This window comes from Brevundimonas sp. (assembly GCF_016742135.1).
Taxonomy (GTDB): domain Bacteria; phylum Pseudomonadota; class Alphaproteobacteria; order Caulobacterales; family Caulobacteraceae; genus Brevundimonas.
In genome coordinates this window covers 1-110,979 of the sequence record NZ_JACVCG010000004.1, presented here as the reverse complement: position 1 = coordinate 110,979, position 110,979 = coordinate 1, and the positions used below count along the sequence as shown (strand labels likewise).

Sequence of the window (110,979 nt, the reverse complement as noted above, 5' to 3'; positions counted from 1 at the left end):
CACGGCGTGACTTCGGCGCGGTCCCGCGTTACATCCACGTCAAAAGAACAGGGCTCAGGAGACTACCCATGGCGCGCATCACGCTGCGACAACTGCTCGATCACGCGGCTGAGGAAGGCTACGGCCTGCCCGCGTACAACATCAACAATATGGAACAGGGTCTGGCGATCATGGAGGCGGCCGAGGCGGTCAACGCCCCCGTCATTATCCAGGCCAGCCGCGGGGCGCGCAGCTATGCCAACGATGTGGTGCTGGCCCGCCTGATCGACGCCCTCGTCGAGCTCTACCCCCACATCCCGGTCTGCATGCACCAGGACCACGGCAACGGCCCCGCCACCTGCGCCACCGCCATCCAGTACGGCTTTACCTCGGTGATGATGGACGGCTCGCTGGAAGAGGACGCCAAGACCCCCGCCAGCTACGAATACAATGTCGACGTCACCCGCCGCGTGACCCAGATGGCCCACAGCTGCGGCGTCTCGGTCGAGGGTGAGCTGGGCGTGCTGGGCAGCCTCGAGACCGGCATGGGCGAGGCCGAGGATGGCCACGGCTTTGAGGGCAAGCTCGACCATTCGGCCCTGCTGACCGACCCGGACCAAGCCGTTGATTTCGTCCGCGAGACCAAGGTCGATGCGCTGGCCATCGCCATGGGCACCAGCCACGGGGCCTACAAATTCAGCCGCAAGCCCGACGGGGCCGTGCTGGCCATGAATGTCATCGAGGAAATCCACCGCCGCCTGCCCGACACCCATCTGGTCATGCACGGCTCGTCCTCGGTGCCGCAGGACCTGCAGGACATCATCAACCAGTACGGCGGCCAGATGCCCCAGACCTGGGGGGTGCCCGTCGAGGAAATCCAGCGCGGCATCAAGCACGGCGTGCGCAAGATCAACATCGACACCGACAACCGGATGGCCATCACCGGCGCCATCCGCAAGGTGCTGGCCGAGAAGCCGGGCGAGTTCGATCCGCGCGCCTATCTGAAGCCGGCCAAGGAAGCCATGCGCAAGCTGTGCATCGAGCGCTACCAGCAGTTCGGCTGCGAGGGTCAGGCCTCGAAGATCAAGCCGCTGTCGACCGCCCAGATGGCCAAACGCTATGCCTCGGGTGAGCTGGACCCCCAGATCGGAGCCCCGGCCCGCGCGGCCTGATCACCAGCTGTAGCGGCCCTGGAAATAGTAGCGCACGTCACGCGCACGGCGTTCGGCATCATCCAGTTCGTCCTGGGCCCGCCGCCACTCGCGGATCGTGTCCTCGCGTTCGCGACGCAGTTCGCGGACGCGGGCCCGGGCGGCCTCGCGCGCTTCTTCGGACAGATCGCGGTCGCGGGCCTGACCTTCGAAATAGGCGATCTTCTCGTCGAGTTCCTCGGCCCGGGCGCCCAGGCTGTCGATCCGGCTACGGGCCTCGTTGAGCGCCTGTTCGGCCCGGTACAGTTCCTGCCCGTCACTGAAGGCCGCGAGGAACGCCCCCTCCATCGGTCCCCGGCAGACCCCGGCATAGCTGTTGCCCCGGACCGCCTCGGCAAAGCCCCGCTCGGGCACGCAATAGCCGCGTAGCCCGTCCTCGCGCGCCGAGAAATAGGCGCGGGAGTCCGGCACCACCCCGTATTTGGCGCAGGCCTCGGCATGGGCCTCCAGCCGGCTTTCGGGCAGTCCGGCATAGCCGTCCTTATAGCCTTGCTCGCCCCAGGCACCCGCCAGGCACTGCGCCTCGCTCATGGTCGCGCAACTGCCGAGCAACAGCAGCGCGGCCCCGCCCGCGCATGCCAGAAAAATGCGGCTCATCTCACCCTCCCCGGTTGGACGAGCGCCACCATGCCCAAGGTCAAGCTTCCCGGCAAATTCCACCCTGGCTATCGCGTGCCACGGCGCATGATAAGGTCGCCGGATTCATGCCCGCGCCCGTTCCTGACCTTGATGAAGACCTTGACGGGGCGACCGTGCTCGAGGTCCGGCTCGACGCCCGCCAGCCGCGGCTGGACAAGGCGCTCAGCGAGGCCCTGCCCGATGTCTCGCGCGCGCGACTTCAAGCCCTGATCGCGGCAGGGGCCGTAACCCTCGACGGCCGCATCGTTTCGTCCGGATCGCGATCCGCCGAGCCGGGGATCTACCGCGTCCTGATGCCCGCCCCGGTTGCTGCGGACCCGCTGCCCGAGGACCTGCCCCTCACCGTCCTGTTCGAGGACGAACACCTGATCGTGGTCGACAAACCTGCGGGCATGGCCACCCATCCCGCGCCGGGCAGCGAGACGGGCACCCTGGTCAACGCCCTGCTCCACCACTGCGGCGACAGCCTGTCGGGGATCGGCGGGGTCGCCCGTCCCGGCATTGTCCATCGACTCGACAAGGGCACCTCGGGCGTCATGGTCGCCGCCAAGCATGACCGGGCCCATCAGGGCCTGACCGCCCTGTTCGCCGCCCACGACATTGAGCGCACCTATATCGCCCTGACGCGGGGGACGCTGACCCCCGAGCGCGGTCGGATCGAGAGCCGCCTCGGCCGCTCGACCCACGACCGCAAGAAGATGGCGGTCCTCAAGACCGGCGGCCGCGAGGCCGTGACAGACTACGTCGTCGAGCGCACCTTTGGTCACCCTGCAAAGGCGGGTGGTGCGCCGCTCGCTGCCCGCGTTGCCTGCACGCTTCACACCGGCCGCACCCATCAGATTCGGGTGCATATGGCATCGAAGGGCGCCCCGCTTCTCGGCGACCCTGTCTATGGGTCTGGTCCGCCCGCGCAGTCCGTCCGCGACGCGATCGCCGCGTCAGGCCTGGACCGCCAGGCCCTCCACGCAGCCGTGCTGGGCTTTGTTCACCCCGTGTCCGGTCAGGCTCTGCGGTTCCGGACTGAACCTCCCGCTGACATGCAGGGCCTTCAGGACCGCCTGGAGGCCCTGTAGCCGCCGCCCCCGGATGGAACGATCATAGTAGGTGGCGCCTTCCTTCAAAACCTGCCTCATCCCCCCAAGGTGCCCCATGACCGACACGATCCGCCATGATGCCCAGAACCAGCGCTATGAACTCGACCTCAAGGGCGAGACCGCCTTCATCGGCTACAGCCGCGCGGGCAATCAGCTGATTCTGAACACTACCCAGGTCCCGCCCCCGCTGGAGGGCCGGGGTATCGCTGCGCGCCTGACCGCCCATGTCCTGGAAGAAGCACGCCGCGAAGGCCTCAAGATCGTTCCTCTGTGCAGTTATTCCGCAGCCTACATACGCCGCCATCCCGATCAGGCAGACCTTCTGGCCTGACCGGGCTACGGGCCCCGGGATGATAGTCTTGAAAAAAAACGGACCCGGGACTATACTCCCGCCAGTTGATCGTGGCTTCGGTGCCACGGCCCCTCGCGGCTGTGACAATGCGCCCCTAGGCAAGGGGGCAACCGATCCCCACGTCAATTGTTGAGGGGTGAGGCGTCGGTGCACATTCTCGTGGCCGTCTCCGCAGGACCCGCTCGTTTCAGAGGTCGGAGGGACCATATGACTGCCAAGCCCAGCCTCGCGATCATGTCGCCTGAACAGGGACTGTCGCGCTATCTTTCGGAAATCCGCAAATTCCCGATGCTCAGCAAGGACGAAGAGTTCATGCTGGCCAAACGCTGGGGCGAACACCAGGACACCGAAGCCGCCCACAAGCTCGTCACCTCCCACCTGCGCCTCGTGGCCAAGATCGCCATGGGCTATCGCGGCTACGGCCTGCCGATCGGCGAGGTGATTTCCGAGGGCAATGTCGGCCTGATGCAGGCCGTCAAGAAATTCGATCCCGACAAGGGCTTCCGCCTGGCGACCTACGCCATGTGGTGGATTCGCGCCTCGATCCAGGAATACATCCTGCGCAGCTGGTCGCTCGTGAAGATGGGCACCACGGCGGCGCAAAAGAAGCTGTTCTTCAACCTTCGCAAGGCCAAGAGCCAGATCTCGGCCTTCGAGGATGGTGACCTGCATCCCGAGCATCTGTCGGCCATCGCCACCAAGCTGGGCGTGTCCGAGCAGGAAGTCACCGACATGAACCGTCGCCTGTCCGGCGATGCCTCTCTCAACGCGCCGCTTCGTGTTGACGGGGAAAGCGAGTGGCAGGACTGGTTGGCCGACGACACCGCCGTCAGTCAGGAGACTCAGCTGGCCGAGAGCGAGGAGCGCGACATCCGCGTCGGTCTCCTCCAGGAAGCCATGGAAGAGCTGACCGATCGCGAAAAGCACATCCTGACCGAACGCCGCCTCAAGGATGACCCGGTCACGCTCGAGGAACTGGCGGGCCAGTATGGCGTCTCGCGCGAGCGCGTGCGTCAGATCGAGGTCCGGGCCTTCGAAAAGCTGCAAAAGGCCATGCGCGCGGCCGCTACCGAGCGCAATCTGGTCGACGCCTGACCGGCACCACCGCCGCGCCTATCCCGTCTTCTTCAGGCCCTGGACCGGCTTCGGCAGGGCCAGAAGCTGGCCGATGGGCGCGGCGACGTTCGCCTTGGTCGTCCCGCCCTGGGCCAGGGTGACCTCCAGGGCACCGACGGCGACGACCAGCCGGCTGTCCGCGACCTTGAGCGCCAGTGCCTTCAGGGTCTCGGCCTGCTGGCGGATGGCGCGGATCGCCTGCGGGGGATCGTTGTCGAACTGATCGAGTGCCGCCGCCAGAATTTTCATGGCCTGGTCCCGCACGGCGATCGCCTCGGCCTCTGCCCCCTTGGCCCGGTCGCTCTGGCGCTTGGTCGGGCCGGCGTATTCTCCCGAGTTGAAACGTCGCCGGTCCGGCCCGACGTAGCTCACCCCCTCCACCCAGTCCCGGGGCTTCAGCGCGACGTTCTCGACCCGCTTCATCAGGTCGGCGCTGGTGAAGGGCTTTCTCAGAAACTCATGCACCCCGACATCGCGCGCGCCCTTGATGGTGGTCGCGGTGGCCTCGGCCGTCACCATGATGACCGGTACCCGCCGGCACGCCATATGGGACCGGCGCAGCGTCCGGGTAAAGCTTTCGCCATCCAGGCCCGGGCCGCCGCGTTCGATGAAAATCAGGCCCGGGTCCAGCGCCCCGGCCATCTGCAGACCCCTCGCCTCGGTCGCCTCGACCACGACCTCGCGCGCGCCCAGCCCTTTCATCAGGTCCGTGATCAGCCGCGCCGCATGCGCGTTCGGGTCCACGATCAGCACGCGGCTCACGGTGGGCTCCAGGCGCGCCAGAAGGCGTCGGTCGGTAATCAGCACGCAGGAACCTCGCGAAACGAACCCCCAACGCCTAGCTCAAACGCGTTAAAGTCCCATTGAAATGCGGGACTTGCCCTCAGCCGTGAAAGGGATCCTGCATCAGGATGGTGTCGTCCCGTTCGGGACTGGTCGACAGCAACGCCACGGGGGCCCCGATCAACTCCTCGATCCGGCGCACATATTTGATCGCCGCCGCCGGCAGGTCCTTCCAGGAGCGCGCGCCCTGGGTGCTTTCCGACCAACCCTCGACCTCTTCGTAGATCGGCTCGATCTCCGCCTGGGCCTTCAGCCCCGCCGGTAGATAATCCAGGGCCTCTCCTTTCACGCGATAGCCCACGCAGATCTTCAGCGTCTCAAAGCCATCCAGCACGTCCAGCTTGGTCAGGGCGATCCCGTGCATGCCGTTGATGGCGATCGACTGGCGCACCAGCACGGCATCGAACCAGCCACAGCGGCGCGGCCGTCCGGTCACCGTGCCGAACTCGCGGCCACGTTCGGCAATGCGCCGCCCGTGATCATCAAACAATTCGGTCGGGAACGGTCCCTCTCCGACCCGCGTCGTATAGGCCTTCACGATCCCCAGCACATAGCCGACCGACCGGGGGCCCAGGCCCGAGCCCGCCGCAGCCTGTCCCGCCACGGTGTTCGAGCTGGTCACATAGGGATAGGTGCCGTGATCCACGTCCAGCAGCGACCCTTGAGCGCCCTCGAACAGGATGCGCTTGCCGTCTCGGTGGGCCTTATCCAGTAGCCGCCACACCGGCTGGCCCGCATATTTCAACACGTCGGGCGCGATCACCAGAAGCTCGGCCTTCAGCGCGGGCACATTCACCTCGGGCAAATCCAGCCCCTTCCTCAAGGCGTTGTGGTGCGCCAGCAGACGGTCGATCTTGGCGTCCAGCGCCTCGGGATCGGTCAGGTCCCCCACGCGGATTGCCCGCCGCCCGACCTTGTCCTCATAGGCCGGACCGATCCCCCGCCCGGTCGTGCCGATCTTGGTCGTGCCCGCCTGCGCCTCGCGCGCCTGATCCAGATCCCGGTGCAGCGGCAGGATCAAGCAGGCGGTCTCGGCAATGGTCAGCAGTTCGGGCGTGATCCTGACACCCTGCGCCTCGATCCGCGCGATCTCGTCGCGCAAAGCCCACGGATCGATGACCACGCCATTGCCGATCACCGACGGCTTGCCCTGCACCACGCCCGACGGCAGCAGGCTCAGCTTGTAGGTGACATCGCCGACGACCAGGGTGTGACCGGCATTGTGACCCCCCTGGAACCGCACGACCCAGTCGGCCCGGTTCGACAGCCAGTCGACGATCTTGCCTTTGCCTTCGTCGCCCCACTGGGCTCCGACCACGGTCACATTCGCCAAGGGTCAATCTCCGCTTCCAACGCGGGCCGAGCCTATAGCCGGGGAATCGTCCGGTGTCGCCTCAAGTCCGGCGATTATTCAGCGATCGCCGTCGCAAATGCCCAGTCCAGCCACGGCGTCAAAGCCTCGATGTCGGCGGTGTCCACCGTGCAGCCGCACCAGACCCGCAGGCCCGCTGGCGCATTGCGGTGGCCCTCGACATCGAAGGCCGCGCCCTCGGCCTCCAGCAGAGCCTTCATGCGCGTAACCAGATCGCGACGGCTGTCCTCGCCCATGGCCACGACGCGTGGGTCGACGATCTTCAGGCAGACTGACGTCGTCGAACGCGTCCCCGGTTCCTCGGCCAGCCAGTCAATCCAGTCCGTCCGCTCGACCCAGGCGCCCAGCGCTGCCGCATTGGCCCCGGTTCGCGCGATCAGGGTCTTGAGCCCGCCCACGCGCTCGGCCCACTCAAGGGCGTCGATCCAGTCCTCCAGCGTCAGGACGGAAAAGGTGTTGATCATCGATCCGGTCGCCAGCGCCCGGTCAAAGCCCTGGTCGTTCCGAAGCCTCAGAACCTTGGGTACCGGCCGGGGCGGCGCATACCGGTCCAGTCGGGCAATGGCCCGGGGCGACAGCGCCGCCACCCCCAGCCCCGCCTCGCCGCCCAACGCCTTCTGGAAGCTGAAGGTGACGACATCCAGCCGCTCCCACGGCAGGGGCATGGCAAAGGCCGCCGAGGTCGCATCGCAGATCACCAGACCCTCACGGTCCGTCGCGATCCAGTCTGCACCGGGCGCGCACACGCCCGAGGTCGTGCCGTTCCACGGAAAGACCAGATCGGCCCCAGGGTCCACCCGGTTCACATCCGGGAACCGCCCCCACGCCGCGTCCAGGATCTCGGGCTCCAGCCCCAGATGATCGCGCACATCGGTGGCCCAGACCTTGCCGAAATTCTCGAACGCCATGACCTGCACCGGCCGCTCACCCAGCAGGTTCCACAGCGCCGCCTCGACCGCCCCCGTGTCCGATCCGGGCACATAGACCAGCGCCCAGTCGTGCGGCACCCCAAGAACCTTGCGGGTCAGGGCCAGGCCCTCAGCAAACCGCGCCACGACCTCGGGTGCGCGAATGCCCCGACCCAACAGGTCCGTCGGCAAGGCCTCGATCGACCACCCCGGCCGCTTGGCCGTCGGGCCCGACGAGAACCACGGTCGTGCCGGCCGCTCCGACGGCCGTTCCACACCCGTCACAGCGCGCGTTTCCGAAGGGTCTCGGCCGCCTTGATGAGCTCCGGCACATCCTCGCCCGGCAACTGGATCATCAGCCGCACCTTAAGGTCGCCGCGCCGCCCGGCGGCAAAGGCGCCCTTGCCCTTCAGCCGCATCGTCTGGCCCGAGTTCGACCCCTTCGGCACCGTCAGATTGACCACCCCGTCGGGCGTCCGCACGGCCACCTTTCCGCCCAGCACCGCATCCGCCAGCGGCACCGCCAGATCCATGGTCAGATCGGCCCCGTCGCGGTGGTACAGGGCATGCGGCGCGATCTTCAGTTCGATCAGGGCATCCCCGGCCGGCCCCCCACGCGGTGAGGCTACGCCCTGTCCCTTCAGCCGGATCACCTGACCGTCGTCGGCACCCTTCGGAATGGTCACATCCAGCGTGCGACCATCCGAAAACTGGATCCTGCGCGTCGAGCCCTGGATGGCGTCCTCGAGACTGATCTCCAGACTGGCCCGAACGTCCTGACCGCGCGCGGGGCCACGCGTGGCGCCTCCGCGAGGCCGCGCCCCTCCGCCGCCGAACATGCCGCCAAAAATGTCTTCCAGATCGATGTCGTCAAAGGTCGCGCGGGCGCCGCCCCCGAACCCGCCCTGCCCAAAGCCGCCCGGTCCGCGGCCGCCGCCACTGAAGCCCCGATATTGCTCGCGGCCATCGGCGTCGATTTCGCCGCGATCAAATTTCGCGCGCTTTTCCGCATCGCCCAGCAGGTCGAAAGCCGCTGTGATCCGCTTGAACCGGTCCTCGGCGGCCGCATCGCCCGGGTTCTTGTCGGGGTGAAAGTCCTTGGCCAGTTTGCGGAAGGCCTTCTTGATCTCGTCCGCGCTCGCGCCCCGGGACACACCCAGTTCCTGATAGGGATCGCCTGCCACGGTTGATCATCGCTCCTGATAGCTCAGGGCCATCAGTTAGGGCATGCCACCGCCTTCGCAAAGGGGTGCGACCGCCTCCGGCCCCCATATGCCGTGGATTGAGACCTGCGACACCGCAAAGCGCGCGGCCTCGTACCCGCCCGGGAAATCCGCCACCCGTTCCGCGCTGGAATACAGCCACTCTGTGCCCGTGACCTCAACCACGCGTCTCTCAATGTCACCGACCAGAATGCGCACCCGGAACCGCAACGGATCGACCGTCTCCGCCTCCCCATCCCAGCCGTCGCCACCCGTTCGCAAGCGCGCGATCCAGCTCAGCGCCAGGCCCCCGCCTTCCGGTCTCACCTTCAGATGCACCGGTCGCCACGGCCGCTCAGCCCGTCCCGTCAACACATGGGTCAGCTCGCTGACGAACGGACCCGAAGGCACCGCCCCACCCGCTCCTGCCCGCCACAACAGCGGCAGGCCCCATTCGTCCCGCATCGATCCCGGCCCGACCAGACTGTCATCCAGAAACACCACGGCGGCCCCGACCTCGGCGCCGGTCTCCGCCTCAGTCTCGCCCCCGCCCTGCCCGCGCAGCAGTCCGGTCAATCGCCACACGTCCCCACTGACCAGCGTCGCCACCCTGTACTGGATCACCTCCCAACCCGCCGGGGTCTCGACCGCCACCGCATTGGCCCCGGCCAGCACCGCCAGCTTCTCGCGGCTCTCGGGGGAACGCCCCTCGACCTGCACGGTCACGCTCGCCGTCTCATCCCATCGCCCGCACACGCCGGGCGTCAACGGTTCGGTCAACACGCCCACGGACGCCGGGCTTCGGGCTACGCCTCGCAGAGTCTGGCTCAAGGCGTCCGGTCCTGCCGTAACCGCATGCCGCGACCAGGGCTCGACCGCGACCGCTGCCACGACGCCGCCTTCCGACCGCCCGACCAGCGGGGGCAGCTCTAGGATCCGCATCCATGGTGCGCCCGACGGCCCCGACCGACTCGGCAGGCGCCACACCGGCGTTCCGTCCTCCCTCGTCACGATCGGCACGGGCACCAGAACCGCGCGCGCCTCTTCGTCGAGGGAGATGCGTTCGACGCGCCACAAATCGTCCTCTCCCGGCATCTTCACCCGATCCCCGGGCTCCAGCGTCAGCGCCTGCAGCGGGCCCAGCCTCAGCGTCCGGCGCTCGATCCCGTCCAGCCCCGCCGCCAGCCGCGCCGCGAACCGCCGTGCCTGTGCCTCATCGCAAACGGCGGGCAGGTCGACATCCAGTCCCGCGACTGTATCGCCCCCTTGATCCCGGCTCAGGGTCACCGATCCGATCTGATAGTCGTCCGCCAGATTCAGATAGCGCACCCGCACCCGGTCGGGGGCCTCGTCCACCGTACGGTCGCGAACTTCGGCTCCACCCTCATCGGGCAGGGCCAGCTCCTCGGGGTCGATCACCACCACCGGCCCGTCTCCGTCCGCCCTCAGTGTCAGCCGCCCGCCCGCTTCGCTGACCACCAGCCCCAAACCCGAGACCAGTGGCCCCAGCGCCTCACGCACGCTCATCGGCCGATCGATCACATAGCCCTCGATCCGGTCTCGCACGGGCCCGATCACCGGCAGTTCTTCCGGTCCGATCCGGCCCACCAGATCGGCCAGCAGACCCTCGGTCTCGCCCAGCAGCCGTCCGTTCAGCCAGTGACCGCTATGCCAGGCCGGGGCATCGGCCCACAGCTCCGGTCGGCCCGGGAATGCCGGCCACGGCCGCGCATCCCAGCACCAGGCATCGGCCCCCTCCAGCATCCGCCCGCCATAGACGCCAGACACCGGATTGGCCTCGCCATCCTCGAAATGGTCCAGCACCGCTTCCAGCGCCCGGCGCTGCATCCGGTCGTCACGCGCCCCGGTTGACCCCGGCGGAAGCGCACTCTCGGCGCTCTTCGGATCCTGAAACAGATTGGGGGCATTGCCGCCCCGGTCCACCGCCGCACAGCCGAACTCGGTCAGGCGGATCGGCTTCATGCCCGGAATCCAGGCGGTCGGGCTGGCCGACCTCACCCCACCGGGCCGATCATGGTGCGCATGGCTCCACCAGCCCTTCAGGTCCTTGGCCCGGAACACCCAGTCCTCGCCATGGGCCAGATCGGCAATCGGCGTCCGCACCTGCGCCGCCCGGTCCGCGCCGTCGGCGTAGAACCAGTCGAAATGCTCGCCGCCGGCCATCTGCATCGCCAGATAGGCGGGATCATCCGGCCCCTCATAGCTCGCGGCGTCCAGCCCACCGTTGCCCGCGCGCCAGTCGCCCAGCGGCGGGTACCAGTCGATCCCCACATAATCGAGGTCATCATCGGCCCACAGCGGGTCCAGATGGAACATCACATCGCCCGAGCCATCGTCCGGCCGGTGCCCCGAATACTCCGACCAGTCCGCCGCATAGGACAGGGCCACCCCCGGTCCCACGATGGCCCTACACTCAGCCAGCAGCGCACGAAAAGCCGCCACCGCCGGATAGCCGCCACCCGCATCGCGGCTGGTCGTCAGCCCCCGCATCTCCGACCCGATCAGCAGGCCGTCGGCCCCCGTCTCTGCCGCCAGCGCTGCATAATGGCGCGCCAGCCGCCTCAGGCCCCAGCCGTCCGCCGTGCCGAACATCGCCTCGACATCAGCCCCGGCCGTCATCGGATCGTCCGCCACGACCCGCCCGCGCCAGGGATAGGCCGCCTGCTCCGCTCCGCCATACGGATCGCTCAGCTCATTGCCCGGCGGTATGTCCATGAAGACGAACGGATACAGCGTCACCTCCAGCCCACGCGCCTTCAGCTCCGCCACTGCCTGTCGCACGCTGTTGTCCGACGGTGTCCCGCCATAGGCCGGCGCGCCCCCGACCGTGCTCACCAGATTCGCCGTCGCACGGTCCAACCCGGCCACCGACCAGTCCAGCGGCACCGTCGGCTTGTCACGTCGCTCCACTCCCGGCCGGATGGTGCAGTGACCGGCCCTCAGATCATCGCCGAACCAGCCGATCACCAGACTGACCCGCTTCAGGTTGGGACAGGCCGCCGTCAGTTGATCCAGTGACACGATCAGGTCGGGCCGCCCCTCGGCCGAGCTCACATTCTCGACCTCGGTCCGGGTCAGACCCGCGCGTCGCACCACAGGCTCGGTCGCCAGCACGAATTCCCCCGCACCGGGGATCAGACATACCCCTTGCAACCGGTCCTCCAGCGCGAGCGCGCCGCCCGCCGGCCTGCGAAACACCTCGAACGCCAGCTGCGGCACGCGATTGCCGAACGCCGCCAGCGGCAGATCCTCGAACACCACATAGGCCGTCCCGCGATAGGCTGGCGCCGCCCCCACCCCCTCGACCGCCTCGATCAGCGGGTCAGGCATCTGGTCTTCCGTGCCCCGGTGGATACGCAGGGTCACTCCAGCCCGGTCCAGCGGCTGCCCGTCGGCCCAGACCCGACCGATGCCGTCGATCGGCCCCTCACAGACCGCGACGGCAAAGCTCAGCGAATAGGTATAGGATTCCGTGCGCGGCCCGCCCTTGCCGCCGCCGTGCTCGTGCCGCCGTTCCAGAAATCGCGCGGCCCAGATGACCTGTCCCGTCACGCGCGCCCGACCGAGCACCAGCGCCATGGGCGTCCCCTCGGCAGTCGACTGCAGCCGGAGGGCCTCCAGCCTCGGCCCCACCTGACGCGCCGATCCGAGGCTTGCCACCAGCCGCTGGTCCAGCATGCCACCCAGCGCCCGGCCGATGGCCTGACCCACGCCGCCACCCAGCGCCTGACCCAGTCCTCCCAGTACGGCCTGTGCCATGCTGTCTCCTTACGTTTCTGATGTCGGGCCGGGCCAGGTAAAGGCCGCCGCCCGCTTTCGCAGCCACCAGTCGCCCATCCAGCTCTCGACCACCGACCGGCCCCAATAGGCATGGATCAGCCTCGGCTCGGGCGGACCCACCGCGCTCAGGATTCCGCAGTGCTTGATCGGCACATCGGCCCGCATGCGGAAAAGCAGCACATCGCCCGGCCGTGCCGCCTCCGGCTCGATCTCGATCAGCCAGCGCCGCGCCGCCATCAGCAGCGTCTCGGCCCCGCCCGCTTCGGCCCAGTCGGGCGAATAGGGCGGCAGGGTTTCCGGCTCCGGCCCGACCACCTCGCGCCACACCCCCCGGATCAAGCCCAGACAGTCTGCGCCCTCACCTTTCAGGCTGGCCTGATGGCGATAGGGCGTCCCGACCCAGCCTCGCGCGGCTACAAGCGCCGCTGTCCTCACCGGCGGCTCCGGCCGTCATGCCGCCCCCCGTCCACCGGATGCGCCGCGATGAAGTCGTCGCCCGGAATGTCGGGGAAGCCCCGGAAATTGACCCCGTTGGCGAATGTCCCGACGCAGGTTTCCCACCGCTTGTCGCAGCGCGCCCCGGGGTGAGCCTCCAGGTCCACCCCGCACGGGCCGTCGCCCAGGCGTGCCTCGCACAGCCGGCCATAGGTCCGCCCGATCCGTCGATCCAGCGCCGCCAGCGGCCCCTCCAGTTCGACCGTCAGCCGCCCGCCGTCGCGCTTCAGCGCGCGGATACGCCCCACCCACAGCCGCACCTTCAGGTCGGGCCGCACCCAGTCCACGCGCCACAGCTCGACGCGGGCCCGATCAAACAGCCCCGCACCGATGGCCGCCTCGGTCAGGGTGTCGTCACCCTCACCCAGATGGCCCGCCAGCGTCAGGCTGCCGGGCTCGAACCCCGCCTCGCCCTCGCGCGCCCCAGCCTCGAACCCCTCGACCGGCGAGCAGGGGGTGCCGTCCACCTCCAGCGTCCGGTCGTGATCGGTGAAGCCCAGCTGCATTCCGTCCGCCCGCGTGACCCGCCAGGCATGGCACAGCGTCGCCGCCCCGGACTCGATCCGGGCGGCCATCTCTTCGGGAATGTCGCGCATGGCTCAGACCCGGATCTCGATCAGCGGCATGGCCACCATCCGTCCGCTGCCAAAGCTCTCCAGCGTGATCTCCAGCCGGTCGGCATCGAACCGCACCGGCGTGTCGAACCGGTAGCCTGCGGTGATCTCCGCCCCCTCGTCAGGCGCGGTCGCGAACGTCACTTCACCCGTCGTGACATCGACGCTCCACCCTTCCAACGCTTCGGTGCCGTCCACGGCCACCCGCACCGACCCCTCGACCGGCTTGGCGATCCGCCGCGTCGTCCCGCCATAGGCCTTGGCCAGCGGAAACTGCGTCGTGACCCCGTCGCCGGTGCCGATCGCCTGATCGCCGGGGCCGGGCTCGTCCCCGGGCGCACAGGATTTGAAATCGGCAAAGTCCCGGAACCGAAACCCGTACAGTCGCCCCTGCCGCGCCTCGAAAAACGCGGTCAGCGCCGCCATGTCATCCAGAGACCGCAGTCCCGACCCGATCAGATAGCGCCGCCGACCACTGGCCCACGGCGTCGACCGCCGCTCATGACCAGACGCCAGGGTCACCACCTCGGTCCGCCGCTCCACCCCACCCGTCGATCCGAACGCCAGGCGTGCAGGCAGGCTCACTTCATGGAAACTCATCCCATACCCCCTCAGTACCGGCGCGCGCCCAGCGCCACCGCGCGGGCCAGCGCCTGGGCAATCTGCGTCTCGGAGCGCAACAGCCCCGGCGCCCCGCCCTCGACCTTCAGGTTCAGCACCAGGCCGGGCCCCTCAACGCCGCCGACAACGCCCGCCTGCGAGGGTCGGAACACCTCCGGCCCGCGTTCGCCGACCAGATAGGCCCCGCCCGGCATCACCGGTCCGCCTTCGGCCCGCGAACCGGAGAACAGCCCACCGACCGCGCTGGCCAAGGCCTCGCCCAGCCCGCCGCCGCCACCGCTCATCAAGGTCCCGACCGCGGAATTGGCCGCCGCCAGCACCGCCCGCGCCAGCTCCGCAAGCGTGATCTCTCCGTCCGCAGCCGCCCGCGTCAGCGAGGCCGCCAGACTCTCCCCCGCCCGGTCGAAGGCCTGTTCGATCGACCGCGCCGCGCGTTCGGCCGGTTCTTTCAGGCTCTCCAGCGCGGCCGCCGCCTCGGCCGCCTCCAGCGGCACCGTCTCCAGCCCGGACGGGCCAAATGTGTCCGTCATGCTCTCGCTCCCTCGTCAGGCCAGTCCCGGCTCAACCGGTCAAATTCGGCGCGGCTCAGCGGCGGGGCCTGCCCCGGCGTCCGCGTCAGCGACTGCCATTCCGCGATCGACAGGGCCCAGAAGGCCCCGGGCGTCAGGCCCAGCCGGACCGCCAGCCGCAGCCGCCCCGCCCAGGCCTCTGTCATCCCTCGCCCCCGCCCACGGCGGCAAAAGCCTGCGCCACAGCCTCGGCCGCGTCCTGGGGCGAGATCGACGCCTGCTCCAGCCGCTCCGCCAGCTCCCGCTCCCCGCCGCCATTCAGCAGCGCCGCCAGCACCGCCATCAGGTCCCGCGCGGTCGGCCGCCTCAGCCGCTCGACCAGCCCCTCGACCCCCGACACCGCCAGCGCCGTCTCGATCTCCGCCAGCGCCCCCAGCGTCAGGCACAGCCGTCGCGGCACGCCGTCCAGCTCGACCAGCACCTCGCCGCGCGCCCCATTGGCCATCCGCATCAGATGGCCTCGAACGTCAGTTCACCGGCGCTCGCGAGGCTCAGCGCAAAGCTCGCCTCGCCGTCATGCTCACCCGCATATTCCAGCTCCGAGACCACGAACCGCCCCTCCAGCCGGCCAAAGTCGGGCACGATCACCTGCCAGCGGTCCGTGCTCTGGGCGAAGAAGGCCTCGCGGATCCGCGCATCCGATGCCGCATCGCGGAATATCCCCTGACCGGCGATGGCCGCCGTGCGCACCCCCGCTCCGGCCAGCAGTTCGCGCCAGCGCCCGGCGCTGTCCGCATCGGTCACATCGACGGCGCGCGCATTCAGCGACACCGTCCGCGCCCTCAGGCCCGCCACCGTCAGAAAGGTGTCCGGGTCCGTCTCGATCTTCAGCAACAGGTCCTTGCCGCTCTGGGCTGCCATGGAACTCTCCTCGATTGTCTTGGGGTTGTCAGATGTCCTGCGTCACCGCGCGCACGCGGATCACGGCCCAGGTCGTCAGTCGGTCATCGGCGGCAAAGACGTCGCTCAACGGCACCTCCAGCTTCAGGCTGCGCACGCCGTCGGTCTCGATCACCGCCTCGCTCAGGCATAGCCGCACGGCCGCCGCCACCGCCCGCGCCTCCTCCGTCCCGCAGAACCGCGAGGCGACGATCAGCGTCAGCTGGTGCTCCATCGCTCCGTCGCCGCCTGCCACCGGCCGGCCTTGGCTGCGTCCCAGCTTCACATGGGGGTAGGTCGGGTCCGGCGGCACCGCGTCCCAGACCCGGCCGCCCACCAGCGCATCCAGCGTCGCATCCGCCTTCAGCCGCGCGAGGATGCCCTTCTGCAGGGCCAGCTCATGACTCATGCCAGCCGCTCCAGCTCAAGGTCGGTGTCCGCCGGACCGGTCGCGACCGCCAGGATGCGCCAGCGCACGCCCTCAAACTCCAGCACCCGGCCGGCGTTCAGCCGGGGGTCCCGCCCCGCCGTCACCCGTCGCGTGTCGATCCGCTGCAGGCCGTCCGGCCCGCTCCGGCGTCGCCCGCCGACCTTGCCGGGGTTCAGCCAGATCTGGCCCAGCAACTCCCAGGTCCGCGCCTGCCCGCCATACGGCGTCTCGGCCACGGTCACCGCATACAGGCCCGCCAGCACCCGCCGCGCGGCCGCGCTCACAGCCGCACCGTCCGGTAGGGCGCGATCCACGCCTCGACGGCCTGCGCCGTCATTTCCGCCAGCCCCCGCTCATGGGCGATCAGGGTCAGCATCATCACGGCCAGCCTCAGCGGCGCGGGGCTGTCGGCATCCAGCGGCTGATCCACCTCGCCCTCGACCCGCGCCTGCGCGGCCTCGATCAGGGTCTGGATCAGACTATCCTCGCCGTCATGCCCGACGCGCAGAAAGGCCTTCGCCTCGGCCAGGGTCACCGGTGCGGTCATTGGTTTCTCGCTTCGTTTGAAAGTGGCGAGTGCCGAGGAACGAGTGGCGAGTTCGCCTGCTCTCACTCCCGACAGCTCGTGTCTCACCCTTTCGGCCAGCGACGAGCGGCTCTCGCCACTCGTCACTCGCCACTCGTCACTCCGCGTCTACGACGCGGCGAACTTCATCACCTTGATGGCATCAAAGTTCTGCACGCCCCCGCCCACGCGCTTGGTCGTGTAGAACAGGACATAGGGCTTGGCCGAATAGGGGTCGCGCAGCACCCGCACCCCCGCCCGGTCGACGATCAGATAGCCGCGCTGAAAGTCCCCGAACGCAATCGCCGCCGCATTCGCGCCCATGTCCGGCATGGTCTCGATCTCGGTCACCGGATAGCCCAGCAGGCTGGCCGTATCCCCCGGCCGCTGCGCCGGCTGCCAGATATAGTTGCCGTCCCCATCCTTGAACTTGCGCACCGTCCCCACCGTCCGGCGGTTCATGACGAAGCGCGCGTTCGGCCGGTACAGCGCCTTGGGCGCATAGATCAGGTCGATCAGCCGGTCGGTCGGGTTCGACACGGGAAAGGCCCCGGCCGCCCCGCTGGCCACATAGCCGATCTCGCCCCACTCCTGATCGCCGTCCTCGACCAGATCATAGTCGAGGAAGCCGCGCGGTTTGTTCACGCCATCGCCATTGACGAAGGCCTCGGTCTCCTGGGCCGAGAACGCATCCTCCACCTCGGCGGCCAGCCATTCGTCCAGGTCGATCAGCGCATCATCCAGCAGGCTCTGGGTCGCAGCCGGGCAGGCGTACAGATCCGCCGACGGGAACTCCAGCAGCGCCAGGGTCGCCGGATCGGTCTCGGGCCGGGCGGCCGTTTCGGCCACCCACCCGGCCTCGACGCCTGCGGTCGAAACGGGCTTTCTGAACACGCCCGAGCCCACGGTGCGCACCGTCGCGATCTCCCGCATCGGCGAGCCCGCCATCAGCCGCCTCTCGATGGCCCGCTCCGTCTCCGGCGGCACCACATAGCCGCCCGAACTCGGCCCCGACGACAGCCCGGCCTTCAGCTCCAGCCCCAGCGTCGATCCGCCCGTCATATAGGCCGCAAACGCCTGCTTGACCTCAATTCCTCCCCCCTCGGGGGAGGGGGACCCTCCGAAGCCTTGGCGAAGGAGGGTGGAGGGGGCGGCCTCAAGCACCGGCCTCCGCGTCTCGCTCAGCGCCCGGTCCAGCCGCGCCTGGGCCGAGCCGACCGCCGCATCGATGCGCGCCACCGTCTCCTCCAGCAGCGTGTCGGCCGACGCCTTCTTCTCCAGCTCGGCCAGCCGCGCATCATTGGCGCCCTTGAAGGCTTCAAACGCAGCCATGACTTCATGCATGGCGGCGCGCGTCTCGGGGGTGCCCGAGACGGTCTTGGTCTCTTTCATGGTGTCTCCTTGATGGCGTCCGGCAGTCCGGAATACGCCTTCCCATCCGCCGCCCGGTGCGGCAGTCTCACCCCCCTGACGGAGGGAATTCTCATGCGTGCATCCACACTCGCCGCCGCGCTCATCCTGGCGCTGGCTTCACCGGTCGCGACTCTGGCCCAGACGGCGGCTCCGGCCACTGCCACGGCGCCCGCCGCCGACCCCGACGACGTCTCCTCGCCCGAGGCCCTGATCACGGCCGTCTATGACGTCATCTCCGGCGACGCCGGCGTGGCGCGCGACTGGGACCGTTTCCGCTCCCTCTTCCATCCCGCCGCCCGTCTGATCCCCTCCGGCGTCCGCCCGGACGGCACCATCGTGGCCAGCAGCCTGACGCCCGAGGACTACGTCACCCGCGCCGGGCCCCAGCTGGAACGCGACGGCTTCCACGAGATCGGGATCGCCTCAACGTCCGAACGCTTCGGCTCGGTCGTCCACGTCTTCTCGACCTATGAAGCGCGGCGCAGCCTCGATGACGCCGAACCCTTCCTGCGCGGCATCAACAGCTTCCAGCTGTTCTTCGACGGCACCCGCTGGTGGATCCTCACCATCTACTGGCGCGCCGAGGACGACAGCCTGCCTATCCCGGCCGAGTACTTGCCGTAAAATACTTCGTCATACTCGGGCTTGACCCGAGTATCGGTCCGGGCAGACGGTCAACCGGCCAGGGAGACACCGATCCCCGGATCAAGTCCGGAGATGACGGCTTTTGCCCTAGCCCTCCCGCGCGGCCCGGTCGAACAGGGCCGCCGCAATCAGCCAGCCGGTGACAAACACCACCGTGATCCTCGGCGGCAGATCCTGCGCCGTGGCATCGGCATAGAGGGCCAGACCGACCTGACCGGCGGCCACCGCCAGCATCACCAGGCTCAGCCCGCGCGGCCTGAACCGGGCGACGACCGCGCCCGCCACGCCAATGGCCAGCACCGCCCAGACCCAATCATTGGCCGGATTAGCCTCCGACCCGATCAGGCCCACGGCCAGATTGCCGACGCCCAGCACAAAGGTCGTGCCGATCGCGACCGCCGCCCCCAGCCGATACGTCAGACTGTCCGAGGCGCGCAGCACAAGCTCACCCGCCCCGCAGGCGATGGCCAGCAGCACCCCCATCAGGGCAAAATCAAACAGCGTCCACTGCACCTCGCTTGTGAACTGCATCGCCATCGCCGGGGCCAGCAACAGGGCCACCGCCCCGCCCCACATCCCCGTCCGCAACAGGCTCGTCTGCCCGCTCACCGTTTTCATTGTCTCGCCGCTCATGCCGCACTCTCCCAGGGCTGAAGTCGAGCCGTCACCCTGCCCGCCTCAAGCCTGAGCGTCCTGAGCGAACGGTGAGGGGATGGTGAAATCGTGAGTGCGATCTTGCGGTGAACGTCAGGGTATCACGATGCCGACGTGAAGGAGCGAGTGTAGCTTCACGTCTCGTCTGCCCGGTCCGATTAACGACCAAATCGGCGTTTCGGCTTTTTATTATCGTTGAAGTCGCGAGCCAGTTCCTCGAACTCATGGAAAAGCAGAGAGCGGCCCGTTCGTTTCCGCAGCTCAGTTATGTACGGAGCGGCTGCTTCCCATGCGTGCAAAACGGTAGATCGATTCCACCGTTTGAAAATCTTATAATCAATGATACCCCTCTGGATTCCAAGAGAAATGAGTTCGAAACTGTTGAGATACAGTCGTATCGCGCGGTTTTCGTCCGAGCTTTCGTGCTTCTTGGAAGCCCACTTCGCAAGGCCCCGTTCCTCGGTCGACAGCTCTAAAAACGTCTGCTTAGCGTCGAGGATGTCCTTATCCCGAGAATTTGCAGCGAGGTGTGCGATCGTGGCTTGGGCGCGGGCTGTTCGATGTTGAGAAATGATCGCCCAGAGCGCCACGATGACCGCCGCACTGGTAATCATTGCCCCGATGAAGCCGATTACTAGGGTGGCATGAGCTTCAGAATTCGAAACCGTCGATTGCCACGAGCCATAGGCCGATCCAGCGAAGAAGCTGACGACGGCCAAGAGCAAAATGAGGAAGAATGCGGAGTGCTTGTTCACCCCGCAATATTAAGTCAATCAGAGATAACGACGCAATCTAGAAATCGCCGAAGGCGAGAAGCGGCTTAATGCCACCCCTCGCGGTTGAAGCGAACTTCGGCTTTGTGCGTCATTGCGTTCATCATAATCGACCCTTCTGGCCTCCGTGGCCTGCAGTTGGCGTCATTGGAGAAACTCACGACTGACGCCGCATGTTCCCCATATGGTATTACTCGTCCGTTAGCACCAGGGTACCACAGGCGACGGCATAAGCCACAAACGGCTAAATTCCGCAAGTGACCGCATGTTCGAGAGAGGTAATCACTCCGCTCCCGTAGCCGCAACACTCTTCTACGCGATTCCGTATGAATGCGCCCGTGAATACTTGTTCAGCTCCTAACCAGTCACCATCCCCACCCTCGCCCCCGGCAGCATGGGAAAGGTCACCAGCGAGACCTCCCACAGGTCCACTTCCGCCAGTACCCTCAACCGACCGTCACGTCTGGCCCGGACCGCGCGAAAGCCGATCGACAGGCCGTCCAGCGCGCCGGCCCGCACCAGCGCCGCCGCCATTCGTCCCTCGGGCGTGATGTCCAGGATCCGTCCCTCGACCCTCAGGCCGCGGTCGTCCTCCTCGATCCGGGTCCAGACCCCGACCGGTGTGCGCTCGCCATGCTGGTACAGCATCCGCACCCCGCCCGGCCCGCGCCGCGCCACACTGGCGGCAAACGCCCCCGGCACCACCACATCCCCCGCCAGATCCGCCACTCCCCACAGCGAGGCATGGCCGGTGATCGCCAAAGCTCCTCCCCCGTGCACGGGGGAGGGGGACCCTCCGAAGCCTTGGCGAAGGAGGGTGGAGGGGGCGGACGCGGTCGAAACGCCCAAGGTCACACTCTTGTATTCCATGCCGACCGTCTGCCCGTGCTCGCCCCCTCCACCGCCGTTCCGGCGGTCCCCCTCCCCCGCTTCGCTGGGGAGGATCACGACCCGCCCTCCAGCTTGATCTCGATCCGCTCCACCGCCCGTCGCGTGGCCAGGCTCTGTTCTTCCAGTCGTGCCAGCCGTTCGGCCACCAGACGCTGCTCGCCCACCCGGGCCTCCAGCATCGCAATGCGCGCGGCCGCCCCTCCGGCCCAGATCAGGCCGCTGACCGTCTGCAGGACCAGCATGGCCCCCAGCGTCAGCGCCGCCTTCCGCAACTCACCACTCATTTCCCCACCCCCGCCATCTGCCGCCGCTCATCGTTGGTCAGGAAGGTCGCGGCATTCAGCCGGGCCCACAGCGCGTCGCGTTCAGGCGACAGCGCCGGCACCGCCTCCAGATCCGCATCGATCCGGCATCCGGGCAGGCGCGGCGACAGCCAGGCCGTCATCGCCCCGGCCGCCTTCCGCACCAGCGGCACCACCGTCTGCCGCCAGAAGGCGACATTGGCTTCGCGATAGTTGGCATAGGTGGCATCCCCCGGGATCCCCAGCAGCTGCGGCGGAATGCCGAACGCCAGGGCGATCTCGCGCGCCGCTGCGTGCTTGCCGGCGATAAAGTCCATCTCGGCCGGCGTCAGGCTCATGGGCTTCCAGTCCAGCCCCCCTTCCAGCAGCAGCGGCCGCCCGGCGTTCGTCGGTCCGGCATGGGCCTCGCCCAGCTCGGCCTTCAGCCGCTCGAACTGTTCGGTCGTCAGCCGCTCCCCATCCCGGCCGGCATAGACCAGCGCGCCGCTCGGCCGTGCCGCATTGTCCAGCAGCGCCTTGTTCCAGGCCCCCGAGGCATTGTGCACATCGATGGCAAAGGCCGCCGCCTCCAGCGGGGAAAAGCCGTAATGGTCGTCTGTCGGATGAAACAGCTTCAGATGCATCACCGGCATCCAGCCGTCGGCCTCGCGCCCGATCCGCATAGAGCGCCCGTCCAGCCCATAGTCATAGGCTTCGGGCCAGCCATGCCGTCCCGGCACCACCTTCACCCGGTCGGGCCGCAGCGACCACAGCTCCTCGGGCAGGCCGCCGCACCCTTCCCCGGCCGCCTCGACATAGGCATTGCCCGCCGTCTGCAACGCCCCATACAGCCCTTCCAGAAACTCCGGACCCGACTGCTCCGGATTGGGCCGCTCCAGCAGTTGCGCCAAGCCATGGTCCCGGCATCGCACCTCCCCGTCGAACACCACAAGCGGCACCGAGGCCGCCGCCTCGGCGATCATTCTTATGGCGCGATAGGCGACCGCATTCTTGCCGAACCCCTCCCGAGCCAGCTGGGCATAGTCGCGCGGCGTCCAGCGCGGCCGGCCGCCTCCGGTCAGGGCGATCAGCGGCCCGGTCCGGCCGTCCTTGGTTTCGGGCACGACCGTCGTGCCCCGGCGCGGGCGCCGGCGGAACCAGTCCATGGGTCTCTCCTTCAAAGGGGGTCAGTTGCTCAGCGACAGCAGGGTGGTATCGGGCTTTGCGACCGGCCTCAGCACCAGACGCTTCAGGCATCCGCCCAGCTGACCGGTGCCGTCGCTCGCGGCCCCCAGTGTCAACCGCGCCAGTACAGCCGGGGCCGTGCCCGACATATCCGCATCCGACAGGGTGCCGTTCCGCGCCAGGCGGAAATCGTGTGTCCGCGACCCCAGGGCGGCCCCCTGCGCCGCGCCACTGACCGCCGTTCCCGCCACCACGCAGCGCGCCTGTTCGATCCCGCCGGTCAGGACGCGCCCCCCGAGCGCCCCGTCCAGATTGCCGATCTCGACCCGATTGGCACTCGTGCCGTCATCCAGGCAGGCCACCCGCCGGCCATTCGCCAGAACCCCGCTGCCACCGCCATGGAACGCAAACTCTGCCGCGAGTGTCACCTCACCCATCGCCACCAGATCCGTCAGGCGGGCCAGGTCACCGCCCCGGCTGGCTGCGGACCCGGCGCTGACCATGGGGCTGGTCGCCAACCCTCCGGCCTCCAGCTGGAAGCCCGCGAACTTCAGCGCCCGCGTGGTCTGGCCGGCGTAGCGGATCACCCCGCTGTTCACCGACGGAGAGCCCCCCGTCACCGCCGTGGCCCAGACCCGCCAGACCTTGCCCGACAGGGCCTCCATCCCCGCCGCCCCGGTCACGATGGCCCCGCCCAGCAACAGGCAGAAATCGCCCGTCCCGCTCGTCGCTCCCACCACCGGCGGCGACCCGTCCGGGGTCTCGACCCACATCTGCATCGTATAGGTCGTGGCCGCCGCCAGCGTCACCGGCTGATAGGCATAGGCCGCCCCCCCGGCATTGTTGAGCGCCAGCCAGTTCAGACCCGCCATCGGCGGCGTCGCCGCTTCGGTCACCGTGGTGACATTGGCATTGCCGCCCAGCTGCGCCTGCGACGGCGCAAAGCGGGCAAACAGATTGGTCGAGGCCGGCTCGCTCCACAGGCCCATGTCGGTCCGGCGCGGCTCATGGGCGGCAAAGGGGACATAGGTCCCGTCCAGCCGCCGGGCCCACCCGGTCCCCGTCCGGCTGTAGGTCCAGCCGGGCAGGGCCGTCAGCCCCTCCAGCGGCGTCCCGTCCCAGACATGGCCGTCGGTCGCCAGGTTCAGATCCAGCCCGGCGACCGGCCCGGACGGCGCGACAACCGCCTGCCGCAACGCCAGTCCCCCCAGCGTCAGATCCATGCCCAGCCTCATTCCGACAGCGCCACAATGTCTTCGGCCGTGGTGCCGGTGGCCAGCACCCGCCGCGCCTGCACCGCCACATAGCCGACCGGATGGTTCTTCAGGGTCACGGCCTCGGCACCGCCCGCCGGGATCAGCGTCAGATCGCCCGCCGTGCCGACATAGAGGGCCTTGGCATATGGGCTCAGGTCCGTCTCATCGGCCGGCGTCACGGGCCAGGCCGCCCTCGCGGGGGTACCGGGCGTGGGCGCATGGGTGCGAAAGGCGTCGGGACTCGACGTCATGGTCTTCTCCTTTGTGTCGGATAGTCGGGTCAGAGGGGCCGCAGGCGCGGCGCGCTCCGGGTTTCCAGCAACAGATGCGTAATGGCCCACACCAGGGCGTCGGCGCGGTCGGGGCTTGGCCCGCCGTCCCCGCTGCCCAGGGCCATCATGTCTTCTTCCAGCGCGGGCAGGGCGGCGCAGTGCACCACCCGCCCCTGTTCATACAGCGCCGCGACCGGCTCGGCCCGCGCCCGCTTCGAGCGCGTCGCATGCACCGACCGCACGGGACACTCACAGCCCGCCTGCACCAGCAGGGTCCGCACCATGTCCCCGCCCTGGTTGACCTCGGCGATCACCGCTTCGGCCCCTTCGCGGCGAGCGACGCTCGCCACCACCCGGGCCCAGGCGGCGGGTGACAGGCCGCGCACCGTCTCATCGGCCAGCACATAGGCCGTCCGGTCCCGGCGGCCCGCGACCACAATCCCGCAGGCATCCCCATGGGCCGTCGCCGGCGGATCCACCGCCACCACCACCCGGTCCAGCTCGACCGGACGGCTTCCGCGGGCCCGCGTCAGGTCCTCGGCGCGGAACAGGGCCCCGTCGGTCTCGACGATCTGCCCCTCCAGCTCCTGCGCCTCCAGCCGGGTGCCGGCATAAAGCCGTCTCAGATGCCCCAGAAACCCCGGGGCCAGGTTCGCTGCATTCTCCGTCGTTGCGGCCCGCGTGACCTCGACGCCGGGCTCGGCCAGCAACCGCCTCAGCGCCCCCATCGGGCGGGGGGTGGTGGTCACCACCAGTCGCGGATCGGTCCCCCGTCTCAGCGCGAACCGCAGTGTGCTCAGCGTCCGTTCGGGATTTCGCCAGGCACAGAATTCGTCGACCCAGGCCGCATCGAACTGCGGCCCCCGCAGCGCGTCCGGGTCCTCGGCAGAATAGGCATAGGCCACCGAGTCATTCGGCCACCGCAACCGCCTGCGACTGGCTTCCCAGACGGGCCTGTAGCCCGCCTCCCCCATCGCCTTCAGGCCCGACGGTCCCTCGATCATCACCTCGCGCACATCGTGCAGCGCCGGCCCCACCAGCGCCAGCACCCGTCCATCCGTCCGCGCCTGCTCGCTCAGCCACCAGGCCCCGGCAAAGGTCTTGCCCGACCCCCGCCCGCCCAGCAGCACCCAGGTCGACCAGTCCGTTTCCTCGGCAATCTGATGATCGTGCAGGCGGGGCATCGCCGCGATCGCCGCACGTCTCTCCGCCGGAGACAATCCCTCTAGCCAGGCGCTTTCTTTCCAGCGCGGCCCTGTGGTGATCCATGCGGGACTGCAGTTCGGCCCGAAGTAATTCCTCTTCGGCGGGGTCTTCGATGTCACCGTTTGCGTCGCCCTCTTCCACGTCCTCGACCGGGGTTCGGGATCGGGCAGGCGCGCTCGCCAGCGCCACCACCGCCTTGCTGGCGCGCGCCACGTTCGTCACCAGCCGCGCAAAACGATCCAGCCCCGTCACATCGGCGGGATCCAGTTCGACCTGTGGCAGTATTTCCATCACGCGATCCGTCTGCGCGGCCAGCAGCTCGAACTGCTTGCGGCTCCAGCGCTCCGCCCCGTCATCCCTGTTCCCGGCCATGGATGAACTCTAGCCGACCAGCGTCCTCAGGCGCGCAAGTCGCTTCGAGAAATATATATCGCCTTGTTTCTAAACGGATTCATGCATCCAGGGCGCACATCTGGACGGCTCAGGCCCCGGTCCCGCGCTCGGCCATCCACTCCGGTGCCTCATGAGCCAGCGCATCCTCGGGCTCGTCCAGCTCCAGTTCCGAGATCGTCTGCCCCCGAATCGAAACCCCGGCCGTATGGACCGTTTCGGGGTCCCCCGACACCAGCGGATGCCAGTCCGCCAGCCCCCGTCCCTCGGCCAGCCGACGATAGGCGCATGACAGCGGCATCCACCCCAACTGCGCCACATTCCCGGGCGTCAGCTTGATGCAGTCGGGGACATGCTGTTCCCGCTCCACATAGTTGGAACAGGCACAGGTCGCCGGATCGAACAGTTTGCAGTGAACCTTCGTCGGCACCACCTCGCCCGTGTCCTCGTCCTCGAACCGCACCAGACAGCACAGCCCGCACCCGTCGCATAGCGCCTCCCATTCCCCGGGCGACATCTGTTCCAGGGTCTTCGTTTCCCAGAAGGGCTTCATCAGATCCTCCCCCGCGTAGCGGGGGAGGGGGACCACACAGTGGTGGAGGGGGCGAAAGCGTGCACTAAGTGATCCATGAGAGCCCCGGTTCTTACCCAGAAACGCGCGCGACGTCTCCGTCGGAAAATGTCTCTGCCTGAAGTTCTTCTGTGGCAGCGGCTCCGGGGACGTGGCTTTCGTCGTCAGCATCCTGTCGGCGCCTTCATTCTAGACTTCTATTGCGCCACGGCGTCGCCCGCGATCGAAGTGGATGGTCTCCAGCACGATTCCACAACCGTGCAGGACGCGAGGCGCGACACCTGGCTGCAGGAGCTCGGGATCAGGACGTTGCGCATTCCCGCATCAGATGTCCTGCGCGATCCCGATGCTGTGGCGGAACATATTCTTGGGCAGTTGGACGAAGACTAGGGTGGAAACTCCCGACCGAACCCCTTAAGTCAGCCCTCGTTTCCGCCCCCTCCACCACGCCTTGCGTGGTCCCCCTCCCCCGCTACGCTGGGGAGGATCCAGGTATCACCATGGCCGCGCGCCCTCCTCTTGTTGCCCTCAGGGACGTCCGTCTCCAGGACGGCCCCCGACCCCTGTTCGAGGGCGTCGACATCGCGATCGAGCCGCGCACGCGGGCGTGTCTGGTGGGGCGGAACGGCGCCGGCAAATCGACCCTGATGAAGATTATCATGGGCCAGGTCGAGCCGGACTCGGGCGAGCGTGCGGTTCAGTCCGGCATCCGCTTTGCCAATGTGCCCCAGGAACCCGTCATCACCGGCGACACCCTGCTGGACTATGCCACCTCCGGCGAGGCCGAGCCCTGGACCGCCGAATCCTGGCTCGCCACCTTCGGTCTCGATCCGTCGAAGCCCGCGGTCAATCTGTCAGGCGGAGAAATCCGCCGCGCCGCACTCGCCAGGGCCTTCGCCGAAGAGCCCGACCTCATGCTCCTCGACGAGCCGACCAACCACCTCGACATCCTCGCCATCGAACAGCTCGAGGAAGAACTGATCTCGGCCCGCTGTGCCATCCTCGTCGTCAGCCACGACCGCGCCTTCCTCAATCGCGTCACCCAGACCTGTCACTGGCTGGAGGGCCGCCGCGTCCGCAGCCTGAACAAGAGCTTTAATGACTTCGATGATTGGTCGGCCAAGGTCATCAAGGAAGAGGCCGAGGCCCTGCGCCGCCTGTCAAAGACGATCGAGCGCGAGACCGAGACCTTCTATCGCTCCATTACCGCCCGTCGCACCCGCAACGAGGGCCGTGCCCGGTCGCTGGCCGCCCTTCGCACCGAACGCGCCGAGCGGCTCAGGGACGTGCCGCGCGACCTGCAGCTCGGCGTCGATTCCGGCGCCCTGTCGGGCAAGCTGGTCGCCGACCTCAAGGGTGTCTCCAAGGTCTTCGGCGAGCGGACCGTCATCAAGCCCTTCACCACCCGCATCGTGCGCGGCGACCGGCTGGCCATTGTCGGCCCCAACGGCGCGGGCAAGACCACCCTGGTCAAGATCCTGCTCGGCGAACTGGCCCCCGACCAGGGCACGGTCAAGCTGGGCGCCAATCTCGAGCCGGTCTATCTCGACCAGTCCCGCGAGGGCCTGCGCAGCGACATGACCCTGTGGGACGCCCTCACCCCCGGCGGCGGCGACTCCCTTCTCGTGCGCGGCATGTCAAAGCACGTCGCCGCCTATGCCAAGGACTTCCTGTTCCAGGAGGGCCAGCTGCGCCAGCCGATCTCGACCCTGTCGGGCGGCGAGCGCAACCGCCTGTTGCTGGCCCGTGCCCTGGCCAAACCCGCCAATATGCTGGTGCTCGACGAGCCGACCAACGACCTCGACATGGACACCCTCGACAAGCTGGAAGAGCTGCTTGAGACCTATGACGGCACCCTGATCCTCGTCAGCCATGACCGCGATTTCGTCGATCGCCTCGCCACCTCGACCATTGCCATGAACGGCCGCGGCGACATCGTCGAGACCCCCGGCGGCTGGACCGACTTCATCCGCCAGAACCCCGGCTTCCTCAGTGGCGAGTCGCGGGTGACGAGTGCCGAGAAAGGCAGGCCTGCCCCCGCCCTCGATAGTCCCGCTTCACTCACCACTCGCCCCTCGCCACCCGCCACTCCGAAGAAGCTCTCCTACAAGGACGCCCGCCGCCTGGAGGAGATCGAGGGCCTGATGGAAACCCTGCCCGCCGACATCGCCCGCCACGACGCCACCCTGTCCGACCCCGACCTCTACGCCCGCGATCCCAAGGCCTTCGACCGCGCCATGAAGGCCGCCACCGCCGCCCGCGCGCAACTGGAAGCCATCGAGGCCGAATGGCTGGAGCTGGAAGAAAAGAAGGCCGCGCTCGGCGGCTGATCCGGAATCTGTGGACGGATCAATTCACGGATTCTGTGCGGGTTTTCGAAACGGCCCACAGCCTGTCCCCGACTTGTCCACCGGACGGAGCGGAAATCCCCACAGGGCGGGCATTTCGGGCGCTTGCCTGATAGCGGATTTCGTCGGAACGTCAACAGGCCGAGGGACACGGCAGCGCGGAAATCCGGGGAGACCCGGGGCTCAAGGCGAACCGGTCCGGCTCTCGGATCCAGGGTAACGGACGATCTCCGGATCGTAACGGACCCCGGACCGGATCAAGGCTTCGAGGCAGGGTTTCGGCCCATACCTCGGGGAACCGGATCGGGATCGGAAGACGGCGCAGGCCAGACCTGCGGTACGCGACCGGACCAGAGCCGCAGGATACAGCCGACCGTCACCGGGGTTCGCCCTGCTGACGCCGAGGCCAGGGTCCCGACCTCAATGGCCAAGTCCAACCCGGACTTGGCGAGGGCGCGAAACGCAACGGTTCGACCGGGCGGTTCGTGCCCTCGCTCAATTCCGGCTCCTTATTCCTCCCCATCGGGGGAGGGGGGACCTCGTAGCGGTGGACGGGCAGCAACTCCAGGCCTTGCCCGAAACCGCCCTTTCCTTCGCGGAAGTCAGGCCCTAAACCTTGGCCATGCGCCGCCCGCCTGTCCGCCTTGCTTGCCCTGATCGTCGAAGCCTGCTGACCGGTGCCGCGGCGCTGGGCCTGTCGGCGACGGCGGCGGCCTGCGGCTCTTCCGAACCCGCCGTGGACGAGAATGGACGCATCCGTCTGCGCCTCGCGGTCGACGAGCCGTCCAGCGCCGAACTGGGTGGCTTCTATCAGGCCCTGGCCACCGGCCTCTACGAAGCGCGCGGCCTGAACGTCCAGCTGATCCGGCCCGGCTTTGGTCAGGACGTGCCCCGTGCCCTGGCCTCGGGCAATGCCGAACTGGGCCTCGCCGCCGACAGTTTCACCCCCCTGCGGCTGGTCGGTGAGGGGGCCCCCGTCAAGGCCGTCGCCGCCTTCTTTCAGAAGTCCCCGCGCGCCCTGATCCGCCCGGCCGAGCCCACCCCCCGTACCGGTCAGGCCGCCCCGCTCGCCCCCGTGTCCGTGCAGGTGGCCGAGGCGGATCGCGACACCCTCTGGCCCTGGCTCAGAGCCCTCCGCCGCCTCAGCGACGCGCAGCTGGCCGACTATGACCTGGAGGCCTTCATCCGGGAGTCCGACACCCTCCTCCTGGGTCATGCGACGCGCGAGCCCCTGATGATTGCCGCTCAGGGCGGAACGCCCCCGACCGTGCGCCTCCTGTACGACGACGGCTATGCCGCCTACGGCGCCCTCGTGCTGGCCCCCAATGCCTTTGCCCGCGACAATGATCAGGCCCTGCGCGCCTTCATCACCGCCTCGGTCGAGGGCTGGACCGCCTATATCGAGGGGGATCCCGACCCGGCCCACGCCCTGATCCGCCGCGCCAATCGCGACATGACGCCGGACCAGCTGGATCAGGCCCGCGAGGTCCTGCGCAGCGCGGCCATCGTCACCGGCGATGCCCCGGCCTCCGCGCCGCTCGGCACCATGTCGGCTGACCGCTGGCGCGCCTTCTACGAGAGCACGTCCGGGGCCGGTGTCTTCCCGCCCGGTCTCGACTGGCGGCAGGCCTTCACCACCGACTATCTGTCGCCGGCCGCAGGTCCCGCCCCGGTCTCCTGAACAGGCCCGCTGCATTAAGTCTGATTGCCCCCGGCCGTTAGCGACGGGTTAAGTCTGGCCCCCTTAACCTTTGGTCGATCCCCCAGTTTCCGGAGGTGGGAATGCGATCCGACCCGTCCACATCGCTGACACCGAGCCGTCTGCTGCTCTGCGCCACGGCGGCGCTGGGGCTGGCGGCATTCGCGATGCCAGCCGTGGCCCAGGACGCCCCCGCCCTCCGCTATCTGGACTGGAACGGCCGGCCCGAGCCCGTGGGCATGGCCCGCGCCACCCCGGGCCCCCGGAGCGGGGCTCCCGCGCTCCGTCCCGCCGCCCCCGTCATCCCCCATGCGGGCAGCCAGTCCATGGCCACCGTCCCGCAATTGCGTCCCGCGACGCCCCTGCTGCCGGGCCGCAGCGTTGACGCCAACGGCAGGCCCGGCCTGACCCCGGCGGATGCCTTCTTCGCGCCGCCGCCGGCTCCGTCCCATCCCCAACCGGCACCGACAGCGGCGGTCCCGGTCCCCGCGCCTGTCCGGACCGTCGCCGCGCCGGTCGAGACACCGCCACCTCCCCCACCGCCGGCCCGCCCCATGCCCGAACCGCAACCGGCCCGCGTTCCGCCTGTGCCGCAGCCTGCGCCGCAGCCGCAACCCGCTCCCGCCCGTCCGGCGGAATGGGCCGATGACCCCATGGCTCCGCGGTCCGATGCCCTGATCTGGTCCGTCGGCCAGCCCCAGGCATCACAGCCCCAGGCCCAGACCCGTGCCCCGGCTCCAACCCCGGCTCCAACCCCGGCTCCGGCCCCGGCTCCGGCCCCCACGCCAGCCCCGGCTCAGGCTCAGACGCGCACAGAGGCCGCCGTCGGAGGCGCCCGCTACTATTCCGTTCACCGCCAGAACGGCCGTCAGCCCGACCGCGCCGTCCTGCCCGAACCGGTCTATCTGGACGCCCTCCCGGTCCAGATGGACCAGATACCGACCTCTCCCAATATGGCCGAACCGCCCGGACCGCCCCAGCTGGTCCGCAATCCCGACGGCACCGTGCGCCGCACCACCGGCGAGTCGGCCAGCAGCGCTGCCTCCCGCCAATGATCCAGCCTGCTCCAGAGACTGCGCCAGACACCGTCGCGGGCTCGCGCCTGCCCGACTTGATCGCCATGGCCCGGGAACCGTCCAGCGAGAAGCGTCGGGCCCTGCTGCGCGAACTGACGGACACCTTCTTCGGAACCGAGACCCACTCCGACACCGAGACCGACCTTTACGGCACCGTTCTCGCCGAGCTGTCGGTCGAGATGGAAACAGCTGTCCGGGCCGAGCTGGCCCGGCGGTTCGCCGACAGCCCCGCCGCCCCCCGCACCCTGATCCGCCGCCTCGCCCATGACGAGGCCGAGGTCGCCACCCCGGTCCTGGCCGCCTCACCCGTGCTGACGGACGCCGACCTGATCGAGGTCGCCCGCACCCGGGGTCAGGACCATCTGCGCGCCGTCTCCAGCCGCAAGGCCGTGTCCGAGGCCGTCTCCGACGCCATCGTCGCCCACGGCGACGACGAGACCCTGCACAGCCTTCTGTCGAATGAAGGTGCCCGCCTGTCGCGTGCGGCCAGCGAGAAGGCCGTCGAACGCGCCCGCGCCAATCCGGCCCTTCATGCCGCCACGGTCGAGCGCAAGGCCCTGCCGCCCGACCTGCTCAATGAGATGTATTTCATCGTCGAGGCCCGGCTGCGCCACACCATTCTCGAGCGCAACGCCCGCATGGACCCTGCCCTGCTGGAAAGCGCGCTCGAGGCCGGTCGCACGCGTCTCGCCACCCAGGACGGAGCCCTGCCCGCCGACTATTCCGAGAGCCTTGCCTATGTCGAGGAACTGCATGCCGCCGGCCAGCTGACGCCCCGGATGCTGGCCCGGTTCCTGCGCTCGGGGGGGCGGACCTGCTTCCTGATCGCGCTCGCCCGACTGGCGGACATCGACTTTCACACGGCCCGCCAGATCATCGAGCGCAAGGATCTGGATGCCTTGGCCGTGGTCTGTCGCTCCGCCGGTCTGGATCGCGCCCTGTTCCTGACCTACGCCGTCGTGCTGCTGAACGACGACGGCGATGCCATGGGCAAGGCCCACGCCTATGCCCGCATGTACCAGGAACTGGCCCCCGACGCCGCCCAGCGCACCCTGCGCTTCTGGCGCATGCGCCGCGAGGCCAGGGCCGCCTGAGCCGGACAGAAAAAGACCCGCCGGATCGCTCGGGCGGGTCGCTTCCCTCAGGCTTTCGCCGGATTACTTCTTGGCGCGGGTCGCGCGGGCCGGTTTGCGGCCGCCCTGCCCCAGACCCATCTGCTTGGCCAGTTCCGAACGGGCCCGCGCATAGTTGGGCGCGACCATCGGATAGTCCTTGGCCAGACCCCATTTGGCACGGTACTCCTCGGGGCTCATGTCGTATTTGGTTCGCAGGTGCCGCTTAAGAGACTTGAACTTGCGACCGTCTTCCAGACAGATCAGATAGTCGGGCGTGATCGATTTGCGGATCGGCACGGCCGGGTCCTTGACTTCGGGTTCCGGCTCGATGCCGTCACCCGACAGCTGCGACAGGGTCGAGTGGATCGACCCGATCAGCGCAGGAACAGCCTCGGGCGGCAGGATATTGTTGCTGACATAGGCGGAAATGATGTCCGCAGTCATTTCAAGCAGTACGGCTTTTTCTTCCATGGGTCGTCCAGACGTTTCCAGGGCGAGGCGAAACATCTTGCGGGAATCGCCCCTGATGTCGGGCTGATAGAACAAGCAGCGTCCCTGTGCAATCGAGATGCCGGATTTTCTGCATTGTCCCTGCAAGTATAGAGGACATCCGGTGCAGATGGGACAGACTTAATGGCCGAAGTCTTGCGCCAAAGCCATCATCGCTGCCCGCTCCGGGATGGAGTATTCATCCAGCCCGTCCGTTTCACCGTCGCGAATGGCCTGCAACAGGGCCGGCGTCATGGCCGAGGTCAACGACCAGTTCCAGTAGCGCAGCACCGTCTGGGCCCGGTCGACCGCCAGCATCTCGAAGGTCACCTGCACCCGCTCCCAGGTCGGATGGACGCGTCCGTCCGGCAGGCTCTCCGGCCGCTTCATCGACCGCCACAGCGCCGTCAGATACTCCCGGTCCAGCCCCGTCGCCTTGCACAGAATGGCCACCGGCTCGCCGCCCGGATCGCCCAGGATCTTGGCCCCGGTCAGCGGCTTGATCCCGGATAGATAGGCAATCTCGGCAACCGAATCCCGGCCCATGCCCTGCCGTGCGATCTCGGTGATGGCGTGTTCCAGACTGTCATAGGGGCTCTTGTCGATCGCCCCGCGATTCCTCTGGCGCCGCTCGATGAACTGCAGCGCCTTGCGCGACACCGGATCCTGCCAGCCTTCGGCGGCGGCCATGGCGAAGATGTCCTCCGACACCTCCTGCATGACCTCGCGCGACACGGCGAACCTTTGCAGAATGGTCCGGCGGTCATGTTCGTTCGACCACCAGAACATCACATACGCGCCCGAGGGCCTCAGCTCCGGACGCCGCAACAGATGCTCGCACAGGCGCGGCTGGACCCGGCTCAGCGCCACCGCCGTCTCGATTCCCGTCTGCGACAGCCGCGCCGTGGTGTTGCGCAGCAAGGTCTCGACCACATCCCCGTGCCCCGCCTCGATCAGGGCCTCCGACACCACTTCGGACACCCCGCGCCGGGCGGCGATGCACCGGTGATGGTCATGGCCCGTGTCCCGCACGCACGACAGCAGGTCCGCATCCGTCAGCCCCGCGCAGCCCTCGATCAGCACCCCGGCAATGGCCGGATCGTCCCGCAGCAGCAACCGCATCAGGCCGTTCGGCAACTCCGCCAGCGGCGCCAGCCGGTGCGCCATCTTCAGCCGGTCCCCGGGCGTCGCCAGCCGCGCCATCTCGACCAGCAGATCGCCGACCACCGACCGCTCAAAGGCATTGATGCGACTGGTCGGCAGCGACACCACATCGGCCAGCCGCCGCAACAGCGCATGCCGCGCCTTCCACGCCGGGGCCGGCCCGGCCTCTGGCGCATCCTCCTGCGAACTGGAAAGCGGCTGGGACATGTCGCGGCGATCCTCGCCCCGTTCGGTTAACCGCCGGTCAAGAGCCCGCGCGCCATCCCTCTTGCACCCCGCGCCACGCTGGGCTTTGAAGACCGGGGGAGCGCACCATGAATGATCGCGGACTGAACCACCTCAGCGAGGACGCCACCGGCTTCGGGCGGGCGGAATGGAACACGCTCCGCGACAGCCTCATCCGCCCGCGTCAGGTTCTCGAAGCCTATATGACAGGCGGCCCCGAAGGCGGCGGAGTCTACGCTCGCCCGCTGAAGCTCTACCTGGCCCTGTGCGGCCTCCTGATGCTGCAGTTGTTCCTGATGGGCGGCACGGCGCTCTGGATGAACATCCTTCCGCCGGAAACGCTGGAGCCCTTCATCGAACAGTCTGGCAAGAGTCGCGACGCTTTTCTGGCTCACGCCGACAACTGGATGTCCTTCGTTCTGGTGCCGATGAATGCGTTGTTTTACGCACTGGTCTCGGCCCCACTGCTGCGCTGGTGGGATCCCGAGAATCTGGGATGGCGCAGGGCCTTTCGCGCGACCTTTCACTACATGAATGTCTGGACCATACCGATCGTGCCCATCGGCTTTCTCGCCTACATGCCCGCGACGGCGTCCTGGATGGCCCTGTTGATGCTGGCCTTGGGCTTTGCCGCCTTCCTGCGCAGCGGCCGGGGACGATGGTATCAAACCACGACAGGGGGCATCCTCAAGGCTGCCGCCATCACGGTCGCCAGCTTTCTCGCAACCATGGTCGCCAACATACCGCTGGTGGCCATCGGTCTGGCGGGCGGGCTTCTCGGCTGAGCCTCACAGCCCCTCGAACAGGGCCGTCGACAGATAGCGTTCGGCAAAGCTGGGGATGATGGTGACGATGGTCTTGCCGGCATTCTCGTCCAGCGCCGCCTGACGGAAGGCCGCCACCAGCGCCGCGCCGGAGCTGATGCCCGCTGTCAGCCCCTCGGTCCGGGCCGCGCGACGAGCCATGTCAAAGGCCTCGTCGTTCGACACCCGCTCGACGGCATCGATAACTTCCCGATCGACGATCGAGGGGATGAAGCCCGCGCCGATGCCCTGGATCTTGTGCGGTCCCGGTTCGCCGCCCGACAGGACGGGCGAGTCGGTCGGCTCGACGGCCACCATCCGCACCGAGGGCTTCTTCGCCTTCAGCACCTGGCCCACGCCCGTGATGGTGCCGCCCGTGCCAACGCCGGCGACCACCATATCTACCGCGCCGGCCGTGTCGGCCCAGATTTCCTCGGCCGTCGAGACGCGGTGGATCTCGGGATTGGCCGGATTGTCGAACTGGGCCGGCGACACCGCCCCCGGTGTGCGCTCCAACAGCTCCTGCGCCTTGGCGATCGCGCCCTTCATTCCCTTCTCGGCCGGGGTCAGCACCAGTTCCGCCCCCAGCAGGGCCAGCATCTTGCGCCGCTCCATCGACATGCTCTCGGGCATGACAAGGATCAGCCGATAGCCCTTGGCCGCCGCCACGAACGCCAGGGCAATGCCGGTATTTCCGCTGGTCGGCTCGATCAGCACGGCACCCGGCGTCAGCTTGCCGGCCTGTTCCAGGCCCTCGATCATCGCCAGACCGATCCGATCCTTGACCGAGCTCAGCGGATTGAAGAACTCCAGCTTGGCCAGCACCCGGGCCTTGGGCTTCAGTTCCGCTGACAGGCGCGGCAACTCCACCAGTGGCGTGTTGCCGATGGTCTCGAGGATCGATCCATAGATCTTGCCCCGACCCGCGCGGGCGTGACGGGACAGGTCGGGCGAGGCAGGCGTGGTACCGGTCATGGGGGAGGTCTCCGGGTGGCTGTCAGCCTCTGAAGATCAGGTCGATCCGCGCGGGCGCAAGGGCCGGAGCCTGGAAAACGCTTCAGAGCCCGTTCCCGAAAATGGAACATTTCGCTTGTTCCCATTTTGGGAACGCGCTACAAGACGCCATGAACGTGGTTGCAAGGAAGACTCTTCAGGCCTTCTGGACCCTGCATCCTCCGGCCAAGGGGCCGCTGGTGGCTTGGTATAATCATGCGAAGGCCGCCGACTGGCGGTCCCCGCAAGACATAAAGAACGACTTTCGAACCGTCGATTTCGTCGGTGACAACAGGGTCATCTTCGACATCGGCGGCAACAACTACCGCCTCGTGGTTCGTGTCTCCTACACCTTCAGGCAAGTTCTGGTGAAGTTCGTCGGCACCCACAGGGACTACGACAAGATCAACCCCGAGACGATTTGAACGGGAGATACCGCGTGACTGACACTCTCCATATTCTTCGTAACGAAGCCGACTATCGCGCGGCCTTGGGGGCTTACGAGGCCTGTTTCGACAAGGAACCGGTGCCCGGTACGCCGGAGGCTGACCGTTTCGAGCTTCTGGGGCTCCTTCTCGCCAGGTATGAGGAGGAGCGCTTCCCCATGCCCACCTCGGATCCTGTAGAGGCCATACGCTTCGCCATGGATCGCCAGGGGCTGCAGCAGTCCGATCTGGCCGAACTTCTCGGCTCCCGGTCCCGGGCGTCGGAAATTCTCAACGGGCGGCGGGAATTGTCCCTTTCGCAGATCCGGCTGCTCGCGAAAGAATGGCGCATCCCCGCCGAGGCACTCCTCGGAGACATGCAACCCGCTTGACGGCCTCTGGCGAGGCACGGGACTGGAAAACCACACGACTCACGACACAGTGTTCGGTGAACCATCCGCAGGCCGGTTAAGCGGCTGTTAACCACGTTAACCGATCCCTGAGAGGCAGTTTCCGGGGCTTTCCTTGCATTCTCTTGTCGCCGCCGTTCAAGCCGTCGATCCCCTTGTCGTTACCGGCAAGGTCGCGGGGGTGAGCGGCCTGCTGATCGAGTCACGCGGCGGCCTGTCACGTCTGGCGGTCGGGGCCCGGGCCGAGATCGAGCGTCACGGCCGCCCGCCCCTGCCCGCCGAGGTGGTCGGCTTTCGCGAGGCCAAGGCTCTCTTGATGCCTTTCGGCCCGGTCGAGGGCGTGGCCCCCGGTGCCGATATCCGCATCGTTGAGGCCGCCGGCGTGGTGCGCCCCACCGCCGCCTGGCTGGGCCGCATCGTCAACGCCTTTGGCGAGCCCATCGACGGCAAGGGCCCGCTGCCCCGGGGACCCCGGGCCTATCCCCTCCGTGCCGCGCCACCGCCGGCCCATACCCGGGGCCGGGTGGGGGAACGCCTCGACACCGGCGTGCGCGCGCTCGACGTCTTTGCCACCACGTGCCGCGGCCAGCGGATGGGCATTTTCGCGGGCTCAGGCGTCGGCAAGTCGGTGCTGCTGTCCATGCTGGCCCGCCGGGCCGAGTGCGACGCCGTCGTCGTCGGCCTGATCGGCGAGCGGGGCCGCGAGGTCCGCGAGTTCATCGAGGAGACCCTGGGGCCCGAGGGTCTGGCCCGCGCCATCGTCGTGGTCGCCACCTCAGACGAGCCCGCCCTGACCCGCCGCCAGGCCGCCTATATGACCCTCGCCTGCGCCGAATATCTGCGCGATCAGGGCCAGCAGGTGCTGTGCCTGATGGACTCGGTCACCCGCTTTGCCATGGCCCAGCGCGAGATCGGCCTTGCCGCCGGTGAGCCGCCGACCACCAAGGGCTATACCCCCACCGTCTTTTCCGAACTGCCCAAGCTGCTGGAACGCGCTGGCCCCGGCCCCGTGCGTGCCGATGGCCGCCCCAGCGGGGCCATCACCGCCCTGTTCACCGTGCTGGTGGATGGCGGCGACCATGATGAGCCGATCGCCGACGCCGTGCGCGGGATCCTCGACGGTCACATCGTCATGGACCGCAAGATCGCCGAGCGCGGCCGCTTCCCCGCCATCGATGTGCTGAAGTCCGTCAGCCGGACCCTGCCCGGCTGCCAGACCCTGCCCGAGCGCGAGCTGAACCGGCGGGCCCGCCAGTGCCTCAGCGCCTATGCCAATATGGAAGAGCTGATCAGGATCGGCGCCTATCGCGCCGGCTCCGACCCGATCACCGACCGCGCCATCGCCCTCAACCCCGCGCTGGAAGGCTTCCTGTCTCAGACACCCGATGATGTGTGCGACATGGCGACGGCCTTTAGTCATCTGGAAAGCATTCTGAACCAAGGTCTCGCAGAGCGAGTGGAGTGACCTCATGACCACCTGGGCCCGGTCCCTGATCCGCATTTCGACCTATGAGGTCGAGACCCTGCAGAAACGTCTGGCCGAGATCGGCGCCCGCCGGGCCTCCGCCGAGATGCGCCTCGCTGTGCTGGACGCCGAGGTCGAGGTCGAGCGCGAGCGCGCCCGGGCCGATGCCGAGGCCGGCATGCTGCTGCAGGCCTATATGGCCGGCTGGAAACACCGCAAATCCACCGTCGAGGCCGACCTTTCCGAGCTCGAGGCCGAGGAAGAGGGCGCCCGCGACGCCCTGACCGGTGCCTTCGAGGAACTCAAGAAGTTCGAGCACGTCGCCGAGCTGTCCCGCCTGGAACGCCTCGCCGCCGCCGAACGTCGCGAGTCGGCAGCTTTCGATGCGCTTGGCCTCAGGCGGCGTGCCTGATTTTCACCTGACCCGCCGGCATCTGCTGGCCAGCCCGCTGGCGCTGGCGGCCTGCGGCAGTGCGCCCTCAACCCCGCCCCTCGGCCCGGTCCGCCCACTCAAGGATCTGACAACCGTGCCCGTCGGCGTGTGCGGCATGTCAGGCCAGTTCGGCGACGCCGGCTGGCGTCGGGTTGTCCTGACCCATTTCTCCCAGTTCACGCCCGAGTGGGAAATGAAGATGGAGGCGATCCTCAGGCCAGACCGCAGCCTCGACTTCACCCTCGCCGACCGCTGCGCCGACTTTGCCACCGACCACGGCCTGCGCCTGCATGGCCATGCCCTGATCTGGTATTCGCAAGGGGCCGAGGCCTTCGCCGGACTGGATCGCAAGACCTTCGCCGCCGACTACGACCGCTATGTCCGCGAGGTCACCGGTCACTACCGGGGCCGCGCGGTCGGCTGGGATGTCGTCAATGAGGCGGTGGCCGAGGACGGCAACGGCCTGCGCACCCACCACTGGTCCGAAACCCTGGGCGAGATCGACCATATCCGCCGGGCCTTTGACGTCGCGCACGACGCCGACCCCCAGGCCGTGCTGTTCCTCAATGACTACAATCTGGAAAACCTGCCGGGAAAGGGCGCGACCTTCCTGAACCTGGTCGAGAAGCTGCTGAGGGCCGGCACGCCGCTGGGCGGCATCGGCAGCCAGTCGCACCTCGACATCGAAATCCCGGAGGGCCAGATCACCGCCTTCATGCGCGACGCGGCAGGCTTCGGCCTGCCCATCCATGTGTCAGAGCTGGATGCCTCGCTCCGCTCCGACCGCCGCGTCGACCTGCGCAGCCCCGCCGAGCGTCAGGCCCAGCAGACCGCCCGCGTCACCGAACTGGCCGAGGCCTTTGCGGCCCTGCCCCCGGCCCAGCAATACGCCTTCACCGTCTGGGGCGCGCGCGATACCGACAGCTGGCTGCGGCGCGACGACCGCGATGACGGCCGCGACAGTCCGCTGCTGTTCGACGCCTCGGGCATGGCCACGCCCCTCTATGACGCGGTCGCCGGCCCTCTGGGATCAGCGCGCCTCGGCCAGTAGCTCGAACGTGCCTTCCAGTCCGCTCTCGGCGTTCGGGCCGATCCAGACGGTGAACCGCCCCGGCTCGACCGTCCACGTCAGTTCACGCCCGACGAACATCAGGTCCCGCCGCGTCAGGGTGAAGCGTACCCGGGCGCTCTGGCCGGGCTCCAGCCGCACGCGCTGAAAGCCCTTCAGCTGCCGGATCGGCCGGGTCACGCTGGCCGCGCGGTCGTGGATGTACAGCTGCGCCAGTTCCTCGGCGACGCGCTCGCCCCGGTTGGTAATTGTGGCCGACACCTCCAGCGCGCCGTCCCAGGCCAGCCGCCCGTCGCCCACGTCCAGCCCCTCATAGACCGGATCGCCATAGGTCAGGCCGTGCCCGAACGGCCAGGCCGCCGTGTTCAGCGTCTCCCGATAGCGGGCCTTGAACTCCTCGCCATGCTCCAGCGACAGCGGCGGACGCCCCGTGACCTTGCGATCATAGTGGAACGGCGACTGGCCCGTATGGTGGGGAAAGCTGACCGGCAGGCGACCGCTCGGCTCGTGCGCTCCGAACAGCACATCGGCGAGCGCATGGCCCGTCTCGACTCCCAGGAACCAGCCGACCACCAGCCCCGAGGCTTGTTTCGCGGTCTCGTCCAGAACCAGCGCCCGCCCGCATTTCAGCACCAGCACTACCGGCTTGCCGACCGCCGTCACCGCCGCAATCAGGTCGCGCTGCGGCTCGGGGATGCTGATGTCGACGCGCGACTGGGCCTCGCCCGACATGCGCTCGCCCTCGCCAACCACCATGACGACCACATCGGCGTCCCGCGCCGCGTCGACCGCCGCCTCGATCCCGCCCTCAAGCGGCGCCTCGGCCTCGCAGCCCCGCACGACCGTCAGTCGCGCCGGATCGTCCATCGCCACGCGGAAGCCCTCATCGACCGGCACCGCATAGGCCGGATCGCCAAACAGCACCCACGGCCCGTTCAGGTGCTCACGCCCCCCGGCGAACGGCCCGATCAGGGCAATCCGGTCCGAACGGTTGAGCGGCAGCACCCCACCCTCATTCTTCAGCAGCACGATCGACCGGCGCCCGGCCTCGCGCGCCAGGCCCCGATGCCGGGGCTCATCGTTCGCCTCGACCCGTTCCGGGGCCAGCCGCCCATAGGGATCGTCGAACAGGCCCAGTTGCGCCTTCAGCCCCAGCACCCGACGCACCGCCGCATCGACATCGGCCTCGGCAATCGCCCCCGACCGCACCAGATCGGGCAGGTGATGGGCATAAAGGTTGCTGCTCATGCTCATGTCGACGCCGCCCTGAAAGGCCAGCCGCGCCGCATCCCGCTCGTCCTCGGCCAGGCCGTGGGCGATCAGCTCGAAGTCGCCGGTGTAGTCCGAGACGACAAACCCCTCGAACCCCCATTCCCCGCGCAGCACGTCTTTCATCAGCCAGGAATTGGCATGGGCCGGCACCCCCGCCACGTCATTGAAGGCCGCCATGGTCGACAGGGCGCCCGCGTCGAAGGCCGCCTGAAACGGCGGGAAGTGGATTTCCCTCAGCGTCCGCTCGGACACGTCGACACTGTTGTAATCCAGCCCCCCGGCCCCGGCACCATAGCCCGCCAGATGCTTGGGCGTCGCCAGCATGGCTCCGGCGTCGGACAGACCGGCCTCGCCCTGGAAGCCCTCGACCCGGGCAACCGCGAGGGTGCAGCCCAGCAGCACATCCTCGCCGCCGCCCTCGACCCCCCGGCCCCAGCGGGCATCGCGCGAAATGTCGACCATGGGCGCGAAATTCCAGGCCAGCCCCACGGCCGTGGCCTCTTCCGCCGCCGCGCGCGCCGTCCGCCTGGCCAGATCGGCGTCAAAGGCGGCCGCCTCGGCCAGCGGCACCGGAAAGATGGTGCGGAAGCCGTGGATCACATCGGCCGCGAACAGCAGGGGAATGCCCAGCCGTGACTCCTCGACCGCCACCCTTTGCATGCGCCGGTGCCAGTCGGCCGAGTCCCCGTTGAACACGGCCCCCAGACGCCCCTCGCGCACGGCCTGGGCCTGTTCCTCAATCGAACCAGGCACGGCGGCCGGATTGGCGGCATTGGCCGGCGCGGGGGCCAGCGCCGCCGGCATGATGGTCAGCTGCCCGGCCTTTTCTTCCGGCGTCATGGCCGCGATCAGCGCCTCGATCCGCCCGGACGTCGTCGTCGCGCGGCCCGTCCCGTCAGGCCGCGCAGCCTCACCGGACAGGCGGGCTTCGGACGGTTTGGGCGCGGGGGAAGGCATCAGTCGGGCATCTCGCGTGTAATCGGTTACACCGTCATAGCCGAGACGGTCGCACACTCAAACCTTCCGGGCCACCCGCCCTGGGGAAAAGCAGACCCGCGCGGCGTCGGGACGACCACATCGCCCATGCAAAAACGCCCGCCGGTGTCCCGACGGGCGTCTTGATGGCGTTATGATCGATCCCGATCAGGCGGCGGCGCTGACCGAGCCGGTGCCTTCCTGCGGGTCGCGCAGCACATAGCCACGGCCCCAGACGGTTTCGATATAGTGCTTGCCGTTGGCCGCCGTCGCCAGCTTCTTGCGCAGCTTGCAGATAAAGACGTCGATGATCTTCAGCTCGGGCTCGTCCATGCCGCCGTACAGGTGGTTCAGGAACATTTCCTTGGTGAGCGTCGTGCCCTTGCGGAGCGAGAGCAGCTCCAGCATCTGATATTCCTTGCCGGTCAGGTGCACGCGGTGCCCGTCGACCTCGACCGTCTTGGCATCCAGGTTCACGGCGATCTCGCCGGTGTGGATGATGGCCTGGGCATGCCCCTTTGAGCGACGCACCACGGCGTGCACGCGGGCGACCAGTTCGTCCTTGTGGAAGGGCTTGGTCATATAGTCGTCGGCGCCGCCGCCGAACGTCTTGACCTTGGTCTCGATCTCGCTGGTTCCCGACAGGATCATGACCGGCGTATTGACCTTGCCGACGCGCAGCTGACGCAGCACCTCAATGCCGTTCATGTCGGGCAGGTTCAGGTCCAGAAGGATCAGGTCGTAGTCATAGATCTTGCCCAGATCGATGCCTTCCTCACCCAGATCGGTGGTGTAGACATTGAACCCCTCAGACTTGAGCATAAGCTCAATGCTCTGGGCTGTTGCGTGATCGTCTTCAATCAACAGGACGCGCATATGTGCCCCTCCGCGGCAAAGCTTGACTATGGCCCTGTCGCTGCACGCACAGGTAACCTTGTTCCCACGTTAACGGTTCAAAACCTTAAGAACAGTTAACGCCACTCCATTGAGGCGAATCGTAGGCTGATTTGCGAATCGCCGTCGAGAGTCCCTGAGTCAAGACGACGATATTTCTTTGCCGGCGCGATCAGAACGCCTGCTGCCGGGCCCTGTCGGCGGCCAGCCGGATGGCTCCGGGTCGCCAATCGCGCAACAGCCGATCCCCGTCCTCATCGACCCCTACGTCCCATTCTGACGTTTAATAGGTATTAATTCCTATATCGACCGGGGCGCGGCCTCATCCTGCCGGTCTGTTCCCTGAGAGAAAGGATTTGCCATGACCCGCACCTACCGCGTTCCCGTGACGGAGGCCGACCGCATTCGCGCGGGACTGGCCCTCCACCTGATCGCCGCCTGCACCGGCGTCAGCGCCGAACAGATGGCCAGCTCCGATCGCCTGCCGCCTCCGGCCTGCCGGGCCCGCTGGCTGGCCTTCTATCTGGCTCACGTCGCCTATGGCTGGCCGCTGGAACGGGTCGGCCATGCTTACGGCGTCAACCGCGCCACCGTGGCCGGGGCCTGCCGCTGGGCCGAGGACGCGCGCGACCGCCCGGCCCTGGATGCCCTGCTGGACCGGCTCGAAGACTTCACCCGCACCCTGCTGGGCGACGCCCCGGTGGTCCTGCCGCGATGAGCCTTCGCACCGACCGCGCCCGCCGCCTGCTGCTCGACAAGGGCGGCTGGATCGAAGCCACCACGCCGGGGGTCTATGTCCTGCGTATCCTGCCCGACCGCCGCGCCCGGGTGGTTCTGCGGCTGGACGAGGCCGAGTTCACCGCTCTGGCCCGTGACCCGGGTCTGGCGATGCGAAAGGGGGGCGGCTTTCAGGCCCGCCGGGCTGCGGGGGCTGACCGCCCGGGTCAGGCTGGCGGAGCTCCCGGCCGCATCGACGCCATCGAAACCCGCACCCTGCCCGATGGCACCACCCTGCCGGTGCGGGTCAATCTGGGCGACAGCGCCATCGCCTGGCTGGCCCGGCGCAAGGATGCCGCCGGGCGTCCCTGGCTGACGCCCCTGGAGGTCGCAGCCGGACTGCGCCTGACCCGCGATGCCGAACTGGCCATGAAGGGCCCGTCCCTGACCCAGAGGTGGGACGCCCTGCCCCGCTCGGGGGCGGGTACGGCCGCCCGGGTCGAGCCGGGCGAGGCCGCGCTGGCTGCCGGTCGCCGCGTGGCCCGGGCGCTCGAGGCCGCCGGCCCGCGCCTCGCCGCCATGCTCGAGGCCGTGTGCATCCGGGGTTCGGCCCTTCAAGCCGCCGAGGGCCAGCTGGGCCTGCGCCGCCGCCAGGGCAAGACCGTCCTCAAACACGCCTTGCAGGCGCTGGCGGAGCACTATGGAACCGGGTGAGCCGCATGATGCCATTTCAGACGGTTCAGACGGTTCAGACGGTAGTTTTTCACTGTCTGAATTGGCCGGACAGTCCAAACCCGCCTCAGCCAGCCGGGGCCAGCGCGGCCTCGCGGATCCGGCCGACCATCTGGTTCAGCCCATTGGCGCGCTGGCGGGTCAGGGCCTGCGGCAGGCCCAGGGAGTCGAGCGCCGCCCGGGCGTCAAAGCCCAGAATTTCGTCCCGCGTCCGCCCGGAATAGAGGCCCAGCAACAGGGCGATATTGCCCTTGGAGATGGCGCTGTCGGAATCCGCCCGGAACCACAGCCGATCGTCGGCGTCCTCGACCGCCAGCCACACCCGGGCGGCGCAGCCCGGCACCAGATTGGCGTCGAGGCGGTCCGCCTCCGGCAGGGGCTCCAGCCCCTGGCCCAGTTCGATCACATAGGCCAGGCGCTCCTCCCAATCGCCCAGAAGGTCGAAGGACTCCTGCAACCCGGCCAGGGCTTCGTCCAGGGTCTCGGCGGGGGGGGTGCGCGTCGCGGCCATGCTGCCTCGAATAGGCATGACGACCGCCCGGGGCAATGCGACACCCCGGCGTTAATCGTTAACGGCCCGTCGCTCCCCAGTTTTCTGCGCCCGTCCCCTGTCGGCCAATCCCCTGACACGGGAGCGGCCTCGCAGGGAATCGCCCCGACCAGTAGGTTGGAAGCCCCAGCCTGTGACCACCGCCCCGTTTACCCAGTCGGAACCCTCTTGCCGCCTCCCGCCCCTCCCGTCCGGAACGGTCGCCATCCCGGCGATCTGCCCGCCCTGACCGCCTCGCACGCGGCCTGGGCGGTGGTGACGGCATTGGCGGCGCTGGCCCTGCGCGTGATCGAGCCGGGGCCAGGGCTCAGCGGACCCGCCTTCTTCGGCATGCTGGCCATGGCGGTTCCGGGTCTGGCCGGTCTGACCCTGCTGTGGCGGGACGGTGCCCGGGCCCGCCTCGGTGTGCTGGGCATCTGGTCGCTGGCCGCCGCGGTGACCGCTCTCCTCTCTGGCGGCGTGGGCGGCAGCCTGTCGGGCTATCTGCTGATGCCGGTCGTGGCGGGCCTTTTGCTGGGCGGCGGACGGCCGGGGGGGCTGAAGCTGGCCCTGCTGGGCACGGGCGCCTCGGCCCTCTCGGCCCTGATCGGCATGGGCGCGGTCCTTGTCGGCGACGCAGCGGCGATCACCCTGCCCTTTACAGCGGCCTTCTCGGCCGTGTCGGCGGCGGCGGCCACCGCCGTCGCCCTGCAACTGGCCTGGAGCCGACGCGAGCATGATCTGAGTGAGGCCCTGACCTCGGTCGCCCGGGTCGAAACCGTGCTGTCGGCCCAGCCCGGCCTGACCCTTGTTCTCGACGGCACCGGGCGGGTGCTGGCGGCCTACGGCGTCCCGCCCCAGCCCCTGCCGGTTGCCCCCCTGCTGGACGAAGGGCTGATGGCGGCCGTCCATGCGCCGGATCGCCAGATTCTGATGGCCGCACTCAATCGCGCGGGGGCGGGCGGCGAGGCCCAGATCCGCTTCACCCCGCGCAAGGCCCTGGATCGCCGCATCGCCCTTCTGGTCCGGCGCATGGACAATCCGGACGGCGAACCGCGCCTGATCGCCCAGGCCTTCGACGCTACCGATGCCTATGTCCGCGAGGTCGCCCTGGACACCGCCCGCGCCGAGGCCGAGGCCACCAGCCGCTCCAAGTCGCGCTTCCTCGCGACCATGAGCCACGAGCTGCGCACGCCCCTGAACGCCGTGCTGGGCTTTGCCGACATCATGCGCCAGAGCCTGTTCGGCCCCCTGCCGGATCGCTATGCCGACTATGCCGAGTCGATCCATTCGGCGGGCGGTCACCTGCTGGACCTGATCAATGACGTGCTCGACGTCTCCAAGATCGAGGCGGAACGCTATCAACTCAGCATCGAGCGGTTCGATGCGCGCGAGGTCCTGTCCGACGCCCTGGCCCTGGTGCGGCCCCAGGCCGATGAGTCCGGCGTCAATCTGTCGACCGTCCTGCCGTCCGAGCCCGTGACGGTCGAGGCCGACCGCCGCGCCCTCAAGCAGATCGCCCTCAACCTGCTGTCAAACGCGGTCAAATTCACCCCGGCCCAGGGCTCGGTCACGGTGACGGTCGAGGGCATCGGCCCCTATCTGGAGCTGATCGTCTCGGACACGGGAACCGGCATCGCGCCGGAAGATCTGAAGCGGCTCGGCAGGCCCTTCGAACAGGCCGGGGGCGAGGCCCAGCGCGCCCAGGGCACGGGGCTTGGCCTGTCGCTCGCCCGCGCCCTCAGCGAGCTGCACGGCGGGCGGCTGTCGATCGAGAGCACTCTCGGCGAAGGCACCGCCGTGACTGTGCGCCTGCCGGTCCACAAGCATCAGGTGGGTCCCGGCGAGCATCCGGGTGCCGAGATCATTACCTTCCCGCCGGCGGCCTCTGATACCTAGAGCGTGCCCATCTGCAGGAAGGCCCGGCCCGCCGAGACATCGCCGACCTCAAAGGCCGCCCGCGCCACACTGCCGTCGCGGAACAGGAATTCGACCCAGAATCCTTCGCGCGGATCCAGCCCCTCCAGCTGGCTGCCCAGGCTGGCGGGGAAGGTCCAGACCTCGCCGGCCCGGCGATCCGCAGCCAGCAGCATCCGCGTCGCCGGTGCCTGGGACATGGCCATCACCGCCCGGCGCGAGGGCGCGGGCGGCATCGCCCCGGCACGTCCCAGCCAGGGGCGCGCCATGACGCCCGTGTCCCGCATCACGACGCGGGCCGCATAGGGCCGCGGGGCCCCGACGAAGGACACCACCACCTTCATCTCGCCCCGGGCCGAGGTCTGGCCGAACCGCACCGGCGAGGCCCCGGTGTGCGACGCCTGGCTGAGTGCCCAGGTCTCCTGTGAATAGGCCCGCCGGTCCGCCAGCCAGGGCTGCTTCAGCCCGGGAAAGCTCAGTGAGGGAATGCGCCGCCAGCCGTCAAAGGCGGTCTCGACCCGGCCCGCCACCATGGCCAGTTCGGGGTCGTCGCAGGCGACTGCGGCCGCCCTCGCCTGCGCCCTTCGCGCCGTGGCGTTGACCTCGGCCGTCTCGGTTCCCGCCCGCAGCGCCGCGCTGCGCGCCTGCCGCGTGGATACCGTCAGAGCCGCGCCCAGATCGGCGCTGAACAGGCCGCACCGTTCATGCGCCGCCAGCACAAAGCTGCGTTCATAGAAGGGCACCGATCCTGCGGCCACCACAGGACCGGCGGCAGTCAGCAAGGCGACCGCCATGGCCATGGCAGACCCTGCACGACCAATCTGTGCTTTCCTCGACATGGGCGGCAGCCTAAGGCTCAGACCTTCCAGCCGGGTTTCAAAGCAGGGTTATCGAATTGCTTCTCGCCACCGATGTCTGGGTCGGGGCCCTGATCCGACGGGCCCAGTCGGGCGGGGCCTTCGCCACGGTTGCGCGCAAGGGCGACGAACGCGCGGGTGCCGTTCTGGTCAAGGTCTATGACAGCGCCAACCGCACCGCCCGCCTCTATTCCGAGGCGACCGGACCGGACGGCCAGCCCCTGTGGATGCGCCCCCTCGACACCGAAGTCGAGTCCGAGATCGACGCCTATATAGAGCGACAGGCCCGCTTCGACGGCGACCTCTGGGTGGTCGAGATCGAGGACCGCGAGGGCCGTCACTTCCTCACCGAGAAGGTCGCCTGACCGCGTTAGGCTGGTCGTAAATGCTTAACCGCGTTCGGGAACGGAACCTCAAACGCTGCCCGCTAGGGTGATCACAACGGGGCGATCATGACCCTGGTGATGGTGGGTGTGCCTATGCTGTTCCTTCTCAACGACGTTGTCTTCGATCTGGACGAGGCCTCGCCGGTCACGCCCGCCGACGCGCGCCGGTTCGAGAAGCTGGGCTTTGACTATCTGCTGGAGCTGGGGTGCGAACTGTTTGCCGAAGACCCGTTGCTGCATCGCAACGACCCGGCCCGGGCACGCCGTCTGGCCTGGCTGATCCACGACCGGGGTCCGGATATCACCGCCGCCCTGTTCGCTGCCCCTGCCGTCGGCTGTGACCCGGCGCTGGTCGAGCCGCAATTCTGCGCCCTGCCGGACGAGGTCCTCTCCCAGCTCCATGCCCGCGCCCGGGGCGGAAAGCCCGACGCCGCGGCCGTGGATCGCGCCGTCTGGGGCCGCCTCGCAGCCTGAGACGTAAACACCCAAGCTTGCCTCCCCCCTGTTTTCCCCTTTAGCCTGACGGTCTGTTCGGGGGAGCATCAGGTCATGAGCATCATCACACGTCTGGGCCTGGCCCTGTCCGCCGCGCTTCTGCTGGCCGTCGCCACCGGCGCGTCACCGGCGCGCGCCGACTGGCTGAAGGCCGAGACGCCCAATTTCATCATCTATTCCGAGGGTGGCGAACGCCCCTTGCGCGAATACGCCATGAAGCTTGAGGTGTTCGACCGCTTCCTGCGTATGCGCTTCGGCGTACCGATTGATCGCCCCGTGGCCCGCAAGCTGCCCATCTATCTGGTGCGACGCAGCGCCGACCTTCGCAAGGTTGCCCCCGGCATCTCCGGCTCGGTCGCAGGCTTCTACTACCCGGGGGAAGAGGACATCTTTGCCGTTGCCGTGACCGGCGACGGGGACTTCACCCTGCTGCACGAATATGCGCACCACTTCTTTTTCCAGCATTTCTCGACCTACTATCCCGGCTGGCTGGTCGAGGGCCTGGCCGAATACGTCATGACGGCCCGGGTCTGGCCCAACCGTATCCAGGTCGGTGCCCACAGCGAGGCGCGCGCCTCATGGCTGACGAATGTGCAATGGCTGCCGCTGGGCGTGCTGCTCAGCAAACGCTTCGGAGAGGTCGAACGCGACATCCACCGGGCCACCTATTACCCGGTCGCCTGGCTGCTGACCCACTGGTTCATGAGCGCCCCGGATCGCGTCGTGAAGCTGGAGGCCTATCTGGGCCTGATCCGGCAGGGGGTTGATCCGACAACCGCCATGCAGCAGGCGACCGGCCTGACGCTGGACCAGCTTCGCAATGTGCTTCGCGACCATCTGTACGGCCGGATCGAGCTGAACACATACAACATCGACCTGGACATCCAGATCGAAGTCAGCCGCCTGCCGCCCTCGGCCAATGATCTGCTGCTGCTGGGGCAGCGTCTCAAGATGCCGATGTCCGAGGAACACCGTGCCGCCGCGCTGGCAGAGTCCCGACGGATGGCCGCGCGCCATCCGGACGACCCGCTGGCGCTGCTGGTGCTGGGTCACGCCGAGCTGCACATGGGCGACCGGGCAGCCGGTGAGGCGGCCTTCACCCGGCTTCTGGAGCAGCAGCCCGACAACGTCGAAGCCCTGCAGTTCATGGCCATGGCCCGTATCGAGGATGCCGCCGAGCAGTCGGAAGACCCGACCGACCTCATGAACCTCGCGCGCGGCTATCTGGCCACCGCCTATCGTGCGGATCCAGACAACTATCTGACCCTGCTGCTTATCGCCCGCTCTCGCCAGGGCGCACCCGGCTATCCCAACGACAATGACCTGGCGACGTGGGAGATGGCCTTCATCGCCGCCCCGCAACTGTCGGGCATCCGTCTGGGGGCGGGGCACGCCTTCCTCGCGGCCGGGGACAAGGCCACTGCCATCGCCCTGCTGGAACCACTGGCCAACGCCCCCCATGGCGGCGAAGGGGCCGAGCAGGCGCAAAAGCTGATCGATCAGGCCAACGGGGTCGTCCGTGAGGACAACGCCCAGGCCGGGGCGGAGATCGAGGCCGCAGCGGAATGATCTCCCGCCTGTTCCCGGCGTGACTTCGCGCACGGGACAGGCTAACCCCCCGCGCCATGTCGCAAGCCTCCCTCGCCCAGGAAGCGTCCCGCCGCCGGACCTTCGCCATCATCGCCCACCCGGACGCGGGCAAGACCACCCTGACCGAGCACATCCTGCTGGCCGGTGGTGCCATCCGCGCGGCCGGGGCCGTGCGGGCGCGCGGCGAGAACCGCCGCACCCGGTCGGACTGGATGAAGATCGAAAAGGAGCGCGGCATCTCCGTCAGCGCGTCGGTCATGACGTTCGAGCATGACGGCAAGCGCTTCAACCTGCTGGACACCCCGGGCCACGAGGACTTTTCGGAAGACACCTATCGCACCCTGACCGCCGCCGACTGCGCCATCATGGTGCTGGACGCCGCCAAGGGCATCGAGCCGCAGACGCTCAAGCTGTTCGAGGTCTGCCGCCTGCGTGACATCCCGATCATCACCTTCATCAACAAGCTGGACCGCGAGGCCCAGGATCCCATGGCCCTGCTGGACGAGATCGCCAGCCGCCTGCAGCTGGATCCCGCCCCCATCTGGTGGCCGGCCGAAAGCGGCAATCGCCTGCGCGGCATGGTCGAGGTCGCGACCGGCACCTTCCAGCCCTATGCCCGCAAGGCCCCCGGCGCCGCCGAGGAGCCGGACCACCCCGAGGCCCTGCCGCTGGATCAGGCCGACCGCTATTTCGAGGGCGGCGAGCACGCGGATCTGAACGAGGCGCTGGAGCTGGTCCGCGAGGGCTATCCGACCTTTGACGTCAATGCCTTCCTCGAAGGCCATATGACGCCCGTGCTGTGGGGCTCGGCCCTGCGCCACTTCGGTATCGAGGCCTTGCTCAAGGCTATCGGCGACTGGGCCCCGTCGCCCAAGCCGTTGAAGGCCCAGAAGGCCGCGCCGCCCGACACCCGCAACGCCCCCCCGCCCGAGGACATCATCGTTCAGCCGGGAGAGGATCAGGTCACGGGCTTCGTCTTCAAGGTCCAGGCCAATATGGACCCCAATCACCGCGACCGGATCGCCATGTTCCGCATGGCCTCGGGCAGCTTCAAACGGGGCATGAAGCTGAAGGTGCAGAACACCGGCAAGTCGCTGTCCGTCAACGCGCCGATCATGTTCTTCGCCTCGGACCGCGAACTGGCCGAGGAAGCCCACGCCGGCGACGTCATGGGCATTCCCAACCACGGCGTCCTGCGCGTCGGCGACAGTCTTTCAGAGAGCGGCCTGGTCCGCTTTCAGGGCCTGCCGAACTTCGCGCCTGAAATCCTGCAGCGCGTACGGGTCAGGGATCCGCTCAAGGCCAAGCACCTCAAGAAGGCGCTGGAGGGTCTGGCCGAGGAAGGCGTCACCCAGCTGTTCCGGCCCGAGCTGGGTGCGGACTTCATCGTCGGTGCCGTCGGCCAGCTGCAGTTCGAGGTGATGGCCGACCGCCTGGGCGAGGAATACGGCCTCGACGTCATCTTCGAGCCCAGCCCTTACGCCGAGGCCCGCTGGATCGCCCCCGCCGAAGGCGCGACCAGGGCCGACCTAGAGGACTTCATGGGCAAATACCGCCCGCAGATGGCCGGTGACATCGACGCCGACCCCGTCTTCCTGGCCAAGAGCAGCTGGGAAACCGGCTATGTCAGCGAACGCTTCCCCAAGGTGCGGTTCCTGAAGACCAAGGAGCGGGGCTGAGCCCGTCAGCCTTCGTCATCTGGTCAGGCAGAGCCTGTTCTGTTTAAGCTGCTGACAGATCAAGGGAGAGGGATCATCATGCGTTACGTCATCGCGGCCATGCTGGCTGTCTTCAGCCTGGGGATGGCCGTGCCGGCCGAGGCCCAGAGCCGCCGGGGCACGGAAGAGGTCTACTTCGCCCTCACCCATGCCGATCTTCAGACCGTTCTGTCGCGTCAGGGCTATGACGAGCTGAAGCAGGTCGAGCCCGGCATCTTCAACATCACCGTCGAAGGCGGATTCAAGATGACGGTCGAGCAGCGGGTCTGCGACGAGGAGGGTCAGCCCGAAGGCTGCCTCGGCCTGTCGATCATGGCCAGCTGGGGCTATTCGCCCGAACAACGCCCGACCCTCGAGGAACTGGCCAACACCTTCAACGGCCAGTACAGCATCGCCAAGGTCATCGTCTTTGACGAAGCCATCGCCATTGAGCGCTACGTCATCACCGACGGAGGGGTGACCCTGGAGCATGTCTCGCGCGAACTGAATGAATTTCTGAACATATCCGACGTTCTGGTCGAGCGGATGATCGAGGCGCTCGGTCTGTGATGCCGGCGTCGTCCGGCCGGGGCGAACCGGACGGGCGGCACCGCGTTTGCTTCGTCAGGGTCTGTGGCGGGCGATACGTCCCGCGTCGGGACGATCGGAGCGTGGCCCATGTTCGAGTTCGGGCGAGATCTCAGGCGGCTTTTTGACGGCCCCCAGGCCGATCAGGATCTCGGCTGGCTTGAGGTCGTCGACGTCGATGTGCTGCGCGGCGAGGCCCGGCGTCAGACCATCGATGCGGGTCGGGCCACCTGTCCGCGCCCCGTTCAGGCCTGGCTGCTGGCCTCGGCGCTGTGGCGCGAGCACACCCGCCGGTCCGGTGCCGCCGACAGCCTGCAACACGCGCGGCTGACGGCTCTCGACGCCCGCAAGGCGGCGCGTACCAATGATGAACGGGCCGAGGCCGTCATGGCCCTGGCCGAAACCATGGTGCTAAGTTTCGACCTGTATGGCGGGCCCGAATCCCTCGGTCGCGCGTTGAGCCTGACCGACGGCCTGAAGGATCACGCCACACGGCCCGCGCTCAAGGCCCGGCTGACCGCCCTTCACGCCCGCATCAAGGCCCGACAGGCTCGCCTGTCGGAGGGCGACAGTCTGGAAGCCATGGCCTTTCTGGATCAGGCCGTCCACGAGCTGTCGCGTCGTCCCGGTCCGCTGCTGGACGCGCTAAAGCTGGACCGGGCGGCCCTGACCCTGATGTTCGGGATTCAGCAGCGCGACGCGCGTCTCCTCGACCAGGCCGGCCGGGAACTGCGCGATCTGGTCGAGACCTGTCCGTCGGATCGCAGGCCCCTGACCCGGGCCCGCGCCCTGGCCCTGTGCGGGGCGGGATTGTCGGCGCTGGCCACCCTCGCGGACAATGATGAGGCGGTGGAGCAGGGCCGCGCCCTGTTCGATGCCGCCTGCGACCAGTTCACGGCCGACCACAGCCCGATGGACTGGGCCGCCGTGACCCTCGCGCGGTCCGCCGCCCTGCCCGGGGCGGCCTGTCTGACCGGGGACGGCGGGCCATCGGCGATTCCGGCTGCGCTGATCAAGTCCCGCACGGTCCTGGGGTTGGCCCTCGCCGATACGGTGGTCGAGGCTGGCGTGATGCAGGCCGAAACTCAGGGCGACCTTCTGGCGCTCGACCGGCTGGCTGCCCGCTTGCGGTCCCGGCTGGCCATGGACGCCCCTCGTCCCCTTGCCTGGTCGGTCGATCAGATCGGGCTGGCCCGGATTGCACTGGCCAGGGCGCGCCTGCTGGACAAGCCCGCCGGCCCGGTCCGCCTGGTGCTGATCGAGGCCGCGAGCGCGGCGCGCGAGGAAGGCGCCGACCTGATCGCGGACCGGGCCGATCATCTGCTGCGTCAGGTTCGGGACTAACCTTAGCCGCCCATGGCCACGAACGGACCGTTCATGAACCCGGGTTTGCCATAGGCCAGCGGGCCGCCGTTCATGTCCATGACGCGACCGCCGGCGGCCTCCAGCACGGCCTGGCCGGCCGCCGTATCCCATTCCGAGGTCGGGCCGGTGCGGGGATAGACGTCGAACCGCCCTTCGGCGATCAGACAGAATTTCAGCGAGGAATCCATGCCGGTCCAACTGCCGCAGCCATAGCGGGCCGCCAGCTTGTCGGCTTCGTCGTCCTTCAGACTGTGGCTCAGCAGGGCGAGGGCCTGATCCGGGCGGTCCCGCACCCGGATCGGCTGCCAGGCCTCGCCGAAGCGGCGGCGGCGTGCACCGGAGGCATCGCCCGCCCAGGTCAGACCCGTCGCCGGAGCGGATACGACACCCGCCACCACTCTCTGCTGATCGACCAGGGCGATGTTGACGCTGAAGCTCTCGCCGCCCCGGACAAACCCCTTGGTGCCGTCCAGCGGATCGATCAGCCAGAAGCAGTCCGCAGCCTCGCCCGGCCGGCCGTCTGCCTCACACGCTTCTTCAGCCACTGCGGCCACGCCGGGATAGAGGGCCGTCAGCCGCTGCAGGATCAGGGCCTCGGCCTCACGGTCGGCCAGGGTGACGGGGCTGTCGTCGGCCTTGGTGATGACTTCGGTACCGGCCCGCCAGTAGGGCAGGATGATCGCGGAGGCTGCCTCGGCAAGGTCGGCCAGGATTTCGACCAGCGCGCCGCTTTCGAAATCGGACATCAGGGAATCGTGCATCCCGGCCTGATAGACGATCCCGGCGGTTTCCCGAACCGGCAAATCAGGTCAGCCTTGCGCCACGCTGTTGCCGGAGCCCTGCCCCCATGATGTCCCAAGCCTTTGCCCCTCAACCCGACGACGCGACGGGGGCGACCGCCGACCACGACGAGACGGAGCTGGCCACCCAGATCGTCGCCAAACTGTGCCACGACTTCATCAGCCCGGCCGGGGCCATGACCTCGGCACTGGACCTGATGACCGACCCGAACTCGGCCGACATGCACGCCGACGCGCTGGACCTGATGCAGCAAAGCGCCGCCAGGATGGTCGCCTTGGTCCGCTTTGCCCGGGTGGCCTATGGGGCCGCGACCTCCAACCAGAATTTCTCGAGCGACGAGCTGAGGACCACGGTCACCGACCTGCTGGGCGGGGGGCGTGCCTCCATCGACTGGCGGATTCCCGACGGCGACTATGCCAAGCCGCATGCCCGCATCCTGGTCAATCTGGCCTATGTCGCGCTGGGTGCCCTGCCGACCGGGGGGACCGCCACGCTCGACGCCCGACGCATGGACGGGGATCTGATCCTGACGACCGTATCGGAAGGCCCCCGCGCCCGCCTCAAGCCCGAGGCCGTTCAGGGACTGTCGGGGGCCCAGCTGACCGACGGCCTGCCCGGTCAGTGGATCCAGCCTCACTGGCTGTGGCGCTCGGTGCGCGGCCAGGGCGGCACGCTGCAGGTCTCGACGGACGAAAGTCGGGTCGAATTGATCGTCCGCCTGCCCCTGTCTTCCCACGGTTAAGATGTCTTAACAGCCCTTCCCAACGCCTCGTTAACCGGCAGTTTGCGATCATGGAGACCGCGAGGCCCCCTCTATCCGACCTGCACCCGAACGGAATTCGACCTTGAGCTCCAGACTTTGCCTGATCGTCGATGACAGTCGCATCATCCGCAAGGTCTCGCGTCGCATCGTCGAGGCCCTGGGATTTGACGTCGATGAAGCCGCGGACGGAGCCGAAGCCCTGACCTTCTGCACCGGGGCCATGCCGGATGTGATCCTGCTGGACTGGAACATGCCGGTCATGGACGGGCTGACCTTTCTGCGGCGGCTGCGGGCCCTTGCGGACGGCGACCGGCCCAAGGTGCTGTTCTGCACCATCGAAACGGCCGTCGACCGGATTACCGAGGCCCTGGCCGCCGGGGCCGACGACTATGTGATGAAGCCCTTCGACGGAGAAATCCTTCACGCCAAATTCGCCGAGGTCGGTGCCGTCTGACGGTGCCGATCCCAGACCTCCACCAGGCCACGCCATGAGCCCCGAAGACTTTGACAGACTGCAGGCCCTGGTCGCGACGCGCACGGGAAACCGGCTTCGGCGGGACCGGCTGAATCTGGCCGAACACCGGCTGGGCCCGGTCGCGCGGCGCGCCGGCTTCGACAGCGTCGAGGCCATGCTGGCGGCCCTGTGGAGCAAGCCGGTCGCCAGTCTGGCGTGGGAGATCATCGAGTGCCTGTTGAACGGCGAGACCTGGTTCCGCCGCGACCGCGCGGCCTTTCGCGTCATGACCGAGGAGCTGCTGCCCGCCCTGGCCCAGGCCCGCCGGGGACGCACCCTGCGCATCTGGTCGGCGGGATGTTCGACCGGCCAGGAAGCCTGGTCGCTGGCCATGGCCGCGCTCGATCTCAAGCTCGAGGTCGAAGTGCTGGGCAGCGACCTGAACCGCATGGCGCTCGAGCGGGCCCACCAGGCGGCCTATACCGGCTTTGAAATCCAGCGGGGCCTGTCGGCGGCCGCCATGGTGCGCTGGTTCCATCCGCAGGGCGATCTGTGGACGGCGGCCGACTCCCTGAAGCGGGTCGTGCGGTTCGAGCGTACCAATCTGGTCGACCCGACCGAGGCCGATCCTGACGATCGCTTCGACGTCATCTTCTGCCGCCATGTGCTGACCGACATGGAGCCCGCCGCCCGGGCCCTGGTGCTGGAAGGCCTGGAACGGCGACTGGTCGATGACGGCTGCCTGTTCCTCGGGCCGGACGAAAGCCTGAACGGCGACAGCCTGGCGTTCCGTCCCGTCAGCGGGCGGCGAGGCCTGCACGTCAAATCCCCCGGCTTCCTGCAGCGCGCCGCCTGAACCGCCTTACGCACCGCGACCGGCTGGGTTAGGGTCGGGCCATGGTCGATAAGGGGGTGACGATGTCGACAACCCGTCCGAAGCCGCGAGCGCGGAGCCCGAGGGGTCGCCCCGCGCTGGGCATTCTGCTGCTGGTGTCGCTTCTGATGGGGTTGGGGCTGGCCGCCCTGCTGACCCGCTCGCCCGCCCCGCGCCCCGCGGACGCCGAAGCCGCGCGCTTCTCGGCCGGGCGCGCCATGGTCGACGTCGAGCGGCTGGCGCGCGCGCCGCGTCCGCTGGGCACCCCCGAGCATGCCGAGGCCCGGGCGTATCTGCTGGACCGGATGCAGGCGCTGGGGCTCGACCCGGTCGTCATGGAGGGCCCCCTGTCGCCCGGCTCCATCCGGCGGATGGAGCGCTGGGACCTGTCGCCCGAGGCCGCCGGCTATCGGGTGCGCAATCTGGTCGGTCACCTGCCGGGGCGCGACCCGACCGCCGCCCCCGTGGTGCTGATGGCCCATTACGACAGCGTGCCCGGGTCGCCCGGCGCGGCCGACGATGCGACCGGCGTCGCCGCCATCCTCGAGAGCGTGCGTGCCATCCAGGCGCGGGGGCCGACCCAGCGCACCCTGATCGTCCTGATCACCGATGCCGAGGAACTGGGGCTGGACGGTGCCCGGGTCTTCTTCGGAGACTATCCCGACCGGGCGCGGATCGGGTTCGTCATCAACCTTGAGGCGCGGGGAGGCGGGGGCCGCGCCATGATGTTTGAGACCGGACCCGGCAACGCCGGCGCGGTCGGCCTGCTGGCGGAGGTCGCGCCCCATGTCGACGGCGGGGTGACCAGCAACTCCCTGGCCGTGGCCATCTATCGGATGATGCAGAACGACACGGACTTTTCCGTGCCGCGCGACCGGGGACTGGCCGGTCTGAACTTCGCCTTCATCGGCCGGGCGGAGCAATACCATCGGCCGTCCTCGACGCCGGAGGCGCTGGACAGGGGCAGCCTGCAGCACATCGGGTCGCAGGCGCTGGAGGTCACCGACCGGCTGCTGCGGGCCGAAAGCCTGCCCGAGGCCGGCCCTGACCGCGTCTATGCCGATGCGTTCGGCAGGGCGATGATCGTCATGGCGGCGCCCTGGGGCTGGGGACTGGTGGTCGTGTCGCTGGGCCTGCTGGCCTTTGCCGCCTTTCGCAGCCGCACCGCGCTGGCCAGCCTGCTGCGCGGGGCCGTCGACGGCGTCGCCTTTCTGGCCGGGGCCTTTGTACTGGCGCAGGCGGTGCGGCTGGCGGCGGGGCCGATGCTGCGGCGCGTCGAGTCGGCCGAGGTCTATTACCAGCTGCTGGAACGGCTGCCGCTGATGGAGGTGGCCACGGGGCTGGCCCTGTTCGGGGCGGCACTGGTGTTTCTGGCGGGCCTGGGCGGCCGGTTGCGTCTGGGGTGGATGGGGGTCGTCGCGGTCCTCGGGCTCATGGTCCAGCTGATCGGCGGCTGGGATCCGGTCAGCGCGGGCATGACGGGGCTGGCCCTCGTCGCCGCCATCGCGGTACCGCCCCCCGCCGCCAGTCCCTGGCCGCGCTGGCTGGGGCTGATCGCCCTGGTGCTGGCGATGGGCACCCTTACCCAGGCCCTGCTGCCGGAGGCCGCCTTCCTGTTCCTGTGGCCCGGATTGGTCGCGGCGGGCGCGGCCGCCCTGGTCGCCGGCATCGATCCGGAGTTGATGCGGGCGCGGATCGCTCTGGTGCCCCTGGTCGCGGCCGTTCTGGTCGGCGCCTGGTTGCTGGCCATGGCCCATCCGGTCTTCCTCGGCATCGGCATGGACCTGCCGGGCATACTGGCCCTGATCGCCCTCCTCTGGCTCAGCCTCGCGGCACCCTTGGCCCTCATGACCCCCAACAGCCCGGGTGCCGGGCCGTGGCGGGGGCTTGCGGTCGCGGGACTGGTGCTGATCGTGGCGGCCACCTCCGTCTCGGCCTCGGCCCCGATGGTCCTGCCGGGCTAGGTCAGCCCCCGTCGGTCCAGACGGTCTTGTACAGGTCAAAGCGGCGGTCGCGCAGGTTGCGGACCGTGCCCTGCGCCTTGGCCCAGGCGAGATCGGACAGGTCGAGGTCGGCGACCGTGATCGTCTCGACGTTCTCCGACGCCTCGGCCGCGATGCCGTCGCGGGCAAAGGGGAAGTCGCACGGCGTCAGGATGCAGGACTGGGCGTACTGGACGTCCATGTTCTCGACATTGGGAAGATTGCCGACATTGCCCGACAGGGCGACGTAGCACTGGTTCTCGATGGCGCGGGCCGCCGAGCAATAGCGCACGCGCAAATAGCCTTGCCGGTTGTCGGTACAGAAGGGCACGAACAGCAGGCGCGCCCCCTCGTCGACCAGCCGCCGGGCCAGTTCCGGGAATTCGGAATCGTAGCAGATCAGCACGCCGATGGGGCCGCAGTCGGTGTCGATGGCGTGGACCATGTCGCCGCCCTTGATGTTCCACCAGTGGCGCTCGTTCGGGGTCGGGTGGATCTTCTCCTGGGCGTGGACCGAGCCGTCGCGCAGGAAGACATAGGCGACGTTCTGGATGTCGCCGTCGTCGGTCTGGGTCGGGTGGGAACCGCCGATGATGTTGATGTTGTACTCGACCGCCATCTTGCGAAGCGCCTCGACGAAACGCGGCGTGTAGCGGGTCAGGGCCTCGATCGACTCCGCCGGCGTCAGCTTCTTCTTCTCCAGCGACAGTAGCTGCAGGGTGAACAGTTCGGGGAAGACGACAAAGTCGGTGCGGTAGTCGGCGGTCACATCGACGAAATATTCGATGTTGGCGATGAACTCCTCAAAGCTCGCCACCTTGCGGGCCTGCAGCTGGACGGTGGCGATGCGGACGTTCTCCTTGACCGCAAAGGCCGACCCCTTGCCCCGCTCTTCGACGTAATAGGGGTTGCGCCAGACCATGTGGGCGGCGTGACCCATCGAGGCGGTGTCCGACGCCAGATAGCCCTTGAGCACGCCGATCGGCTCAAAGCCGGTGCGCAGGTGAAAGCCGATCACCGGGTCATTGGCCTTGCGCGCCGAGACCGCATCCAGATAGGCCTCGGGCTCGGCATAGGTGGCCTTCTTGCGTGCCAGACCCGGCATGCGTCCGCCAAAGACGATGCCCTTCAGGTTCTTCGCCTCGCAGAAGTCGCGCCGGGCGTCATACAGGCGCTGGCCGATGCGCAGGCGCCGCCGGTCGGGGTCAACGCAGACCTCCATGCCATAGAACCATTCGCCGGTCGGATCGTGACGCGAGGCATAGCCGCCGCCGGTGATCTGCGACCAGGTGTGCTGGCTCATGGCGGTCTTCTCGTCGATGCGGAAGCCGGCGGCATAGCCGACGATGTCGCCTTCGTACTCGACCACGAACTGGCCGTCGGGGAAGGCCGAGATCTGGCCGCGCAGCATGCCGGTCGTATAGGGCGGCATGGATTTGTAGACCTTGGCCACCAAGGCCGAGATCGCCTCGACGTCGGAGGCACGGGCATTGCGGATGTTGAGGACGGCGGGCTTGTTGGTCTTTGTCATGCCGCTTCCAACGCAAAGCTTGGCCATTGGATCACCGGCCGGACAGATATTTCCGAAACCGGGGCTGTTGCAGGCTTGGGAAGCCCCGCCGGGGCGACCGCGCGGCGGAACGCGGCCTGCCGCGCGGCGTTGCGAGGTCATACCCGTCATCCGGAGGAGTTCCCCCCATGCTGAAATGGGCCGTCATATTCGCCATCATCGCCCTGGTTCTCGCCGTGCTCGGCTTCGGAGGCCTGGCCGGGGTGTTCGTCGACATCGCCGTCATCCTGTTCTGGCTGGCCGTCATCATCGCGGTCGCCGTCTTCGTGCTGGGGCTGACGGTCTACAAAAAGGTCAGATAGGCACGCGAAAGCCCCTCTCGCCCGGGGGGCAGAGGTGAGGGAGAGGCGGGCGGCGCGCGGGCCGGGGGCCCGGAACCGTATGCGCCCTGCTTTCGCGTTACGGGCGCTGTGTGAATTTTCGGCACCTGACCTATGCGCCGCCCCGGTCGGTTCACGCGAGCGGTCTGAAGCTCCGGTCTCTTCCGCCGGGACCGGGGGCGCCGACGAACTTGCGCACCCCGGCTCGTTTGACCCGGTTCGACCTCTTTCAGACGTCTCGGCCCGCGACGGGCGGGGTGTCCAGAAACACCCCGGGCCCCGGCGTTTACACCGGGCAATCCCGCTCGACCGGCCCCCGCCGCCGCTTCAGTGCCTGGGTCCCGAGGCGCCTCTCCTGCGACGGAGACAGGCAGAGGGTTGCACACCCCGCGACCCGGTCGGGAAGAACGGTGCGAGAAACGGTGGGGGCGTTGAAGGGGCTGGGGAATTGGGGGGCGGCTATCCTATCATCTGTCTCCTCCCTGTCGCAGATGGGGAGGTGGCGCGGCGCGTCAGCGCCGTGACGGAGGGGTTCTGGAGGCCGGAGCGCGCGGTCAAAAACCCCTCCACCACTTCGTGGTCCCCCTCCCCATCAAAGAGATGGGGAGGAGACGATGTATCGCGCTCGACACCGCTGTGGTCGCTGTGAATGCGCCGTGATCGCTGTGATGAACCCGATTGGCTACTACGCGCCGTCCTCCTGACGTTTGACGGCGGCGCTGTACCCATGGCCGAAGGGCCGGAAATCTGGTTTCCTTGAGGGATGAACCGCCTCTTCTTCCTCATGCTCCGGCTGAACGAGATCATAGGCGCCGTTGTGGGCGTCGGGGCGCTGATCGTTGCCGTTCTGGCCGCTCTGCGCGGCGACAGGGGGGACGCGCTGCTGGCCGGGGCCGGTGCCTTGGGTGCCGTGGGATTTCTGATCTGCCTCCGCTACATGCAGAAGCGCTTCAGGGAGCGCGCTGACTTCTTTCCGCCCGGCGCGCTCTAGGCACGCCAAGGGAGCGGCCGCCGCGCCTCGTAGGGGGCGCGCCATTTGCCCCCTACGTCAATCCCGGTCGCACCCCGGAAAAGAACATATTGGCAACCAGAACAAAACATGCACATATGCCGGTCACCGGGACGGGGCCGGGGGTGGATGTCCATCCCCGTGGCGGGTCTCTCCCGAAGTCGGATGGGAATCATGGCAAGGGAGACAAAGGCAATGGCACAGGCGGCTTTGAAACTGGTGGGCAAGGAAGACGGCGACAAGGCGCGGGCTCTGGAAGCGGCGCTGGCCCAGATTGACCGGGCGTTCGGCAAGGGCTCGGTGATGAAGCTGGGCAAGGGCGGGGTTGTGGCCGAGATAGCGAGCATCTCCACCGGCTCGCTGGGCCTGGACATGGCGCTGGGGATCGGCGGTCTGCCGTATGGCCGGGTGATCGAGATTTTTGGCCCGGAAAGCTCGGGCAAGACCACGCTGGCGCTGCACACGGTGGCGGAAATCCAGAAGGTCGGCGGTGTGGCCGCCTTCGTTGACGCCGAACATGCGCTGGACCCGGTCTATGCCCAGAAGCTGGGCGTGAACCTGGATGATCTGCTGGTCAGCCAGCCGGACAATGGCGAACAGGCGCTGGAAATCACCGACACCCTGGTGCGTTCGGGCGCGGTGGACATTGTGGTGGTCGACTCGGTCGCCGCCCTGACCCCCCGGGCCGAGATCGAGGGCGAGATGGGCGACAGCCTGCCCGGCCTTCAGGCCCGCTTGATGAGCCAGGCGCTGCGCAAGCTGACTGCCTCGATCTCGCGGACCAACTGCATCGTCATCTTCATCAACCAGATCCGGCACAAGATCGGTGTCATGTACGGCTCGCCCGAGACGACCACGGGCGGCAATGCGCTGAAGTTCTACGCCTCGGTGCGCCTCGATATCCGTCGCACCGGCGCCATCAAGAACCGCGACGAGGTGGTCGGCAACACCACCCGGGTCAAGGTGGTCAAGAACAAGGTGGCCCCGCCGTTCCGCGAGGTGATCTTCGACATCATGTATGGCGAGGGCATCTCCAAGCTGGGCGAGATCATTGACCTGGGCGTCAAGGCCGGGGTGATCGAAAAGGCCGGCAGCTGGTTCTCCTACGACAGCCAGCGCATCGGTCAGGGCCGCGAGAATGTGCGCGAATTCCTCAAGGCCAATCCGGATGTGGCCGACGCCATCGAAAAGGCGGTGCGTCAGTCGACCAGCAAGATCGACGACGAACTGCTGGGCTCGCCCGAGCCCGACGAGGGGCAGGACCTGGAGGGCTGATCGCCCTCCCCTTTCCCAGGCCTCGCTAAAGACTTCCCCGGTCGGGTTCCTCGCGACCCGCCACCGACCCCGCGACCCCGTCCGGGGAAAGAGGCCGCTCGACCCCCCGGTCGGGCGGCTTCGTCCGTTGTGGACGGGCCTGAAAGGGGTTCATCACAGAGGTCACAGAGGAGTCACAGAGACCACGGCAGGGGCGAGACTGACGAGAGGCTGAGCCAGGACCAGAGCCCCCCTGTGCCCTCCGTGTCGCCTCCGTGCTCTCTGTGATGAACCTGATCAGCCGCAGACGACAGGCAGGCGCCTTTGCAAGAGGGCCCCGCGCCGGTCCAGCCGCCGCATCACGCCGATCTCGCGGCGACACAGGGGACAGGCCCCGTCATACCAGACGACCACTTCGCGCATGGATGGACCCTATCCCGCCGGCGTCGCACCGTCGCCCGCCGCAGTGTCGCGCCTCCGATCCCTCCTCATCGATCACGGGCAGGTGATGCAATCGGACGCGATCCCCTATATGACGGCTGCCTCCCCTCTCCTCCCGCCTGACCGAGCCCGCGCCGTCCATGTCCAGCCTGAAGCAGATCCGTTCGACCTTCCTCGATTATTTCAAGGCGGACGGCCACATGCCGATCCATTCGGCGCCGCTGGTGCCGCAGAATGATCCGACGCTGTTGTTCGTCAACGCGGGCATGGTGCCGTTCAAGGACTATTTCACCGGCGCGGCCCGGCCGCCGGCGCCGCGGGCGACCTCGAGCCAGAAATGCGTGCGCGCGGGCGGCAAGCACAATGATCTGGACAATGTCGGCTATACGGCGCGGCACCTGACCTTCTTTGAAATGCTGGGGAATTTCTCGTTCGGCGACTATTTCAAGGACCACGCCATCGAGAAGGCCTGGCAGCTGGTGACCGGCGATTTCGGCCTGTCGCCTGACCGGCTGATGGTCACCGTCTATATCGATGACGACGAGGCCTGGAACATCTGGAAGAAGGTGACGGGCTTTCCGGACCACAAGATCGTGCGGATCGCGGGTTCGGACAATTTCTGGGCCATGGGCGACAACGGCCCCTGCGGCCCGTGCACCGAGATCTTCTACGACTATGGCGACCATGTTCCCGGCGGGCCTCCGGGCAGCCCCGACGAGGACGGCGACCGCTTCGTCGAGATCTGGAACAACGTCTTCATGCAGTTCGAGAAGGAGAACGACGCGATCGTTCGCGACCTGCCCAGGCCCTCGGTCGATACGGGCATGGGGCTGGAGCGGATCGCCTCGGTGCTGCAGGGCAAGAATTCGGTGTTCGACACCGACCTGTTCCAGACCCTGATCCGGGCCTCGGAAGAGCTGACCTCGACGCCGTCGGACGAGACGCGCGCCCCCTCGCACCGGGTGATCGCCGACCATCTGCGGTCGGCCTCCTTCCTGATCGCCGACGGGGTGACGCCGTCGAACGAGGGCCGGGGCTATGTGCTGCGCCGGATCATGCGCCGGGCCATGCGCCATGCCCACCTGCTGGGCGCGTCGGATCCGCTGATGCACCGGCTGGTGCCGACCCTGGTCGATGAGATGGGCGAGGCCTTCCCCGAACTGAAGCGGGCCCAGGCCTTTGTAGAGGATACGCTGAAGCAGGAAGAGATCCGCTTCCGCACCACCCTGTCGAAGGGGATGAGCCTGTTCGAGACGGCCACCGAAGGGTTCCGGGCCGGCGACATGCTGGACGGCCAGACGGCCTTTACCCTTTATGACACCTATGGATTCCCGCTGGACCTGACCCAGGACGAGGCCCGCCGGCGCGGGTTTTCGGTCAATGTCGACGGCTTCCAGCACGCCATGGCCGAGCAGCGCGCCCGCTCGCGCGAACACTGGAAGGGCTCGGGCCAGGTGGCCAATGCAGCCGAATGGATGTCGATCCGCGACCGGCTGGGGCCGACGGTCTTCACCGGCTATGAGGCCATCGACGGCTCGGGCGAGGTGCTGGTCATCATGAAGGAGGGCCAGTCGGCGGACAGCGCCACGGTCGGCGACATCGTCGAGGTCCTGTTCGACACCACCCCCTTCTATGGCGAGGGCGGCGGCCAGGCGGGCGACCACGGCGTGATCGAATGGCCCAATTCCGATGGATCACGCGGTTCGGCCGAGGTCATCGATGTGAAGAAGCAGGCCGGCGACCTGTATGTGCATGTCGCCGAGATCACTGCCGGCACGCTGGCGACCGGCACCCGCGCGGCCCTGTCGGTCGATGCGGACAAGCGCCGGACCACGCGCGCCAACCACTCGGCCGCCCACCTGCTGCACACGGCGCTGCGCAATGTGCTGGGCCCGCAGGTGGCGCAGAAGGGCCAGATGGTCGATGCCGAACGCGCGCGCTTTGACTTCAGCCACAATGCGCCCGTGACCGAGGCCGAGCTGGAAGCCATCGAGGCCGAGGTCAATGCCGTCATCCGCCAGAACATCCCGGCCGAGACGAAGCTGATGGCCCCCGAGGCGGCGATCGAGGCTGGCGCCATCGCCCTGTTCGGCGAGAAATACGGCGACGAAGTGCGGGTGCTGACGCTGGGCCACAGCCTGGTGGAGGACAAACCCTATTCGGTCGAGCTGTGTGGCGGCACCCATGTGGCGCGCACCGGCGACATCGCCCTGTTCAAGATCGTCTCCGAAAGCGGCATCGCCGCCGGCGTCCGCCGCATCGAGGCCCTGACCGGCGAGGCGGCCCGCCAGTATCTGGAAGGACAGGCCCGCGTGGCCCGGGGTCTGGCCCGCGACTTCAAGATCCAGCCGGCGGATGTGCCGGGGCGGGTCGAGGCCCTGCAGGGCTCGGTCAAGACGCTGGAGAAACAGGTCGCCGAGCTGAAGAAACAGGTCGCCCTGGGCGGCGGCGGGGGCAGCAATGCCGCCCCGGAAGAGGTCAACGGCATCAAGCTGATCGCGCGCGTGCTGGACGGCGTCGACGGCAAGGGCCTGCGCGGCGTGGCCGAGGATTTCCGGAAACAGGTCGGCTCGGGCGTCGTCGCCCTGATCGGCACGACCGACGGCAAGGCGGCTGTGACCGTGGCCGTGACCTCGGACGTCACCGACCGGATCAACGCCGCCGACCTGGCCCGCGCCGCGGTCCTGGCCATGGGCGGACAAGGCGCCGGCGGCAAGCCCGACTTCGCCCAGGGCGGCGCCCCGGACGGGGCAAAAGCCGAAGCCGGGCTTCAGGCCGTGCGGGATGCGCTGGGGGGCTGAGTCTGCCCAGACGTCCCTGATCGTGGTATTCGTGCTCCATGGGCAAGAACTCCTCCGTGACCCTCAGCGATCACTTTGGTGAGTTCGTCGACCGAGACGCACTCCGGGCCGCTCTCGCCGTTGGTGAGGCCAGCGGTCCGTCGACGGCTTTCGACTTTGAGGCCTTCATCGAAGGCAAGCGATGTTCCGTGAACCTGCCGCAAAGCGAGAGTTGTAGTTTGAACTCGAGCGCCTCGCCGAGGGCAAACTGAACTCACGTCAGGTGTTGGTGACGCTGATATCTGCCTTCCCGGCGAAGGCCGGGATCCAGATCACAGGGATGATGCCCATATCCTTGGGTGTAAGGATGAAACGCGGGCTCAAGGACGCAGTGTCGACCATCTGGACCCCGGCTTTCGCCGGGGAAACGGTTAGAACTTTTCAGGTCAACATCGAACGCACATTCAGGCAGGAGAGCCGGGCCAACCCTTCTTCCAGGATAAAGCCACAATGCTGAATTTCAGGGACGTCTCGTGGCTTTAGAGCAGTGGGATGAATCGCGAGGCAAATGGGTTCTTTACCGCAGCCAAGCTGAGGCTTCTGCAGATTGCGCTCGATACCCATACGCCGACATCCCACGCCGCATATTCCTTGATACGAATGTGCTCAACTTGCTGGTGCGCTACTCGTCCACCGTCTTTGAGCAAGCCCCATTGAGTATGCCTGTCGACGAGACCCGGGCCAACGACGTGGAAGCGCTGATGCACATCTTTCAAGTCGGGCAGCGAATGGGATGGCCGATCTACGCATCCGAAAAGTCACTCTACGAGCTCGACCAGACGCCGGACGCGGACCAGCGGGCGGAACTTTTGGCCTATGGCACCCAACTCGTCGACCCCGAGGGCGAGGACGTGCCCTTCGCCAATGATTTAGGACGCCGGCTTATCGACGCTCCGTTCACGGCCTCACTGCCTGATCCGGCAGATCGAGAGCTAATCGGCAACGCGATAGGCCTCGACTGCGACGTGTTCTGTACATGTGACCGGCGCACGATCGTAAAGAAGCGCGATCAGCTGCGCCAACTCCCCATTCGAATATTAACGCCCCCAGAATGGTGGTCCCAAGTGAAGCCTTGGGCTGGTTTGTGGCTTTAACGAGTGGGGACTGACCCTACGCGTCCGGCAGGTCGATTTCGACGAGGCGCCAGCCGAACAGGCCCTGGCGGTCCATGTTGAGGATCAGGGGCTGGTCGGGGCGGTCGGTTTTGGTCAGGCGCACCTCGACGCGGTTGGCGCCGCGATAGATCCAGGATTTGCGGACGTCGTCCCCGGTCTTGCCGGGGGTCGGCCGGGGGCGGTTGAGCACGTCCTGGGGCTCGGGCGCCTCGGCGGTGCGGACCATGGTGGCGACGCCCTGGGGGGTAATGACGGCATCGATGGCCCCCGAGACGATGGCCGGCCCCAGTAACATGCCGATCCCGGCCAGGGCGGGATCGAGGTCGGAGCCGCCATTCCGCATCTCGGCCAGCATGCGGGCGTTCACCTGATCCTTCAGGCTCTGTCGCACGGCGGGAAAGTCGACCAGCCGCTCCAGCGCGGCCTCATCGCCCTGTTCGGCCGCCCGGGTCAGGGCCTGCATGGCGAAGACGGGTGACAGGGCCCAGGCCCCGAGCAGCAGCACGATGGCCAGACCGGCCACGCCGGTCACAAGTTTACGCATGATCCCCTCACCTTACCTGACCGGTCACGGACCGGGCACTCCCGCCACCCCAACGCTTCCCGGGGATCAGGGTTGCCGTGAGTCGCCGCGTTCGGCCATCCGGTCAGCCGCCCTTGCGACCGCTCTGGCCGACGATGGGCAGGCGCTCTTCCGGAAGGCTGACGTGCACCAGATGCCAGCTGAAGAAGCCGGTCCGGGCAAAGGTGAAGACGGTGTCGTCGCCGCTGTTCCCGGTCACCGCCATGCGGGCGCGGTCCATGCCCCAGTAGACCGGGCGCGGCCACGGGCCGCCACGGGGCGGCTCGGCATCCGGACCCGTCGCCTCGGAGCGCAGGGCGGCGGCGCGTCCCTCGCCCCGGGTCAGGGCGCCCAGGGCCGCAGGCGTCAGGTAGGCGTCGGCCCTCGGTCCTTCGGCCACCGGCCCGCGCTGGAACTGGCGCTGAACGGCGCCGATGGGATCCTCGAGGATGGAGGGCGGCGGCGTCAGGGTGTCGACCCGCCCGGTCAGCTGCGGGCCCAGGGCCTTGCGCATGGCGCCATAGTCGACCAGCCGGTCCAGCTCGGCCACATCACCGCTGTCCGCCGCGCCGCGCAGCGCAAAAAAGGCGACACCGGGGGCCGCGAAGAAGCTGACGACCAGCAGAACCACCGCCGCCAGGATCAGATTGCCGATGATTTTCACGTGCCTCTCCGTGGCTGTGTCAGCCCCAGAATGCACGAACCCGGCCCGGCCACAAACAAAAGCCCCGCCGACGCGAGTCCAATCCTCCCCCATAAGCGCAGCGTATGGGGGAGGGGGACCCCGGAGGGGTGGAGGGGGCGAAATCGGGCGCGGCGGAGAGGCTTGCCCCCTCCACCGCTACGCGGTCCCCCTCCCCCGCTGCGCAGGGGAGGATTTCTAGGCCATCGCCTTGTCGAGGTTCTCGGCGACCTTGTCGAGGAAGCCTTCGGTGGTCAGCCAGGACTGCTGGTCGCCGACCAGAAGGGCCAGGTCCTTGGTCATGAAGCCCGACTCGACAGTGTCGACGACGACCTTTTCGAGCGTGTCGGCGAAGCGGTCCAGTTCGGCGTTGTTGTCCAGCTTGGCGCGGTGCTTGAAGCCGCGGGTCCAGGCGAAGATCGAGGCGATGGAGTTGGTCGAGGTGGCCTCGCCCTTCTGGTGCTGGCGATAGTGGCGGGTGACGGTGCCGTGGGCGGCCTCGGTCTCCATGACCTTGCCGTCCGGCGTCATCAGGACCGAGGTCATCAGGCCCAGCGAGCCGAAGCCCTGGGCGACGATGTCGGACTGGACGTCGCCGTCGTAGTTCTTGCACGCCCAGACGAAGCCGCCCGACCACTTGATGGCAGCAGCCACCATGTCGTCGATCAGGCGGTGCTCATAGGTCAGGCCGCGCTTCTTGAACTCCTCGGCGTAGTCGGCGTCGAACACCTCCTGGAAGATGTCCTTGAAGCGCCCGTCATAGGCCTTGAGGATGGTGTTCTTGGTCGACAGATAGACCGGATAGTTGCGCGCCAGGCCATAGCCGAACGAGGCATGGGCGAAGTCTCGGATCGAGGCATCGAGGTTGTACATGCCCATGGCGACGCCCGCGCCCGGCGACTTGAACACCTCGTGCTCGATCACCTGACCGTCGTCGCCGACGAATTTGATCGACAGTGTGCCGGCGCCCGGCATCAGGAAGTCGGTGGCCTTGTACTGGTCGCCGAAGGCGTGACGGCCGACCACGATCGGCTGGGTCCAGCCGGGCACCAGACGCGGCACGTTCGAGCAGATGATCGGCTCGCGGAAGACCACACCGCCCAGGATGTTGCGGATGGTGCCGTTCGGCGACTTCCACATCTTCTTCAGGCCGAACTCGGCCACGCGCGCCTCGTCCGGGGTGATGGTGGCGCACTTCACGCCGACGCCGTGCTTCTGGATGGCGTGGGCGGCGTCGATGGTCACCTGATCGTCGGTGGCGTCGCGGTGCTCCATGCCCAGATCGTAATAGTCGAGCTCGAGGTCGAGATAGGGGAAGACCAGCTTGTCCTTGATCATCTGCCAGATGATCCGGGTCATCTCGTCGCCGTCGATGTCCACGATGGGGTTGTCGACCTTGATCTTCGCCATGTGCGCTCTCTGTCTCTGGGGGAGGGAAAATGTGGGGGCGGTATAGCGAGCCGCGCGCCCGGGCGAAACCCCGCCCTTCTACGGCAGAGGGCAGGGGAGCAGGCTCCCCGGCGGGTCCCCTCACACCGGTATCAGATTCCGTCACGGCCTCCGGGTCCGGTCCCGGACTAGGGTCGGGTCATGGGAGGCTTGACCATGACCGCGATGCCGATGCGTTCCACCCGTTCCAGAGGGGCCGCGGCGCTGGCCGCCTGTGGCCTGCTGGTTTCGGCCTGCGCGACAGATGACCCGCTGTCCGATCCGCTGTTCTGGCACGGGGTGTCGCTTGCCGCCGATCTGGTGGCCCTTGCGCTGATCCTGGATTCGGACTGCTATACCCGGATCGACGCTTGGGGGTATCCGTATCAGATCTGCCCTGACGACCGGGACTACCGGCCCCGGCCGCATCCGCCGCACAGGCCGCACAAGCCCCGGCCCCGCTGACCCCTGAACCGAAGGAGCCCCGCGATGTCCCGATCCCACTTGTTGGCCGCCGCGCTGGTCGGCGCGCTCGGACTGTCCGGCTGCAACGACCCTGACCTGATGGAGGGCATTGCCATGGGGCTGAGCGAGGTGAACGCCCAGCTCGAGTGGGAAAACCGGAACTGCTATTACGCGCCGCCGCCCGGCAATCCCTATGGCTCGCAGCGCTACTGCCCCGGGGACTATGGCTATGTGCCGCCGGTCACCGTCTATCCGGGTTCCTGGCGGGATGACGACCGTCGCGACCGCCGGGACCGGCGGGACCGCCGCCGCGACCGCGATCGCGACCGCGACGACTGACCGGGTTCAGGCCTGCTGGCCGGCGACCCAGTCGGTGATCACCCGGTCCAGCACCGTCAGGGGCACGCCGCCGACCGCGAGGCCGGTGTCGTGGAAGCCCCGGATGTCGAAGCGGTCGCCCAGGGCAGCCATGGCCTCGGACCGCATCCGCACCCATTCGGTGTGGCCGATCTTGTAGGACGAGGCCTGACCCGGCCAGACGGCATAGCGTTCGACCTCGGTGGTCACCGCGCTTTCCTGATCGCCCAGGGTGTCGACCATGTAGCGGATGGCCTGTTCGCGGCTCCAGCGCTTGTGGTGCAGGCCTGAGTCGACGACCAGCCGGGTGGCCCGGAACATCAGCGACTGCAGATAGCCGATCTGACCCCAGGGATCGTCGGCATAGACGCCCATCTCATCGGCCAGCTGTTCGGCATAAAGGCCCCAGCCCTCGGAATAGGCCGAGAAGCCGAGGATCTTGAGCAGCAGTGGCGCCTCGTCGTTTTCCTGCTGCAGGGCGATCTGGTGGTGATGGCCGGGCGAGGCCTCGTGATAGGTCAGGGTCGGCAGGGTCCATTTCGGCCATTCCGCCGTGTCGCGCAGATTGATGTAGTAGGCGCCGGGGCGTGAGCCATCCAGCGCCGGTCCCTGATAATAGCCACCCGGCGCGCCCGCCTCGGTGAAGACCGGTACGCGGCGCACCTCGACCGGGCTTTTCGGAATGCGACCGAAATATTGGGGCAGGCGGGCCTGCATGTCCTGCATCTGCAGGTTCAGGTCGGCCAGCAGCTGTTCCTTGCCGGCATCAGTATTGGGATAGATGAAGCGCGGGTCCTTGCCCATGGCGGCGATGCGTTCACCGACCGTGCCCTGGGTCATGCCCTCGGCCCGCAGCAGGGCGTCGGCGCGCGCCGTCAGCTCGGCGACCTGTTCCAGGCCCATCTGGTGGACGTCGTCGCCGGTCATGGTGGTGGTGGTGGAATAGCGCAGGCCATAGCTGTACCAGGCCTCGCCGTCCGGCAGACGCCAGACGCCGGCGTCGTGCACCGCCTCGGCCCGACGGGCCTTCATGGCCTCGGCCTGACGGATCAGGGCGGGATAGATCTCGCCCTCAACGATCCGCTCGGCGCGGGCGGCCCAGTCGCCAGGGATGCCCTTTTCGGTCGCGCGTCGCTGGATCGAGGTGGTCATGATCGACTGATCCGCCGGGGTGTCGTGCAGATTGGCCAGCTGCAGCAGGGTCTTGTCGATGACGAAGTCGGGCGGCACGGCACCTGCGGCGAAATCGGCCCGCATGCGCTCGGTTTCCTGATCCAGGGCCGTCGGGAAGGCGGACAGGCGCGACAGATAGGCCTCGGCATCCTCGGCCGTCTCGATCTGATGCTGGCTGTCGAGGAAGTCGGGGATGTTGCTGTACGAGCCGCCCAGCTGATAGACGGTGTAGGGCGAGTTGCCGGTCCCGTAGTCAAAGCCCTGACCGATCTGGACGGTCTCTCCGAAGAATTTGACGGTGTCGTAATTGACCGCATCCCGTCCGCTCAGGGCCGCGCGGTCGATGGCGTTCAGCTCGTCCATGAAGGCGTTGAACTTGACCTCGTCGGCATCGATCTTGGCCTGCGAGCGGTCGTCCAGCTGACCCTTGGCGGCGGCCATCGGCCCCTTGTCAAAGCCCAGCGAGGTCAGGGCCTCGGGCGAGGTCATGACCAGCTCCTTGAAGACCCGGTCCATCCAGTCGTTGAGGGTGGCGACGGGGCTGGCCGAAGCAATCGTCCGGGCCAGGGCCGGCCCCGAGGCCGCAAGGCCCGCCCCTGCGGCGGCGGTCAGCAGAAGGCGGCGACGGTCGATCATGGCAGGCTCCCTTGGATGAGGTCGGCGCGCATAAGGGCACCGCATCCGCGATCCGGCAAGGGCCCGGTCGTCCTATCCGCCGTGCAGCTCCTGTTTGACCCGTTCGGCCAGGGTCTTGATGTCCAGCGGCTTGGGCAGGAAGGAGACGCCGACCTCGTCCTGCAGGAGGTCGGAAAAATCACTCTCCGCATAGCCGGAGATGAACATGACCGGGATGTCGCCCAGCCACGGCCGGGCCCGTTTCAGCATCTTGGGGCCGTCCAGACCGGGCATGATGACGTCGGAGATCAGCATGTCGATCTGGCCGGCGTGTTCCTCGGCAAGGGCCAGGGCTTCCTCGCCGTCGCCGGCCTCGATCACCTCATAGCCGCGCTGGCGCAGCAGGCGGGCGGCGATGCCCCGCACGGCGGCCTCGTCCTCGACGAACAGGATGCGCCCGGCGCCGGACAGGTCGCGCGGCGCCTTGACCTTGACCTCGACCGGGGCGACGGCTTCCAGCTCGGCGGCCGCGGCGGCGGGCAGGAAGATGCGGAACGCCGCGCCAGCTCCTTCGAGGTTCGTCACATTGATATGGCCGCCCGCCTGCTCGACGATGCCATAGACGGTGGCCAGACCCATGCCCGTGCCCTCATTGACCGCCTTGGTCGTGAAGAAGGGCTCGAAGATCTTGTCGAGGATTTCGGGGGGCACGCCGGGGCCCGTGTCCGACACCTCGATCATGGCCACGTCGAGGTCCGGCGCATCATGCCAGCCCATGTCGCGCGCGGCGTCAGGCGTCAGGCGGCGGGTCTTGATGGTGACCACACCCGCGCCCGGTTCGACCACGCCACGCATGGCGTCGCGGGCATTGACCGCCAGATTCATGACGGCGGTTTCCAGCTGGCTCTTGTCGGCCAGCACCACCGGCAGGTCCCGCCCGTGATCGGTTTCCAGCCGCACGTCTTCGCGCAGCAGCCGCCGCAGCAGCACCGCGAACTCGCCGACCAGCTCGCCCAGATCCAGACGCTCGCGCCGCACCGTCGACTTGCGCGAAAAGGCGAGGAGCTTGCGCACCAGATCGGCCGCGCGGATGGCCGTCTGGCGAATCTCGTTCAGGCCCTCATAGGAGGGATCGCCCACCGGGTGCCGTTCCAGCAGGCCTGACAGCTGCAGCTGTATGGCCGTCAGCAGATTGTTGAAATCGTGCGCCACCCCCCCGGCCAGCTGGCCGACGGCCTGCATCTTCTGGGCCTGCGACAGCTGCAGCTCCATCGACTTCTGGGCCGAGGCGTCGAACAGCCAGACCCGGCGAGCATCATCCTCGGGCGCGACATAGAGGTGCAGGATACGTTCGGGATGGGCACGGGCGACCAGCTCGATCGGACCGGCCGAACCGGCCGCCAGGCGAGCCCGCGCCTCGGTCACGCCCGCAGGATCGAACAGATGGCCAAAGGCGGCGTCGCGGGCCGACGCCGGGCCGGTCAGCAGGGCCAGTGCCGCATTCGGCTGTTCCACCCGCCCGGCAAACAGGTCATCATGGCGGATGATGGCCGAGCCGAACGGCGCACCGGCCGCCATGGCATGGCCTTCACGCAGGGTGCCGGTCGCGCGGGGACGCTGGGCCTCGGCGGGGACCACCTCGCGGCCCGGGGTCCCTGCCAGCACGGTTTCCGGGGCGGCCCGGACCAGAAACCGGCCCGGGCCGGCATGGCCGATCAAGGCCTCCACATCCTTGTTTCCCAGCGGGATCAGGGCGCGCCCCTGTTCTCCCGCCCGCGCCTGGGCAAAGGCGGCATAGAGGGCCTGGGCCGCCTTTCCCCCCCGTCTGGGCAAGCTGCCGGTGGCCCCCTCCGCCTCGGCCCACGCCGCATTGAAGGCCAGCACCCGGCCGTCGGACCAGACCAGGGCAGCAGGCTCGGCCAGGGCTTCCAGCATTTCGACCGCCGCGTCGCCGGTCGGCTTGCGGGACTCGCTGCGGGTGAAGATCATCAGACCGATCAGGGCCACGCCGCCCGCCGCTGCGATCAGGATCAGGCCCGGCGCGCTGAATGGATTGGTGCGAAACGCCGGATAGGCCAGGGCTCCGACCAGCAAGGCGCAGCCTATGGCCATGAGCACCAGCGTCAGATCAATCGGCGCCCCTCGGGGCAGCGGCCGGGCCGGGGTGGTCATCCCGCTCTCTCCTGCGAGGCGAATCGCCTGCCCTCTTATGCCATATCCGCCGGGTAGAGCCCGAATATCCCCCGCTCATCCCTGCGGAAGCAGGACCCAGTGATTTGGCCATCGTGCTCCGGGCTCAGGACTGGGCCCCACTTCCGTGGGGATGAGCGGATTGAGTTACCGCCGACGTTTCTTGAAGACGAAGCCGATCACCTGGGCGGCGGCTTCGAAATGCTCGCGCGGGATGGTCTGGTCGACATCGACCGAGGCGTAAAGGGCGCGGGCCAGCGGCACATTCTCGACGATCGGCACATTGTGCTCTTTCGCCACCTCGCGGATTTTCAGCGCCAGGGTGTCGACCCCCTTGGCCAGACATACGGGTGCCCCGTCGCCCTGATCCGGCTCGTAGCGGAGCGCCACGGAATAGTGGGTCGGGTTGGTGACGATGACGGTCGCCTTGGGCACATTCTGCATCATCCGCTGGCGACCGCGCTGGGCCCGGATCTGCTTCAGCCGGGCCTTGACGTGGGGGTCGCCCTCGGACTGCTTGTAGTCTTCCTTGAGCTCCTCGCGGGTCATCCGCATGCGTTTGGCAAAGCGCATCCGCTGCCAGAGATAGTCGGCCCCGGCCGTGACCGCGAGAAAGGCCAGGGTCGAGGCCATCAGCCAGACGGCGAGGTCGCGGGCGAAGGGCAGGATACTGGCCGGCGACATGGCGGCCATGTTCTCGAGCTCGCGCAGGTGCGGCCGCAGCACCATCCAGCAGACCGCGATCACGGCCAGCAGCTTGACGAAGGTCTTGACGAAATTCATCAGCCCGTCCGGGCCATAGATGCGCTTGACCCCCTCCAGTGGATTGATCTTGCTCCACTTGGGTTTCATCTTCTCGGCGCTGAAGATAAGCCCGGACTGGGCCAGGTTCCCCCCCACGCCCCCAAGGATCACCGCCAGCGCCAGTGCGCCGAGGAAGGGTGCCGCCGCCCACAGGGCCCGGGCCCCGATCTCGACCCCGGCCCCGGCATCCAGCGCGCCCATCATGGTGTGGGGCGAGGCGATGAACGGCAGCAGGCTTTCGGCCATCATGCCGGCGAACGGCCCGCCCGCCAGCAGCAGCACGGCGGCCGCGCCCAGCAGCGACAGGGCCGAGGCCACATCGGGCGACTTGGCGACATCGCCCTTCTTTCGCGCGTCCTCGAGTTTTCGCGGGGTGGCTTCTTCTGTTTTGGACTCGGGATCCTTGTCCTCAGCCACCTGCGCCTCCGGCGAAGATCTGCGCCAGGCTGCGGTAGCGGTCGATGAAGATCGTGCCTACTACCCCCAGCGACAGGGTGAAGATCGACAGGCCCAGCAGGATGCTGAGCGGCGCGGTGGCGAAGAACACCTGGAACTGCGGCATCACCCTCCCGACCAGACCGGACGCCAGGTTGAAGATGATGGCGAAGACGATCACCGGCGCGGCCAGCTGGATGCCCAGCATGAAGCTGTCGCCCAGCGTGCGCACGGCCAGGGTCACGAAGTCCGCGGTGATCAGCGGCTGCACCGGGGCGATCAGCTGATACGACCCGGCCAGCCCGGCGAGGAACAGATGGTGGGTGTTGGTCGCAAACAGCAGGGTCACCCCCAACAGCGTCAGGAAGGCCGAGAGGGTCGATCCCGGCTGGGCCTGCATCGGGTTGGTGCTCTGGGCAAAGCTGAGCGTGGTCTGGAGTGACACCACCTCGCCCGCCGTGGCGAGCGCCGTCATGAAGGCCCTGAGGATGGCACCGATCATCAGGCCGGTGGCGACCTCGCGGATCACCCAGCCGGCCATGCCCCCGACGCTGGCGGGCAGGGCCGGCAGGGAGGGCGCGGCGATCGGCCAGACGACCAGGGTGATCACCAGCGCCAGCGACAGGCGGATGCGCGGCGGCACATAGGTCTCGCCCAGACCCGGCAGCAGCATGAGGATGGCGCCTAGCCGCGCGAACACGAGGGCGGCACCCCAGACCTGATCGGCAGTGGCGTAGCCGTCCACCCGCCTACATGCCCGCGATGCGGGCGGCGATGGTCTGCATGAAGCTGCCCAGCAGGGCGCCCATCATGGGCAGGAACAGCAGCAGGGAAATAAAGATGGCCAGGATCTTGGGGGCATAGATCAGGGTCTGTTCCTGAATTTGGGTCAGAGCCTGGAACAGGCCGATGCCGACCCCGACCAGCAGGGCGACGATCAGGGCCGGCGCGCACAGCTGGATGGTCAGCCACAGGGCATCGCGCCCCACGTCCATGACCTCGGCACCATTCATTGCTCAGAACTCTCCAGACCGGCACGCGTACCCGGCAGAAACTGCCGGGAGTGTGGTTAACGCCCGCCTAACGATGCGCCGCTTTCGCTGGCCCGGACCTTGCGACCATGGGGGTCAGAGGAGCGCGGACCATGCCGGATCGCTGGATTTCGACCCGAAAAGAGACAACCGCCATCGCCCGGGGCGGCTGGCTGGACGCGATCCGTTTCATCGTGGCCTTCCTGATCATCCTGCATCACTTTCAGGCGGCGGGTCCGATCGCCCTGGCCGAAGGGCTGCACCCGGCGTTCGAGCACACCGGTTTTCTGCTGACCAATCTGTTCATCATCGACAGCGGCTATGTGCTGATGCGGCTGTATGCCCAGAATCTGACGACCGGCCGGGTCTCGCCCGCCGAGTTCCTGACGCGCCGGGTGCTGCGGGTCGTGCCCGCGCACCTGATGATGGGGCTGGCGCTGGTGGCGCTGGTGGTCGGCGGGGCGGCCATCGGGCTGGCGCCGCGTAATCCCGAATGGTTCGACTGGAGCCAGCTGCCGGCGCAACTGGGTCTGGTCCAGGCGTTTGGCGTGCCCGGCGGGCTGGGCTGGAATGCGCCGACCTGGTCGATCTCGGCCCTGATCGGCTGCTATCTGGCCTTTCCGTGGATCGTGCGCGGCTGTGCGCGCCTCGGCCCCTGGACCTGGCTGGTGCTGGGGATCGGCCTGTACCTGATCGCCAATGAGCTGGCCCGGACCCTGCTGGGCTATCCCGTCTATCAGATGCCGATGAAGTTCGGCTTCTTCCGGGCCCTGCCGCTGTTCTTCCTCGGCATGGCGCTGGCGGCCTTCGCGCACCGGGTCTGGATCAATCCCAAGCTGGCCCGCTGGGTCGGCGTGCTGGCGACCGTCGGCCTCATCACCCTGCAGTTCTACGGCAAGAATGCCCTGCCCAGCCTGGCAATGATCGCGCTGATCATCTTGGCGGCCGGGGCCATTCCGGTCCGGAGGCCCTCGCGCCTGATCGAGCGGGCGGCGCTGGTGTCGTTTTCGATGTTCATCAGCAATGAGGTGGTGCGGATCGCCTGGTTCGGCGTGGTCAATGTCGCCGTCATCCGCCTGAACCTGTCCGAACCGGTCCAGTGGGGGCTGTGGGCCACGGGAGTCGCCGCAGCGGTCGCCTTTGCCTTTGCCTTTCACCACACGGTCGACGGGCCGCTGCAGGACTGGCTCAAGGCCCGGACCCGCCACCGCGCTCCGGCCCCGAAGAAGGCCGTCAGATCGGCATACGCATGATTTCCTGATAGGCCTGGATCATCTGGTCGCGGACCGCCATGGCGGTTTCCAGAGAGGCCTCGGCCGAGCTGATGGCGGTCACCACATCGATCAGACTACCCTGCCCCTGAACCACCTGGGTCATCTGGGTCTCGGCGGCGCGGGTCTGGGTCGTGGCGCTGGCGATAACGTTCTGAACCACTTCGGCAAAGCCGGGGGCATCGGTCGGGCTGACCCCGCCGGGCGCGCCGGTGCCCTGAACGGCCTGATAGGCGCGGGCGGCGGCAATCGGATTCATGGCGACCTGTCCCCCTATTTCTTCAGGATCTCGAGCAGGCGGCTTTCCATGGCGCGCGCCGTCTCGATGATGTTGAGGTTGGCCTCATAGGCGCGCTGGGCCTCGCGCATGTCCATGGCCTCGACCAGGGTGTTGACGTTCGGACGCATCACATAGCCATTCTCGTCCGCGGCCGGGTGCGAGGGGTCGTAGTCCATGCGGAAGTCACCCCGGTCGGGTCGCACCTCAGCCAGCACCACGCCGGTCACGCCATCGACGGTGCGCGACTGGAACACCGGCACCTGACGGCGATAGGGCTCGCCCCCCGCGACCGGCGAGGTCGAATCGGCATTGGCGATGTTTTCGGCGATGACCCGCATGCGGGACTGCTGGGCCTTCATGGCGCCGGCGGCCACGGCCATGGCGGGATTTCTGGGCGGAACGGGATCGGGCATGGGTCAGGCTTCCTTCAACCGTGCTCATCGGCCCGGCGGCCGCGCGGCCATCCGCAGCATGGCCATGGATTTCTGGTAGAAGCCGATCGCCGCTTCATAGGCCATGCGGCTCTCGGTCATCTTCAGCATCTGCTCCTCGACCACCACGGAGTTGCCGTCCAGCGTGGTCTCGGAGTCCGGAGCCTCGACGGCAGCATAGCGGGCGGCTGGCGACGGCGGCGCGATATGGCCCGCCTGGGTGCGGGCCAGGGTCACCGGCCGGGCCGTCATGGCCGAGGCGAAATCCTTGGGCAGGGCCAGGTCGTGCGCCACATAGCCGGGCGTATCGGAGTTGGCCACGTTCTGGGCGATGACGCGCTGGCGCTCATCCAGCCAGGTCAGGCGACCCTTGATCTGGGTCAGCAGGGGCAGGTCGGCCACACCCATGTCAGCCTCCTTGGCGCGCGAGGACCCGCAACGGGCGGGCTGGGCATAAAATGCCGCCTCTATGGTTAATCACGGGTTATCTAAACGCGGCGTTAACCCTCACGGTTAACCTTTGGCCCGAACCCGCCCGTGCGGGCGCGTCGATTCGAGCCTGCCATGTCGAGCCTTCATGTCCTTTCTTGACCTTGCCCGGGCGATCTTCGGTCTGGCCTTCACGCTCGGCCTGATCGGTCTGGCGGCCTGGGTGGGTCGCCGCTATGCGCCGCAACTGCTGGCCCGCTTTGGAACCGAGCGGGGCGAGCGGCGGCTGAAGGTCGTGGAGACCCTGGTGCTGGACCCGGCCCGCCGTCTGGTGCTGGTCCGCATCGATCAGGAAGAGCGGTTGATCCTGCTGGGTGAAGGCCGCGAACTGATCGAGCCGCGCCAGTCGCTGGCCCCCCTGCCACCCGGGTCACAGCCATGAGCCGGGCCGGCACCCGCCCCGCCCTTTTCGCCCTGCCCACCCGCCAGGAGCTGAAGCGCGCGGCTACACTGTCGCTGCTGGTGACCCTGGTCTCGCTGATCTGGCCGGTGGCTGCACTCGCCCAGGAAGTGGCCTCGGGCAGCGCGATCAACATCGATCTGGGCACCGGTGCCGGCCTGACCGAGCGGGTCGTGCAACTGGTCGGACTGATGACCGTCCTGTCGCTGGCGCCGTCGATCGTCATCATGACGACCAGCTTCGTGCGGATCGTCGTGGTGCTGTCCCTGCTGCGCACCGCCCTGGGCATGCAGCAGTCGCCGCCCAATGCCGTTCTGGTGTCGCTGGCCCTGTTTCTGAGCGCCATCGTCATGGCCCCGACCTGGCAGGCGGCCTATGATTCGGGCATCCGGCCCCTGATGGATCAGGAGATGGAGCTGCCCCAGGCCTTCGATGCGGCCTCGGAACCGGTAAAAATTTTCATGCTCTCGCAGGTAGACCAGGACGACCTGGCGCTGTTTACCCGCCTGTCCAACATCGAGGCCCCCGAAACCGCCGTCGACCTGCCGATCCGGGTGGTCACCCCCGCCTTTATGATCAGTGAGCTGAAGCGCGCCTTCGAGATCGGATTTCTCCTTTTTGTTCCGTTCCTTGTGATCGATCTGGTGGTCGCCAGCGTGCTCATGTCCATGGGTATGATGATGCTGCCGCCGGTGGTGATTTCCCTGCCGTTCAAGCTGATCTTTTTCGTGCTGGTGGACGGCTGGCGACTGGTCGCGGGCAGCCTGGTCGAGAGCTTCCAGAGGGCGGCCGGCAGCGGCTGAAACCCTTTCATCCACAGGCGATCTGGGCCGACATGGCTTGCAATATCGCCGGAAACGCGCGTTGATCCGCTCGTCATCGCCCGCAGCGGGCGAAAAAATGGAAACGACCCAAATGACCACTCAAGCTGAACTGATTGCCGCCGTCGCCAAGGATGCCGGTGTTTCCCAGGCCGATGCCGGCCGCGTTCTGACGGCCATCGTCGAGAACATTCACAAGAGCCTGAAGAGCGGCGGCGACGTCCGCATCTCGAACCTCGGCGTCTTCGACACCGCCGCCCGCGCCGCCCGCGAAGGCCGCAACCCGGCCACCGGCGCCACCATCAAGATCCCGGCCTCCAAGGCGGTGCGCTTCCGCGTGTCCAAGCCGCTCAAGGATGCGGTCAACAGCTAAGTCTGACGTTCAGACCTGTTAACCGGCGGCGGCAGGGGCGACCCTGCCGCCGTCTTCGTTTCTGAAACGCCCCTTCACGCCCTCGACCCAACCGGTGAAGGTATCGGCACGGCCGGCCATGGCGGCGAAGTCGCGGACGCTGGCGGCATCCTCAAGCCCGTTCAGACCGGCCAGGGCGACCCGCAGCGCATCGGGGGCCCGCGCCCGGGCAACGAACGGTGTCCAGTTGCGTGACAGCCTCTGCAAGGCGGCCTCGTCCCTGGCCAGGGAATAGCCGACCGCGGCGCGCAGCAGGCGGTTTTCCTCGTCCCGGGTCAGCGGGGTGGCCGTGTCCGCGTGGCGATCGCCAAGCCCCTGTTCGTAAAGGACCGCGGCCTCGCCCCATTTTTCCTGTTTCCAGAACACCTCGGCGCGAGCGGCGCGGGCCTCGGGGCTGGTGTCGTTGCCCAGCACCTCGAGCGCATGGTCCAGACGCCCCAGGCCCAGCAAGGCACGCGCCTCCAGCACCCGCCGCTTTGACGCCAGCGCCGTGGGCAGCAGGGTCGTCCGTGTCGCCCACAGGACCTGAAGCGCGGCCTCGGGCTGGCGGTCCATCAGATAGACCGTGGCCAGATCGGCGGCGACCGAGGCCTGGGCCACGCCCTCCAGCCGGTTCTCGACCTGGTGCTTCAGCAGTTCGGCTGCCTGGTCCAGCAGGTCGACGTCGATCAGGCGCCGGGCCAGACGCCGCACCATTTCGTCGCCATCGGCCCCGACCGGAGTCAGCTCCCGGAAATCGTAGAACAGGCCCAGCGCCTGGATGGGGGGCATGCCGTCAGCCCCGCCTTCCAGGAACAGCGCCCGGAATACCCGCGCCAGATCCGCCTGCAGCGTCTCGGCCCCCGGCAGGCGCGACAGCCGCGTTCCGGCGCTGCGAAGCGCCGTCAGGGCCTCGCGGTACATGCCCTGGGACATGTAGAGTTCGCCGAGGGTGCGGATCACCTCCAGCTCGGTCATGTCGCCGCGCCAGCGCCAGCGCAGGCCTTCCAGAATCCGCGCCGCCTCGACCGGGGTGATCGCTCCGCGCGCAAGATCGATCCGGACCGCCGCCAGCCGGGCCGGAACCGCCACCTGGTCCAGCGGGGCCCGACCCACGGCCTGATAGACCGCCCGCGCCCGGTCGGTCTGGCCTTCCAGTTCGAACAGCCGGGCCTGGACCAGGCGCACCGCCAGCTGTTCGGCCGCGCTGATGTCCTGGCTGAGGCAGTAGGCGATCAGGGCCCTGGCCGCCTGGGTGTCGCCGGTTTCCAGCGCGGCCCGGGCATGGGCGGCCCCGAACCGGGCACGCCACACCGGCGGAAAATCATCAATGACGGCGGATGCGCGGGCGAAATTCTCGCGCGCGCCGGTCCAGTCCCCCTGCTGGGTGGCCAGATAGCCCTGCCAGGCCCGGGCGGAGGGATCGCCGGCCAGGGCCGCCCCGGCCAGGTCGGTCGCCGCCTCGTCATGGCGGCCGATGGCGATCCGGGCGGCGGCGCGCAGCCCCCGAACCTCGGCCTCGCCCAGCATGCCGGGGGCTGCGGCCACGATCGCGTTCAGGACGCCGATCGCCTCATAGTGAAGACCCGACCCGACCAGAAACCGCGCCAGCGCCAGACGGGCCTCGACCGGCGCGCGCGGATTGTCGCCGGCCTGCTGGGCCTCATCCGTGGCGGCCTCCTGCAGGCGGCGGTGCGCGGCGACAAAGCCGACATCGCCCGTGTCCGCCCAACGGCTCAGGATCAGCGCGGGATGGGCGGCCTTTTTCGGCGTATCGGCCGCCAGATCGGCGGTTTCCAGCGCGGCCGAGGGGGGAGACAGGGTCAACCCACCGGGCCGGCTGACCAGCACGCGATCACCGGCGGCCTGAATGGTCAGGTCATCGGTCGGGGTCTCGATTCCCAGCCCCTGCGCCGACGGCAGCAGGGTCAGATCGACGGTCTGGCGACGGCCGGAGAACCCCTTGCCCGGGGCCAGCGCCGTCACGGCGGCAAAGCGGTCGCCGACCAGGGGGTCGGTCAGCCACACGGCCTTGGTCGCCCCGGCCATGGTCACGACCAGGGACGCGCGGCCCTCTTCATCCCGACCGACGCGGACGCCGCCCGGCGGTACGGCCCGGCCGCCAAGGGTCACAGTCCAGACATTGCCCTGTCCGGAGGCGGCGACCTGCAGGTTGCGCGGGGCATCGATGCGAAGGGAGGTGTAGTCAGGGCCGCGCGCCCAGTGCGCCTCGCCCGCCGGGCCAAGATCGCCCGCGCCCTGCATGTCCAGCATCGCGGCCTGATCGAAGACAATCCAGACGGCCTCTCCCCGGCGGAACACGGCGGCCCCGACCGGACGGTCCCAGTTGAAGGTCAGGGTGACCGAGTCCGGAGACGGCGCGGCGCGAACGGCGACGGTCGTCGCGGCGCCGGCGGCTGCCGACGGCGGCGGGGTCTGGCCCGGTCGATAGAGATTGATCCAGACGGCCCCGTCGGCCTGGCCCCGGGTGACCGACGCCCCCTCGGCCAGGGTCAGCACCAGTTCGGTGCCGTTGGGCACAGCCCGGGTTTCGATGGCCGCGAGGCCCGGCGGAGGATCGACCTTGAGCCGCGAGACATCCGGGGCGGCCGTCGTGCCCAGCCGCACCACGACGGTGCGCCCGTCGACGGATACGCGTGAGCGCGCACCGACCACGCCGGCGAACTCGATCCGCGTATAGTCGGCCGTGGTCCCGATACGGATGGCCAGCGGCTCGGTTACGGCCGAGGCCGGAACCTCCTGGGCCAGGGTGAGCAAGGGCGCGAACGCGACCGACCCGGCCGCGGCCAGCGCCACGGTCGACCTCAGGACGCCCTTGCTGGCCTTGGTTCGGGACATGATGGCCGACCTTCGCAACAAGGCGTTGCTTCACGGTTAACGGTTCCTGACCCGCCCCTCTGCCAGACCGGTGTGCGACACTGCGCCGGACTTGTTCACGCGACTCCCGCGCCCCAGATGCAGAACAGACGAGGAAGGACTCCCCATGACACCGCCGGAACCCGGACCGGAGCCCACTGAAAAGCCCAGGGCCGATCTGTGGAAGGTCTCGCTGCGATGCCGTTGCCCGCGCTGTGGCGAGGGCCCCCTGCTGAAGGGATATCTGACGGTGCGCGAGGCCTGCCCCGCGTGCGGCCTGGACTACAGCTTTGCCGATCCGGCCGACGGCCCCGCCTTTTTCGTCATGTCGATCGTCGGGGTGATCGGCATGGCCGCCCTGATGGCGCTGGAGCTGGGGCTGCACCCGCCGTTCTGGGTGCACCTGCTGGTGACCCTGCCGCTGATTCTGGTGCTGTGCCTCGGCAGTCTCAGACCATTCAAGGCCTGGATGGTGGCCGAACAGTACGCCCGCAGCGCCGCGCCGCCCGAATTCTCCAGCATCGGCAAGCACGGCGAGGGCTCGCGCTGGCGCTGAGACGGTCTGGCGGTTCGGGAACCGCGATGGAGGCCTGACCCGGAATCGAACCGGGGTGCACGGATTTGCAGTCCGCTGCGTAACCACTCCGCCATCAGGCCATTGATCGCGAGCCGCGTTCGCTATCAGATCGCATTGTCCCCCGCAACGCACACTCCTATAAGCGGGCCAGCTTTTTCATTCTCCTCTCCCCAGGGATCGATCGACGCATGGACTTCCAGACGGCACGCAAGGTGATGGTGGACAGTCAGGTCCGCGTGAATGATGTCACGGATCGCGCCCTGCAGGCGGCCCTGCTGGCGGTGCCGCGCGAAGCGCTGTGCGCGCCGGAGCGCGCCTTTTCCGCCTATGCCGAGGTCGAGGTGCCGGTCACGGCGCGGCGCAGTCTGATGCTGCCCCGCGATCTGTCGAAGCTGTTGATGGCCGCCGCCCCGAAGGCGGGTGAGCGGGCGCTGGTCATGTCGGGTGCCTATGCCGCCGCCGTGCTGGCCGAGATGGGTCTTGCGGTCACCCTTCAGGACTCGGACGCCGAGGCCCTGGCGCTTGCCGCCCCGACCCTGGGCGCCGCCGGCGTGACCCTGGTTGAGGCACCGCTGGACCGTCCCGCCTCCGACGGCTGGGATCTGATCGTCTCCGAGCTGGCCGTGCCCGTCCGCCCCGACGCCTGGCTGGACAGCCTGAAGGTCGGCGGTCGCGCGGTGCTGGTGGAACGCAGCGGCCCGGTCGGCAAGGCGGGCCTGCACCTCCGCACACCCGAGGGCTGGTCGCGCCGGCAGTTGTTCGACGCCACTCCGCCGGTGCTGGACGAGTTGCGCCCCGAACCGGCCTTCAGCCTCTAGCATCAGGAACGGCGACGGAATGGCCCGTATGCCGCGTGAAAAAAACTTAACTGGCGTCGGGCACAACGATCTCGCACTACGCTCGTCACCGAGAATGAGATGACGCGGGCCGGCCGCGTCAGGCAGGATATGAAGATGCTCAATCGCACCCGTGCGCTGATTTCGCTTGCGGCCCTGGCCCTGGGTTCGGGTCTGGCCCTGCCGGCCTTCGCCCAGGACACCCTGCCCGACGCCCTCCGGATGGCCTACCGGACCAACCCGACCCTGCTGGGCCAGCGCGCCAACCAGCGGGCGCTGGACGAATCGATTGTCCAGGCGCGCTCGGGCCTGCGCCCCTCGATCGATGTCAGCGCCTCGGCCGGCTATACACAGACCCGCATCGCCGGCGGACCGCAGCAGGTCGACACCAACGGCGACGGTATCCCCGACACCACCGTCAATGTCCCTTCCAGCACCAGTGACGGCACCTCGGGCAGCGCCAGCATCGGCCTGTCCCAGACCCTCTATTCGGGGGGCCGCATTTCGCTGGGGATCACGGCCACCGAGGCCAACATCCTGGCGGGCCGCGAGGATCTGCGCTCGGTCGAACAACAGGTGCTGGCCACCGTCATCCAGGTCTATGCCGATGTGCTGCGCGATGAGGAGATCGTCCGGATCCGCGAGGAGAACCTGACCGTCCTGCAACGCCAACTGGATGAGGCCTCGGCCCGCTTCGAGGTCGGCGAGATCACCCGCACCGACGTGGCCCAAGCCGAAGCGCGTCTCGCCCAGTCCGAGGCCGATCTGGCCAATGCCCAGGCCCAGCTGTCGGTCAGCCGCGCCTCCTATGCCGCTATCGTCGGCCAGACCCCGGGCCGTCTGGCCCCCCTGCCCCCGCTGCCCGGTGTGCCGGACGACTTCGAGGTGGCCCTCGACATCGCCCTGGTCGAGAACCCCAATATCCGCGCCGCCGAATACGCCCTGGCCGCCGCCGAGGCCAATGTCGCCCTGGCGCGCGCCGAATACCTGCCGTCCGTGCGGGTCAGCGCCTCCTACGGCGGGTCGACCAATGACCTGTCCAGCTTTGACCTGGCCGACCGCACCACCTTCCAGGCCGGGGCCACCCTGTCGGTGCCGCTGTTCACCGGCGGCCTGAACCAGTCACGCGTGGCCCAGGCGCTGGAGCGGGCCAATGCCGCCCAGATCAGCATCGAGGGCCAGCGCCGCAGCGTGCTGCAATCCATCAGCTCGGCCTATGCCCAGCTGATCTCGGCCCGTTCGACCCTGCGCGCCGGTGAGGAAGCCGTCCGCGCCGCCACCGTCGCCGCCGAGGGAGTCCGTCAGGAAGCCCAGGTCGGCCTGCGTACGACCCTCGATGTGCTGAACGGCGAGCTGGAACTGCGTTCGGCCCAGGTCGCCCTGGCGTCCGCCCGCCGCAACGAATACGTCGCCATGGCCCAGCTGTTGCTGGCCATGGGCCGTCTGGACGTCACCGTGCTGGTGCCGGCCGAGGACCTTTATGATCCGGCCGTCAACTATGACCGCGTGCGCAACCGGGGCGGCCTGCCGTGGGACGGGGTAATCGAGGCCATCGACCGCATCGCCGCGCCGCCGATCCTGCCCGCCAACGATGCCGAGGACGCGCCGATCGACAGCCATCTCAAGGGCGACGTCATCCGGACCGCGCCGCGCAACTAGCCCGGGATTTAACCAAAGAGGCGAAAAAGGTCCGTTGATTCCGGGCCGCGTTGATGCGACGACAGGACACACGGGGCCGCATCGGTCCATTCCGATCCCGTCTGCGCGCGAGCGTAGCGACCATGCCAGGGGTTAAAACACATGACTGATCCGACCGCCCAGGAACCGACGATGGAGGAGATCCTGGCGTCGATCCGCCGGATCATCTCGGAAGACGACGCCCCGGCCGAGACGGCCCCGGCGGCGGCCGCGCCCCAGCCGGAACCGGAAGCCGAGCCGGAACCCGAGACCTATGCCGAGTCCGAGCCGGCCGAGGACGTGCTGGAATTGACCGAGCGCTATGAGGCCCCCGCCGAGGAAGCGGCCGAGGAACAGTTCGCCCCCGCGCAGGAGACCCTGGGCGATCTCGACATCGGCGCGGCCGATCCCTTCCCCGTCGATGAGGCCGCGCCGGAGCCCGAGCCGGAACCTGCCCCCGCCCCGCGCGCCGCGCCGTCGTCGGACGAGGCTCTGGTCAGCGATGCGACCGCCGCCTCGGCCGCCGGAGCCTTTGCCGGCCTCGCCGCCGCCCTGCGTCCGGCACCCGCCGCCCCGACCGGCACTACGGCGGGCAGCAGCGCCACCATCGACGAACTGGTCCGCGCCCTGCTCACCCCCATGCTGCGCGAGATGCTGAAGGATTGGCTCGACGCCAATCTGCAGGGCATCGTCGAGACCGAGGTCCGCAAGGAAGTCGACCGCGTATCGCGGCTGAACGGTGCGCCCCGCTAGCCTCTGACCCTGACTTCGTCCTAAAGACTGAGGGGGCGGCTCCGGCGGGGCCGCCCTCTTTCAATTCATCGAAATGACCTTGGCCGATCTGCTTACCACCATTGTCTATCTGCTTTTGATGTCCGTATTTCCTGCGATTGTCGGATGTCTTGGGCTGTGGTTCCCCCTGATGATCCGCAAACGCGGGCTCATGACTGTTGAAGAACGTGAGAGATTCGACCCGACCCTGAATCCGTCGGCCAGCCTGCAGTTTCTTTGGTATGAGAGCGACGCGATCCGCCATGACCTCGCCATGCGCCGCATGAGGCTTTGGCGAGCCATCCTCTTCTGCTGGCCCTTTGGCGTAGCGGTCACTGCCGCCGTGTATTTCAATTTCTTCCTCCCCCAAATTTCCTGACCGGCCAAAACCATGCTCGATAAGAATTTCGAACCGCAAAGCGCCGAGCCCCGTCTGTATCAGGCGTGGGAGGACAGCGGCCTGTTCGCCCCGAAAACGGACGGCGCGGCCGAGGCCTATTCCATCGTCATTCCGCCGCCGAATGTGACCGGATCGCTGCACATCGGCCATGCGCTGAACAATACGCTGCAGGATATCCTGGCCCGCTATCACCGGATGAAGGGCAAGGCGGTGCTGTGGCTGCCGGGCACGGACCATGCGGGGATAGCCACCCAGATGGTGGTCGAACGGCAACTGGCGGCCGCCGGCAATGTCGGGCGGCGCGACATGGGCCGCGAGGCCTTTATCGACAAGGTCTGGGAGTGGAAGGCTGAGTCGGGCGGCACCATCGTGCGCCAGCTGCGTCGGCTGGGGGCCTCGTGCGACTGGAGCCGTGAGCGCTTCACCCTGGACGAGGGCCTGAACGCGGCGGTACGCAAGGTGTTCGTCCAGTTGCACCGCGACGGCCTGATCTACCGCGACAAGCGGCTGGTGAACTGGGACCCGCACTTCCAGACGGCGATCTCGGACCTCGAGGTCGAGCAGAAGGAGGTCGACGGCGCCTATTGGCACTTCGCCTATCCGCTGGCCGACGGCGTGACCTATGAGCATCCGGTCGCCTTCGATGACGACGGCAAGGCCACGGAATGGGAGACCCGCGATTATATCGTCGTCGCCACCACCCGGCCCGAGACCATGCTGGGCGACACCGGCGTGGCCGTGCACCCGGAGGATGAACGCTATGCCGGGCTGGTGGGCAAGGCCGTGATCCTGCCGATCACCGGGCGACGCGTGCCGATCGTTGCCGACGACTATGCCGATCCGACCAAGGGCTCGGGCGCGGTGAAGATCACGCCGGCACACGACTTCAACGACTTCCAGGTCGGCAAGCGGGCCGGGCTGGCCACGCTCAACGTCATGGACTCTCTGGCCCGGATAACGGCCGCCGACTGCCCCGATGTGCCTGCCGACTATGAGGGCATGGACCGCTTTGCGGCGCGGAAGGCCATCGTCGCCCGCGCCGAGGAAGAGGGCTGGCTGAAGGCCATCGAGAAGACCAAGCATATGGTCCCGCACGGCGACCGCTCGGGTGTGGTCATCGAGCCGTGGCTGACGGACCAGTGGTACGTTGATGCCAAGACCCTGGCCCAGCCGGCCATTGCCGCGGTTGAGGACGGGCGAACGACCTTTGAGCCCGCCAGCTATGCCAAGATCTATTTCGAGTGGCTGCGCAACATCGAGCCCTGGTGCATCTCGCGCCAGCTGTGGTGGGGGCACCGGATCCCGGCCTGGTATGACGCCGACGGCAACATCTATGTCGCCGAAACCGAGGACGAGGCCCTGGCCGAGGCGGGCGGCAAGCCCCTGAAGCAGGACGAGGACGTCCTCGACACCTGGTTCTCCTCGGCCCTGTGGCCCTTTTCGACCATGGGCTGGCCGGAGAAGACGGAAGACCTCGCGCGCTTCTATCCGACCTCGGACCTCGTCACCGCCGCCGACATCATCTTCTTCTGGGTCGCCCGGATGATGATGATGGGCCTGCACTTCATGGACGAGGTGCCCTTCCACCGCGTCATCATCAATGGCCTCGTCCGCGACGAGAAGGGCCAGAAGATGAGCAAGTCCAAGGGCAATGTCATCGACCCGCTGGAGATCATCGATGATCTGGGCGCCGATCCGCTGCGCTTCACCATGGCGATCCTGTCGGGCACGCGCGACATCAAGCTGAGCCGCCAGCGGATCGAGGGCTATCGCAACTTCGGTACCAAGCTGTGGAATGCGGCGCGCTTCAGCCAGATGAACGGCTGCGCCCGGGTCGAAGGCTTTGATCCGGCCGCGGCGGAGCAGACCATCAACCGCTGGATCCGCGGCGAACTGGTCAAGGCCGAGCGTGAGGTGGCGTCGGCCATCGAGGGGGGCCGCTTCGACGATGCGGCGGGCGCGCTCTACCGCTTTGTCTGGAACGTGTTCTGCGACTGGTATCTGGAGCTGGCCAAGCCGGTCTTCCAGGGATCGGACGCGGCGGCGCGCGACGAGACGCGGGCCATGACCGCCTGGGTGCTGGACCAGACCATCAAGCTGATGCACCCGGTCATGCCCTTCATCACCGAGGAGCTGTGGGCCCAGACCGCCGACAATGGCGCAGCGCGCAGCGAGCCCCTGCTGATCGGTGCCGCCTGGCCCGATCTGGCCGACAGCCTGATCGACGCGGAGGCTGCGGCCGAGGTCAGCTGGCTGATCGAAACGGTGGAGGCGGTGCGTTCGCTGAAGGGCGAGATGAGCGTGGCCACGGCCCGCCCGCCGCTGAGCTTCATTGCGCCGGACGCGGCGACCACGGCCCGCATCGACCGCTATCGCGAGATCCTGATGATGCTGGCCCGGGTGTCCGAAGTGTCGGTCGCCGGGGCCGCACCCGAAGGCGCCGTGACCTTCGTCGCGGGGGGTGCCACCGCGGCCCTGACCCTGGCCGGTCTGGTCGACATCACCGCCGAACGCGCCCGCCTGAACAAGGAGATCGCGGCCTTTGACAGCGACATCGGCCATTTCGGCAAGAAGCTGAACAACCCGAACTTCGTCTCGCGCGCCGCCCCCGAGGTGGTTCAGGAACAGCGCGACAAGCTGGCCGAGGCCGAAGCCGGCAAGGCGCGGCTGGAGGAGGCTCTGGAGCGACTGAGCCGACTGGGGTGAGCGTCCGCCTGGACCAGCTGCTGATCACGCGCGGCCTGTTCGATAGCCGGGCCCAGGCGCGCGCGGCCATTGAGGCGGGCGGCGTGACGGTGGCGGGGCAGGTGGTCACGAAGCCTGCAGCCAGGGTCGCCGAGGATGCCCTGATCGAGGCCGAGGCCGCCCACCCGTTCGTCGGGCGCGGCGCGTTGAAACTGGATCATGCCCTGACCCTGTGGCCCATCGCGGTCGAGGGGCGGAGCGTGCTGGACGTCGGGGCTTCGACCGGCGGCTTTACCGAGGTCTGCCTGATCCGGGGGGCGGCCAAGGTCCACGCGGTCGATGTCGGCCACGGCCAGTTGCACGAGCGGATCGCGGCGGACCCGCGCGTGGTGGTTCTGGAGCGCACGGATGCCCGCGACCTGACGGCGGACCAGATCGATCCGGCACCCGCGCTGATCGTCTGCGACGCCAGCTTCATCAGCCTGTTGAAGGTGCTGCCCGTGCCCCTGTCGCTGGCGGCGCCCGGTGCCGATCTGGTCGCCCTGGTCAAACCCCAGTTCGAGGCGGACGGGCCCAGGGACGTCGGGCGCGGCGGGGTGGTGCGCGACCCTGAGGCGCGTCAGGCGGCGCTCGACCGCGTGTCCGCCGGACTGGAAGCGCTGGGCTGGACCATCAAGGCCTCAGCCGAAAGCCCGGTCACCGGCGGCGACGGCAATGTCGAATATCTGCTGTGGGCAAAGGGTTCCCCCAATTGAGGAGACGCCACCGGGGGATTGCTCCTCCGGCGGCGTCCCTCCACGTCGTCGACAGACAGGGGGGCTGAAATTAGTCGACGACGCGATACTGACCCCGGGCGTCGCGGCAGGCGCGGACGTAGCGCACCTCCTGACGGCCGTCGGGAAGGCGGATGATGCTTTCGCTCAGGCGGCAGTCCTGGCCGCGAGCGTCGTAGTCGTAGCCCCGGTCATCGTAACGACGGTCGTCGTAACGACGGTCATCGTAGCGGGGGTCGTAGCCGTAGGGCTGGCGGGGCTGGGGCTGCTGATAGCCGTAGCTGCGGTTGTCGTAGCCACGATCGTCATAGCCATAGCCCTGATGGGCATAGCCGCGCTGGTCATAGCCGGGCTGGCACTGCTGGGCGGAGCCTCCGCCGACGCCGGCGCCGACCACAGCGCCAAGCACGCCGCCGATGACGCTGCCTTCGGTGCGACGGCCCCGGGCGCTGACCTGGGATCCGGCGACGGCCCCAAGTACGGCGCCGAAGGTAGCACCGGCGGCCTGGCGTTGCTGGCGGTCGGATTGGCAATACGATTGCTGCGGGTAGGATTGGCCATAGCCTTGGCCGTAACCGTAGCCGCCATAGCTCTGGGCAGCGGTCGGGCTGGCGGCCATGAGGCCGGCGGCGGCCAGAGCCGAGGCAATGATACCGGCGCGGATCGTGGTCTTCTGCATGGTCGGCTCCTTGAAATCCCGGAGCCCTCTGGCCCCTGTCACCGTCCTTGTAGGGGACCGCGACTGAACGGGATTTGAGCGGGCCGTTCATCTTCGTTCAGGTTTCAGGCGTTTGCCCTGCCGCCAGAAAGCTGCTTGGAGGCGCCATGCGCGAACGGCTGACGATTTCCCATGTGGGCGCCCAGGGCGACGGGGTGGCCCCCGGTCCGGTGTTCGCCCCCCTGACCCTGGCGGGGGAGGTGATCGAGGCCGAGGTGCGCGACGGCCGCGCCGAGGGGCTGACGCTGGTCGCGCCTTCGCCCGAGCGACAGGTGCCGCCCTGTCCCCACTTCGGCACCTGCGGCGGCTGCGCCCTGCAGCACTGGCGGACCGAGCCCTATCTGGCGTGGAAGGGCGAGCAGGTGCGAATGGCGCTTGGCCGACAGGGGCTGGAGACCGACATCCGGCCGACCGTCGGCGTCCCGCCCGCCACGCGGCGTCGGCTGGCCCTGCATGCCCGGCGGGCCGCTGACGGCACCGTCAGCCTCGGCTTCAAGGGGCGACGGTCGTGGGCGCTGGTGCCGATCCAGACCTGCGTCATCGCCGATCCGCGCCTGGTCGCGGCCCTGCCCCGGCTGATCCCGGTGGCGGCGGCCTTTCTCGACCATCCGAAGTCGGCCCCGACCCTGCATGTGACCCTGACCGAGACCGGTCTGGACGTCGACGTCACCGGGGTCGAGCGGCGCTCGGGCGGCCTGCCCGCCGACCGCCGCCAGCAGGCCATCCGCGCCGCCGTGGCCGCCGATCTGGCGCGGCTGAGTCTGGCGGGCGAGGTGCTGGCCATGCGCCGGGCGCCGCGGGTTCGCTTCGGGGGCGCCGAGGTGACTCTTCCGCCCGGCGGCTTCCTGCAGGCCGTGCCCGAGGCCGAGGCCGCCATGGTCGCCCGGGTGCTCGACGGCGTGAAGGGGGCGAAGCGGATCGCCGACCTGTTCTGTGGCGCGGGCACCTTTACCTTTCCGCTGGCCTCGGTCGCGCCGGTGCTGGCCGCCGACGCCGCCGAGGGCGGCATTGCCGCGCTGAAGGCCGGGCGGGCGGGGCTGAAGGGCCTGTCGCCGATCGAGGCGGTAGCCCGCGACCTGTTCCGCCGGCCCCTGACACCGCATGACCTGAAGGGCATCGACACGGTGGTCTTCGACCCGCCCCGCGCCGGAGCCCAGGCCCAGGTCGAGCAGATCGCGGCCTCGGGCGCCTCGACCGTGGTCGGGGTGTCGTGCAACCCCGTGACCTTTGCCCGCGATGCCCGGCTGCTGGTCGACGCGGGCTTTGTGCTGGAGGCCGTCACCCCCGTGGACCAGTTCCTGTGGTCCGCCCACGTCGAACTGGTCGGCACCTTCCGACGCTAGGCCTCACGCCAGGTCGAACAGGTCCATCTGGGGTCGGAACTCGGGCGGGACGCGGAAGCGGGTGATGTCCAGCAGGGGGTGGGGCTGGTCGAGGCCATAGCGTCTGGCAGCCGCGCGATAGCGGGTGGCGATCAGCTGGGCGACCGGACCGGTGCCCTTCATCCGCTGGGACCAGTCGGCGTCATAGTCGCGGCCGCCCCGCGTCTGGCGGGCCAGCGACATGACCCGTTTCGCGCGGTCCGGCCGGGCATCCTCCAGCCACTCGCGGAACAGATCCTTGATCTCGAGCGGCAGGCGCAGGGTGACATACATGGCGCGGCTGGCCCCGGCCTTTGCCGCCGCCTTCAGCACATCCTCCAGCTCATGGTCGTTGAGGCCCGGGATGACGGGGGCAAAGCCGACGCCGACGGGCACGCCGGCATCGGACAGGCGTTTGATCGCCTCCAGCCGCCGCTCGGGGGTCGAGGCGCGCGGCTCCATCGCCCGGGCCAGCGAGCGGTCCAGCGTGGTGATCGAGATGAACACCTGGGCCAGGTTCTCGCGCCCCATGGGGCCGAGGATGTCGAGGTCGCGGGTGACCCGGAACGACTTGGTGATCAGGCTGAAGGGCTGATTGAAGCGCTGCATGACCTGCAATAGGCTGCGGGTTGTTTGCCGCTCGTCCTCGACCGGCTGATAGGGGTCGGTGTTGCCGCCGACGTGGATGCGTTTGCAGACGTATTTCGGATGGGCCAGCTCCTGCTCCAGCAGGTGGGCGGCGTCCGGCTTGACGAAGATCCGGCTCTCGAAATCCAGCCCCGGGGACAGGCCCATCCAGGCGTGAGAGGGTCGGGCATAGCAGTAGATACAGCCCTACGATCCTATTGCACGCACGGGAGCACGCAGCTTAAACTTCGCCCATGCGTGCTGTTATCTACATACGCTTTTCGACGCCCAAGCAGGAGAGGGGAGCCAGTCGCGACCGGCAACTGGAGCTCTGCCAACAATTCTGTGAGCAGCGGGGATGGCCTGTCGATGAGGTGATTGAGGACTTGGGACGGTCGGCATGGACAGGGGCGCACCTGTCCGCCGGAGAACTCGGCCTCTTTGCCAACCGCGTGCGTGACGGCAGCGTCGGAGCTGGAACGGTCCTGGTTGTCGAGAAGCTGGATCGGCTGTCTCGTCAGGAGACCCGGACGACCCTCCGCTGGATGGAGGACCTGTGTGCGGCGGGGCTGACCATCGCCACTGTCGATGGCGGCAAGGTCTTTGACGATGCGGGGCTTCGCGCCGACCTCATGGGCGTGTTCGAAATTCTGATGCGAGCCAAGCTGGCGAACGACGAGAGCCAGCAGAAGTCGGAACGTGTGCTCGACCGCATAGGCCGCAACATGGAACGGGCTCGGACCACGGGGCAGATCATCACCGCAAAGGCGCCCGGTTGGTTGATCGCCAAGGCCGACCGGAGCGGCTTCGAGATTATCGAGGATCGCGCGCAGATGGTCCGCGACGTCTATGAGATGGCGGCCCAGGGCAAGGGTGCGCGTTGGATCGCGAAGGAGCTGAATGAGCGGGGCATCCCCGCGTGGGGCAAATGGCGCAAGCCAGAGTCGACTCCGACGTGGGAAATCGGCTCGGTCAAGCTGATCCTCAGCCAGCCTTCGGTCGAAGGCGACTATGTGCCTGGCTTCTCCAACACTAGCGCCAAGCGGACCAAGTTCGACCAACGCATCGTCGGCTACTACCCCCGGATCGTCGATGCGGACCTTGTGGCGCGAGCTCGGGCTCAGGTGGAATCGCGAAAGACCGGCCCCCGGAAAGGGGGGCGCCACACCCGAAGCGTCGCCAATTTGTTCGCCGGCGTTGTCGTGTGCGAGTCCTGCGGCAACCGGATGCATCTTCGGTCCAGCGGACAGCCGAATGCCAACCGCTATTGGCAGTGCAACTTCGCGGCGCGCCGGCGCGGATGCTCGCAGAAGGCCATGTTCCGTTACGACCCATTCGAGCGCGCCGCGTTGGATGAAATCCTCCACCTCGCGCTCGATGATCGCTACTTCGCCGAGCCGGACCAGACCGCTTCCTCGGCGGCGGTTCTCGCCGACCTTGAGAAGGCGATCTCCAACCAGAAGGAGCAGGTCGATCGGTGGGTCGAGGCCCTTGGCCGGATTGGCGCCTCGGAGGCGATCGAAGCGAAGCTGGTCGATGCCGAACGATCCCTCCGCAATCTGATGGAGCAACGTGACGACGCCGCCAAGGCGCTGGAAGCGGCGAAGGGAGCTGTGAGCCCGGCCGAGCACCTGGAGCGGGTCCGGGACGTTCGCGACGCTCTTGACGACCCCGATCCGGCGACCCGCCAGGCGGCGCGGCTGCGCGTCCACAATGCGATCGTCGGACTGGGCTGCAAGGTCGTGTGCAGCGTCGATCCCGGCGATGGACGTCAGATCGGCCTGTTCCTGCCGGGAGGTGTCTTAGCCTGCCTGTTCGACAACAATGGGAAGGTCATCATGCGCTTCGATGGACTGGCATTCACGCAAGCGGTGTTTCCAGATTTGGACGCTCCGGCCTTGGCGGAGCGAGTGGAAACGACCCTCTCAAACTATCCGGTAGACGAGCAACCTTGGACCGGACCGGCCCCCGCGAACGCGGGCTGGTTGGCCACTTACATCCGGCGTCATCGCAAGGGAAACTGACTACGAATGCCGTTCCCACCTCGATGTCGAGGACGTCGCGATTCAAGCCGTGGATGATAAGACCGGCACGCCAAGGCTCTTTTGGAGTTGAGAGCACAATGCGCTAAGGGGAGATAGTTCCACGTCAGGAGACATCACGTTTGGCGCGCCTTCCCGCTCTCATCGAAGCCATCGCTCGGCATGACCGTCGGGGCCAGGCGACCATCGCTCATATCGCCCGGCAGGTCCGCGACGAGGGATTGATCCGGTCCTCGAAGCGGGGCGTCGGCGCGGCGATCATGACCGTCAAGGACGCCGCGACCCTGCTGCTGGCGACCTGTGGCGACAGCAGTCCCCAAGGCACCGTCGCCGCCGTCCATAACCTGCGATCCCTGGTTCCGCACCCCGACGATCCGAACCGGGACATGCAGCGCGAGGACATGCCGGCCTGGATGGATTTCCTGCGCGAGAAGGTCGGGTTCGCCGACGCCGTCGAACGGCTGATCGCCAACGCTCCGGCGATAGCCGAGTGGCACGAGGCCTATATGACGGACTGGGAACAACCGACGAGCGGCGTATCCGAGGCGGAGTTCTCAATGCAGTGGATGGTGGTCAAGTCGGCCGCCGCCGGCGGTTCGTTCCGCCCCGGTTACGCCCGCGCCCTGCGCGTCGTCAGCTATGTGCCCGGCCTCGCGGCTGAGATTCATCTGGGCCGCCCCTGGAAACGGCTGGAGGAGGTCGAGGCCTTCCACGAACATTACGCCCCCGCCGAGGCCTGGTCGGAACCTCCCAATGCCGGTGACGCATCCGCGCAGACCGACTGTCTGATCACCATCGAGGTCGGCCTGCCCACCCTTCTGGCGCTCCACGCGGCCGTCAACGACCTGCCGCCGCCCGAGTCCACCTCATAAAGACCTTGACTCACAATAGACCGTAGACCTAATAGGCGCTCCACTCACAATGAAGGAGCCGCCTGATGTCCTATGCCGATCCCATCCATGATGCGCCGTTCGAACCGGACGGCGCATCGGCCTTTCAACCCCGGCCGATCCACGGCGACGCCTCGTTCGGCTGCCTGCTCAGCCATCAGCGCCAGGCCCAGGCCGAACACCGCCTGAGCAACGGCCTCGATGATGAGACGGCCGAACTGCTGCCCCTGATGCTGTCGCTGGCGCGGATTACGGCCCGCGCCGAGGTCCTGGGAGGCGTCCAGTGACGGCCCCGGCGCGGGCCGCGCTCTACATGGCCGGAGGATCGACCCTGACGACCTGCGCCCGGCACGCCGAGCGCGCCGGTCTGCGGGTCGTGACCATGATCGACGAGGATCGCCCCGGTGTCGGGCTGGCGGGAGCCCGATTGAACGGCCTGGTCGATCGCCTCGGCGACGGGGAGTTCGAGGTCATCGTCGCCGACGCCGGCGCCGGCCGCGTCGTCACCATCGCCGCCGTCCCGCAAGATGACGGGCCGCAAGACGATGTTCCCGCCGCCGCCCCCGTTCCGGCCCCCAGCCCGGCTCACCGCTGCGCGATCTATCTGCGCTGCGCCAGCGCCTCTCGGGCGACGCCCTATCCGCTCGCCGACCAGTGGAACGCCTGCGAGGCCTATGCGGCCGAGCGGGGCTGGGAGACGGTCACGGTCTACAAGGACAACGCCGTCAGCGGCATGACGGGGTCCCGCCCCAGCCTCGATGCGATGATCGCGGAGGCCGGACGTGGCGCCTTCGACGTCGTGCTGGTCGAGGACGTGTCCCGCCTGAGCCGCGACGCCTCGCAGGTCCCTCGTCTGCTGGCGGAGCTGAAGACCCTGGGCGTCGCCGTCCACACCGTCGTCGGCGGCGTCGTCACCGATCTGGACGTGGCGTTCAGGAGCGTCATGACCGAGTCTCTCCGCCAGGAGCGTTCGCTCAGGGCGCGTTACGGCCACGCTGAGAAGAAGCGCCGGAAGGTCAAGTCGTGAGCGCCCCGCCGCCGCCCCGCGCACGCGTCGCCCTCTACGCCCGCTACTCCACCGACCGGCAGCCCCGGTGCCGGGCCTGTGCCGAGCAGGATGGCGGGGTCGAGGACCTGGACCGGCCCGACCACGGCGCCTTGGGCGCCCAGGCGTTGCTGGAGGCGATGGAGGCCATGGAGGAGATGGACATCGTCATCGAGGTCTTCGATGACAGCATCTTCGATGACGACGGGGTCGAGGAGGCCGGGTCTTGAGCGCCCTGCCGCCGTCGGGCACCCGCTACGCCGTCTACGCCCGCTATTCGACCGGCCACCAGACGTTCAAGTCGATCGAGGACCAGTTGACCCTCTGCCGCGCCTACGCCGAGCGCCAAGGCTGGGTCGAGGCCGGCGCCTATCACGACGCCGAGCGCAGCGGCACCACGGTGATCGGGCGCTCCGGCCTGTTCGCCATGCTGGCCGCCGCCGACCGGGGAGAGTTCACCGTCATCCTCGTCGAGGACCTGGACCGCCTCAGCCGCAGCGCCTCGGGCACCCACGGGATGCTGGAGGAAATGGAGGCCCTGGACATCGTCGTCTGCACCGTCTCCTCCGGCGTGGTCAGCGACATGGAGGTCGCCTTCAAGGCCGCCCAGAACGCCCGCTATGTGAAGGGGCAGGCCGAGAAGACCCGCCGAGGCCAGGAGGGCACCGTCAAGGACGGCCGCATCTCCGGGCAGCCCGCCTACGGCTATCGCATGGTCCTGGCGCTGAACGGCAAGAACGGCCAGCGCGAGCCCGATCCCGTCCAGGCCGCCGTCGTCCGCCGCATCATGACCGACTACGTCGCCGGCATGACCCCCCTGGAGATCGCCAAGGCCCTCAACGCCGAGGGCGTGCCCGGTCCCCGAGGCGGACCCTGGCTGCCCGGCGCCATCTACGGCAACCGCGACGTCGGCACCGGAATCCTGCGCAACAGGCTCTATGTCGGCGTCAACGAATGGGGCCGCACCGTCACCAAGCACAACCGCCACAAGGGCACCTCCAAGGCCAAGGTCACCCCCCAGGGCGAACGCCTGGTCATCCCCGTGCCCCACCTGCGCATCGTCGAGGACGAACTGTTCCAGGCCGTCCAGGATCGCATCGAGGCCCGCCGCGTCGCCCCCTCAAGTTTCCGGGGACGGCGTCGCCCCGACTATCTGCTCTCGGGTCTCATCCGCTGCGGCGTCTGCGGCAAGGCCTATGCGGTCGTCTCCGACAAGCTGAGCTGCATCGGCTCGGCCCGCGAGGGGACCTGCGACAACCGCCGCCGCGTGGCCCGCGAGGACCTGGAGGACCTGGTGCTATGGGGCCTCAAGGGCCGGCTGCTGAAGCCCGAACTGATTGAGCCCTACCTCGCCGAGTATCGCGCCGAGATCGAGCGCGCCAACGCCGAACTGGCCGCCCGCACCGAGGCCGGGGCCACCCATCTAAATGAGGTGGAGCGCCAGATCGCCAATATCATGGACACGGTCCGCGACGGCCGCGTCCAGGGCCTGGCGGGCGAGCTGATGATGAAGGAGCTGGACCGGCTGGAGGCCGAGCGCCAGCGCTTCGAGCGCCAGACCAAGGTCAAGCCGCGTCCCGCCCCCGCGCCCCTGGAGGCCGAGGCCGTGATCGCCCGCCTGGACGCCATGCTCGACGACCTGCGCTCCGCCCTCGCCGGCGACGACCGCGAAGCCGGCCGCGCCCGCGACACCCTGCGCGGCCTGATCGAGCGCGTCACCCTGACCCCCATCGAGCTGGAGCGCATCGACAAGCGCGGCCAGGGACCCGTGCGCGTCACCGTCGAAGGCCCGCTCTCGGCCCTGGTCGACCTGGCGGACGACGCTGGTGTCATCCTGCATTCTTCACATCCGGGAACAGTGCAGGACCCCGCGACTGTGCGGTTCCGCTATTATACTGATTACATTCCGGAAGATGACCGACTTGACGCCCAGACTTACGCCGACTTGCCCTTGGTGGCGCGGATGTTGGACGACACGGACGTTCCCCTGACCCGCCGTTCCATCATCGATGCCATCGTCAAGGCGGAGGGCTACGCGTCGGACTGGGAGCCCGACTATAGCCCGGCCGGATCACACGGGCGACGCGTCCTGAATGTACTCCGCTACCTCGACAGGGCTGGCGAAATTCGGAGCATCTCGTGCGGCCCGAAGCGCTCGGGCCATGTCTGGAACCACATCGAACGCTCCGACGAAGAGTGGAAACGCCTCGCGTTCGCCGAGCCCATCCCGTCGATGCACCTGCCGTTGCCGCCGATCCGCATTGGCGCTCCGGAAGCCTTCGTCGTCGTCATCGGACAGTTCGGCGTCCCCACGGAAGATGAATAGACATGGTGCCTGACTACGTTTTTCAACACGCGCACTGCTTCCGTAGCGGCCCGGTCCTGCGTCCGGGTCCGGGCGACATCGCACTGATCATGCAGTCAACGCTGACGGTCAAAATCCCGGGCCAAGGCTGGGTGGACCTGACGCCGGGTATCACGCTGTATTCGCATCACGTGGCCGATCTGCCCGGAACAATGAAATGTCATCTGGAAGGGAATAGCGACGGGTCCGACCTGCGGTTTGCCCTTGGCTTGGTTCTCATCGGTAGCGACCACGCCATCCGCGGTCTGGCGGACCAGTACCCAGGCTATGTTGAAGGCCACGTTGACGTCTGGCTCAACGAACACACGGCCTTCGCGGTCGGCACGCTGCCTGATCAGATGATGATCCGCGACACCAACGCGCCGCTCAATGGCGCCGTGGCCGCGTGGCGCGCGGGGGGAGGGTACCTGTAGTCCCGACGCCGCGAAGTGCTAGCGGATTAGACGACCGATGACCGGAACTGACTCATGGCCGACCTTCGACCCGTCCGCTTCAGGCCCGGCACTGGAGCTAAGACCCAGCACATCCGCGTCTCACTCGTAGCAGGCAACGGGAGCGATCGTTTCCCGTCGCCAGCAGTGCAAGGATTGCGACGCTGCAATAGCGCGCGCGACAACCTCCGGGTCGCAACCATCAGCTTTAAGAGGGTTGGAGGTCTAAACGAAAACCTTCATCGTCTTGGGGAAAGGATGACAGTCATGATCAAAGCTCTTTTCGTCGCCTCGGCGCTGCAGCTCACGCTCGCCGCATCGGTGAACGCGCAGGAGATAGGAATTGAGCCCATCTATGGTCGGGTGAGCTTGGCCGCAGGCGGGGAGCACGCCGTGGAGCTAAAGGCCGGCGGACTGGAGAACATCGACGTCACTGAACTGCTTCCAAGTTGCCGGGGCTTCGTGTCGCGAGGCCCTCACTTCGTGGTCGACTACACCGCTGGCGAAGCCCCCTTGGTGTTCTTGGTGCATTCGAAAGCGGACACGACCTTGTTGGTCAATTTTCCGAACGGGAGCTGGGCGTGTGACGACGACAGTGGCCTCAACGGCGGCGATCCTGGCTTGGTGATCTTTGCCGCGCCATCGGGCCAATACGACATCTGGGTCGGTGCAAAGGAAGAATGGGCGACGCCCGACGCCACCTTGCGCATCACAGATAGCGCAGTCGACTGACGCCATGTCTGAAGCACGCGGGGCCGGGAAAAATCGCGGTCTATGGCTCGCTTGAAAATTGGCGAGAAGAGAGAGGGGTAATGAGCCAGACGCGCAGAAACCTCTTGGCTGGGGGACTGGCCCTCGCGGCGACGTCGCCAACCTTTGCGCGGCAAGCTAACCCCGCCATCGACGCCGAGGCCGCGAGCTTCCTCGCCGCGACGCGCGCGCCGGGATTGCAGGTCGCGATGGCGCGCAACGGCACGCTCGGCTTCGTCGGGGCTTGGGGGAGGGCCGACCAGGCCGGCGCCCCGCTGACGCATGATCACCGGTTCCGCATCGCCAGCCTTTCCAAACCGATCACGGCGGCGGCCGTCATGCGGCTCATCGAAACGGGCCGACTGACCCTGGACTCCACGATCTTCGGACCGGGGTCCATTCTTGGCGATCGGTTCGGCCCGACCTCCGGGCCGCTCCGGGCGCTTCGTGTGCGTCACCTGCTCAACCACACGGCAGGAGGGTGGACCAACGACGGGCGTGATCCGGTCTTCGCCCACCCCGACCTCGATCAACGTCAGCTCATCGCCAGAACCCTGGCCGAGCGTCCGCTGGAAGCCGCGCCCGGCACACGGCAAAGCTATTCGAACTTCGCCTATCTCATCCTTGGCAGGGTCATCGAGCAGGTGACGGGGGAACCCTATGAGGGCTGGGTTCGTCGCGACGTCCTGTCCCGTTGCGGTGCGGGGGGCATGCGCGTCGGGGACCGCGCGCGGGGCGTCGGCGAGGTGGAGTATCGCGCGCTGACGATCTTCGATGATCCGACCGCGGTGGACGTGCGCCGCATGGACGCGAACGGCGGCTGGATCGCCAGCGCCAGGGAGTTGGTCGGATTCGTGACGGCCGTCGACGGGACGGAGGGCCCGGGACGAATCCTGCGTCCTGCCTCGGCGAGGTTGATGGCCACCGGGCCGTTCGCCGGCGCGGCCTACGGCCACGGATGGCAGATCAACCAGTGGGACAACTGGTGGCATACGGGCATCATCCACGGCACGGCCGCCTTCATGTGCAAGACGCGCTCGGGTTATGTGATGGCGGCACTGACCAACACCGGCGGCCCTGGCTCGGACGTCACCCTGAAGCTGGACCAGATGATGTGGCGCATGACGGCCGCGATCCCCGGGTGGCGGCCATGACTTGGGATCCGACTTTCTTGCCGCGCAAGCGCTTCGACGTTGCGGTGCTGGAATCTGATTTCCTCTTTCTCAACCTCCACGATCGAGGCGCTGCTGGATTCGGACTCCTCTACGAGGCTTGGATACCTGAATCGGGGGCCATCCAAGTATTCCACAAATGTCTGACTTAAGGAGAGTATCCTGCAAATGGCGCGACTACTGAAAGCCTTCTTCATCGTTTCGGCATCCACGGTTTTGTTGGGGTGTGAGACGATATTCCTGTCTCCCGAACCGGAAGTTCACAGCACCGAATGGGGGCAAATCACCGTTTGGCATTATCCCCCCGGCTACAACAGCTCGACCTACGGGTACCGAGAGCTCTGGGCGAAGAATACGTCGAACACCCCCTACTGCGTGGTGGTGGCTCGTGCGGGCGGCAAGCAGCTCGTGACGGCGCCGGCGAACACGGAAAAGCTGCTTCTCGGGCGCGGACAAGTACCGGAAGGCGCCAGCGTGGATTGGATGCCGGGATCCTGCGAGGCTTGGGGAACCTGAACGGGACCACAGGAATGCGGGCACCATCTCGCCCACTCAGCAATGCCTGTGATCATCGAGTCTGAAGCTTAATCAGCTCCGCTTCATATCGCTCGAGCGGCAGCCAGTCCCGGCTGCAAGCCTGGGCGTAAAGGCGCCCTTCGGCTCGACGCGCGAAGACGACGTGTTCGCGGTCGCGGTCGAACTGCATGCCGCAAAGGCTGCTGTCACCGGACTGGTGACGAACGGCGGTCCACGTTCCGACGTCGCCCTTGAGCGACCGTTCGATCCTGAAGACGGTCGCGCTGATCGGTCGGCCGCCAGCCTGGCCCACGCGAACGACGCGCTCGACCCTGCCGACGAAGATGACGTCGGCCTCGTCCACCTGGTCGGCGGGATCCGGGGGAAGGCAGGTGCATGCACAAGCTGGGCCGGCGGGGGCTGCAAGGCCCAGTGAGATCGCCAGCACCGCAGCCTGGAACATATGCGTCCGCGACATTTCCGTTCTCCGTGAGCAATCGGCCATTTAGCCGGACTGTCCGGCGGCGTGTCCCTTCGCCAACGCCACGCAGCCATGCCTTCGTGTCCGCATCGGACAACGGGGGCACCATTCACTCACGAGGCACCAAGGCTCCCTGCCGCGATAGACCGGAGCGATCGCATAGCAGAAGTCGCGGTGCTCGATCGGTGCAAGGGCGCAATCCTCGGTGAACGCCTTGCACAGCCAGTACCGATCTGTGTCGGCGAAGTTGCACCGCCTCTCGGTGAGCGCACGGCACTCCCAGTAGTCCGAGCGATCCGCGAAATTGCATTTGCGCTCGGAGATCGCCCTGCAGAACCAGTAGTGGCTGCGATCCGCCACGCCGCAGTTTCTCCGATCAAGCGCGTAGCAGAACCAGTAAAGGCTGTCGGTGAGCCGGCTGCAGTCGAGCCGCTGTTCCTGCGTCTCGGGGGCCTCCGCCGCAGGCGTCATCTGCGCGGCCCGCGCCGATGGAGCCGCTAGAGCCGTCACAAGGCAGAAGGCGAAGGTCCAAAACAGATTGCGCATCCTGGGCGACATCCTGGCGATCATGGGCTGGTTACGCGGGAGTGTTTATCTGCTGGCTGCGAGCGCCTGCTCGATGCACCGAAGAGCCGCGTCGCGCGTGCCGCCCGACACGTCGGGTCTGGGGTGATCGAAATCCCTGACGTAGATCGACCGGCGATAGCCTTCGCTGAGCGGACCTATGCACTCCATTCTCTGATAGGAGCCGCGCTCGCGCGTGTCGCCGAGGACGATGACCACCAACGGCGTTGCCGAGGCGCGCTCAGGAATGGCGGCCCGCACGCAGTCGCGGCGTTCGGTGGTGGGGTTCGGGTCTTCCGTCACGCAGTGTCGAAACACCTCGCCGTCGAAGGAAGGCCGGCCGTAAATGAGCCGGCCGTCGGCTTCGAGCGCCTCGATCAGTCGCACGGTCCGGTCGGCGACGGGGTCTCCGGGGCCGCCTGTGGCGAGCACGACGATCTCCGCCTCAGGAGCGCGGAGAGCGTCGGGCACGGGGGTCAGCGGGGCCTGGACGAGGACCAGGGCAAGAGCGGCACGGACCATCGCCTACTCCAGTTCCGGTTGGGGCCAAGCGACGGCGCCGATGAGCCGGTTGCCATGCCCTGTCCGCCACGCGCCGAGCCGCCGCATCGGTTGGCCCCGCTCGGTCATCTGAACATGGACGACGGTGGAGTCAGGAACGGGCGGAGTCGGAGGCGGCGGGGGAATCATGGGCACGCCCGGAGGGGGAGGCGGTGGCACGTAGGGAACCTCGCCGGGCCAGAAAGGTCCCGCCGCGGCGCGGCAAGGATCCTCGAGGCTCGCCTCGATCGCCTGCGCGTTCTGCGCCCGAAGGCGACCGCTCAAGGGTTTCCACCGCTCGGTGTCCGATGCGGCCGAGGGCGCGGAGCCGGGCTGGGGCGGCTGCTGGACGACCCGCGGGTCACGGTCCTGTTTCCAGAACCACCAGGAGCCGTCGCTCTCCTGCCAGACGGCCGTCCAGATCGTGTTGCCGTAGAGGCCGCCCGGCGGCGCGATCGTTCGAAACAGCACGCGGGCGTCGGGAGGCGGCGATCGCCATGGGCCATCGGGAATGACGAACTCAGCGAACAGCTCGTCCTCGTAAGCGAGGTTGCGAGCGCGGGCGTCGGCATAGGCGGGATCGGTGCGGACGGCTTCGAACCGCGCGATCTGCTCGGGAGACGCGACGCGGCACTCGGCCGGATCCTGAATGTGACCGGCCAGAGCCGGAGAAGTCGCGATGAACTCAAAGAACATTAGACACCTCGCCATCAGTGGTCGGATGGCCGCGGACCAAACCGAACGCTGCGCCGCCCACCGCTCCTGCGAATGCGGTCATCAGCAACAACACCCAGCCCGGCTCTCTGTGCTCGTCAGGGGTTCCGCCGCTGGACAACACGATCAATCCCGAGAGCAGACCGACGATCGCCCCTGCCAGAATGAACCAGGGCAGGCTGTCGCGGCGGGTCGCCTTGAGCAAAAGAAGTGAAGAGCCGCCTCCGACCACCGTCGCAGGAACGGTGAACAGGAGGCCGAAGAGTCCGATCATCAAGGTCCCGAAAACCCAAGACGTCGGGTCCGCGCCTGAGGACGCGCTGAGGGCGGCTCCGAGCGAAAGACTCGACGCAAGGGGAGCCGCTGCAAACGCCAAAATCGTACGATCCAGAGACATCGCTCACTCCTTGGAGATCGAAGTGAAGCTGGAGGCGGCATCCAGCGTCAAGGTCAGAAGGAGAGGACGTCAGGTTGCGTCATTCGCCTGCCGCCGAAGCGTTCTGCGCCGCACACGCCGGAGCCGGGGCCCAGCTTGATCTACCCTACGGTCGGGTCGCAGGAGCCGCGGTGATGTTCATCGAGTAAGCGCCCGTCTCCCGAAGGCCGCCGCTGGTCACCGCGATGAAATAACTCCCTGCTCTGGGGAGCAGCCCAGACGCGCGAAATTCTTGAGGATCAACCTCGCCCGACCCGGACGTGGAATCTAGTTCTACAATATACCCCCGCCGGCACGACGGGTCCCTGTAGACGTGCCCGACAGGGCTGAAATCCGCAGATCGGACATTCAGCATCACCTGCACCGGTCCGGCGACGGTGACCTCATAGCAGTCGAAATATCGCCCAGGCGCCAGGTTGGCATCAACCGGAGACAACTCGCCGGACACCTCACTGCCGACGGTCATCGTCAGGGGATCCGCGCGCAGGCGGGCGGCGTCGGGCGTGTCCGCCACAGCCAGCCCGATCATGTAGTCTCCGACGTCCCGTGAATCCGCGCTGCTGGCCCGGAACGACCAAGTGCCCCCTTGATCCAGCGTCGCCTCCAGATGCGCTGCTCGAAAGCCGAACCCGCCGTCGTCGTCGGCGTCCTCCCAGTCCCCCTGGCAGCCGGGTCCACGATGCAACGCGACCCAGGCATCCACGTCGATGGAGCGCATGACGATTTCGATCGACTGGCCTGCGACGCCCGCAAAATCATGACAATCGTAGTGTGCGTCCCTGTGATCCACCCGGTCCTCCGGAGCCAATGCTCCGAAAACTACCTGCCCGGGTACGATGGACTGAGCCAGGCAAGGCGCTACGCCGCAAGTTGTGGCGACGAGAACGGCGGCGCTTAGGAGGGATTTCATCAGTTATGGCTCCGGTTCGAGGAGAATGGAACGACTTGAGGCGATACTGGGACTGTAGGCAGTGGTTGGATGCGGAGCCAACCGCCGCTGCGATGGTGCTGTCAGTCTAACCCTAACCCGTCTCTACTGATATGCTGAAAAGTTCATGCAGGGCAGGGACTTATGGCGAAAATCAGCTTCAAGCGGCACCGGTTCGAAAGCGACGTCATCAAGCGCGCGGTCTGGCTCTACTACCGCTTCAATCTCAGCCTCCGGGACGTTGAGGAGATCCTCGCCGAACGCGGCATCGACGTCTCCTACGAGGCGATCCGCGACTGGTGCCGGAAGTTCGGACTGCAGATCGCCAGGAACCTCCGGCGACGCCGACCGGCGCCTTCGCCGCGCTGGCATCTGGACGAGATGGTGAGCTCGATCGGCGGGCGGTACATGTACGTCTGGCGCGCGGTCGACGACGAAGGGGAGGTGCTCGGTTCCACCGTCGAGCGCCGAAGGGATGCCGCGACCGCCGAAAGCTTCCTGAGAAAGCTGCTGCGGGATCAGCCAGTTGTGCCGGAGACGATCGTCACGGACGGCCTCGGCTCGTACAAGACCGCTCTGGATCGGCTGGGTCTCAGCGACCGCCATCACCCCGGCCGCCTCCGCGAGAACAACCGTGCTGAGAACTCGCATCTGCCGATCCGAAAGCGCGAGCGGCAGATGATCGGCTTCAAGAGCGCCGCCTCAGCGCAGCGGTTCCTGACGGTCCACGCCGCCGTCTACAACACCTTCTACACCCAGCGGCATTTGGTCAGCCGAAGCACGCTTCGGACGTTCCGGGCGCAGGCGCATGCTGCCTGGAATGCGGCTGTGGCGTCGTGATCGAAGCCGCTCAACTTGGCGATGCGTGGGAGTTAAGTTGACAGCACTCTCTGGCTCTGCGGTGATTGCGGACACTGACGTTGTCGAAAGCATCCAGTCTCTTAACGACAATATCGGGGGCGTAGACATGGAATCATATGGCTTCTACTACGCGTGCAAGCATTCGAGGGCCGCTCCGCCTCAATTCATCTGCATCAAGGCGGTCGCTGATGCTTGTGGTCCTGAAAAAGATGATCGCCTGCACGACGCCTGCTGCTACGCGAGCGCCGAAGTCGCCCGCCACTTCGTCACTCAGGAGTGGGAGTTTTCAAACTAGCCGCTCGTAGGTTTGCCGCTGACACCAGCACCTTGTTCTGTTCGACCGTCTATATCCCGGTGACCTGAACGTCCGCTCCCCAGCGATAGGTCAATGACCGCTTCTGGCGCATCGCAGACATACTCGCGCGGTCTACTCAAAAAGGTCCATCTGGCTTCTTGACCCGTGTGGAACGGTGAACCTCGTCGTATCCAGATCGTGGCGGGGTCCGTCCAGCCCATAGCGTTTGACGGCCGCCTTAAACCGAGCCCCGATCAGGTCGGCTACGGGGCCGGCGCCCTTCATCCGCTGGGCCCAGTCAGCGTTGTAGTCCTTGCCCCCGCGCGTTTGGCGAACCAGCGACATGACCCGGGCCGCACGGTCCGGTCGGGCGTCTGCCAGCCATTCGCGAAACAGGTCCTTGATCTCCAGCGGCAGGCGCAAGGTGACGTACATAGCGGTCACCGCACCGGCCTTGGCGGCCGCTTCCAAGACGGACTCTAACTCATGGTCGTTCAGTCCGGGAATGACAGGGGCAAAACCGACACCGACGGGCACGCCGGCGTCGGCCAGACGGGAAATCGCTACCAACCGTCTAGCGGGTGTCGAGGCCCGGGGCTCCATCGCGCGGGCCAGACCGCGATCCAGGGTCGTGATGGAGACAAATGCCGTCGCCAGCCGGTCGCACCCCATCGGGCCCAAGATGTCGAGGTCGCGCGTGATCAGGCTGGATTTAGTTATGACGCTGACAGGCTGGTTGAACCGAGCCGCCACCTCCAGCACGCTACGCGTGATCTTCAGTTCGCGCTCGTCCGGCTGATAGGGGTCTGTATTGCCGCCTATGTGGATGCGCTTGCAGACGTATTTCCTGGCGCTGAGTTCCTGTTCCAAGAGACGCGCGGCGTCGGGCTTGAAGAAGATGCGGCTCTCGAAATCCAGGCCCGGGGATAGGCCCAAGTAGGCATGGGACGGGCGCGCATAGCAGTAACTACATCCATGGGAGCAACCATTGTATGGGTTGATGGAACGCTCAAAGCCGATGTCGGGGCTCTGGTTCTTACTGATGATGGTTCGAGAGCGGAGTGGGGTTATCGTCGTCGGAATCTGGGTCGAAGCGGTGGCGTCTTCATCGGTCCACCCGTCGTCGAAAGCCTCGACCTGGGTGGCTTCGAAGCGGCCGCTGGCGTTCGATTTTGCGCCGCGCCCTCGAACGGATGACCTCAGTTTCACAGCCTCGGTCATGGGTGTGTAACAGAATAATAGGGCCAGCCGTGCTCGCAGCCCTTGTAGGGATTGATGGAGCGGTCAAAGCCGACATCCGGGCTGGTGTTCTTCGAGATGATGGTCTTCGGCCGCTCGATCAGCTGCTCGGTGCGCAGCGGGGCGACCTCGGCGTCGTCAGAGGTCCAGCCGTCGTCCATGGCCTCGGCCACATGGGCCTCATAGCGGCCGGTGGCATTGGAGCGCGCGCCCCTGCCCTTTGGCGCCTTGCGGGCTGTCGTCTGGACCATGTCGGCAATATGGGTCGGGCGTGAGAACAACTCAAGAACTTGCCTTTTGTCGAAACACCGTCTGAATGGTCTGAACCGTCTGAAATGCCGGCGATGGAGAGAGTCTGCGAAAACAGACTCCACTTTCTCCATAGGGCCCGCAAACCGTTGCAGGCTTTGGGGTTTGGGGCGGTGGCGGGTGTGGAGTCGGGTGGAGGGACTCCAGGTGGGACTCCATAAATTGCCGCCTGAACCGTCTGAACAGTCTGAATGGTCTGAAGTCCATTCCTCCCCATCGGGGGAGGGGGACCATCCGCAGGATGGTGGAGGGGTGTCGCCCGGATTGGAAGTGGAAACCCCTCCGTCTCGCCTCTGGCGAGCCACCTCCCCTTGCAGGGGAGGTTTTTTTATGGGCGGTGCGCTTCGACCGGGTCGTTGGGATCGGGCGTCTCACTCGACGAGACATGGTTGAGCGCGATCACCCAGCGGCCACCCACCTTGCGCATCAGCCGCGTGTTGATGCCATATTGCGGGCTTTCTGCCCGATCGAGATGGTAGCGGCTGATCAGCTGCGCCGCATCCGGGGCCAGCATCTCCACCCTGATGTCATAGAAATGCAGCGTCCCGCGCTTCTCCGGCGATCCGCCATAATCGCGGACATAATGGTCGAGCGTCCCCTGCCAGTCGCGCTGGAACTGCCCGCGCGAGACGAACACCACGCCGGGGTTCAGAAAGCCGCGCATATAGCCTTCGAAATCGCCTCGATTCCAGGCCGCTTCCATGTCGGCAATCACCGTGCGAATTTCGGCCTCGGGCGTCGGCGCTTCGGCGCGCGCAGGTATCGCGGCGATCACCGCCAAGGCAGCCAAACCCGTTCTCCGGCGAAAGCCGGAGCCCAGAGCGATCTTGTGCCCACCGCCCCTGGAATCCGGCTTTCGCCGGAAAACGAGCAGAATTGTGCCGACTGTCACCTTG

General features: G+C 67.7%; 119 protein-coding genes and 1 tRNA gene. 60 read left to right on the top strand and 60 right to left on the bottom strand.

From position 1 onward, the window contains the following. Positions 1–68 precede the first annotated feature (68 nt). Positions 69–1,151: a class II fructose-bisphosphate aldolase gene (gene fba / locus IBJ06_RS09560; RefSeq protein WP_292159655.1), complete on the top strand. Its 1,083-nt coding sequence runs from the start codon at positions 69–71 to the stop codon at positions 1,149–1,151. Here fba and IBJ06_RS09555 read toward each other — a convergent pair whose 3' ends face one another. Beyond that, positions 1,152–1,787: a DUF2799 domain-containing protein gene (locus IBJ06_RS09555; RefSeq protein WP_292159653.1), complete on the bottom strand. Its 636-nt coding sequence runs from the start codon at positions 1,785–1,787 to the stop codon at positions 1,152–1,154. It lies immediately after the preceding gene. Between the two features lie 107 nt (positions 1,788–1,894). Between IBJ06_RS09555 and IBJ06_RS09550 the strand changes: the two genes are divergently transcribed. The 3 genes from IBJ06_RS09550 (at position 1,895) to rpoH (ending at position 4,370) form a co-directional block, all read left to right on the top strand. After that, the gene (locus tag IBJ06_RS09550) at positions 1,895–2,902 is read left to right on the top strand and encodes an RluA family pseudouridine synthase (RefSeq protein ID WP_292159651.1); all 1,008 of its coding nucleotides are present in this window, start codon (positions 1,895–1,897) and stop codon (positions 2,900–2,902) included. A gap of 76 nt (positions 2,903–2,978) precedes the next feature. Beyond that, positions 2,979–3,254: a GNAT family N-acetyltransferase gene (locus IBJ06_RS09545; protein WP_292159650.1), complete on the top strand. Its 276-nt coding sequence runs from the start codon at positions 2,979–2,981 to the stop codon at positions 3,252–3,254. Between the two features lie 228 nt (positions 3,255–3,482). Beyond that, entirely contained in the window at positions 3,483–4,370 is an 888-nt protein-coding gene (rpoH, locus tag IBJ06_RS09540; protein ID WP_292159647.1) for an RNA polymerase sigma factor RpoH, read from the top strand. Between the two features lie 18 nt (positions 4,371–4,388). Here rpoH and IBJ06_RS09535 read toward each other — a convergent pair whose 3' ends face one another. The 16 genes from IBJ06_RS09535 to IBJ06_RS09460 all read right to left on the bottom strand — a co-directional run bounded on the left by IBJ06_RS09535 (position 4,389) and on the right by IBJ06_RS09460 (position 18,082). Then, complete coding sequence (locus tag IBJ06_RS09535; protein ID WP_292159644.1) at positions 4,389–5,198, bottom strand: response regulator; 810 nt, start codon at positions 5,196–5,198, stop codon at positions 4,389–4,391. 76 nt (positions 5,199–5,274) lie between these two features. Further along, the gene (locus tag IBJ06_RS09530; protein WP_292159643.1) at positions 5,275–6,567 is read right to left on the bottom strand and encodes an adenylosuccinate synthase; all 1,293 of its coding nucleotides are present in this window, start codon (positions 6,565–6,567) and stop codon (positions 5,275–5,277) included. Positions 6,568–6,641: 74 nt separating this feature from the next. After that, positions 6,642–7,790 (bottom strand): phosphoserine transaminase, encoded by a 1,149-nt coding sequence (locus IBJ06_RS09525; protein ID WP_292160167.1) that lies wholly within the window; start codon positions 7,788–7,790, stop codon positions 6,642–6,644. A gap of 5 nt (positions 7,791–7,795) precedes the next feature. Beyond that, positions 7,796–8,698 (bottom strand): J domain-containing protein, encoded by a 903-nt coding sequence (locus tag IBJ06_RS09520; RefSeq protein ID WP_292159641.1) that lies wholly within the window; start codon positions 8,696–8,698, stop codon positions 7,796–7,798. A gap of 36 nt (positions 8,699–8,734) precedes the next feature. Then, positions 8,735–12,496 (bottom strand): glycoside hydrolase/phage tail family protein, encoded by a 3,762-nt coding sequence (locus tag IBJ06_RS09515; protein WP_292159638.1) that lies wholly within the window; start codon positions 12,494–12,496, stop codon positions 8,735–8,737. A gap of 9 nt (positions 12,497–12,505) precedes the next feature. Then, positions 12,506–12,952: an NlpC/P60 family protein gene (locus IBJ06_RS09510; RefSeq protein WP_292159636.1), complete on the bottom strand. Its 447-nt coding sequence runs from the start codon at positions 12,950–12,952 to the stop codon at positions 12,506–12,508. Next, positions 12,949–13,608, bottom strand: a complete 660-nt coding sequence (locus tag IBJ06_RS09505; protein ID WP_292159635.1) for a DUF2163 domain-containing protein — start codon at positions 13,606–13,608, stop codon at positions 12,949–12,951. The genes IBJ06_RS09510 and IBJ06_RS09505 overlap by 4 nt, the downstream gene beginning before the upstream one ends. 3 nt (positions 13,609–13,611) lie before the next feature. Continuing rightward, on the bottom strand, positions 13,612–14,226 hold the full coding sequence (locus IBJ06_RS09500) for a DUF2460 domain-containing protein (protein ID WP_292159634.1): 615 nt from the start codon (positions 14,224–14,226) through the stop codon (positions 13,612–13,614). A gap of 11 nt (positions 14,227–14,237) precedes the next feature. Then, complete coding sequence (locus IBJ06_RS09495; RefSeq protein WP_292159633.1) at positions 14,238–14,777, bottom strand: phage tail tape measure protein; 540 nt, start codon at positions 14,775–14,777, stop codon at positions 14,238–14,240. Continuing rightward, complete coding sequence (locus IBJ06_RS09490; protein ID WP_292159631.1) at positions 14,774–14,962, bottom strand: phage tail assembly chaperone; 189 nt, start codon at positions 14,960–14,962, stop codon at positions 14,774–14,776. The genes IBJ06_RS09495 and IBJ06_RS09490 overlap by 4 nt, the downstream gene beginning before the upstream one ends. After that, the gene (locus IBJ06_RS09485) at positions 14,959–15,267 is read right to left on the bottom strand and encodes a GTA-gp10 family protein (RefSeq protein ID WP_292159629.1); all 309 of its coding nucleotides are present in this window, start codon (positions 15,265–15,267) and stop codon (positions 14,959–14,961) included. The genes IBJ06_RS09490 and IBJ06_RS09485 overlap by 4 nt, the downstream gene beginning before the upstream one ends. Beyond that, positions 15,267–15,677: a phage major tail protein, TP901-1 family gene (locus tag IBJ06_RS09480; protein ID WP_292159628.1), complete on the bottom strand. Its 411-nt coding sequence runs from the start codon at positions 15,675–15,677 to the stop codon at positions 15,267–15,269. The genes IBJ06_RS09485 and IBJ06_RS09480 overlap by 1 nt, the downstream gene beginning before the upstream one ends. 28 nt (positions 15,678–15,705) lie before the next feature. Then, the gene (locus tag IBJ06_RS09475; protein WP_292159627.1) at positions 15,706–16,104 is read right to left on the bottom strand and encodes a DUF3168 domain-containing protein; all 399 of its coding nucleotides are present in this window, start codon (positions 16,102–16,104) and stop codon (positions 15,706–15,708) included. Further along, entirely contained in the window at positions 16,101–16,409 is a 309-nt protein-coding gene (locus IBJ06_RS09470; RefSeq protein WP_292159625.1) for a phage head-tail adapter protein, read from the bottom strand. The genes IBJ06_RS09475 and IBJ06_RS09470 overlap by 4 nt, the downstream gene beginning before the upstream one ends. Next, positions 16,406–16,672 carry a head-tail connector protein gene (locus IBJ06_RS09465; RefSeq protein WP_292159623.1) on the bottom strand — a complete coding sequence of 89 codons (267 nt, stop codon included), beginning with the start codon at positions 16,670–16,672 and terminating at the stop codon, positions 16,406–16,408. The genes IBJ06_RS09470 and IBJ06_RS09465 overlap by 4 nt, the downstream gene beginning before the upstream one ends. Positions 16,673–16,819: 147 nt before the next feature. Continuing rightward, a complete protein-coding gene (locus IBJ06_RS09460; protein WP_292159621.1) occupies positions 16,820–18,082 on the bottom strand; it encodes a phage major capsid protein in 1,263 nt (420 codons plus the stop codon). A gap of 93 nt (positions 18,083–18,175) precedes the next feature. Between IBJ06_RS09460 and IBJ06_RS09455 the strand changes: the two genes are divergently transcribed. Then, positions 18,176–18,727, top strand: a complete 552-nt coding sequence (locus IBJ06_RS09455; RefSeq protein ID WP_292159619.1) for a hypothetical protein — start codon at positions 18,176–18,178, stop codon at positions 18,725–18,727. Between the two features lie 108 nt (positions 18,728–18,835). On the opposite strand, the gene IBJ06_RS09450 is transcribed toward IBJ06_RS09455, so the two are convergent. The 9 genes from IBJ06_RS09450 to IBJ06_RS09410 form a co-directional block, all read right to left on the bottom strand. Next, complete coding sequence (locus tag IBJ06_RS09450; protein ID WP_292159617.1) at positions 18,836–19,381, bottom strand: hypothetical protein; 546 nt, start codon at positions 19,379–19,381, stop codon at positions 18,836–18,838. A 179-nt stretch (positions 19,382–19,560) separates the two neighbouring features. Beyond that, positions 19,561–20,157, bottom strand: a complete 597-nt coding sequence (locus IBJ06_RS09445) for a DUF4760 domain-containing protein (RefSeq protein WP_292159615.1) — start codon at positions 20,155–20,157, stop codon at positions 19,561–19,563. Positions 20,158–20,532: 375 nt separating this feature from the next. Further along, complete coding sequence (locus tag IBJ06_RS09440; RefSeq protein ID WP_292159612.1) at positions 20,533–20,937, bottom strand: HK97 family phage prohead protease; 405 nt, start codon at positions 20,935–20,937, stop codon at positions 20,533–20,535. Positions 20,938–21,119: 182 nt separating this feature from the next. After that, a complete protein-coding gene (locus IBJ06_RS09435; protein ID WP_292159610.1) occupies positions 21,120–21,350 on the bottom strand; it encodes a hypothetical protein in 231 nt (76 codons plus the stop codon). Further along, the gene (locus IBJ06_RS09430) at positions 21,347–22,513 is read right to left on the bottom strand and encodes a phage portal protein (protein ID WP_292159608.1); all 1,167 of its coding nucleotides are present in this window, start codon (positions 22,511–22,513) and stop codon (positions 21,347–21,349) included. Before IBJ06_RS09430 ends, IBJ06_RS09435 begins: the two co-directional genes overlap by 4 nt. A 21-nt stretch (positions 22,514–22,534) precedes the next feature. After that, complete coding sequence (locus IBJ06_RS09425; protein WP_292159604.1) at positions 22,535–23,755, bottom strand: hypothetical protein; 1,221 nt, start codon at positions 23,753–23,755, stop codon at positions 22,535–22,537. An 8-nt stretch (positions 23,756–23,763) separates the two neighbouring features. Next, on the bottom strand, positions 23,764–24,039 hold the full coding sequence (locus tag IBJ06_RS09420; protein WP_292159602.1) for a hypothetical protein: 276 nt from the start codon (positions 24,037–24,039) through the stop codon (positions 23,764–23,766). 29 nt (positions 24,040–24,068) lie between these two features. Beyond that, on the bottom strand, positions 24,069–25,244 hold the full coding sequence (locus tag IBJ06_RS09415) for a terminase family protein (RefSeq protein ID WP_292159600.1): 1,176 nt from the start codon (positions 25,242–25,244) through the stop codon (positions 24,069–24,071). Between the two features lie 503 nt (positions 25,245–25,747). Continuing rightward, positions 25,748–26,209, bottom strand: a complete 462-nt coding sequence (locus IBJ06_RS09410; protein WP_292159598.1) for a YcgN family cysteine cluster protein — start codon at positions 26,207–26,209, stop codon at positions 25,748–25,750. Positions 26,210–26,284: 75 nt separating this feature from the next. Here IBJ06_RS09410 and IBJ06_RS09405 point away from each other — a divergent pair, with 75 nt between their 5' ends. The 5 genes from IBJ06_RS09405 (at position 26,285) to IBJ06_RS09385 (ending at position 32,444) form a co-directional block, all read left to right on the top strand. Next, positions 26,285–26,617: a DUF559 domain-containing protein gene (locus IBJ06_RS09405; protein ID WP_292159596.1), complete on the top strand. Its 333-nt coding sequence runs from the start codon at positions 26,285–26,287 to the stop codon at positions 26,615–26,617. 104 nt (positions 26,618–26,721) lie between these two features. Beyond that, positions 26,722–28,557, top strand: coding sequence for an ATP-binding cassette domain-containing protein (locus tag IBJ06_RS09400; protein WP_292160165.1), 1,836 nt, complete (start codon positions 26,722–26,724; stop codon positions 28,555–28,557). 640 nt (positions 28,558–29,197) lie between these two features. Further along, on the top strand, positions 29,198–30,256 hold the full coding sequence (locus IBJ06_RS09395; RefSeq protein WP_292159594.1) for an ABC transporter substrate-binding protein: 1,059 nt from the start codon (positions 29,198–29,200) through the stop codon (positions 30,254–30,256). 101 nt (positions 30,257–30,357) lie between these two features. Continuing rightward, positions 30,358–31,329, top strand: a complete 972-nt coding sequence (locus IBJ06_RS09390; protein ID WP_292159592.1) for a hypothetical protein — start codon at positions 30,358–30,360, stop codon at positions 31,327–31,329. Beyond that, positions 31,326–32,444: a DUF2336 domain-containing protein gene (locus IBJ06_RS09385; RefSeq protein ID WP_292159590.1), complete on the top strand. Its 1,119-nt coding sequence runs from the start codon at positions 31,326–31,328 to the stop codon at positions 32,442–32,444. Before IBJ06_RS09390 ends, IBJ06_RS09385 begins: the two co-directional genes overlap by 4 nt. A gap of 63 nt (positions 32,445–32,507) precedes the next feature. On the opposite strand, the gene IBJ06_RS09380 is transcribed toward IBJ06_RS09385, so the two are convergent. Beyond that, a complete protein-coding gene (locus IBJ06_RS09380) occupies positions 32,508–32,936 on the bottom strand; it encodes a MucR family transcriptional regulator (protein ID WP_292159588.1) in 429 nt (142 codons plus the stop codon). Positions 32,937–33,095: 159 nt separating this feature from the next. Next, the gene (locus tag IBJ06_RS09375; RefSeq protein WP_292159586.1) at positions 33,096–34,325 is read right to left on the bottom strand and encodes a DUF2336 domain-containing protein; all 1,230 of its coding nucleotides are present in this window, start codon (positions 34,323–34,325) and stop codon (positions 33,096–33,098) included. Between the two features lie 107 nt (positions 34,326–34,432). Here IBJ06_RS09375 and IBJ06_RS09370 point away from each other — a divergent pair, with 107 nt between their 5' ends. Then, positions 34,433–35,128, top strand: a complete 696-nt coding sequence (locus tag IBJ06_RS09370) for a hypothetical protein (protein ID WP_292159584.1) — start codon at positions 34,433–34,435, stop codon at positions 35,126–35,128. 3 nt (positions 35,129–35,131) lie between these two features. Here IBJ06_RS09370 and cysK read toward each other — a convergent pair whose 3' ends face one another. Next, complete coding sequence (gene cysK / locus IBJ06_RS09365; protein ID WP_292159581.1) at positions 35,132–36,121, bottom strand: cysteine synthase A; 990 nt, start codon at positions 36,119–36,121, stop codon at positions 35,132–35,134. A 149-nt stretch (positions 36,122–36,270) separates the two neighbouring features. Here cysK and IBJ06_RS09360 point away from each other — a divergent pair, with 149 nt between their 5' ends. The 5 genes from IBJ06_RS09360 (at position 36,271) to IBJ06_RS09340 (ending at position 39,923) form a co-directional block, all read left to right on the top strand. Next, entirely contained in the window at positions 36,271–36,564 is a 294-nt protein-coding gene (locus IBJ06_RS09360; RefSeq protein WP_292159579.1) for a type II toxin-antitoxin system HigB family toxin, read from the top strand. Positions 36,565–36,578: 14 nt separating this feature from the next. Next, positions 36,579–36,956 (top strand): helix-turn-helix domain-containing protein, encoded by a 378-nt coding sequence (locus IBJ06_RS09355; RefSeq protein WP_292159576.1) that lies wholly within the window; start codon positions 36,579–36,581, stop codon positions 36,954–36,956. Between the two features lie 133 nt (positions 36,957–37,089). Beyond that, entirely contained in the window at positions 37,090–38,439 is a 1,350-nt protein-coding gene (gene fliI, locus IBJ06_RS09350; protein ID WP_292159574.1) for a flagellar protein export ATPase FliI, read from the top strand. Positions 38,440–38,443: 4 nt separating this feature from the next. Further along, on the top strand, positions 38,444–38,851 hold the full coding sequence (locus IBJ06_RS09345) for a flagellar export protein FliJ (protein WP_292159572.1): 408 nt from the start codon (positions 38,444–38,446) through the stop codon (positions 38,849–38,851). Next, complete coding sequence (locus IBJ06_RS09340; protein ID WP_292159569.1) at positions 38,823–39,923, top strand: endo-1,4-beta-xylanase; 1,101 nt, start codon at positions 38,823–38,825, stop codon at positions 39,921–39,923. The genes IBJ06_RS09345 and IBJ06_RS09340 overlap by 29 nt, the downstream gene beginning before the upstream one ends. On the opposite strand, the gene bglX is transcribed toward IBJ06_RS09340, so the two are convergent. Together bglX and ctrA are read right to left on the bottom strand one after the other, a co-directional pair. Next, a complete protein-coding gene (gene bglX, locus IBJ06_RS09335) occupies positions 39,903–42,170 on the bottom strand; it encodes a beta-glucosidase BglX (protein WP_292159568.1) in 2,268 nt (755 codons plus the stop codon). The two genes, IBJ06_RS09340 and bglX, sit on opposite strands and share 21 nt — an antisense overlap. A gap of 186 nt (positions 42,171–42,356) precedes the next feature. Then, positions 42,357–43,064: a response regulator transcription factor CtrA gene (gene ctrA, locus IBJ06_RS09330; protein WP_123286084.1), complete on the bottom strand. Its 708-nt coding sequence runs from the start codon at positions 43,062–43,064 to the stop codon at positions 42,357–42,359. Between the two features lie 379 nt (positions 43,065–43,443). On the opposite strand from ctrA, the gene IBJ06_RS09325 reads away from it, so the two are divergent. Together IBJ06_RS09325 and IBJ06_RS09320 are read left to right on the top strand one after the other, a co-directional pair. Next, positions 43,444–43,800 carry a chromosomal replication initiator DnaA gene (locus tag IBJ06_RS09325; protein ID WP_292159564.1) on the top strand — a complete coding sequence of 119 codons (357 nt, stop codon included), beginning with the start codon at positions 43,444–43,446 and terminating at the stop codon, positions 43,798–43,800. Next, complete coding sequence (locus IBJ06_RS09320) at positions 43,797–44,513, top strand: DUF6456 domain-containing protein (RefSeq protein WP_292159562.1); 717 nt, start codon at positions 43,797–43,799, stop codon at positions 44,511–44,513. The genes IBJ06_RS09325 and IBJ06_RS09320 overlap by 4 nt, the downstream gene beginning before the upstream one ends. Positions 44,514–44,598: 85 nt before the next feature. On the opposite strand, the gene IBJ06_RS09315 is transcribed toward IBJ06_RS09320, so the two are convergent. Then, complete coding sequence (locus IBJ06_RS09315; RefSeq protein WP_292159560.1) at positions 44,599–45,042, bottom strand: SufE family protein; 444 nt, start codon at positions 45,040–45,042, stop codon at positions 44,599–44,601. Positions 45,043–45,249: 207 nt separating this feature from the next. On the opposite strand from IBJ06_RS09315, the gene IBJ06_RS09310 reads away from it, so the two are divergent. After that, entirely contained in the window at positions 45,250–46,959 is a 1,710-nt protein-coding gene (locus IBJ06_RS09310) for a HAMP domain-containing sensor histidine kinase (RefSeq protein WP_292159558.1), read from the top strand. Here the strand turns inward: IBJ06_RS09310 and IBJ06_RS09305 are convergent. Then, positions 46,956–47,777 carry a hypothetical protein gene (locus IBJ06_RS09305; protein ID WP_292159557.1) on the bottom strand — a complete coding sequence of 274 codons (822 nt, stop codon included), beginning with the start codon at positions 47,775–47,777 and terminating at the stop codon, positions 46,956–46,958. The genes IBJ06_RS09310 and IBJ06_RS09305 overlap by 4 nt on opposite strands. 95 nt (positions 47,778–47,872) lie before the next feature. Here IBJ06_RS09305 and IBJ06_RS09300 point away from each other — a divergent pair, with 95 nt between their 5' ends. The 6 genes from IBJ06_RS09300 (at position 47,873) to IBJ06_RS09275 (ending at position 53,934) form a co-directional block, all read left to right on the top strand. After that, positions 47,873–48,199: a DUF1491 family protein gene (locus IBJ06_RS09300; protein ID WP_292159555.1), complete on the top strand. Its 327-nt coding sequence runs from the start codon at positions 47,873–47,875 to the stop codon at positions 48,197–48,199. An 87-nt stretch (positions 48,200–48,286) separates the two neighbouring features. Next, complete coding sequence (locus IBJ06_RS09295; protein ID WP_292159553.1) at positions 48,287–48,694, top strand: hypothetical protein; 408 nt, start codon at positions 48,287–48,289, stop codon at positions 48,692–48,694. Positions 48,695–48,769: 75 nt separating this feature from the next. Then, complete coding sequence (locus IBJ06_RS09290) at positions 48,770–50,284, top strand: hypothetical protein (RefSeq protein ID WP_292159551.1); 1,515 nt, start codon at positions 48,770–48,772, stop codon at positions 50,282–50,284. A gap of 56 nt (positions 50,285–50,340) precedes the next feature. Beyond that, positions 50,341–51,984 (top strand): peptide chain release factor 3, encoded by a 1,644-nt coding sequence (locus tag IBJ06_RS09285; RefSeq protein ID WP_292159549.1) that lies wholly within the window; start codon positions 50,341–50,343, stop codon positions 51,982–51,984. A 78-nt stretch (positions 51,985–52,062) separates the two neighbouring features. After that, positions 52,063–52,572, top strand: a complete 510-nt coding sequence (locus IBJ06_RS09280; RefSeq protein ID WP_292159547.1) for a YbjN domain-containing protein — start codon at positions 52,063–52,065, stop codon at positions 52,570–52,572. Between the two features lie 108 nt (positions 52,573–52,680). Beyond that, a complete protein-coding gene (locus IBJ06_RS09275; RefSeq protein ID WP_292159545.1) occupies positions 52,681–53,934 on the top strand; it encodes a hypothetical protein in 1,254 nt (417 codons plus the stop codon). Positions 53,935–53,936: 2 nt separating this feature from the next. Here IBJ06_RS09275 and cysQ read toward each other — a convergent pair whose 3' ends face one another. After that, positions 53,937–54,701 carry a 3'(2'),5'-bisphosphate nucleotidase CysQ gene (cysQ, locus tag IBJ06_RS09270; protein ID WP_292159542.1) on the bottom strand — a complete coding sequence of 255 codons (765 nt, stop codon included), beginning with the start codon at positions 54,699–54,701 and terminating at the stop codon, positions 53,937–53,939. A 101-nt stretch (positions 54,702–54,802) separates the two neighbouring features. On the opposite strand from cysQ, the gene chpT reads away from it, so the two are divergent. The 4 genes from chpT (at position 54,803) to IBJ06_RS09250 (ending at position 58,811) form a co-directional block, all read left to right on the top strand. Beyond that, positions 54,803–55,498, top strand: a complete 696-nt coding sequence (gene chpT / locus IBJ06_RS09265; protein ID WP_292159540.1) for a histidine phosphotransferase ChpT — start codon at positions 54,803–54,805, stop codon at positions 55,496–55,498. 103 nt (positions 55,499–55,601) lie between these two features. Further along, positions 55,602–55,973, top strand: coding sequence for a response regulator (locus IBJ06_RS09260; protein WP_292159539.1), 372 nt, complete (start codon positions 55,602–55,604; stop codon positions 55,971–55,973). Positions 55,974–56,007: 34 nt separating this feature from the next. Then, a complete protein-coding gene (locus IBJ06_RS09255) occupies positions 56,008–56,829 on the top strand; it encodes a CheR family methyltransferase (protein ID WP_292159537.1) in 822 nt (273 codons plus the stop codon). Between the two features lie 62 nt (positions 56,830–56,891). Beyond that, positions 56,892–58,811 (top strand): M20/M25/M40 family metallo-hydrolase, encoded by a 1,920-nt coding sequence (locus IBJ06_RS09250; protein ID WP_292159535.1) that lies wholly within the window; start codon positions 56,892–56,894, stop codon positions 58,809–58,811. Between the two features lies 1 nt (position 58,812). Here IBJ06_RS09250 and IBJ06_RS09245 read toward each other — a convergent pair whose 3' ends face one another. Then, positions 58,813–60,360 (bottom strand): bifunctional GNAT family N-acetyltransferase/carbon-nitrogen hydrolase family protein, encoded by a 1,548-nt coding sequence (locus IBJ06_RS09245; RefSeq protein ID WP_292159534.1) that lies wholly within the window; start codon positions 60,358–60,360, stop codon positions 58,813–58,815. Positions 60,361–60,527: 167 nt separating this feature from the next. Here IBJ06_RS09245 and IBJ06_RS09240 point away from each other — a divergent pair, with 167 nt between their 5' ends. The 3 genes from IBJ06_RS09240 to recA all read left to right on the top strand — a co-directional run bounded on the left by IBJ06_RS09240 (position 60,528) and on the right by recA (position 63,003). Further along, entirely contained in the window at positions 60,528–60,701 is a 174-nt protein-coding gene (locus tag IBJ06_RS09240; RefSeq protein WP_292159532.1) for a DUF1328 domain-containing protein, read from the top strand. Positions 60,702–61,482: 781 nt separating this feature from the next. Next, positions 61,483–61,710 carry a hypothetical protein gene (locus IBJ06_RS09235; protein ID WP_292159530.1) on the top strand — a complete coding sequence of 76 codons (228 nt, stop codon included), beginning with the start codon at positions 61,483–61,485 and terminating at the stop codon, positions 61,708–61,710. Between the two features lie 213 nt (positions 61,711–61,923). After that, positions 61,924–63,003, top strand: a complete 1,080-nt coding sequence (gene recA / locus IBJ06_RS09230) for a recombinase RecA (RefSeq protein ID WP_292159528.1) — start codon at positions 61,924–61,926, stop codon at positions 63,001–63,003. A 276-nt stretch (positions 63,004–63,279) separates the two neighbouring features. Here recA and IBJ06_RS09225 read toward each other — a convergent pair whose 3' ends face one another. Beyond that, a complete protein-coding gene (locus IBJ06_RS09225) occupies positions 63,280–63,405 on the bottom strand; it encodes a DCC1-like thiol-disulfide oxidoreductase family protein (protein WP_292159526.1) in 126 nt (41 codons plus the stop codon). Positions 63,406–63,563: 158 nt separating this feature from the next. Between IBJ06_RS09225 and alaS the strand changes: the two genes are divergently transcribed. The 3 genes from alaS to IBJ06_RS09215 all read left to right on the top strand — a co-directional run bounded on the left by alaS (position 63,564) and on the right by IBJ06_RS09215 (position 67,357). Further along, positions 63,564–66,224, top strand: coding sequence for an alanine--tRNA ligase (gene alaS / locus IBJ06_RS09220; RefSeq protein WP_292159524.1), 2,661 nt, complete (start codon positions 63,564–63,566; stop codon positions 66,222–66,224). A 38-nt stretch (positions 66,225–66,262) separates the two neighbouring features. Continuing rightward, positions 66,263–66,475: a type II toxin-antitoxin system ParD family antitoxin gene (locus IBJ06_RS13310; RefSeq protein WP_365812412.1), complete on the top strand. Its 213-nt coding sequence runs from the start codon at positions 66,263–66,265 to the stop codon at positions 66,473–66,475. Between the two features lie 390 nt (positions 66,476–66,865). Next, positions 66,866–67,357: a hypothetical protein gene (locus IBJ06_RS09215; RefSeq protein WP_292159522.1), complete on the top strand. Its 492-nt coding sequence runs from the start codon at positions 66,866–66,868 to the stop codon at positions 67,355–67,357. Positions 67,358–67,373: 16 nt separating this feature from the next. On the opposite strand, the gene IBJ06_RS09210 is transcribed toward IBJ06_RS09215, so the two are convergent. The 3 genes from IBJ06_RS09210 to IBJ06_RS09200 all read right to left on the bottom strand — a co-directional run bounded on the left by IBJ06_RS09210 (position 67,374) and on the right by IBJ06_RS09200 (position 70,032). Then, a complete protein-coding gene (locus tag IBJ06_RS09210; RefSeq protein ID WP_292159520.1) occupies positions 67,374–67,922 on the bottom strand; it encodes a DUF2939 domain-containing protein in 549 nt (182 codons plus the stop codon). A 103-nt stretch (positions 67,923–68,025) separates the two neighbouring features. Beyond that, positions 68,026–68,604 (bottom strand): DUF2939 domain-containing protein, encoded by a 579-nt coding sequence (locus IBJ06_RS09205; RefSeq protein ID WP_292159518.1) that lies wholly within the window; start codon positions 68,602–68,604, stop codon positions 68,026–68,028. Positions 68,605–68,820: 216 nt separating this feature from the next. Then, positions 68,821–70,032 carry an NADP-dependent isocitrate dehydrogenase gene (locus IBJ06_RS09200; protein WP_292159516.1) on the bottom strand — a complete coding sequence of 404 codons (1,212 nt, stop codon included), beginning with the start codon at positions 70,030–70,032 and terminating at the stop codon, positions 68,821–68,823. 195 nt (positions 70,033–70,227) lie between these two features. Between IBJ06_RS09200 and IBJ06_RS09195 the strand changes: the two genes are divergently transcribed. Further along, complete coding sequence (locus tag IBJ06_RS09195; protein WP_292159514.1) at positions 70,228–70,515, top strand: hypothetical protein; 288 nt, start codon at positions 70,228–70,230, stop codon at positions 70,513–70,515. 24 nt (positions 70,516–70,539) lie between these two features. Further along, entirely contained in the window at positions 70,540–70,854 is a 315-nt protein-coding gene (locus tag IBJ06_RS09190) for a hypothetical protein (RefSeq protein WP_292159512.1), read from the top strand. Positions 70,855–70,860: 6 nt separating this feature from the next. Here the strand turns inward: IBJ06_RS09190 and IBJ06_RS09185 are convergent, their stop codons facing one another. The 5 genes from IBJ06_RS09185 to fliQ form a co-directional block, all read right to left on the bottom strand. Further along, positions 70,861–72,681, bottom strand: a complete 1,821-nt coding sequence (locus IBJ06_RS09185; RefSeq protein ID WP_292159510.1) for a DUF885 family protein — start codon at positions 72,679–72,681, stop codon at positions 70,861–70,863. A gap of 72 nt (positions 72,682–72,753) precedes the next feature. Then, complete coding sequence (gene cckA / locus IBJ06_RS09180) at positions 72,754–74,832, bottom strand: cell cycle histidine kinase CckA (protein ID WP_292159508.1); 2,079 nt, start codon at positions 74,830–74,832, stop codon at positions 72,754–72,756. Between the two features lie 165 nt (positions 74,833–74,997). After that, positions 74,998–76,071 (bottom strand): flagellar biosynthesis protein FlhB, encoded by a 1,074-nt coding sequence (gene flhB / locus IBJ06_RS09175; protein ID WP_292159506.1) that lies wholly within the window; start codon positions 76,069–76,071, stop codon positions 74,998–75,000. Continuing rightward, on the bottom strand, positions 76,064–76,834 hold the full coding sequence (gene fliR / locus IBJ06_RS09170) for a flagellar biosynthetic protein FliR (RefSeq protein WP_292159504.1): 771 nt from the start codon (positions 76,832–76,834) through the stop codon (positions 76,064–76,066). Before fliR ends, flhB begins: the two co-directional genes overlap by 8 nt. A gap of 4 nt (positions 76,835–76,838) precedes the next feature. After that, the gene (gene fliQ / locus IBJ06_RS09165; protein WP_123287918.1) at positions 76,839–77,102 is read right to left on the bottom strand and encodes a flagellar biosynthesis protein FliQ; all 264 of its coding nucleotides are present in this window, start codon (positions 77,100–77,102) and stop codon (positions 76,839–76,841) included. A 131-nt stretch (positions 77,103–77,233) separates the two neighbouring features. On the opposite strand from fliQ, the gene IBJ06_RS09160 reads away from it, so the two are divergent. Further along, complete coding sequence (locus IBJ06_RS09160) at positions 77,234–78,373, top strand: acyltransferase (RefSeq protein WP_292159502.1); 1,140 nt, start codon at positions 77,234–77,236, stop codon at positions 78,371–78,373. Here the strand turns inward: IBJ06_RS09160 and fliE are convergent. The 3 genes from fliE to IBJ06_RS09145 are packed head-to-tail and all read right to left on the bottom strand — an operon-like array spanning position 78,354 to position 79,510. Beyond that, entirely contained in the window at positions 78,354–78,650 is a 297-nt protein-coding gene (fliE, locus tag IBJ06_RS09155) for a flagellar hook-basal body complex protein FliE (RefSeq protein ID WP_292159501.1), read from the bottom strand. The two genes, IBJ06_RS09160 and fliE, sit on opposite strands and share 20 nt — an antisense overlap. A gap of 14 nt (positions 78,651–78,664) precedes the next feature. Continuing rightward, positions 78,665–79,051 carry a flagellar basal body rod protein FlgC gene (gene flgC / locus IBJ06_RS09150; RefSeq protein WP_292160163.1) on the bottom strand — a complete coding sequence of 129 codons (387 nt, stop codon included), beginning with the start codon at positions 79,049–79,051 and terminating at the stop codon, positions 78,665–78,667. A gap of 57 nt (positions 79,052–79,108) precedes the next feature. After that, positions 79,109–79,510, bottom strand: a complete 402-nt coding sequence (locus IBJ06_RS09145) for a flagellar basal body protein (RefSeq protein ID WP_292159500.1) — start codon at positions 79,508–79,510, stop codon at positions 79,109–79,111. 169 nt (positions 79,511–79,679) lie between these two features. Between IBJ06_RS09145 and IBJ06_RS09140 the strand changes: the two genes are divergently transcribed. From IBJ06_RS09140 to IBJ06_RS09130, 3 genes are all read left to right on the top strand, one after another. After that, the gene (locus tag IBJ06_RS09140) at positions 79,680–79,973 is read left to right on the top strand and encodes a flagellar biosynthetic protein FliO (RefSeq protein ID WP_292159499.1); all 294 of its coding nucleotides are present in this window, start codon (positions 79,680–79,682) and stop codon (positions 79,971–79,973) included. After that, positions 79,970–80,794: a flagellar type III secretion system pore protein FliP gene (gene fliP, locus IBJ06_RS09135; protein WP_292159497.1), complete on the top strand. Its 825-nt coding sequence runs from the start codon at positions 79,970–79,972 to the stop codon at positions 80,792–80,794. Before IBJ06_RS09140 ends, fliP begins: the two co-directional genes overlap by 4 nt. Positions 80,795–80,906: 112 nt before the next feature. Further along, a complete protein-coding gene (locus IBJ06_RS09130; protein ID WP_123287913.1) occupies positions 80,907–81,185 on the top strand; it encodes an HU family DNA-binding protein in 279 nt (92 codons plus the stop codon). Between the two features lie 18 nt (positions 81,186–81,203). Here the strand turns inward: IBJ06_RS09130 and IBJ06_RS09125 are convergent, their stop codons facing one another. Beyond that, positions 81,204–84,062, bottom strand: a complete 2,859-nt coding sequence (locus IBJ06_RS09125; RefSeq protein WP_292159492.1) for a hypothetical protein — start codon at positions 84,060–84,062, stop codon at positions 81,204–81,206. 145 nt (positions 84,063–84,207) lie between these two features. On the opposite strand from IBJ06_RS09125, the gene IBJ06_RS09120 reads away from it, so the two are divergent. Next, positions 84,208–84,636 carry a DUF983 domain-containing protein gene (locus IBJ06_RS09120; protein WP_292159490.1) on the top strand — a complete coding sequence of 143 codons (429 nt, stop codon included), beginning with the start codon at positions 84,208–84,210 and terminating at the stop codon, positions 84,634–84,636. 27 nt (positions 84,637–84,663) lie between these two features. On the opposite strand, the gene IBJ06_RS09115 is transcribed toward IBJ06_RS09120, so the two are convergent. Then, positions 84,664–84,737 (bottom strand) — tRNA-Cys (locus IBJ06_RS09115). A 108-nt stretch (positions 84,738–84,845) separates the two neighbouring features. Here IBJ06_RS09115 and IBJ06_RS09110 point away from each other — a divergent pair. From IBJ06_RS09110 to IBJ06_RS09085, 6 genes are all read left to right on the top strand, one after another. Continuing rightward, the gene (locus IBJ06_RS09110; RefSeq protein WP_292159488.1) at positions 84,846–85,475 is read left to right on the top strand and encodes a protein-L-isoaspartate O-methyltransferase; all 630 of its coding nucleotides are present in this window, start codon (positions 84,846–84,848) and stop codon (positions 85,473–85,475) included. 135 nt (positions 85,476–85,610) lie between these two features. After that, entirely contained in the window at positions 85,611–87,152 is a 1,542-nt protein-coding gene (locus IBJ06_RS09105; protein WP_292159485.1) for a TolC family outer membrane protein, read from the top strand. 141 nt (positions 87,153–87,293) lie between these two features. After that, the gene (locus IBJ06_RS09100) at positions 87,294–87,923 is read left to right on the top strand and encodes a DUF2497 domain-containing protein (RefSeq protein ID WP_292159484.1); all 630 of its coding nucleotides are present in this window, start codon (positions 87,294–87,296) and stop codon (positions 87,921–87,923) included. A 79-nt stretch (positions 87,924–88,002) separates the two neighbouring features. Beyond that, positions 88,003–88,320: a hypothetical protein gene (locus tag IBJ06_RS09095; protein WP_292159483.1), complete on the top strand. Its 318-nt coding sequence runs from the start codon at positions 88,003–88,005 to the stop codon at positions 88,318–88,320. Positions 88,321–88,332: 12 nt separating this feature from the next. After that, positions 88,333–91,047 (top strand): valine--tRNA ligase, encoded by a 2,715-nt coding sequence (locus IBJ06_RS09090; RefSeq protein ID WP_292159482.1) that lies wholly within the window; start codon positions 88,333–88,335, stop codon positions 91,045–91,047. Then, the gene (locus tag IBJ06_RS09085) at positions 91,044–91,781 is read left to right on the top strand and encodes a TlyA family RNA methyltransferase (protein WP_292159481.1); all 738 of its coding nucleotides are present in this window, start codon (positions 91,044–91,046) and stop codon (positions 91,779–91,781) included. The genes IBJ06_RS09090 and IBJ06_RS09085 overlap by 4 nt, the downstream gene beginning before the upstream one ends. Positions 91,782–91,851: 70 nt before the next feature. On the opposite strand, the gene IBJ06_RS09080 is transcribed toward IBJ06_RS09085, so the two are convergent. Continuing rightward, positions 91,852–92,478: a hypothetical protein gene (locus IBJ06_RS09080; protein WP_292159480.1), complete on the bottom strand. Its 627-nt coding sequence runs from the start codon at positions 92,476–92,478 to the stop codon at positions 91,852–91,854. A gap of 146 nt (positions 92,479–92,624) precedes the next feature. Here IBJ06_RS09080 and IBJ06_RS09075 point away from each other — a divergent pair, with 146 nt between their 5' ends. Continuing rightward, the gene (locus IBJ06_RS09075; RefSeq protein WP_292159477.1) at positions 92,625–93,860 is read left to right on the top strand and encodes a class I SAM-dependent RNA methyltransferase; all 1,236 of its coding nucleotides are present in this window, start codon (positions 92,625–92,627) and stop codon (positions 93,858–93,860) included. Between the two features lie 3 nt (positions 93,861–93,863). Here the strand turns inward: IBJ06_RS09075 and IBJ06_RS09070 are convergent, their stop codons facing one another. Further along, the gene (locus IBJ06_RS09070) at positions 93,864–94,706 is read right to left on the bottom strand and encodes a PA0069 family radical SAM protein (RefSeq protein WP_292160161.1); all 843 of its coding nucleotides are present in this window, start codon (positions 94,704–94,706) and stop codon (positions 93,864–93,866) included. Between the two features lie 53 nt (positions 94,707–94,759). On the opposite strand from IBJ06_RS09070, the gene IBJ06_RS09065 reads away from it, so the two are divergent. The 10 genes from IBJ06_RS09065 to IBJ06_RS09020 all read left to right on the top strand — a co-directional run bounded on the left by IBJ06_RS09065 (position 94,760) and on the right by IBJ06_RS09020 (position 103,716). After that, on the top strand, positions 94,760–96,529 hold the full coding sequence (locus IBJ06_RS09065; RefSeq protein ID WP_292159476.1) for a recombinase family protein: 1,770 nt from the start codon (positions 94,760–94,762) through the stop codon (positions 96,527–96,529). A gap of 140 nt (positions 96,530–96,669) precedes the next feature. After that, positions 96,670–97,419, top strand: coding sequence for a hypothetical protein (locus tag IBJ06_RS09060; protein WP_292159474.1), 750 nt, complete (start codon positions 96,670–96,672; stop codon positions 97,417–97,419). A 65-nt stretch (positions 97,420–97,484) separates the two neighbouring features. Then, positions 97,485–97,724, top strand: a complete 240-nt coding sequence (locus IBJ06_RS09055) for a hypothetical protein (protein WP_292159472.1) — start codon at positions 97,485–97,487, stop codon at positions 97,722–97,724. Beyond that, a complete protein-coding gene (locus IBJ06_RS09050) occupies positions 97,721–98,464 on the top strand; it encodes a recombinase family protein (protein WP_292159470.1) in 744 nt (247 codons plus the stop codon). Before IBJ06_RS09055 ends, IBJ06_RS09050 begins: the two co-directional genes overlap by 4 nt. Beyond that, positions 98,461–98,712, top strand: a complete 252-nt coding sequence (locus IBJ06_RS09045) for a hypothetical protein (protein WP_292159468.1) — start codon at positions 98,461–98,463, stop codon at positions 98,710–98,712. Before IBJ06_RS09050 ends, IBJ06_RS09045 begins: the two co-directional genes overlap by 4 nt. After that, positions 98,709–100,808, top strand: a complete 2,100-nt coding sequence (locus IBJ06_RS09040) for a recombinase family protein (protein ID WP_292159466.1) — start codon at positions 98,709–98,711, stop codon at positions 100,806–100,808. Before IBJ06_RS09045 ends, IBJ06_RS09040 begins: the two co-directional genes overlap by 4 nt. 2 nt (positions 100,809–100,810) lie before the next feature. Continuing rightward, positions 100,811–101,260 (top strand): hypothetical protein, encoded by a 450-nt coding sequence (locus tag IBJ06_RS09035; protein ID WP_292159464.1) that lies wholly within the window; start codon positions 100,811–100,813, stop codon positions 101,258–101,260. A 285-nt stretch (positions 101,261–101,545) separates the two neighbouring features. After that, positions 101,546–102,010, top strand: coding sequence for a hypothetical protein (locus tag IBJ06_RS09030; RefSeq protein WP_292159462.1), 465 nt, complete (start codon positions 101,546–101,548; stop codon positions 102,008–102,010). Positions 102,011–102,090: 80 nt separating this feature from the next. Next, complete coding sequence (locus tag IBJ06_RS09025; RefSeq protein WP_292159459.1) at positions 102,091–103,182, top strand: serine hydrolase domain-containing protein; 1,092 nt, start codon at positions 102,091–102,093, stop codon at positions 103,180–103,182. Between the two features lie 186 nt (positions 103,183–103,368). Next, on the top strand, positions 103,369–103,716 hold the full coding sequence (locus IBJ06_RS09020) for a hypothetical protein (protein WP_292159457.1): 348 nt from the start codon (positions 103,369–103,371) through the stop codon (positions 103,714–103,716). Between the two features lie 52 nt (positions 103,717–103,768). Here the strand turns inward: IBJ06_RS09020 and IBJ06_RS09015 are convergent, their stop codons facing one another. The 6 genes from IBJ06_RS09015 to IBJ06_RS08990 form a co-directional block, all read right to left on the bottom strand. Next, positions 103,769–104,179 (bottom strand): hypothetical protein, encoded by a 411-nt coding sequence (locus tag IBJ06_RS09015; protein ID WP_292159454.1) that lies wholly within the window; start codon positions 104,177–104,179, stop codon positions 103,769–103,771. A 42-nt stretch (positions 104,180–104,221) separates the two neighbouring features. Beyond that, a complete protein-coding gene (locus IBJ06_RS09010) occupies positions 104,222–104,743 on the bottom strand; it encodes a hypothetical protein (RefSeq protein ID WP_292159452.1) in 522 nt (173 codons plus the stop codon). Between the two features lie 45 nt (positions 104,744–104,788). Then, positions 104,789–105,283: a hypothetical protein gene (locus tag IBJ06_RS09005; protein ID WP_292159450.1), complete on the bottom strand. Its 495-nt coding sequence runs from the start codon at positions 105,281–105,283 to the stop codon at positions 104,789–104,791. 3 nt (positions 105,284–105,286) lie between these two features. Continuing rightward, the gene (locus IBJ06_RS09000; RefSeq protein WP_292159448.1) at positions 105,287–105,997 is read right to left on the bottom strand and encodes a hypothetical protein; all 711 of its coding nucleotides are present in this window, start codon (positions 105,995–105,997) and stop codon (positions 105,287–105,289) included. Then, entirely contained in the window at positions 105,987–106,412 is a 426-nt protein-coding gene (locus tag IBJ06_RS08995; RefSeq protein ID WP_292159446.1) for a hypothetical protein, read from the bottom strand. The genes IBJ06_RS09000 and IBJ06_RS08995 overlap by 11 nt, the downstream gene beginning before the upstream one ends. Positions 106,413–106,557: 145 nt before the next feature. Continuing rightward, the gene (locus IBJ06_RS08990; protein WP_292159444.1) at positions 106,558–107,241 is read right to left on the bottom strand and encodes a hypothetical protein; all 684 of its coding nucleotides are present in this window, start codon (positions 107,239–107,241) and stop codon (positions 106,558–106,560) included. A gap of 282 nt (positions 107,242–107,523) precedes the next feature. On the opposite strand from IBJ06_RS08990, the gene IBJ06_RS08985 reads away from it, so the two are divergent. Next, positions 107,524–108,219 (top strand): IS6 family transposase, encoded by a 696-nt coding sequence (locus tag IBJ06_RS08985; protein WP_292159442.1) that lies wholly within the window; start codon positions 107,524–107,526, stop codon positions 108,217–108,219. A 448-nt stretch (positions 108,220–108,667) separates the two neighbouring features. On the opposite strand, the gene IBJ06_RS08980 is transcribed toward IBJ06_RS08985, so the two are convergent. The 3 genes from IBJ06_RS08980 to IBJ06_RS08970 all read right to left on the bottom strand — a co-directional run. After that, entirely contained in the window at positions 108,668–109,756 is a 1,089-nt protein-coding gene (locus tag IBJ06_RS08980; protein ID WP_292159440.1) for a PA0069 family radical SAM protein, read from the bottom strand. Next, positions 109,753–110,025 carry a hypothetical protein gene (locus IBJ06_RS08975; protein ID WP_292159437.1) on the bottom strand — a complete coding sequence of 91 codons (273 nt, stop codon included), beginning with the start codon at positions 110,023–110,025 and terminating at the stop codon, positions 109,753–109,755. Before IBJ06_RS08975 ends, IBJ06_RS08980 begins: the two co-directional genes overlap by 4 nt. 386 nt (positions 110,026–110,411) lie before the next feature. Then, positions 110,412–110,979 (bottom strand): nuclear transport factor 2 family protein (locus tag IBJ06_RS08970; protein WP_365812390.1); only part of this gene is annotated, 568 nt, incomplete at its 5' end.

Coding starts and splice junctions, on each gene's coding strand:
- fba (WP_292159655.1), top strand. CDS start 69: ATGGCGCGCATCACGCTGCGACAACTGCTCGATCACGCGGCTGAGGAA.
- IBJ06_RS09555 (WP_292159653.1), bottom strand. CDS start 1,787: ATGAGCCGCATTTTTCTGGCATGCGCGGGCGGGGCCGCGCTGCTGTTG.
- IBJ06_RS09550 (WP_292159651.1), top strand. CDS start 1,895: ATGCCCGCGCCCGTTCCTGACCTTGATGAAGACCTTGACGGGGCGACC.
- IBJ06_RS09545 (WP_292159650.1), top strand. CDS start 2,979: ATGACCGACACGATCCGCCATGATGCCCAGAACCAGCGCTATGAACTC.
- rpoH (WP_292159647.1), top strand. CDS start 3,483: ATGACTGCCAAGCCCAGCCTCGCGATCATGTCGCCTGAACAGGGACTG.
- IBJ06_RS09515 (WP_292159638.1), bottom strand. CDS start 12,496: ATGGCACAGGCCGTACTGGGAGGACTGGGTCAGGCGCTGGGTGGCGGC.
- IBJ06_RS09505 (WP_292159635.1), bottom strand. CDS start 13,608: ATGCGCGACATTCCCGAAGAGATGGCCGCCCGGATCGAGTCCGGGGCG.
- IBJ06_RS09500 (WP_292159634.1), bottom strand. CDS start 14,226: ATGAGTTTCCATGAAGTGAGCCTGCCTGCACGCCTGGCGTTCGGATCG.
- IBJ06_RS09495 (WP_292159633.1), bottom strand. CDS start 14,777: ATGACGGACACATTTGGCCCGTCCGGGCTGGAGACGGTGCCGCTGGAG.
- IBJ06_RS09490 (WP_292159631.1), bottom strand. CDS start 14,962: ATGACAGAGGCCTGGGCGGGGCGGCTGCGGCTGGCGGTCCGGCTGGGC.
- IBJ06_RS09485 (WP_292159629.1), bottom strand. CDS start 15,267: ATGCGGATGGCCAATGGGGCGCGCGGCGAGGTGCTGGTCGAGCTGGAC.
- IBJ06_RS09480 (WP_292159628.1), bottom strand. CDS start 15,677: ATGGCAGCCCAGAGCGGCAAGGACCTGTTGCTGAAGATCGAGACGGAC.
- IBJ06_RS09475 (WP_292159627.1), bottom strand. CDS start 16,104: ATGAGTCATGAGCTGGCCCTGCAGAAGGGCATCCTCGCGCGGCTGAAG.
- IBJ06_RS09465 (WP_292159623.1), bottom strand. CDS start 16,672: ATGACCGCACCGGTGACCCTGGCCGAGGCGAAGGCCTTTCTGCGCGTC.
- IBJ06_RS09460 (WP_292159621.1), bottom strand. CDS start 18,082: ATGAAAGAGACCAAGACCGTCTCGGGCACCCCCGAGACGCGCGCCGCC.
- IBJ06_RS09455 (WP_292159619.1), top strand. CDS start 18,176: ATGCGTGCATCCACACTCGCCGCCGCGCTCATCCTGGCGCTGGCTTCA.
- IBJ06_RS09450 (WP_292159617.1), bottom strand. CDS start 19,381: ATGAGCGGCGAGACAATGAAAACGGTGAGCGGGCAGACGAGCCTGTTG.
- IBJ06_RS09435 (WP_292159610.1), bottom strand. CDS start 21,350: ATGAGTGGTGAGTTGCGGAAGGCGGCGCTGACGCTGGGGGCCATGCTG.
- IBJ06_RS09430 (WP_292159608.1), bottom strand. CDS start 22,513: ATGGACTGGTTCCGCCGGCGCCCGCGCCGGGGCACGACGGTCGTGCCC.
- IBJ06_RS09425 (WP_292159604.1), bottom strand. CDS start 23,755: ATGGATCTGACGCTGGGGGGACTGGCGTTGCGGCAGGCGGTTGTCGCG.
- IBJ06_RS09420 (WP_292159602.1), bottom strand. CDS start 24,039: ATGACGTCGAGTCCCGACGCCTTTCGCACCCATGCGCCCACGCCCGGT.
- IBJ06_RS09415 (WP_292159600.1), bottom strand. CDS start 25,244: ATGCCCCGCCTGCACGATCATCAGATTGCCGAGGAAACGGACTGGTCG.
- IBJ06_RS09410 (WP_292159598.1), bottom strand. CDS start 26,209: ATGAAGCCCTTCTGGGAAACGAAGACCCTGGAACAGATGTCGCCCGGG.
- IBJ06_RS09405 (WP_292159596.1), top strand. CDS start 26,285: ATGAGAGCCCCGGTTCTTACCCAGAAACGCGCGCGACGTCTCCGTCGG.
- IBJ06_RS09395 (WP_292159594.1), top strand. CDS start 29,198: ATGCGCCGCCCGCCTGTCCGCCTTGCTTGCCCTGATCGTCGAAGCCTG.
- IBJ06_RS09390 (WP_292159592.1), top strand. CDS start 30,358: ATGCGATCCGACCCGTCCACATCGCTGACACCGAGCCGTCTGCTGCTC.
- IBJ06_RS09385 (WP_292159590.1), top strand. CDS start 31,326: ATGATCCAGCCTGCTCCAGAGACTGCGCCAGACACCGTCGCGGGCTCG.
- IBJ06_RS09380 (WP_292159588.1), bottom strand. CDS start 32,936: ATGGAAGAAAAAGCCGTACTGCTTGAAATGACTGCGGACATCATTTCC.
- IBJ06_RS09375 (WP_292159586.1), bottom strand. CDS start 34,325: ATGTCCCAGCCGCTTTCCAGTTCGCAGGAGGATGCGCCAGAGGCCGGG.
- IBJ06_RS09370 (WP_292159584.1), top strand. CDS start 34,433: ATGAATGATCGCGGACTGAACCACCTCAGCGAGGACGCCACCGGCTTC.
- cysK (WP_292159581.1), bottom strand. CDS start 36,121: ATGACCGGTACCACGCCTGCCTCGCCCGACCTGTCCCGTCACGCCCGC.
- IBJ06_RS09360 (WP_292159579.1), top strand. CDS start 36,271: ATGAACGTGGTTGCAAGGAAGACTCTTCAGGCCTTCTGGACCCTGCAT.
- IBJ06_RS09345 (WP_292159572.1), top strand. CDS start 38,444: ATGACCACCTGGGCCCGGTCCCTGATCCGCATTTCGACCTATGAGGTC.
- IBJ06_RS09340 (WP_292159569.1), top strand. CDS start 38,823: ATGCGCTTGGCCTCAGGCGGCGTGCCTGATTTTCACCTGACCCGCCGG.
- bglX (WP_292159568.1), bottom strand. CDS start 42,170: ATGCCTTCCCCCGCGCCCAAACCGTCCGAAGCCCGCCTGTCCGGTGAG.
- ctrA (WP_123286084.1), bottom strand. CDS start 43,064: ATGCGCGTCCTGTTGATTGAAGACGATCACGCAACAGCCCAGAGCATT.
- IBJ06_RS09325 (WP_292159564.1), top strand. CDS start 43,444: ATGACCCGCACCTACCGCGTTCCCGTGACGGAGGCCGACCGCATTCGC.
- IBJ06_RS09320 (WP_292159562.1), top strand. CDS start 43,797: ATGAGCCTTCGCACCGACCGCGCCCGCCGCCTGCTGCTCGACAAGGGC.
- IBJ06_RS09315 (WP_292159560.1), bottom strand. CDS start 45,042: ATGGCCGCGACGCGCACCCCCCCCGCCGAGACCCTGGACGAAGCCCTG.
- IBJ06_RS09305 (WP_292159557.1), bottom strand. CDS start 47,777: ATGGCCATGGCGGTCGCCTTGCTGACTGCCGCCGGTCCTGTGGTGGCC.
- IBJ06_RS09295 (WP_292159553.1), top strand. CDS start 48,287: ATGACCCTGGTGATGGTGGGTGTGCCTATGCTGTTCCTTCTCAACGAC.
- IBJ06_RS09290 (WP_292159551.1), top strand. CDS start 48,770: ATGAGCATCATCACACGTCTGGGCCTGGCCCTGTCCGCCGCGCTTCTG.
- IBJ06_RS09285 (WP_292159549.1), top strand. CDS start 50,341: ATGTCGCAAGCCTCCCTCGCCCAGGAAGCGTCCCGCCGCCGGACCTTC.
- IBJ06_RS09280 (WP_292159547.1), top strand. CDS start 52,063: ATGCGTTACGTCATCGCGGCCATGCTGGCTGTCTTCAGCCTGGGGATG.
- IBJ06_RS09275 (WP_292159545.1), top strand. CDS start 52,681: ATGTTCGAGTTCGGGCGAGATCTCAGGCGGCTTTTTGACGGCCCCCAG.
- cysQ (WP_292159542.1), bottom strand. CDS start 54,701: ATGTCCGATTTCGAAAGCGGCGCGCTGGTCGAAATCCTGGCCGACCTT.
- chpT (WP_292159540.1), top strand. CDS start 54,803: ATGATGTCCCAAGCCTTTGCCCCTCAACCCGACGACGCGACGGGGGCG.
- IBJ06_RS09255 (WP_292159537.1), top strand. CDS start 56,008: ATGAGCCCCGAAGACTTTGACAGACTGCAGGCCCTGGTCGCGACGCGC.
- IBJ06_RS09250 (WP_292159535.1), top strand. CDS start 56,892: ATGTCGACAACCCGTCCGAAGCCGCGAGCGCGGAGCCCGAGGGGTCGC.
- IBJ06_RS09245 (WP_292159534.1), bottom strand. CDS start 60,360: ATGACAAAGACCAACAAGCCCGCCGTCCTCAACATCCGCAATGCCCGT.
- IBJ06_RS09240 (WP_292159532.1), top strand. CDS start 60,528: ATGCTGAAATGGGCCGTCATATTCGCCATCATCGCCCTGGTTCTCGCC.
- IBJ06_RS09235 (WP_292159530.1), top strand. CDS start 61,483: ATGAACCGCCTCTTCTTCCTCATGCTCCGGCTGAACGAGATCATAGGC.
- recA (WP_292159528.1), top strand. CDS start 61,924: ATGGCACAGGCGGCTTTGAAACTGGTGGGCAAGGAAGACGGCGACAAG.
- IBJ06_RS09225 (WP_292159526.1), bottom strand. CDS start 63,405: ATGCGCGAAGTGGTCGTCTGGTATGACGGGGCCTGTCCCCTGTGTCGC.
- alaS (WP_292159524.1), top strand. CDS start 63,564: ATGTCCAGCCTGAAGCAGATCCGTTCGACCTTCCTCGATTATTTCAAG.
- IBJ06_RS13310 (WP_365812412.1), top strand. CDS start 66,263: ATGGGCAAGAACTCCTCCGTGACCCTCAGCGATCACTTTGGTGAGTTC.
- IBJ06_RS09210 (WP_292159520.1), bottom strand. CDS start 67,922: ATGCGTAAACTTGTGACCGGCGTGGCCGGTCTGGCCATCGTGCTGCTG.
- IBJ06_RS09200 (WP_292159516.1), bottom strand. CDS start 70,032: ATGGCGAAGATCAAGGTCGACAACCCCATCGTGGACATCGACGGCGAC.
- IBJ06_RS09195 (WP_292159514.1), top strand. CDS start 70,228: ATGACCGCGATGCCGATGCGTTCCACCCGTTCCAGAGGGGCCGCGGCG.
- IBJ06_RS09190 (WP_292159512.1), top strand. CDS start 70,540: ATGTCCCGATCCCACTTGTTGGCCGCCGCGCTGGTCGGCGCGCTCGGA.
- IBJ06_RS09185 (WP_292159510.1), bottom strand. CDS start 72,681: ATGATCGACCGTCGCCGCCTTCTGCTGACCGCCGCCGCAGGGGCGGGC.
- cckA (WP_292159508.1), bottom strand. CDS start 74,832: ATGACCACCCCGGCCCGGCCGCTGCCCCGAGGGGCGCCGATTGATCTG.
- fliQ (WP_123287918.1), bottom strand. CDS start 77,102: ATGAATGGTGCCGAGGTCATGGACGTGGGGCGCGATGCCCTGTGGCTG.
- IBJ06_RS09160 (WP_292159502.1), top strand. CDS start 77,234: ATGCCGGATCGCTGGATTTCGACCCGAAAAGAGACAACCGCCATCGCC.
- fliE (WP_292159501.1), bottom strand. CDS start 78,650: ATGAATCCGATTGCCGCCGCCCGCGCCTATCAGGCCGTTCAGGGCACC.
- flgC (WP_292160163.1), bottom strand. CDS start 79,051: ATGGCCGTGGCCGCCGGCGCCATGAAGGCCCAGCAGTCCCGCATGCGG.
- IBJ06_RS09145 (WP_292159500.1), bottom strand. CDS start 79,510: ATGGGTGTGGCCGACCTGCCCCTGCTGACCCAGATCAAGGGTCGCCTG.
- IBJ06_RS09140 (WP_292159499.1), top strand. CDS start 79,680: ATGTCCTTTCTTGACCTTGCCCGGGCGATCTTCGGTCTGGCCTTCACG.
- fliP (WP_292159497.1), top strand. CDS start 79,970: ATGAGCCGGGCCGGCACCCGCCCCGCCCTTTTCGCCCTGCCCACCCGC.
- IBJ06_RS09130 (WP_123287913.1), top strand. CDS start 80,907: ATGACCACTCAAGCTGAACTGATTGCCGCCGTCGCCAAGGATGCCGGT.
- IBJ06_RS09125 (WP_292159492.1), bottom strand. CDS start 84,062: ATGTCCCGAACCAAGGCCAGCAAGGGCGTCCTGAGGTCGACCGTGGCG.
- IBJ06_RS09120 (WP_292159490.1), top strand. CDS start 84,208: ATGACACCGCCGGAACCCGGACCGGAGCCCACTGAAAAGCCCAGGGCC.
- IBJ06_RS09110 (WP_292159488.1), top strand. CDS start 84,846: ATGGACTTCCAGACGGCACGCAAGGTGATGGTGGACAGTCAGGTCCGC.
- IBJ06_RS09105 (WP_292159485.1), top strand. CDS start 85,611: ATGCTCAATCGCACCCGTGCGCTGATTTCGCTTGCGGCCCTGGCCCTG.
- IBJ06_RS09100 (WP_292159484.1), top strand. CDS start 87,294: ATGACTGATCCGACCGCCCAGGAACCGACGATGGAGGAGATCCTGGCG.
- IBJ06_RS09090 (WP_292159482.1), top strand. CDS start 88,333: ATGCTCGATAAGAATTTCGAACCGCAAAGCGCCGAGCCCCGTCTGTAT.
- IBJ06_RS09080 (WP_292159480.1), bottom strand. CDS start 92,478: ATGCAGAAGACCACGATCCGCGCCGGTATCATTGCCTCGGCTCTGGCC.
- IBJ06_RS09075 (WP_292159477.1), top strand. CDS start 92,625: ATGCGCGAACGGCTGACGATTTCCCATGTGGGCGCCCAGGGCGACGGG.
- IBJ06_RS09065 (WP_292159476.1), top strand. CDS start 94,760: ATGCGTGCTGTTATCTACATACGCTTTTCGACGCCCAAGCAGGAGAGG.
- IBJ06_RS09055 (WP_292159472.1), top strand. CDS start 97,485: ATGTCCTATGCCGATCCCATCCATGATGCGCCGTTCGAACCGGACGGC.
- IBJ06_RS09035 (WP_292159464.1), top strand. CDS start 100,811: ATGGTGCCTGACTACGTTTTTCAACACGCGCACTGCTTCCGTAGCGGC.
- IBJ06_RS09030 (WP_292159462.1), top strand. CDS start 101,546: ATGATCAAAGCTCTTTTCGTCGCCTCGGCGCTGCAGCTCACGCTCGCC.
- IBJ06_RS09025 (WP_292159459.1), top strand. CDS start 102,091: ATGAGCCAGACGCGCAGAAACCTCTTGGCTGGGGGACTGGCCCTCGCG.
- IBJ06_RS09020 (WP_292159457.1), top strand. CDS start 103,369: ATGGCGCGACTACTGAAAGCCTTCTTCATCGTTTCGGCATCCACGGTT.
- IBJ06_RS09015 (WP_292159454.1), bottom strand. CDS start 104,179: ATGTTCCAGGCTGCGGTGCTGGCGATCTCACTGGGCCTTGCAGCCCCC.
- IBJ06_RS09010 (WP_292159452.1), bottom strand. CDS start 104,743: ATGCGCAATCTGTTTTGGACCTTCGCCTTCTGCCTTGTGACGGCTCTA.
- IBJ06_RS09005 (WP_292159450.1), bottom strand. CDS start 105,283: ATGGTCCGTGCCGCTCTTGCCCTGGTCCTCGTCCAGGCCCCGCTGACC.
- IBJ06_RS09000 (WP_292159448.1), bottom strand. CDS start 105,997: ATGTTCTTTGAGTTCATCGCGACTTCTCCGGCTCTGGCCGGTCACATT.
- IBJ06_RS08995 (WP_292159446.1), bottom strand. CDS start 106,412: ATGTCTCTGGATCGTACGATTTTGGCGTTTGCAGCGGCTCCCCTTGCG.
- IBJ06_RS08985 (WP_292159442.1), top strand. CDS start 107,524: ATGGCGAAAATCAGCTTCAAGCGGCACCGGTTCGAAAGCGACGTCATC.
- IBJ06_RS08980 (WP_292159440.1), bottom strand. CDS start 109,756: ATGACCGAGGCTGTGAAACTGAGGTCATCCGTTCGAGGGCGCGGCGCA.
- IBJ06_RS08975 (WP_292159437.1), bottom strand. CDS start 110,025: ATGGTCCAGACGACAGCCCGCAAGGCGCCAAAGGGCAGGGGCGCGCGC.